The organism is Variovorax ginsengisoli (assembly GCF_030486595.1).
GTDB classification, from domain to species: domain Bacteria; phylum Pseudomonadota; class Gammaproteobacteria; order Burkholderiales; family Burkholderiaceae_C; genus Variovorax; species Variovorax ginsengisoli_B.
Genome location: NZ_JAUJZH010000021.1, coordinates 56,316 through 143,145, shown reverse-complemented (window position 1 = coordinate 143,145; position 86,830 = coordinate 56,316). Strand labels below are relative to the sequence as shown.

87 protein-coding genes and 4 pseudogenes are annotated in these 86,830 nt (G+C 64.3%); 37 read left to right on the top strand and 54 right to left on the bottom strand.

What is annotated here, in order from left to right:
* Positions 1 to 99: 99 nt before the first annotated feature.
* A pseudogene (locus tag QZH52_RS25855) lies at positions 100 to 531 on the top strand (transposase); the annotation flags it as partial.
* 934 nt (positions 532 to 1,465) lie between these two features.
* Here the strand turns inward: QZH52_RS25855 and QZH52_RS25850 are convergent.
* Both QZH52_RS25850 and QZH52_RS25845 read right to left on the bottom strand, forming a co-directional pair.
* Positions 1,466 to 2,449 carry a helix-turn-helix domain-containing protein gene (locus QZH52_RS25850; protein ID WP_301813513.1) on the bottom strand — a complete coding sequence of 328 codons (984 nt, stop codon included), beginning with the start codon at positions 2,447 to 2,449 and terminating at the stop codon, positions 1,466 to 1,468.
* Between the two features lie 581 nt (positions 2,450 to 3,030).
* Positions 3,031 to 3,459 (bottom strand): cupin domain-containing protein, encoded by a 429-nt coding sequence (locus tag QZH52_RS25845; protein ID WP_301813511.1) that lies wholly within the window; start codon positions 3,457 to 3,459, stop codon positions 3,031 to 3,033.
* A gap of 365 nt (positions 3,460 to 3,824) precedes the next feature.
* Here QZH52_RS25845 and QZH52_RS25840 point away from each other — a divergent pair.
* Positions 3,825 to 4,163, top strand: a pseudogene (locus tag QZH52_RS25840) (IS630 family transposase); the annotation flags it as partial.
* A gap of 911 nt (positions 4,164 to 5,074) precedes the next feature.
* On the top strand, positions 5,075 to 5,263 hold the full coding sequence (locus QZH52_RS25835; RefSeq protein ID WP_301813509.1) for a hypothetical protein: 189 nt from the start codon (positions 5,075 to 5,077) through the stop codon (positions 5,261 to 5,263).
* A 990-nt stretch (positions 5,264 to 6,253) separates the two neighbouring features.
* Here the strand turns inward: QZH52_RS25835 and QZH52_RS25830 are convergent.
* A complete protein-coding gene (locus tag QZH52_RS25830; protein ID WP_301813508.1) occupies positions 6,254 to 6,754 on the bottom strand; it encodes a hypothetical protein in 501 nt (166 codons plus the stop codon).
* A gap of 244 nt (positions 6,755 to 6,998) precedes the next feature.
* On the opposite strand from QZH52_RS25830, the pseudogene QZH52_RS25820 reads away from it, so the two are divergent.
* Positions 6,999 to 7,987, top strand: a pseudogene (locus tag QZH52_RS25820) (transposase).
* A 635-nt stretch (positions 7,988 to 8,622) separates the two neighbouring features.
* On the opposite strand, the gene QZH52_RS25815 reads toward QZH52_RS25820, so the two are convergent.
* Positions 8,623 to 8,937, bottom strand: a complete 315-nt coding sequence (locus QZH52_RS25815) for a hypothetical protein (protein ID WP_301813506.1) — start codon at positions 8,935 to 8,937, stop codon at positions 8,623 to 8,625.
* 119 nt (positions 8,938 to 9,056) lie between these two features.
* Positions 9,057 to 9,329: pseudogene (locus QZH52_RS25810) on the bottom strand (IS3 family transposase); the annotation flags it as partial.
* Between the two features lie 99 nt (positions 9,330 to 9,428).
* Here QZH52_RS25810 and QZH52_RS25805 point away from each other — a divergent pair.
* On the top strand, positions 9,429 to 10,088 hold the full coding sequence (locus QZH52_RS25805) for a hypothetical protein (RefSeq protein ID WP_301813519.1): 660 nt from the start codon (positions 9,429 to 9,431) through the stop codon (positions 10,086 to 10,088).
* A gap of 24 nt (positions 10,089 to 10,112) precedes the next feature.
* On the opposite strand, the gene QZH52_RS25800 is transcribed toward QZH52_RS25805, so the two are convergent.
* Complete coding sequence (locus tag QZH52_RS25800; RefSeq protein WP_301813505.1) at positions 10,113 to 10,277, bottom strand: hypothetical protein; 165 nt, start codon at positions 10,275 to 10,277, stop codon at positions 10,113 to 10,115.
* 452 nt (positions 10,278 to 10,729) lie between these two features.
* Between QZH52_RS25800 and QZH52_RS25795 the strand changes: the two genes are divergently transcribed.
* A complete protein-coding gene (locus QZH52_RS25795; protein ID WP_301813503.1) occupies positions 10,730 to 10,912 on the top strand; it encodes an oxidoreductase-like domain-containing protein in 183 nt (60 codons plus the stop codon).
* A gap of 32 nt (positions 10,913 to 10,944) precedes the next feature.
* On the opposite strand, the gene QZH52_RS25790 is transcribed toward QZH52_RS25795, so the two are convergent.
* Positions 10,945 to 11,700, bottom strand: coding sequence for a radical SAM protein (locus tag QZH52_RS25790; protein WP_301813502.1), 756 nt, complete (start codon positions 11,698 to 11,700; stop codon positions 10,945 to 10,947).
* Positions 11,701 to 11,795: 95 nt separating this feature from the next.
* Between QZH52_RS25790 and QZH52_RS25785 the strand changes: the two genes are divergently transcribed.
* From QZH52_RS25785 to QZH52_RS25710, 17 genes are all read left to right on the top strand, one after another.
* Positions 11,796 to 12,800, top strand: coding sequence for an ATP-grasp domain-containing protein (locus QZH52_RS25785; protein ID WP_301813500.1), 1,005 nt, complete (start codon positions 11,796 to 11,798; stop codon positions 12,798 to 12,800).
* A gap of 1,048 nt (positions 12,801 to 13,848) precedes the next feature.
* Positions 13,849 to 14,139 carry a hypothetical protein gene (locus tag QZH52_RS25780; RefSeq protein WP_301813499.1) on the top strand — a complete coding sequence of 97 codons (291 nt, stop codon included), beginning with the start codon at positions 13,849 to 13,851 and terminating at the stop codon, positions 14,137 to 14,139.
* A complete protein-coding gene (locus QZH52_RS25775; RefSeq protein ID WP_301813498.1) occupies positions 14,136 to 14,630 on the top strand; it encodes a hypothetical protein in 495 nt (164 codons plus the stop codon). Before QZH52_RS25780 ends, QZH52_RS25775 begins: the two co-directional genes overlap by 4 nt.
* Before the next feature lie 40 nt (positions 14,631 to 14,670).
* Complete coding sequence (locus QZH52_RS25770; RefSeq protein WP_301813496.1) at positions 14,671 to 14,919, top strand: hypothetical protein; 249 nt, start codon at positions 14,671 to 14,673, stop codon at positions 14,917 to 14,919.
* Positions 14,916 to 15,515 carry a hypothetical protein gene (locus QZH52_RS25765; RefSeq protein ID WP_301813494.1) on the top strand — a complete coding sequence of 200 codons (600 nt, stop codon included), beginning with the start codon at positions 14,916 to 14,918 and terminating at the stop codon, positions 15,513 to 15,515. Before QZH52_RS25770 ends, QZH52_RS25765 begins: the two co-directional genes overlap by 4 nt.
* The gene (locus QZH52_RS38695; RefSeq protein WP_366919322.1) at positions 15,515 to 15,898 is read left to right on the top strand and encodes a helix-turn-helix domain-containing protein; all 384 of its coding nucleotides are present in this window, start codon (positions 15,515 to 15,517) and stop codon (positions 15,896 to 15,898) included. The genes QZH52_RS25765 and QZH52_RS38695 overlap by 1 nt, the downstream gene beginning before the upstream one ends.
* Complete coding sequence (locus QZH52_RS25760) at positions 15,810 to 16,382, top strand: hypothetical protein (RefSeq protein ID WP_301813492.1); 573 nt, start codon at positions 15,810 to 15,812, stop codon at positions 16,380 to 16,382. Before QZH52_RS38695 ends, QZH52_RS25760 begins: the two co-directional genes overlap by 89 nt.
* Positions 16,383 to 16,401: 19 nt before the next feature.
* Positions 16,402 to 17,682, top strand: coding sequence for an RNA-guided endonuclease InsQ/TnpB family protein (locus QZH52_RS25755; protein ID WP_301813491.1), 1,281 nt, complete (start codon positions 16,402 to 16,404; stop codon positions 17,680 to 17,682).
* A 130-nt stretch (positions 17,683 to 17,812) separates the two neighbouring features.
* Positions 17,813 to 18,337: a hypothetical protein gene (locus QZH52_RS25750; RefSeq protein ID WP_301813490.1), complete on the top strand. Its 525-nt coding sequence runs from the start codon at positions 17,813 to 17,815 to the stop codon at positions 18,335 to 18,337.
* Positions 18,338 to 18,541: 204 nt separating this feature from the next.
* A complete protein-coding gene (locus QZH52_RS25745) occupies positions 18,542 to 19,000 on the top strand; it encodes a hypothetical protein (RefSeq protein WP_301813488.1) in 459 nt (152 codons plus the stop codon).
* An 87-nt stretch (positions 19,001 to 19,087) separates the two neighbouring features.
* On the top strand, positions 19,088 to 20,179 hold the full coding sequence (locus tag QZH52_RS25740) for a site-specific integrase (RefSeq protein WP_301813487.1): 1,092 nt from the start codon (positions 19,088 to 19,090) through the stop codon (positions 20,177 to 20,179).
* A gap of 5 nt (positions 20,180 to 20,184) precedes the next feature.
* Entirely contained in the window at positions 20,185 to 20,988 is an 804-nt protein-coding gene (locus QZH52_RS25735; protein ID WP_301813486.1) for a hypothetical protein, read from the top strand.
* 579 nt (positions 20,989 to 21,567) lie between these two features.
* Positions 21,568 to 21,867, top strand: a complete 300-nt coding sequence (locus QZH52_RS25730) for a hypothetical protein (protein WP_301813485.1) — start codon at positions 21,568 to 21,570, stop codon at positions 21,865 to 21,867.
* Positions 21,868 to 22,322: 455 nt separating this feature from the next.
* Positions 22,323 to 22,556, top strand: a complete 234-nt coding sequence (locus QZH52_RS25725) for a hypothetical protein (protein ID WP_301813484.1) — start codon at positions 22,323 to 22,325, stop codon at positions 22,554 to 22,556.
* 4 nt (positions 22,557 to 22,560) lie between these two features.
* Positions 22,561 to 22,914 (top strand): hypothetical protein, encoded by a 354-nt coding sequence (locus QZH52_RS25720; RefSeq protein WP_301813483.1) that lies wholly within the window; start codon positions 22,561 to 22,563, stop codon positions 22,912 to 22,914.
* Positions 22,911 to 23,534, top strand: coding sequence for a VRR-NUC domain-containing protein (locus tag QZH52_RS25715; protein WP_301813482.1), 624 nt, complete (start codon positions 22,911 to 22,913; stop codon positions 23,532 to 23,534). The genes QZH52_RS25720 and QZH52_RS25715 overlap by 4 nt, the downstream gene beginning before the upstream one ends.
* 403 nt (positions 23,535 to 23,937) lie before the next feature.
* Positions 23,938 to 25,071, top strand: a complete 1,134-nt coding sequence (locus QZH52_RS25710; RefSeq protein ID WP_301813481.1) for an ATP-dependent DNA ligase — start codon at positions 23,938 to 23,940, stop codon at positions 25,069 to 25,071.
* A 126-nt stretch (positions 25,072 to 25,197) separates the two neighbouring features.
* Here the strand turns inward: QZH52_RS25710 and QZH52_RS25705 are convergent, their stop codons facing one another.
* Positions 25,198 to 25,686, bottom strand: a complete 489-nt coding sequence (locus QZH52_RS25705; protein ID WP_301813480.1) for a hypothetical protein — start codon at positions 25,684 to 25,686, stop codon at positions 25,198 to 25,200.
* 68 nt (positions 25,687 to 25,754) lie between these two features.
* A complete protein-coding gene (locus tag QZH52_RS25700) occupies positions 25,755 to 26,942 on the bottom strand; it encodes a hypothetical protein (protein ID WP_301813479.1) in 1,188 nt (395 codons plus the stop codon).
* A gap of 285 nt (positions 26,943 to 27,227) precedes the next feature.
* Here QZH52_RS25700 and QZH52_RS25695 point away from each other — a divergent pair, with 285 nt between their 5' ends.
* The 4 genes from QZH52_RS25695 to QZH52_RS25680 all read left to right on the top strand — a co-directional run bounded on the left by QZH52_RS25695 (position 27,228) and on the right by QZH52_RS25680 (position 30,135).
* Positions 27,228 to 27,614 carry a hypothetical protein gene (locus tag QZH52_RS25695; RefSeq protein ID WP_301813478.1) on the top strand — a complete coding sequence of 129 codons (387 nt, stop codon included), beginning with the start codon at positions 27,228 to 27,230 and terminating at the stop codon, positions 27,612 to 27,614.
* Positions 27,614 to 28,528 (top strand): metallophosphoesterase, encoded by a 915-nt coding sequence (locus QZH52_RS25690; RefSeq protein WP_301813477.1) that lies wholly within the window; start codon positions 27,614 to 27,616, stop codon positions 28,526 to 28,528. The genes QZH52_RS25695 and QZH52_RS25690 overlap by 1 nt, the downstream gene beginning before the upstream one ends.
* A 6-nt stretch (positions 28,529 to 28,534) precedes the next feature.
* Positions 28,535 to 28,798: a hypothetical protein gene (locus tag QZH52_RS25685; protein WP_301813475.1), complete on the top strand. Its 264-nt coding sequence runs from the start codon at positions 28,535 to 28,537 to the stop codon at positions 28,796 to 28,798.
* A gap of 167 nt (positions 28,799 to 28,965) precedes the next feature.
* A complete protein-coding gene (locus tag QZH52_RS25680; RefSeq protein WP_301813473.1) occupies positions 28,966 to 30,135 on the top strand; it encodes a CAP domain-containing protein in 1,170 nt (389 codons plus the stop codon).
* Positions 30,136 to 30,200: 65 nt separating this feature from the next.
* Here QZH52_RS25680 and QZH52_RS25675 read toward each other — a convergent pair whose 3' ends face one another.
* From QZH52_RS25675 to QZH52_RS25635, 9 genes are all read right to left on the bottom strand, one after another.
* Positions 30,201 to 30,620 carry a hypothetical protein gene (locus QZH52_RS25675; protein ID WP_301813472.1) on the bottom strand — a complete coding sequence of 140 codons (420 nt, stop codon included), beginning with the start codon at positions 30,618 to 30,620 and terminating at the stop codon, positions 30,201 to 30,203.
* Positions 30,621 to 30,818: 198 nt separating this feature from the next.
* The gene (locus tag QZH52_RS25670; RefSeq protein ID WP_301813470.1) at positions 30,819 to 32,435 is read right to left on the bottom strand and encodes a type II secretion system protein; all 1,617 of its coding nucleotides are present in this window, start codon (positions 32,433 to 32,435) and stop codon (positions 30,819 to 30,821) included.
* A gap of 86 nt (positions 32,436 to 32,521) precedes the next feature.
* Positions 32,522 to 33,115: a type 4 pilus major pilin gene (locus QZH52_RS25665; protein ID WP_301813469.1), complete on the bottom strand. Its 594-nt coding sequence runs from the start codon at positions 33,113 to 33,115 to the stop codon at positions 32,522 to 32,524.
* A gap of 50 nt (positions 33,116 to 33,165) precedes the next feature.
* Positions 33,166 to 34,275: a hypothetical protein gene (locus QZH52_RS25660; RefSeq protein WP_301813467.1), complete on the bottom strand. Its 1,110-nt coding sequence runs from the start codon at positions 34,273 to 34,275 to the stop codon at positions 33,166 to 33,168.
* Positions 34,276 to 36,231, bottom strand: a complete 1,956-nt coding sequence (locus tag QZH52_RS25655) for an ATPase, T2SS/T4P/T4SS family (protein WP_301813465.1) — start codon at positions 36,229 to 36,231, stop codon at positions 34,276 to 34,278.
* Positions 36,232 to 36,373: 142 nt separating this feature from the next.
* A complete protein-coding gene (locus QZH52_RS25650; protein WP_301813463.1) occupies positions 36,374 to 37,141 on the bottom strand; it encodes a hypothetical protein in 768 nt (255 codons plus the stop codon).
* 38 nt (positions 37,142 to 37,179) lie between these two features.
* Positions 37,180 to 38,616, bottom strand: a complete 1,437-nt coding sequence (locus tag QZH52_RS25645; RefSeq protein WP_301813462.1) for a type IV pilus inner membrane component PilO — start codon at positions 38,614 to 38,616, stop codon at positions 37,180 to 37,182.
* 70 nt (positions 38,617 to 38,686) lie between these two features.
* A complete protein-coding gene (locus QZH52_RS25640; protein WP_301813461.1) occupies positions 38,687 to 40,261 on the bottom strand; it encodes a secretin GspD/PilQ domain-containing protein in 1,575 nt (524 codons plus the stop codon).
* 44 nt (positions 40,262 to 40,305) lie between these two features.
* Positions 40,306 to 40,683: a TcpQ domain-containing protein gene (locus QZH52_RS25635; RefSeq protein WP_301813460.1), complete on the bottom strand. Its 378-nt coding sequence runs from the start codon at positions 40,681 to 40,683 to the stop codon at positions 40,306 to 40,308.
* A 572-nt stretch (positions 40,684 to 41,255) separates the two neighbouring features.
* On the opposite strand from QZH52_RS25635, the gene QZH52_RS25630 reads away from it, so the two are divergent.
* A complete protein-coding gene (locus QZH52_RS25630; protein ID WP_301813459.1) occupies positions 41,256 to 42,542 on the top strand; it encodes an RNA-guided endonuclease InsQ/TnpB family protein in 1,287 nt (428 codons plus the stop codon).
* Between the two features lie 150 nt (positions 42,543 to 42,692).
* On the opposite strand, the gene QZH52_RS25625 is transcribed toward QZH52_RS25630, so the two are convergent.
* From QZH52_RS25625 to QZH52_RS25550, 16 genes are all read right to left on the bottom strand, one after another.
* Positions 42,693 to 43,028: a hypothetical protein gene (locus QZH52_RS25625; protein ID WP_301813457.1), complete on the bottom strand. Its 336-nt coding sequence runs from the start codon at positions 43,026 to 43,028 to the stop codon at positions 42,693 to 42,695.
* A gap of 8 nt (positions 43,029 to 43,036) precedes the next feature.
* Entirely contained in the window at positions 43,037 to 45,496 is a 2,460-nt protein-coding gene (locus QZH52_RS25620) for a DotA/TraY family protein (protein ID WP_301813456.1), read from the bottom strand.
* A gap of 383 nt (positions 45,497 to 45,879) precedes the next feature.
* On the bottom strand, positions 45,880 to 47,040 hold the full coding sequence (locus QZH52_RS25615) for an IS30 family transposase (protein ID WP_301813455.1): 1,161 nt from the start codon (positions 47,038 to 47,040) through the stop codon (positions 45,880 to 45,882).
* A 128-nt stretch (positions 47,041 to 47,168) separates the two neighbouring features.
* A complete protein-coding gene (locus QZH52_RS25610) occupies positions 47,169 to 47,516 on the bottom strand; it encodes a hypothetical protein (RefSeq protein ID WP_301813454.1) in 348 nt (115 codons plus the stop codon).
* 144 nt (positions 47,517 to 47,660) lie between these two features.
* Positions 47,661 to 48,155: a hypothetical protein gene (locus QZH52_RS25605; protein WP_301813451.1), complete on the bottom strand. Its 495-nt coding sequence runs from the start codon at positions 48,153 to 48,155 to the stop codon at positions 47,661 to 47,663.
* Positions 48,156 to 48,163: 8 nt separating this feature from the next.
* Positions 48,164 to 48,847 (bottom strand): hypothetical protein, encoded by a 684-nt coding sequence (locus tag QZH52_RS25600; protein ID WP_301813450.1) that lies wholly within the window; start codon positions 48,845 to 48,847, stop codon positions 48,164 to 48,166.
* An 11-nt stretch (positions 48,848 to 48,858) separates the two neighbouring features.
* The gene (locus QZH52_RS25595; protein ID WP_301813449.1) at positions 48,859 to 49,884 is read right to left on the bottom strand and encodes a hypothetical protein; all 1,026 of its coding nucleotides are present in this window, start codon (positions 49,882 to 49,884) and stop codon (positions 48,859 to 48,861) included.
* Positions 49,847 to 51,073, bottom strand: a complete 1,227-nt coding sequence (locus tag QZH52_RS25590; protein ID WP_301813448.1) for a hypothetical protein — start codon at positions 51,071 to 51,073, stop codon at positions 49,847 to 49,849. The genes QZH52_RS25595 and QZH52_RS25590 overlap by 38 nt, the downstream gene beginning before the upstream one ends.
* A 125-nt stretch (positions 51,074 to 51,198) precedes the next feature.
* Entirely contained in the window at positions 51,199 to 54,243 is a 3,045-nt protein-coding gene (locus QZH52_RS25585) for a type IV secretion system DNA-binding domain-containing protein (RefSeq protein WP_301813447.1), read from the bottom strand.
* 205 nt (positions 54,244 to 54,448) lie between these two features.
* The gene (locus tag QZH52_RS25580; protein WP_301813446.1) at positions 54,449 to 55,231 is read right to left on the bottom strand and encodes a hypothetical protein; all 783 of its coding nucleotides are present in this window, start codon (positions 55,229 to 55,231) and stop codon (positions 54,449 to 54,451) included.
* A gap of 43 nt (positions 55,232 to 55,274) precedes the next feature.
* On the bottom strand, positions 55,275 to 56,345 hold the full coding sequence (locus QZH52_RS25575) for a thioredoxin fold domain-containing protein (protein ID WP_301813445.1): 1,071 nt from the start codon (positions 56,343 to 56,345) through the stop codon (positions 55,275 to 55,277).
* An 18-nt stretch (positions 56,346 to 56,363) separates the two neighbouring features.
* Positions 56,364 to 57,893 (bottom strand): secretion/conjugation apparatus DotM-related subunit, encoded by a 1,530-nt coding sequence (locus QZH52_RS25570; RefSeq protein WP_301813444.1) that lies wholly within the window; start codon positions 57,891 to 57,893, stop codon positions 56,364 to 56,366.
* Positions 57,893 to 58,390, bottom strand: coding sequence for a lytic transglycosylase domain-containing protein (locus QZH52_RS25565; RefSeq protein ID WP_301813443.1), 498 nt, complete (start codon positions 58,388 to 58,390; stop codon positions 57,893 to 57,895). The genes QZH52_RS25570 and QZH52_RS25565 overlap by 1 nt, the downstream gene beginning before the upstream one ends.
* Positions 58,375 to 58,905: a hypothetical protein gene (locus QZH52_RS25560; protein WP_301813442.1), complete on the bottom strand. Its 531-nt coding sequence runs from the start codon at positions 58,903 to 58,905 to the stop codon at positions 58,375 to 58,377. The genes QZH52_RS25565 and QZH52_RS25560 overlap by 16 nt, the downstream gene beginning before the upstream one ends.
* A gap of 38 nt (positions 58,906 to 58,943) precedes the next feature.
* Positions 58,944 to 59,369, bottom strand: a complete 426-nt coding sequence (locus tag QZH52_RS25555) for a hypothetical protein (protein ID WP_301813441.1) — start codon at positions 59,367 to 59,369, stop codon at positions 58,944 to 58,946.
* Between the two features lie 147 nt (positions 59,370 to 59,516).
* Entirely contained in the window at positions 59,517 to 60,308 is a 792-nt protein-coding gene (locus QZH52_RS25550) for a bactofilin family protein (RefSeq protein WP_301813439.1), read from the bottom strand.
* Between the two features lie 135 nt (positions 60,309 to 60,443).
* Between QZH52_RS25550 and QZH52_RS25545 the strand changes: the two genes are divergently transcribed.
* The 5 genes from QZH52_RS25545 to QZH52_RS25525 all read left to right on the top strand — a co-directional run bounded on the left by QZH52_RS25545 (position 60,444) and on the right by QZH52_RS25525 (position 64,126).
* Positions 60,444 to 60,668, top strand: coding sequence for a hypothetical protein (locus QZH52_RS25545; RefSeq protein ID WP_301813438.1), 225 nt, complete (start codon positions 60,444 to 60,446; stop codon positions 60,666 to 60,668).
* A gap of 31 nt (positions 60,669 to 60,699) precedes the next feature.
* On the top strand, positions 60,700 to 61,656 hold the full coding sequence (locus QZH52_RS25540) for a hypothetical protein (protein WP_301813437.1): 957 nt from the start codon (positions 60,700 to 60,702) through the stop codon (positions 61,654 to 61,656).
* A 16-nt stretch (positions 61,657 to 61,672) separates the two neighbouring features.
* Entirely contained in the window at positions 61,673 to 62,176 is a 504-nt protein-coding gene (locus QZH52_RS25535) for a hypothetical protein (RefSeq protein WP_301813435.1), read from the top strand.
* 217 nt (positions 62,177 to 62,393) lie between these two features.
* Complete coding sequence (locus QZH52_RS25530) at positions 62,394 to 63,581, top strand: hypothetical protein (protein ID WP_301813433.1); 1,188 nt, start codon at positions 62,394 to 62,396, stop codon at positions 63,579 to 63,581.
* A 14-nt stretch (positions 63,582 to 63,595) separates the two neighbouring features.
* A complete protein-coding gene (locus QZH52_RS25525) occupies positions 63,596 to 64,126 on the top strand; it encodes a hypothetical protein (RefSeq protein WP_301813432.1) in 531 nt (176 codons plus the stop codon).
* 62 nt (positions 64,127 to 64,188) lie between these two features.
* On the opposite strand, the gene QZH52_RS25520 is transcribed toward QZH52_RS25525, so the two are convergent.
* The 14 genes from QZH52_RS25520 to QZH52_RS25455 form a co-directional block, all read right to left on the bottom strand.
* The gene (locus QZH52_RS25520) at positions 64,189 to 67,278 is read right to left on the bottom strand and encodes a putative type IV secretion/conjugal transfer ATPase (protein ID WP_301813431.1); all 3,090 of its coding nucleotides are present in this window, start codon (positions 67,276 to 67,278) and stop codon (positions 64,189 to 64,191) included.
* Between the two features lie 55 nt (positions 67,279 to 67,333).
* Positions 67,334 to 68,161, bottom strand: coding sequence for a hypothetical protein (locus QZH52_RS25515; protein WP_301813430.1), 828 nt, complete (start codon positions 68,159 to 68,161; stop codon positions 67,334 to 67,336).
* The gene (locus QZH52_RS25510) at positions 68,158 to 69,426 is read right to left on the bottom strand and encodes a hypothetical protein (protein ID WP_301813427.1); all 1,269 of its coding nucleotides are present in this window, start codon (positions 69,424 to 69,426) and stop codon (positions 68,158 to 68,160) included. The genes QZH52_RS25515 and QZH52_RS25510 overlap by 4 nt, the downstream gene beginning before the upstream one ends.
* A 22-nt stretch (positions 69,427 to 69,448) precedes the next feature.
* The gene (locus tag QZH52_RS25505) at positions 69,449 to 70,144 is read right to left on the bottom strand and encodes a hypothetical protein (RefSeq protein WP_301813426.1); all 696 of its coding nucleotides are present in this window, start codon (positions 70,142 to 70,144) and stop codon (positions 69,449 to 69,451) included.
* Between the two features lie 165 nt (positions 70,145 to 70,309).
* Positions 70,310 to 70,717: a DUF6750 family protein gene (locus tag QZH52_RS25500; RefSeq protein WP_301813424.1), complete on the bottom strand. Its 408-nt coding sequence runs from the start codon at positions 70,715 to 70,717 to the stop codon at positions 70,310 to 70,312.
* Positions 70,718 to 70,824: 107 nt separating this feature from the next.
* Positions 70,825 to 71,319, bottom strand: a complete 495-nt coding sequence (locus QZH52_RS25495; RefSeq protein ID WP_301813422.1) for a hypothetical protein — start codon at positions 71,317 to 71,319, stop codon at positions 70,825 to 70,827.
* A gap of 11 nt (positions 71,320 to 71,330) precedes the next feature.
* The gene (locus QZH52_RS25490) at positions 71,331 to 72,485 is read right to left on the bottom strand and encodes a hypothetical protein (protein ID WP_301813421.1); all 1,155 of its coding nucleotides are present in this window, start codon (positions 72,483 to 72,485) and stop codon (positions 71,331 to 71,333) included.
* Positions 72,485 to 73,885, bottom strand: a complete 1,401-nt coding sequence (locus QZH52_RS25485; RefSeq protein WP_301813420.1) for a DotG/IcmE/VirB10 family type IV secretion system protein — start codon at positions 73,883 to 73,885, stop codon at positions 72,485 to 72,487. Before QZH52_RS25485 ends, QZH52_RS25490 begins: the two co-directional genes overlap by 1 nt.
* 14 nt (positions 73,886 to 73,899) lie before the next feature.
* Positions 73,900 to 75,075, bottom strand: coding sequence for a DotH/IcmK family type IV secretion protein (locus tag QZH52_RS25480; RefSeq protein ID WP_301813419.1), 1,176 nt, complete (start codon positions 75,073 to 75,075; stop codon positions 73,900 to 73,902).
* 63 nt (positions 75,076 to 75,138) lie between these two features.
* Positions 75,139 to 75,402 carry a hypothetical protein gene (locus QZH52_RS25475; RefSeq protein ID WP_301813418.1) on the bottom strand — a complete coding sequence of 88 codons (264 nt, stop codon included), beginning with the start codon at positions 75,400 to 75,402 and terminating at the stop codon, positions 75,139 to 75,141.
* 55 nt (positions 75,403 to 75,457) lie between these two features.
* A complete protein-coding gene (locus QZH52_RS25470; protein WP_301813417.1) occupies positions 75,458 to 76,132 on the bottom strand; it encodes a DotI/IcmL family type IV secretion protein in 675 nt (224 codons plus the stop codon).
* Positions 76,129 to 76,521 carry a hypothetical protein gene (locus tag QZH52_RS25465; RefSeq protein WP_301813416.1) on the bottom strand — a complete coding sequence of 131 codons (393 nt, stop codon included), beginning with the start codon at positions 76,519 to 76,521 and terminating at the stop codon, positions 76,129 to 76,131. Before QZH52_RS25465 ends, QZH52_RS25470 begins: the two co-directional genes overlap by 4 nt.
* Before the next feature lie 3 nt (positions 76,522 to 76,524).
* The gene (locus QZH52_RS25460) at positions 76,525 to 77,115 is read right to left on the bottom strand and encodes a hypothetical protein (protein ID WP_301813415.1); all 591 of its coding nucleotides are present in this window, start codon (positions 77,113 to 77,115) and stop codon (positions 76,525 to 76,527) included.
* Positions 77,112 to 78,008, bottom strand: coding sequence for a hypothetical protein (locus QZH52_RS25455; RefSeq protein WP_301813413.1), 897 nt, complete (start codon positions 78,006 to 78,008; stop codon positions 77,112 to 77,114). The genes QZH52_RS25460 and QZH52_RS25455 overlap by 4 nt, the downstream gene beginning before the upstream one ends.
* Positions 78,009 to 78,190: 182 nt before the next feature.
* Between QZH52_RS25455 and QZH52_RS25450 the strand changes: the two genes are divergently transcribed.
* The 4 genes from QZH52_RS25450 to QZH52_RS25435 are packed head-to-tail and all read left to right on the top strand — an operon-like array spanning position 78,191 to position 81,099.
* Complete coding sequence (locus QZH52_RS25450) at positions 78,191 to 79,627, top strand: DnaB-like helicase C-terminal domain-containing protein (RefSeq protein WP_301813411.1); 1,437 nt, start codon at positions 78,191 to 78,193, stop codon at positions 79,625 to 79,627.
* Entirely contained in the window at positions 79,624 to 80,031 is a 408-nt protein-coding gene (locus QZH52_RS25445) for an HU family DNA-binding protein (protein WP_301813410.1), read from the top strand. Before QZH52_RS25450 ends, QZH52_RS25445 begins: the two co-directional genes overlap by 4 nt.
* Before the next feature lie 2 nt (positions 80,032 to 80,033).
* Positions 80,034 to 80,339 carry a hypothetical protein gene (locus tag QZH52_RS25440; RefSeq protein WP_301813408.1) on the top strand — a complete coding sequence of 102 codons (306 nt, stop codon included), beginning with the start codon at positions 80,034 to 80,036 and terminating at the stop codon, positions 80,337 to 80,339.
* Between the two features lie 52 nt (positions 80,340 to 80,391).
* Complete coding sequence (locus QZH52_RS25435) at positions 80,392 to 81,099, top strand: hypothetical protein (RefSeq protein WP_301813407.1); 708 nt, start codon at positions 80,392 to 80,394, stop codon at positions 81,097 to 81,099.
* A 208-nt stretch (positions 81,100 to 81,307) separates the two neighbouring features.
* On the opposite strand, the gene QZH52_RS25430 is transcribed toward QZH52_RS25435, so the two are convergent.
* From QZH52_RS25430 to QZH52_RS25405, 6 genes are all read right to left on the bottom strand, one after another.
* Positions 81,308 to 81,712, bottom strand: coding sequence for a hypothetical protein (locus tag QZH52_RS25430; RefSeq protein ID WP_301813406.1), 405 nt, complete (start codon positions 81,710 to 81,712; stop codon positions 81,308 to 81,310).
* Positions 81,713 to 81,739: 27 nt separating this feature from the next.
* Positions 81,740 to 83,461 (bottom strand): hypothetical protein, encoded by a 1,722-nt coding sequence (locus QZH52_RS25425; protein ID WP_301813403.1) that lies wholly within the window; start codon positions 83,459 to 83,461, stop codon positions 81,740 to 81,742.
* 691 nt (positions 83,462 to 84,152) lie between these two features.
* Positions 84,153 to 84,716, bottom strand: a complete 564-nt coding sequence (locus tag QZH52_RS25420; RefSeq protein WP_301813402.1) for a hypothetical protein — start codon at positions 84,714 to 84,716, stop codon at positions 84,153 to 84,155.
* Between the two features lie 4 nt (positions 84,717 to 84,720).
* The gene (locus QZH52_RS25415) at positions 84,721 to 84,987 is read right to left on the bottom strand and encodes a GIY-YIG nuclease family protein (RefSeq protein ID WP_301813401.1); all 267 of its coding nucleotides are present in this window, start codon (positions 84,985 to 84,987) and stop codon (positions 84,721 to 84,723) included.
* 300 nt (positions 84,988 to 85,287) lie between these two features.
* Positions 85,288 to 85,755: an endonuclease VII domain-containing protein gene (locus QZH52_RS25410; protein ID WP_301813400.1), complete on the bottom strand. Its 468-nt coding sequence runs from the start codon at positions 85,753 to 85,755 to the stop codon at positions 85,288 to 85,290.
* A gap of 74 nt (positions 85,756 to 85,829) precedes the next feature.
* The gene (locus QZH52_RS25405; RefSeq protein ID WP_301813398.1) at positions 85,830 to 86,699 is read right to left on the bottom strand and encodes a DNA/RNA non-specific endonuclease; all 870 of its coding nucleotides are present in this window, start codon (positions 86,697 to 86,699) and stop codon (positions 85,830 to 85,832) included.
* Positions 86,700 to 86,830: the final 131 nt, after the last annotated feature.

The window sequence follows — 86,830 nt, the reverse complement described above, 5'->3', positions numbered from 1 at the left end:
TTGATGAGGTAACTTCCCATCGTGGCACTTTGATGCCGTTTGCCGCAACGCCCAAGGGGCACTCCGCGGATAGCTCGGGACGGGGAAGTCCCTTTCATTCACATCGGCGTGGATGCCACGTCGGGGCTGGTGCACACGGTGGTGGGTACGTCGGCCAATGTGAGCGACATCAACGTCGCCGGAGCGCTGCTGCACGGCGAGGAGCACGCGGCCTCCGGCGACTCGGGCTATCAGGGGGTGCACAAGCGAGCGGAAGCTGTAGGGCCGACCTGGCATGTGGCGATGCGCCCGGGCAAGCGCAGGCTGCTCAACCCGTTCATCGAACCGGAGTTCGTAGCCGCGCGTGTCGAGAAGATGAAGGCCAGCATCCGAGCCAAGGTCGAGCACCCATTCCGGGTCATCAAGCAGCAGTTCGGGTTCACGAAGGTGCGCTACCGTGGCTTGGCGAAGAACACGGCGCAGATCGTCACGCTGTTCGCGCTGTCGAACCTGGGGATGGCGCGGCGTAAGTTGATGGAGGTCAGGGGATGAGTGCGTCTGCGAGGCCCGAGTCGGGCCGGCAAGGCGGCCGCAGCGGCTGCCCCACGCAGCAAATCGTTGCCGACCTTGCTCGATCGAGCCATCTGATTGCAGCGACATCATCTTGTTCAATCAGCCGTGATTGCAGAACGTGTTCTGCAGACCATCCCTAGGTCAATTTAAGGGTTGTCCGACACCTGCCCGTGTGACGCCGCGAGTCGGCGCTTTGAGTGGCGAGCGACGTAGCAAGCGGCGCGGAGCAAACCGGACCTGCTCATACATACGATCCGGCGAGCACCTCGTTGATTTCTTGCCAAGTTGGCGCCGAACGGACGAGAAGAGCCTGGCTTTGCTCCTGCGCAACCGCCTTCGTCAAAGCATCCAAAGCCAGGAGGATCGAAGGCCTGCGATTTTCCCTGTCCCGCGCTGCTCCGGTTCCCAAGAGGACGGTTGTTTCTCAATGTCCCGTCGGCATCACCCTCCGTTTCCTGAACAATTTTCGGCCGGCGTCAACAGCCAACACGCAACTCATGAAGCGGGGACAGCTGTCAACCTCTTCAATCAGGCCGGCTGGACGATCTCAATCCAATAGCCATCCGGGTCCTAGACGAAAGCGACGTCCTCCATCTTGCCTTGGTTGGGTCGGTTGACTTAGGGAACAGCTGGCTGGTCGAACCAAGCTCTGGCGGCGTCGAGATCGGGCACCGGGCAGATGTGGAATCCTTGGGGATGGGCGTTGCCATCGGGATAGCGAAAGATTGCACCGCTCTCGGTTCATCAGTTTCAATTGGGACGAGTTCGAAAATTCCACGCTGTGAGGAGAACCTCACCGTGATCGCCATCGTCTTCAGGCACATCGTTGCCCTCGGGCAATGCGTCAAAAAAAAGAGTGAGGCCTCACCTCGTGGAAATCGACCTTGCGCAAGACTCACATGTTCGGAGTTTGTCACTTCATTGTGTCGGATCGGGCGCGCTCGCGGTACTCACGAGGATTCATGCCGAACTGCTGCTTGAATGCGCGACTGAAGTGCGTTGGGTCGCTGAAGCCCCATGCGTAAGCAATCTCAGCCACGCCGGTATCCCGGTACGCCCGGCTGCGCAGGTCTTCGCCGCAGCGGGCGAGCCTCTGCGCCTTGATCCAAGAAGAAACGCTAGCCCCGGTCTGCGCAAAGAGCATGTGCACGTACCGCGGCGACATGCGATTGGCTGCCGCAATGCTCGTTGGCGTCATTTTCTCGTCCTGCAAGTTCAAAAGAACGTAGTCTTGAAGCTGCTTCAAGTACCTCTTCGCCAGGCCCTGAGGCGGGGCATCGACGCGATGATTCATCGCCGCGGAGAGAAGTTCGAGCGTCGCTCGACGCACAGCGGCTTGATCCGTATCGCCCAGAACGTCCATTTGCTCCGCGAGGGTCGCCACGTGTCCGAAGAGGACGGCCCCGATCCCACGGCGACTGTCGATCATGGTCCCGTTGAACCGTGCACCTCGGGGCAGGCGATCCTGGACGGCATTCCATGGAAGCACGAGCGACACCTTGTGGAGCTTTTCGATGACGGTGAATTCCATCGGTTGGTCGCTGGTCCAGATAAGTAAGTCGCCCGGTCCAACTTCGACCACATCGCTGCCGATCTGAAACTTCTCGCTGCCTGCCTTCGTGATCTGGACGCCGATGTACGCTTGGTCGTCCTTAGCGATCAGCTGCGGCAACCGCCTTCCAGTACATGGATCGCAGACGCACTCCACGACGCGAACTCCGCAGAAATTTCGATTCTTCACATTTGCCGTGAACTGTGGAGCGACCGTCCGGTGCACCTGCCACGGGCCATAGTTGTCAGTCAGTACAGCCTGCCATGCGTCCGTGACGTCGGTTCGATGAATGTCTCGGGTGGTCCAACTGGAGAGGGCTGCAGAAGTGGCATCGGGCTCGATCATATTTCTCTCCGGTCTCTCGGGCGCTCGATGGTGCCCGCACAATCAGAATATCCTCAATGCCTCGCCTTGACATGTTCTCAGAGTGAATACAAGTCGTCCACACGGAAGTGACCGCGAGACCATAGGGTAAACACTCGGCAGTGGGACTGGAGGACCCAGCCAAGGACGCTCTCGTCGAATGTTTAGTCGTCGAGGGGGGTGCCATTTACCCGATCCTATTCTCCCCTCACTCGATGCAGCCATCGCGCTCGACCGAATCGAGCCGCGACCGGGCGGCGGCTACTGCGAGAAAGGTGTGAATGTTTGGATGAGGATCTTCCCCCTGCGAACGTTCGGTCGGGAAGCTGAACGACCGATTCGTCGCAATCGTCGGACACCAGCGCATCCAAGCCTAGCCTTGTGCAAATGATTGAACGTGGTGGTCAAGAATCTGATGGGTGTTGGGCATTTTCTTAGTGGACGTGGTGTCGGCAGGCACGGAGCTTCGCCTTTAAGTGAAAGGCTCCAATATGTGTTGGGAAATGTTTTGCGAGTCGTGCAGTTCCGACGCGTGGTCGGCCAGCATCGCGTCTGCTGTACGGTCAGCCCCAGGCGCTTTGAACCTCTTCCCAACCGACCACCGCGATCGGACTGCCGTCCGGCTTGACGAAGGTTAGCGGCCCAAGGAATGTCATGTAGAACTCGCTGTCGATCGGAAAAGTCGTCTTGTCGTGCCTGGCGCCGGATGACTCGAAGCCGTAGCCCGGCGCGATGGCGGTGGCACCACCATTCGCCTTGCCCCCTCGAACATCCATCTTTCCTTTTGTGAGCAGGTATTCGCCCGGACCCGCGTGAATGTGCGGCGCAAACGATGAGTGCGCGGGGCAATCAAAGATTGCGCTCCACGAACCCTGTCCAGGTGAAACATTGAGCAGCTTCCAGCGAATGCCCCCGGTCGAGAAGGCTGCGGGAAACGGCTTCCACTGAACCTCGTCAATCTGGACATACTCTTCGTTCGTCTTCGGCTTCATCTAGTGTCTCCTATGGCAAAGAAATGAGTTGTTCGCGCGGAGCCCTTATCCGCCGCGCCGGCTTGGTGAATTCCATTTGCCAAGCCGTACTGAACATTAGGTGTTGTGACGCGCGTCGTGCACGGCTGGCGGGAAGGCCTGCTTGACTCACCGCGAAGATCAGGGAAAATCCTTAGGGCGCAAGTTGCCGAGGTCAGTTTCAGGACACGCTGAACGAAGGCGCCCGCTAACCAACGCGACTGCTGATGCGCCCCTGCCGCGAGGGAGCGGATGGTGCCACGCCTGCAGTTTTTCAAGGCAATCGAGGGGAGGCGTAGTCCGTCGTTGCGAAGTCTCGCATCGTTGCGCGCTTCACGAGTCCAACTTCAAGTCCACTCTTCGCGGCGTTGGACATCGACACCGGATCGATCATCGGGGACTTGCATCGCCGCCATCGAAGCACCGAGTTCTTGCAGTTCCTGCGCACCATCGAGGCCAACGTGCCGGCAGTGCTGAACATCCACCTCGTGATGGACAAATACGGAACACACAAGACTCCCGCCATCAGGAACTGGCTTGCCCGACATCCGCGCTTCCAGATGCACTTCACGCCGACCTCCACGTCCTGGCTGAACCAAGTCGAACGCTGGTTCGCCATCCTGACGCAGAAGTACATCCGTCGCGGCACGCATCGCTCCACGCGCCAGCTCGAACAAGCCATCAGGCACTGCCATCAGGCGGGCACATCCAATTTCAATGCTTCAGTGGTCGGAACAGCAGGCAACAGCACACCCTGGCCCGGCCGTACCCGCCCCCTCTGCCCGTTCCCCCAAACGGCCAAGTACAACGGCATAGGCAACACCGAACTCGAAAGCAGCTTTACCTGTCAATAGCGGGGTGAACCCTCAATTCTCGAATCTTGGGAGATCATGGGGCCTTGCATCGGGCTTATGGACTCGAGCAAGGTCGCAGTCTGGCGTTGCGTGGATTCGATCGTGAACGTCGAGCAGGCCTCGAAAAGGCTAGTGCGGAAGCCGACCCGGGTGAAATTTGAGGAAGGCAAACGTCGAGCGGGGAAGTGAGCGACAGCACCCATCGATTCCGCTGGAGGAACGATGGCATGGCACACACGAAAGAAGACGATAGTGCAACACGGGGGCACTGAAGGTGCGGCCGTGCGCACGGCCAACTGGCGCTCCGCGAGGAGCTGAGGCGGCCATGATGGGGCGGCGGAGCGGCGGAGGGGTGCGTAGTACCGATGAAGCCGGTCTTCATCCCGTGCGCCAGTTCCCCGGGCCAGCGTTCTACCCACCGTACGCCTCGATGTCCTCGACCCTCCGCCCGTTTACCCCTTGTTGGCCTTGCAGCATCGGTAGGCGTACTCCAGCACGTCGCCCGGTACACCTTGTTGTGCAGCAGGTAGAACCTGTACCCGGGTTCTGGCTTCGCTTTCGCATGTAACACGCTCTGCAACTTCTGACCGCTTGGTGGAGTTGTCAGGTTTCCCGATCTCCGGCTCCTTGTCGCTTCCTGCGTCTCTTGAACCAGGGCACTTTTCCCGCCACCGCTTCCGAAGACCGGCCCCGCCGGGCCGATTTTCCGAAGGATGGCGCAACGCTCGGAAAAGACGCGCTACATGCGCGACAACACGGTCGATAGCGCGTTGCGTACATTGGTGGGGTACGACACGAAGGAGCAGATCACGGGGCATGGTTTCAGGGCTACTGCCCGCACGCAGTTCCGCGAACTGCTGGGATGGGACCGCGAGGTCATTGAGCGGCATCTGGCCCACGTGTCCGATGAGGAGTTGGGGCTGCAGCTATGACCGCACCACGCATCCCGCCCAGCGCTGCCGGATGATTCAGCTGTGGGCTTGCCTGCTGGACGATCTTGCTGGTGGCAATGTTGTCGTGCCGGCGGACGACGTGCGACGGCCGAATGCTTTGCATGCGCGGTCTTGGGTGACCGGAAGCCCCACCGCAGACGTAGGCAGCGAAGTGTGGTTCACGGTTGCGGCATGGCCGTCCGATAGCCCTTCCGGATCGTCTACCCACGCCTGAAGCGCCGCGCTCGGCCAAGCGGACGCGCGTCCGCCAAGGTCGATGGGCGTAGGAACTCCCCTCCTCAATGAGCCGGTAAACTTTCGAGCGGCTGAGCGAGGTGATGCGCGCATCACCTCGCGCAACCAATAGAAGGTAGGCGGCGCCTTGGATTGCTTTGGCATTGGGTAGGGGTTGGTGGAAGAGCATGGCTGTTCCGTGTCGAGCGATGCTGGAAGGATGCATTCCGCGAAGGCTCAAACAAACCCACAGCGTGCACCGTAGCGTGTTTCGGTACAAACGCCCGCGTGCAATGTCGGGCTTTCGGCCACCGACGCCACAGAGAACTGACACCGGCGGCCCGTGCTGGATCGTCAGCGTTGGCTGGATGCTCAGTTGCGCTTCGTGATCTCCTGCCCCACTCGATTCACCGTCTCCTGCGCTCGCTCGCGCCCGGCGATGACGATGCGATTGCCATCGGTGCGGCGCTCAGGCGCCGCCGGCAACGGCCCCGATGGCCAGCAGTTGACCGCGCAGCGCCGGCCAGGATGCCGTCCCAATGCCAATCGACGCAATCCTCTAACCCGCATATCCCGCAGGGTCGTCGAAACCGTGCAGATAGTCGAGCGCAACCGACAACGTGTCCAGCATGATCAATCCGCACCGGGGGCAGCACGCGCTGATGTCGCGCGAGCACGCGAAAGTAATGCTGAAATGATAGGTTCGTTCGCGGGCGAAACCAGCACCTCCGTAGGCGGACGAGCGTTCTGCTGAGTTCAGACCGGTGACGCAAGGACGTCGATGCGCGGTCGTGCCGCAAGGGCGTTCTCCATCGCAGCGATCCGCGTCTTGTTGATTTCAAGCTGCTTGGCAGTGAAGACAGTGGTCCACGTCGATCCGTCGACGCTCCAGGTGCCGCTTGGTATTTCTTCGATGATGCAGAAGACGCGCGGACCGCTCGCGTCACCATTCGACCCATCGGCCTCAAGAACCGCGTTCGTAAGTTCGCGGGCCATGCCGTCGATTCGCACTTGGTCCATGAATCCGACCATCACCCGCACGTTGATACGGTAGATGTTCTGTGTGATTGGCTTCCCGCCAGCGCTCACGCTTTGGCGCGGTCGCTCGTCCAGATAAGCCCAGGCGACCGATGCAGAGGTGGCGTTCGCTTCGATTGCTTCCCATTTGAGGGCTTTCTCCCACAGAGTGCTCTCAAGCTTCTTGAGCGCGGGTGCGCTCAGTGCACCTTGCGGGTAGATCACATCGATCAGTGGCATGTTCAACTCCTGTCCGTCCGGACCGACGGTAGTGGCGTCGCGATGCGCGACAGGTCAAATCGTAGGTGGACTTGGCCGCAGCCACTTGCGTGTCCGTGCAATCAGAATTGCCTGTCAGTGCAATGAAGCCACCCGGGATCAGCGTTTCAACGACCTAACTCTAGATGCTATGAAGGACTGTCGCAGGCGAGGCCCGTTGAGCTAGAACGGGAACTCCCAGGTAGCGAACCGAAGGAGCACGGCCATGACTGCACCCGAGACAGCCCTTCAAGGCAAGGTTAGGGCGAATGCGCACGATTTGTACATGAGTTTGGAGCTGAGCGACAAGCGTTGGAACCTGACGTTCGGCGACGCATACGGAACCCCAGCCGGTGCGCTGTGGCCGCTGGCGATCAGGGGGCCGTGCTGGAACGCCTAGGCAAGGCCCGACTGCGCTTTGGGATTCCTGCCGACGCGACGGTTCACGCGTGCTACGAAGCGGGCCGCGATGGCTGGCGGCTGCACCGCTGGCTGGTCGAGCAGGGCATCAACAACATCGTGGTCGACTCGGCCAGCATCGAGGTCAACCGGCACGCCAGGCATGCCAAGACCGATCGACTCGATGGCGACAAGCTGCTGGCGATGCTGCAGCGCTACCACGCGGGCGAGGCTCGCGTATGGTCGGTGCTGCGCGAGCCCACGGCGCAGCAGGAGGACGCGCGCCGGCTGCACCGCGAGCTGCTGCGGCTGTCGCAGGGGCGCACCGCGCACACCAACCGCATCGGCTCGTTGCTGGTGCTGCACAACCTGCGAGTGCATTCCATCGCTGGGCGAGACTGGCAGCCGCAGGTGGCGCAACTCGCCAAGCTGCGCTCGATCGGGGTCGGCAGCGCCTGGTTACTGGTCAAGGAACTGTTCGGCTGGCGGCGCTTCGCCAACCGGCGCGAGCTGGCCGGCTGCGTTGGGTTGGCACCCACACCGTATGCCAGCGGCGGCAGCCAGGTCGAGCAAGGCATCAGCAAGGCCGGCAACAAGCGAGCGCGTGTCTTGCTGATCGAACTGGCATGGAGCTGGCTGCGCTATCAGCCCGACAGCGCCCTGAGCCAGTGGTTCAACCGGCGCTTCGCCGCGGCGCGCAAGCGCATGCGACGCGTGGGCATCGTGGCCCTGACGCGCCGCCTGGCCGTGGCGCTGTGGCGCTATCTCGAGCACGGCGAGATTCCGTCCGGTGCCGCGCTCAAGCCGGCGGTGTAGATCACCGGCTTGGACCGGCAAGGCTGCTCAACAGACGAAGGCAAAGGTGGCTTCATGATCACAGGTCTACGCGCCCGCAACAGGTCCGGGTCACCGCAAAGGGACCGTTTTTCTAGATGGGGCGCGTCGGTCAACAGGGGTAAGCCAAGCGCATTGCGCGCATGTTGCATGTGGTGCCGGATGCGTGCATCCGGCACGGATAGAAGGTTGTCCGGGCCTTGGCTCGAACGCTCGTCACACCCCGACCTCGGATCACGACCGCCTGACCTCACCCGAGTGCTTCGCGCATCCACACAACTATTCGTACCCCCATCAGCAGCAAGCATCCACACCCACCACATACGACTTGACAAATTCAGTCCTCATAGAAGGGCCTGTTCACACTATTTCCGGGGTCGCGTAGGGTTGCCGGAAATAGTGTGAACAGGCCCTGATATGGCCGCCCCTGTCAATAGGCGCCCGGTTCTGAGGTTGGATGCGACACAAGTCTGCTGCTGCAACGATGGATCAGTCTGATATCCGTGGGTTGGCTGCCGCCGCATCACCAACTGCTGACGCCGAGTGGGCCTCAATTCGGGGGGCTTGGAGGTCGCCATTCATCGTGGCATTTGCCGGGTAAGGGGCAGTTCGTTGCGTCACATGCAGTCCTGTTGATCAATCGCCGGCAGGAGCCGCCAGCCTTGCTCCTCGTCGCGCTTCTCGTGCGACACATATTCGGGTACCTCGCTCGATGCACCGGTCGCTGTCAGCGGAACATCAGCGACTTTGGGCGCCGTAGCCTCAGCACTCGCCGCACTGCAAACAACCGCACCGTCCTGCGAAGCGGTGCGTTCAGCTCGCTTCCGGAACTCGTAGATTCCCGAGCGAAGTCCTCGCGTGAATTCGATCACGGTCTCATTCGCATGCTGCAGGGTCGCCTCATCGATCTCGTCGCCCTCCTCAATCTTCACGAGGAGCGCGTCGCACTCATTCACCGCGGCGAGCAGCTCCTCGGCATCCTTGGCTAGGTAATGCGCGAACTCGACCGCCTTCGTCAGGGCGTCTGGGTTGCTACCGGTCTCGTGGACACCTAAGCTTTTTGAGCTTTCTCGAACTGTATCGGACTGACGTAGCCGAGCGTCGAATGACGACGCGTCGGGTTGTAGAATCTCTCGATGTAGTCGAACACATCGGCTCGCGCCTGTTCCCTGGTCCTGTAGACCTTTCTGGCTGTTCGCTCCATCTTCAATGAACTGAAGAAGCTCTCCATGGCCGAGTTGTCCCAGACCTCGCCCGCGCGGCTCATGCTGCAGGTGATGCCTTGTTCCTTGAGCAACTCCTGGAAGTGCTCGCTGCTGTATTGGACCCAGACGGCCGAGGTGCCAGATGAGTGCCTGGACGCTCTCCGGGAGGAAGCGGATACTCCGAGGGCATGTGTATGCGCCTGAACCGAATCGTCAGCATGGCAGCCGTCGTCCTCGCTGGTGGCTTGAGCGCCATGCACGCGACGAGCGCCGAGGTGAGCCCTCCCACGAGTGAGGAAGCCCAGGCTGCCTATGCGCGCTTCGTCACGTCCTTTGCCGGACGGCTGTACTCCGCTGGATCGGCGACGCTCAGCGGCGGCAAGGTCGCGGAGATCAACGAATTCGCCCACCGCCAACCCTTGCGCGGTTGCGACGAGCGGCGCGAGCCCGGCGCGGACCCATTTGCCCCAGCGGATGCCGCGCCGCCGCCGGTGGTCTTCAACTGCACCTGGGAGAACGGCGAGCGCATCAGCCTGACCCGAGTGGCCAATACCGGCGTTTGGATGGTGAGCAACGACGCCGCGGCTGCCGCCGGCGCCGGGATGATGCTGGTCGGGCCGCTACGAAAGGAGCCACAGGTGGTGGCGATCCCAGCGGCACCGAGCAAGGCCGCGCCTCCGGACGCGCCTCCGGACGCGCCCGCAGTTCCAGCGGTGGCCGCGACCAGTGCGCCAGCGCCGACCATCTTCACCGGGGCAAACATGCAGGCGATGCCGAGCCCATTCGTGCCGCCCGCGCGCGCTGAGCCGGTGCGCAGCAGCACGCCAGCGCCAGCGATCGGGCCTATGCCTGCGCCCTACTCCGCGGGAGGTCGATGAGCGCCCGTGGGCCGGGCGGCGCCGCTAGGCTTCCTGGCCGCCGCGGATCGCCGACGTCGATCGCTGAATCTGCGCGGCCATCAGTCGCTCCAGGCGCGATGGCGGCTCGCGATGCACGAGCAGATCGATGATCCAGCCGGCCGACACCAGGACGGCCAGTGCGCCGAGGGTGAAGATCGCTGATTCCATGGTCCGCTCCTGAGTCGAGAAGGCGGCAACTTTGCCGCCGCCTGGCAGCCCTGTGAACCCTCCAGATGGACTGCGTGGTATTTGCGCACTTTGTGACGTAGTTCCTTTTCCCGCGACGATCGCGTGGTTGGGGAACCCGCCCGCCGTGGACAACCTGCTGCCCACACACGTGTGGACAGGCCCTTCGGGCTGCCAGGTTTGCCCACCGCTCCCCGCGCGCTTGCCTTCGGCCTGACGCCCTGCCCACCGGCTTCGCCCGTGGACAGGTTGCCCGGACGGTGGCCCGTCCGCCCCTTGCGGCCTTTGGCCGGGGGCCCCACCTCGGACCTACAACGGAACTCCCACCGCTTCGCGGTCAATTGCGGGGCCCCTGCATTGCAGAATCGGTATTCGCCGTCGCCCCGGCACTCCGCTACAGTTCACGCCGTTCGTGCGCCTGACGGCCGCTTGCCATGACTTCTTCTGCCCTGTCCGACCCCGACCCCATGCCTCAGGCCCCCGAGGCGCCCGACCTGGACGCCTGCTGCGGCAACGGCTGCGAGCCCTGCATCTTCGACCTGCACGACATGGCCATGGACCGCTACCGGCAGGAGTTGAGGGCATGGAAGGCCAGGCACCCGGAGGCGGCCGGCTGACGCCGACGCCTGGTGGCGCCTGCCACGCTCGCCTACCGCCGGCGCGCCGCCATCAGCGGGTAGATGCCGCCGCGGCTGATCCGCGCGCCGATCTCGCGGTACCGCCGCGCCGTGCGGCCGGCCAGGCGCAGCCGGCTCTCGAAGTATTCGGCCCGCCTGCCGGGCACTTCCGCGCCGTCGCGCAGTAGCGGATTCAGGAGGATCGGCCAGGCCGGTGAGCCCCATCGCGCGAGCGCGGCAAGATCCTCGTCGGAGTCGTTCACTCCGTCCTGCAGCACCACGTTGAGCTCGATGCTCGAGAACCGGCCCTGGTGGAGCTGGATCGCGGCCAGGATCGTAGGCAACGGGGCGCTGTTCCTGACCAGGCGGTCGCGCACGGGCTGGCGCGCGGCGTGCAGGGAAAGTTGGAGCCTGGTCGGAAACGACCCGCCGTCGAGCTTGCCCAGGAGGCGATCGGCGCCCAGGCCGGAAAAGCAGTACCGCACCGAGTCGAAGTCCGCGCTGATGCCCGGGAGCGCCTCGCACACCGCGGCCGCCTGGCGCCAGTTCAGCGCGGGTTCGCCCTCGCGGGTGAAGGACAGCTCGAGCGGGCGACCGTCTGGCGGCGCGGCTCGCAGTGCCTCTTCCACCAGGTGGAGGATCTCGGGAGAGGTCAGGTTGCGCGCGAGCGGGCCTTCGCCGGACACGCAGAAAGTGCAGCCGATCCGGCAGCCCAGTTGGGTCGGGACGCTGATGATCCGGCGCGCGGCCAGGCTGATGTCCAGCGCGCCGGTGCGGTAGCCGGTCATGCGGAAGTTGGAAAAGTTGTGACGGGACGTTGCGAGGCGTTTTATTATCCGTGTCAATCTTCTCTTACAAACCAATGATTGCGCAAGGCAACAGAGTGAATACTGTTCAACGCTTCGTTCCGGGCGTTCGCCAGGGTGCCGCCTCGGCTGCTGCGGGCGCGCCGGCGATGCTGGTCCTGCAGGCCGAAACGTCCGCCGAAGTGCGTACCGCGCTGTTGGTGGCCACCATGCGTGGCACCCCGGTCCGCCGGGTGTCGCTCAAGGATCTTCAGTCCAACCTGGATGTCAGCGGCATCCTGGCCGCGCACCTGGGCGAGATCCCGCCGGTGGGCACGGTCGAGTACGTGCGCGCCGTGATGGGCATCCGGGGCGTCCCGGAGCCGGACGGCATGGGCTACGGCCCCATCGGCGACTTCCTGCGCCGCGAGGTCCGCGAGGGCGTGCTCTATGAGTTGAAGGCTGCCGAGGGACCGGTCTTCGTGAAGCCCGTGGCCACCAAGACGTTCTCAGGCTTCGTCTACGACCCGCGCCCGGGCGCCAAGCAATCCGAATACCAGCTCGAGCAGCTCAAGGCGATCGCCTCGCTTAAGACAGCCACCCGCGTGTGGCTGTCCGAAGTGGTCGAGTTCGCCTGCGAATGGCGCTACTACGTGGACGCCTCAGGCCACATCCTTGCCAAGGCCCGCTATGACGCCGACGGCGACGATGACGCGCCGGAGCCCACCGCCGAGGTCGTGCAAAGCGCGATCGACAGCACGGTGATCTACCTCGAATCCCGGGGCAACGCCCATCCCCTTGCCATCGATGTGGGCGTCCTCACCAACGGGCGCACCGCCGTCGTGGAGCTATCCGACGCCTGGGCCCTCGGGCTTTATGGCCACGCCCGCACGCCGGGCGGCACGGACTGGAAGGCCGAGGACTACGTGGACTTCCTGCTGCAGCGCTGGCGCTCGATCGTCGCGTACGCGCAGCTGCGTGCGGCCCGCGAGGCTGCCGAGCGCCTGGCGAAGGTCGAGAAGATGGAGCCCCCGCCGCCGAAGGTTCCGGCACCGCGCGGCCGCCCCCGGAAGGTTCCGCTCCAGGCAGCAGCAGGGGCCTGAAAAAGATCTCACCCGGATCGGGTTTCTTGCGGTATATCATGAAGAAGCCCCTCCGCGCCCGCCCCTTCGTCCCGACCTCACCCCCGTCGACCCTCGCTCCCACCGGAACCCGACCCCCGCAAGGCCTTGGTTCCGCGCCGGCACGCATCCCCACATAGCCTGATCCCCGCGGGCTCGATCCTGCTGGGTTCCATTCCTCTCGAACACATTCCCCGCGCAGCATGCCCCCCGTCGATCTGTCCGAAGTGAGCGACGCCGACTTGGTCGCCGAGCTGGAGCGGCGGCGGTTTCGGCGCGAGCGGCCACCCAAGCTGCGCCACGTCTACTCGTGCACCAGGTGCTCGAATGTCTACCGCGCCGGCAACACGCCCGTCACGATCTACGCCCAGTCGGGCGCCGCCTGGTGCAGCAACTGCAACGTGCAAACGACCGAGTCGACCGAGCCCTGGGAGAGCCTTGTTCGGTCGGGAAATGCTCGATCGGGACACGGATCTGTCCGCCCGTCCGGCACGGGCTACACCGTCGGTACCGGCCCCCACGGGACAGGCCCGCAGCGCCAGGTGTCCGCCTAGTGTGGTTTTGTCGGGACCGCCCGCCGAGCACCGCTCCCCTCCTCCCGTCGCGTGGGGATAGCTCCGTCTGGATCAATTTCCCGTCGGATCGACTCTCCATCGAGTGGGATTCGAGCAGGGCATGGTGCGTGCGGGTAGATCCCGCGGGGGCTTGTTCGTGCGGGGATCTGAACGGGTGGTGATGTGCCCCACGGGGCACAGAGCCAGGAGGGAGGGAGGGAGGGGCTGGCAGGTGCGCTGACTCATGATATACCGCGTGCCCCTCGTCCTGGGGTGAAGTAGGGCCTCGCATGGCCTGCGCGGTGGGGGTTGCGGCCGGCGTGCTGTTGGGCTCGTCCGGCTAGCTTTTCGTGGGGTGAGTATCGTCGCGTTCTCGGAATCCTTGAGAGATTGTTTATCTGTAGAGTACTATTCTTGCGAAACGAATAGGCATGAACAGTTCATGTCTGCGAATTCACACACAAGACCGAGAAAAGATGCTTGCCGGACTGATCTCCCTGGGTGCCTGCCACGCGCTGACCGCGCTGCGCGAACGCGCCGCCGAGTGCGGCTGGCCCGAACTGTTCGGCCGGGCGATCGACCACGCAGGCGACACAGTGGGCCTGCTCTGCATGGGCCTGGTCGGCTGCGCCGCGCTCGTCCTGTGCGCCGTCTTCCTCTTGCCCTTCAGCGTCCTGGCCACGCTCGTCGTGGCGGTGCGCTTCGGCCGGGTGCTCGCCGGAAACGCGATGGCCCGAACCGCAACGTCCCGGAAGGCGGCGCGATGAGAGCGCCCTCCATCCACGACGCCCCCGTCTCCAAGACGCACCGGATCGCCGACGTCACCGAGTCCGCCGGGGACCGGGCGACGCGCAGCGCGCCGATGAGCCCCATGAGGCCCACGACGCTGTGGAGCGCGCAGGAGCTGGATGCGTACCAGGGCCAGAAGGCCCCGCAAAGCCCCGCGCCCCAGAGCGCCCGCGGCTTCACGATCAAGGCAGCGATCAACCAGGGCTCGGTGGACTTCCGTGTGAGCGGCAAGTCCACCGCCGTCACCTTCGAGGAGCTGGCCGCCGCCTGCCACGAGCAGCTGCCGGGCGTTGTGCTCGAGCGCCGCACGAAGTGGCTGCAGTACACGTTCGACCTCTGGTCGCACGCCGGCCAGTGCCTCTATTCGATCCCCATCCTCAGCATTGCAGAGCCGCAGCCGTCTGCCCCGCTCGTGCGCAAGCCGCGCCGCCACCCATCCGAGCTGGCGCCACACCACCCGCGGGGATAGCCCTCGAGGAACCACCTAGTTCAAGCCCCCCGAAGCACCTATGAAGACATTCATCGCCGCCGTCGCCCTGAGCCCATGGATCGCCTACCGCCTGCTGAGCCTCCTGGCCAGCGAGGACGCGGCATGGCAATTTGTGAGCGCCAGCCTCTGGGTCGGCACACCCATCCTGGTCGTGGCCGCCGCCCTGCGCGCGTACGGCGAAGGTCTCAAGCGCGGTGCGCGCGGTTCCCAGCCGAGCGCTACCGACCGCCCCGCATTCCAGTCCACCCAACTCGGACAACTGAATTGAGCTCCGCAGCTGACCTCCTCGCCCGCCATCTCTTCGGGCGCATCCCCATGGCGCCGACTGCGCCGGCCGACTCGACCTGCACGATCCGCAGCATGGACGGCCTGCCGCCCGCGCGCCGTCAGCGGCCCGGCCTGCACCGTCACCCGGCCACCGAGATCACGCCTGCGATGCGGTCCCTGAACTGCGCGAGCGTGCGCGGCGCGGGCGTCCCCGAGGCCGGCACCCAGATGAAGCCCGAGATCACAGCCCTGTGGGCCGACGCGCTCGAATCGGGCAAGTACAAGCGTGGGGCTCGCCGCCTGAAGGACCGGCTCGGCCGCCACTCGGCCGTCGGCGTCCTGTGCGAATTGCACCGCTCGCTGCACCCGACCATGCGAGCCCTGGAGCCCGAAGGCGCCAGCTACCTCGGCGAGAGCGCCCTGCTGCCGCGCATGGTGCTGGCCTGGGCCAGCATGGACCTCTTCGCGAGCCAAGGTCCGGAGATCGCGATCAAGTCCAAGCTGACCCGCCAGTGGCGTTCATTCGCAGTGGACGTGCACGACTTCATGGGCGCGTCCTGGCCCGAGATTGCGCGCGCGCTGCGCAGCCAGATCTGATGAGACGCGCAGCCGCTCCCTTCGACGCCGCGCGCTTCGGGGCCTGCCTGAAGCAGCGCCGCCTGGCCAGATCGCTCACGCTGCAGGAGCTGTCCGCTCAAACCGGCTTCTCGGTGACCTCGCTCTCCGAGATGGAGACGGCAAAAAGCCCACCTTCCCGAAGGCCGCCGGCGTCTGCCAAGCGCTCGGCGTGCGCCTCTCCCGTGTGTTGCTGGATGCCGAGCGACAAGCTGTTGCGGCCCGTGCCGCGAACTGAGTCCGTAGAGAAAGAGTCACCCCATGGTCCGAGACCCCTTGCGCACCCTCGCCCTTGCCGAAGCCCTCACGAAGGGCGAGTTCCGGGGGCTCGAATGGGCCGTGAGCCGCGCGCGCCGCGACAGTGATGCCTATGGCTCGAGGCCCGAGAACGCGCTGAGCGCCATCAAAAAGTTGAAGCAGCACCTGGGCACCCCTCTCGCCGAAGCCGACCTGATGTCGGTGAAGGAGCAACGGGGCCTCACGTGGGCCGTCGGGCGCGCCACCAAGGATGCGGATGGCTACGCCTCGGAGACGCTTGCCGCGCGCAGCGCCATCGCCAGGCTGCACGCCACGATCGAGTTCGAGCAGGAGGCGCGTCTGGCCGGCCATCGCGACTGGGCCTACAAGCTGGAGGAACGCCAGGCCGCCGGTGGACACGTGAGCCAGGTGGCGATGCTCGCGGCCCGGGAGACGCTCGGGCGCCGGTTCGAAGTGCGCGACCTGCCGCCGCACCCAGCGCCACGGCCGGCACGATCGCCTCCGCCTGACCCAAATCCGCGTCAAGCCCCGTCGTTCAGGACGGGGAAGGAAGCCTTATTTTCTTTGTGTCCTTGCGTGAATCGTTGCTGATTGCCCATACTGTTTTTGCATGTCTACCGAATCTTCTCGCCGTGCCTTCCGCTTCCAGCTTCGTCCTCGACCAGCGCAGGAGAAGCAATTGGCGCGCTACGCGGGCATGATGCGTTGGGTCTGGAACCGCGCGCTAGCCGAGCAGCAAGCAGCGAGGGAGCGCGGTGAGAAGTACGCAGCCTTTGCCAGCATGTGCAAGTGGCTCACAGCTTGGCGCGCAGCGCCGGATACTCGGTGGCTGGCAGATGGCCCCGTGCATCCGCAGCAGCAGGTCTTAAAGCGCCTGGACGCCGCGTTCCAGACCTTCTTCGCGAACATGCAGGCGGGCATGAAGCCCGGCTACCCCCGCTTCAAGAAGCGAGGTGACGAGCCCGGCATTCGTTTCCCGGATCCCAAGCAATTCAAGCTGGACGCGGCCAATGGGCTCGTCCAGCTTCCAAAGCTTGGCTGGGTGCGCGTGCGCATGAGCCGACAGGTCGCCGGAGAACTGCGCAATGCCAGCGTCACCCGAGAGGGGAAGCGCTGGTATGTCGCGATCCAGACGCATCAGCCCGGCGTGCTGCCGGCGGCCGGCGTCGCGCCGACGCTCGGTATCGACCTGGGCGTCGCGAACTTCGCGGGCCTTTCGGATGGGCGCCTGATCGAGCCGCTCGCGGCGCTGAAGGAACTGCAGCGGCGCCTGCGGCGCTACCAGCGCAGCGTCAGCCGCAAGGTCAAGGGCTCGTGCAACCGCAAGAAGGCGGTCGTGAAGCTGCGCGCGCTGCATAAGCGCATTGCGCAGCAGCGCAACGACTGGCTGCACAAGCTCACGAGCGACCTCGCGGCCCAGCATCCCGTGATCGCGATCGAGGACCTGCGCATTGCGGCGATGAGCGCCTCCGCGCGCGGCAGCGCGCAGAAGCCGGGCAAGAAGGTGTGTCAGAAGGCTGGCCTCAATCGCGGCATCCTCGATGCCGCCTGGGGCGAGTTCAGGCGCCAGCTGGAGTACAAGCTAGCCGCGAACGGCGGCCAGGTGGTGGCCGTGAACCCGGCCTACACGAGCCGCACGTGCCGCGTCTGCGGACACGAGGCGGTCGAGAACAGAAAGAGCCAGGCGCTCTTCGCCTGCGTGGCCTGCGGCCACACAGAAAATGCGGACATCAACGCCGCAAAGAACATTCTGGCCGCGGGACACGCGGTCTGGACCTCTTCCTCGAAGCCCGCTGCCTGTGGAGGGGTGGTCAGACGCGCGGCGTCCGCAAGGACGAAGCGCGCAGCCCCGGCGAAGCAGGAACCCACCGAAGAGGCTGGCCGTGCGTGAGGTGCAGTCCAGCAGCAGGAATCCCCGTCCTGGGCGGGGAGGATGTCAACAAGATCCCGAGTGGCAACGTCTACGCCGCGACCGAGAAGCTCCTCTGGATCGAGATGCACCGAGCTGCATGACCGCGTGCGTGATCATCACGTCCGACAAGGGATGCGTGGGCAAGCAGCGCGACTTCCTGATCGACGACCACCCGGAATGGACGAACGCCGACCAGTTCCCCGGCACGATCATCACCTTCACGGGCGACTGGCCATCGGTGGTCGAGCAGATCCGCTTCGGGCTGCGCATCCGCCAGGCCATGGCCAGCGCGTTCAGCCCCGCCACCGCCTCCATCGCCCCGGTACCATCGCCAGCAGCGTCACCTGAGCCTGCGGCGGTGCCCGCCTCGCGCTTCCGGGCGGGGATGTGGATCGCCAACGAGCACAGCCTCGGGCGCGTCCGGTACGTGCACCCGGAAGGCACGCTCGACATCGTGCTGTTCGAGCGCGACGGGCGCCAGATCGGTCGCGTGTCTCCGGCCATGGGCGGCCCCCGCGGGTTCGAGCCGTGCGCCAGCCCCGAAGGCTGGGCGGAGATCGCCCGGCCCGCTTTTCCCACGACGAAGTTCGCCTTCCTTCACGATCTAGCGCCTTCTGCGTCCGTGACGCGATAGCGGCCCGAGCAGAATCCCTGCTCAACAAAAACGCAAGCCCACACGGACCTGAACCAGCAACTTACGACCGGCTACATCGCCGCACTTGAGGCAACCGACCGCGATTTCATCGTCACCCTGAACGCCTACTCAGCCAGAACAATCAGGCTTCCGCTTCCTGAAGTCATCTGTAGGGAAGTACTCGCGGAGCCATCTTCAAGCTATATGACCAAGAAAATCACCTTTGCCGCCCTCGCCATGGGCCTCACAACATGCATCGCCTCGGCCCAGCCCTCGGACGAGATGTCCGATTTCAAGAAGCGCGCAGAGATCGCCGATTTCAAAGCGCGGACCGAACGAATGATTGACGCGGTGGGACGGGAGGCGTGCGAGGAGTTCAATGCCCAAGCCACTGCAACTTCGTTCTGGGTGTGCGTGAGGGGCGCACGCGGGACAGCAGAGGACATGACGCGCCGCATGATTGAGATGGGGGCTATGCTGCCTCCATCCAAGGAACGTCCCGAGTTCGTTGACAAGGCGCTGTACACGCACTGCAAGACCGCTCTCGAGAAGCCTTTCATGCCCAACGACTATTCGGTCTGCAAGCAAGGCGTCGAAGCCGCGGTTGCCATCGTCGCGAAATCCACCGCGGTGAAACCGAAGCAATCCAGCCGCTCAAAGTGACGCCTTCGTAGCGCCTGCAGCGTTGCCGCAACGCCAAGATCGGGTCGGAAGGGTTCGAAGCGAAGAGGGCCCTTATCCTCGGGTCACATGGCCCGCACCATCACGACCTCCTCCGCACGCAGCCTCCCGTGGCTGCAGAACCCGCTCCAAGCGCACAAGGAGTGGCGCGCCACGCTGACTTGGAGCCACGCAGGGGACGAGAACACCAGGGACGCGCTCTACACCGACCACAGCAACAAGCTCTACCAGTCGTTCTGGGGCAAGTTCTGCCGGTGGCTCGCTGCCAAGTCGCTCAAGCTCGACCAGGTCAAGCAGGCCCACATCGAGGATTTCCTCGGATCGTTGCGCGGCCGCAAGAACGCGCCGGCGAGCGTGCGCACCATGCGCACCTACTTGGCCGAGATCAACCGCGTGTTCACGCACCTCGAGGCATCGGGGATCCTGCGCGCCAACCCGGCAGCGGTCGTGCTCGAAGGCAAGCGCAAGAAGGCCGAGAGCCGCATCGAGACCGACCCGCCTCTGCCTCCAGGCCCGACGTTCCTGGCCGCCTACGAGAAGATGGCCGCCCGGATGTTTGCCGAGGAGCGCGCACAGCTGCGCCAAGGGTGGACGCCGGCGCGCAACCTGGCGCTGCGGCTGCTGGTCGCCGAAAGCGGGCTGAAGCTGTCGGAGGTCTGCAAGCTCATTCCGCGCAACATCTCCTTCCTGGACGGCGGCACCGTGGTGATCCGCTCGCCCGGCCACCGCCAGGTCGCCGCGCGCACGCTCGTCGGGAAGCGCCAGCTCGCCAACGCCCTCGCGCGCTGGATCGAGATGCGCTCCGAGCTGCGGATCGTGCGGTCCCGGCGGGCGATCGCGGAAGGCGCCCGCACGTCGAATCGCCTCTTCCTTGGCCAGGTCGACATCGCACCGGCAGCGGACCTGGTCGCCGGCGGCCTCGGGGCGGCGCGCAGCCCAATCGCCCCGGATCTGGCCGAGCGCGTGGTCACCAGCTGCGTGAAGCGAACCCTTGAAGCGCTGGGCCACCAGGCTGCGTTCCATGGACCGCAGTTCGTGCGCAACGCCTACGCGGCGCGCCTGATCCATCGCGGGATGAACGATGCGGATGTCTCAGATCAGCTGGGGATGAAAACGACGTTCACGGCGCGGGCGATCAGGGAAAAGCTTCAGGCGGGGTAGGCGGAATGCTCAGTCAGCAAGAGATCCGCGCCACCGCGACGCCGCCGGCGAGCATGCCCAGCTTCAAGGGACTCGACGCCGTGCTTCTCAATGAGGCGCTGCAGGAGGCCCATTGTCGGATCGTCACGCCTTCAGCGCTCGCACCGCTCCTGGGATTGCCGGGCCGCTCGGGCGTGTTCCTTCCCCAGGCTTCCCTCGCCTACTGCCAGAGTTTTGGCCGAATCGTAGTTGTGGGGCGCGCGCCGAAGGGGTGGCTGAACAAGGTCGATCTGTCCAGCACGCCGATAGCCGACTATGTCCGTCGCTCCGCAGACGCCCACCTGGGGGTGCTGTTGGCGAAGCCGGGGAAGCACAAGTTCCTTCAGTTTTTGAAGCGCGGCAACCAGCGCATGGGCGGTGCCGCCGGTGCTCTAGGCTGGTGCAACCTATTCGCGGCCAGCCATGCCCGAGCCTCGCCAACGACCATAGCGAAGGACTTTCCCGACGCGTACCAGGCCATCAAGCGCCTCTCCAGAGAGCTTCTGGACGCCCAGTTGAGGATTCTTCAGCCGCACGTCATCTGCTTTGCAACGAACCCGTCTTTCGACAAGCAGCTCAAGAGCCACTTCGGTGAGCGAATGGGTCCGATCTCCGTTGAGAATAAAGGCGCCCGGCTGCGCTTCGAGCTTGATAGCATTCCTGCCTGGCGCATCAACCACCCCATGCACCTGACGAAGCTCGATCGCGAAACAGCGCTCACGGACATGATCGCGGTCGCAAAGGCCGCCGCCACACCCGGCGAGAAACGGCCTAGCCAGATCTCGGCCTGATTCCCACGTCCGGGTCTGCGTCAAACGGCCACCCCAGCTCGTAGCTGCCCAGCGGCGCCGGGGCGCTGAATCATTTGCGGCGCGGCGGTCCCCTTCCCTGCGAACGATCGGTAGATAGGCGTCCCAGCGCACGGCGGCCATCACCATCTCGTCGACCTTCTCGCGCGTCGCACTCGCAGGGACCAGGAGCTTGAAGCGCTCGAGGGTCGAACCCTCCAACGCTGGCGAGCTCGACATCTTCAGGAACGCCTTGTCGGCGTCCTCGACCGTCGAGAACCAGCACGCAGAGGCACCCGTCACGGCACGCGGGTCCACCGCAATGCCGTGCACTGCCTTGATCGCCGTGGAGCCGCCGGCGGCCGGAGCCGGAGCGTGCGGAGCCCGCGCGCCAGCATGGGGTGGAACGTCGGAAGAGGGATGTTGAAAGGTTTCGTCACAGTCTGCCTTGCCTAATTCGGGTTCGTGTCGGTATTCTGTTACGAACTAGGAATTTCACGAGATATTTCTGAAATCGAGCAGAATCCCCGAGGGATCTCGATCGAAGGAAGCCCTTCCCCACATCGAATCTCGAAAGCTCGTATGACCATCTTCAACATCGCAATCACCATGGACATCGTCTGCGCCGCCATCAGCATGGCCGGCAGCCTGCTCGTGGCGCGCTATGACCGCTGGTCGTACCTGGGCTGGCTGGCCTGGCTGTTGGCCAACGTCCTCTGGATCGTCTGGGCGTTCACCGCACCCACCGCGCCCGTGTGGGGCGTCGTCGTCCAAAACGTGTTCTTCTTCTATACGAGCGCGAAGGGTTATCTGGCCTGCCGCAACTCTCTGAAGGCAGCGGCGCCCTCGCCTGCAGCCTCGTGCCAAACGGCTCCGACCTGAGCGCCCGTCCCCTTTTCCGAATCACATGACCTCTCTGAATCTGGACCTCCGCAGGCTTCCCACTCCCAAGATCGAAGCTCTTCGCGCCACCTTTGAAGGCCATCTCGTAGCGCCCTGTTTCAGGGCCGTCCGGAAGAAACCGTGCGCCAACTCCTTGAGCGCGCGGGCACCGGCTACGTCGAGGGCCATATAGACGCCGCATGGAACGGCTTCCAATGGGGCGGTGATCACGTGCGAACCCTGGTTCAGGAAGCGCTGCATCAGCTCGACGACGAACACACGCCGGCCGAGGTTCGCAAAATCGGCGCAGACCCGGCGGACCCAGCCCGGCCAAATGCTGAGGCGGTGGCCGCTTCCCACTACCCTTCGACCAACGGCGAGGAGATCGACTGGGCTCTCCCGCTTTTCGACAGCGACGGGTATCCGCACCGACTCGTCGAGCTCGGGGGCTCCAGGTGGTCACCCGCCACTCGTTCGCCTTCGTCATCTGGGATCGCAAGTCGCTCTCGATGGTCTACAACCCCGACGAAACGCCGTTGACCATCGGAAACACGCCCATGTCGCAACAGGAACGCGAGCGCCGGCGCCAGGTTGGCGCGGCGATTCTGGGCGACCTGCATGCTCAAGCCGCAGCCCAGCGGGCTGAAGAGGACCTGGACGACGACCGCAGCTCGGCTCCGCGCGGCTGACCTGATGATCGACATCCCCGTCATTGGCCTCTTCGTGGCCGCCATCGTGAGCGGCTTCATCGGCGCGTTCGTCGGGGCGGCGTTCGTCATCCGGTCGCTCGCCACTGGCCGCATCGCGGCCCGGGCGGTCGAGCTGCCACGGCGGGTGGTCGCGCTTGACAGCCTGAAGGTCATGGTCGCGTTCAAGGAGGAAGCCGGCCGAATCGTCATGGAGACCAGCAAGGAGATCCGCACAAAGGAGCTCGAGGCGATCGTGATCGAAAGCTGGCTCGACGACAACGACCTGGTCGCCCAGTTCAAGGGGCGCGATTTCAAGGTCCCCGCTCCGACGTCCTCCCCGTGGAAGGAGACCCGGTGAGCGCCTTGCCCGGCGCGGCATTCGAACGAATGACCGCAGCGCAGTACCGCGCCCAATTGGGTCTGGCTCCTGCAGGTACACCCGACTCCGAGGTCCTGCGATCGGCAGGATCGGGGCGCCCGCGAGTTCGCGGCGGCTCCCTGACGCCAGCCGCGGCCGCACGATCGAACGCGCTGGCGCCCGAGCTCGAAGCGCCCACGCCGCCAGCGCGCGCCAGGAAGCCACGGAAGCTCACGGTGGCCGGCGGACACCCCACCGAGGACCTGATCCACAGAGCCTGCGCGGAATGGGTCTTCGCTCACGAGGGGCGCTATCCCTTCCTGCGATGGCTCATGCACGTGCCCAACGGCGGCCTGCGCAGCCGCGGCGAGGCGGGAAAGATGCGCGCCATGGGCGTACGCAAGGGCGTCGTGGACTGGATCCTTCCATTTCCAAGCCCGACCTGCCGATATACCGGGCTGGCGATCGAAGTGAAGTCCCACCAAGGCACGGTGAGCGATGAGCAGCAAGATTTTCTGGACGACGCGGCTGCCGCCGGCTGGCTCACCGCGGTCGTCCGTTCCAGTGATGAATTTGTGAAGGTGGTAGAGAGCAATGGATCCGAGACAGACCCTGAATGATGAGCACGCGCGAAGGCGCATCGGCGAGGCCATGGGCGAACCAGCGGAGATTGTTTGGCGCGTGATGGACCACGAGGAAACCAACTGGGCCAAGGAGTTCAACCGCAGCAATTCCAGGAATCCGGAGCGGGACTGCAGGGCCTGGATCGTCGAGCGCAACAAGCTCCATCCCGAGCTCGAGCACCAAGGCCGGCTACCAGCCGCGCCCCTACGAGGTCTTCCCCAACTACCTCGGCCTGACGAACGCTGGTGCGCGCTTCGTCAACTGGGGCCTCATGCAGCTCGACGAGCCCGGCCGCGAGAACCTTGGCACGCGCATGCTCGGCGGCGAGACCGTCGTGATCGCGTTGGCCGCCATCCTTTTCCCTGAACCCACCTGATCGCACCTGACGCGACGCGAACGATGTCCACTCTCGAACACGCCCCCGAATCCAGCTTCCTCTTCTACACCGGCAACGGCTCCGACAAGGTCTACCAGGCACACCTGCGGCAGAAGGAAGCCGGCTGGGTGGTCGACTATGGCAACGGCCCGCGCGGCGGCACCCTGCGCACCGGCACCAAGACGGCAACTCCCATCGCCTACGAGGCGGCCAGGAAGATCTACGACAAGCTGGTGCGCGAGAAGACCTCGGGCGGCTACACCCCGGACCAGTCGGGCACGCTCTACACCGCAAGCGACCTCGCTGGGCGCAAGAGCGGCGAGCTGCCGCAGCTGCCGACGGCGATCACGGAAGAAGAGGCCGAGCGCCTTCTGTCCGATTCGGCCTGGGGCCTGCAGCGGAAGGAGGACGGCGAGAACCGCATCCTGATCTGCGAGGGCACCACGATCCGCGGCACCAACCGGCGCGGACTCTTCGTGGACATCCCACAGCACTGGGTCGGCCCGACCTCCAATGGACGCACCATCATTCCCGGCGAGCACGTCGGGGACCGATTCAAGGCGTTCGACCTGCTGGAGTTCATGGGCCAGGACTACCGTCCGATGCCCTACCTGGAGCGCTTCAACCAGCTCGAGAAGATCACCAGAGACATTCCCTGGCTGGACGTCATCCCGCTCGACCTCACGACCGAGGCGAAGCGTCGACGGGCAGAGTGGATCCGCTTCGCGGATGGTGAGGGGCTCGTGTACAAGCGCCTGGACGCTCCATTCGAAACCGGCCGCAGCGAGAACAGCTTGAAGTCCAAGTTCACCGAGACGGCAACCTGCCTGGTGTTGCGCCAGAACGCCCAGCGCTCGGTCGCGGTGGGCCTGCGGGACGACACCGGCGCCATGATCGATCTCGGCAACGTGACGATTCCGCCGAGCGAGGCGCTGCCCGCCGTGGGCAGCCTGGTGGAAGTCCGATACCTCTACCGCTTCGATGGCGGCAAGTTCGAGCAACCCGTCTTCAAGATGCCGCGCCCGGACATGATCGAGGAGGCTGCGGTGCTATCGCAGGTGACGCGGATCAAGGTGCGAGGCGATTCCGAGAGCTCGGAGCACGCTGCCGAGGAGGAGGCCGAGGAAAGCGCCGAAGGGAATCGCCCTCGCGGTTGACGTGTCAAGCCCCCCTTTTCCCCGGGGCCTGTGCACAGCTCTGTGGAAAAGGGCCTGAGCAACCCCTCGGAGCTGCGCCTGGCGTGGCTTCCGTTGCGGTGCCCAAACAATAGGCAGCGTGATTATTTATTTTTTTGGCGTTACCTGCCGGGCAAGCCTGTCCATCAGACGCCGCATCTCCAGCAGCCCAGCCTCCTCTTGGAGCCCGCCGTCGGCCACTTCGCCTCCGATCCAGCTGCGTTCGAAGATCACCTTGATCCAGTCCTCGCCAAACCCCTTGTAGAGCGGCAGCCTGCGCACCATCGGATGCGCCAGCATCGTGCTGACGAACTCCCGCGGCCGCTGGCGCAGGAACGGGCGCATCGTGAGCTGGCGCGGCAGCGGGACGCCGGCGGGATGCGAGATCCCGGTCGTCAGGTCAGTGCGCATGGACTTCGCGACCAGGTGGCCGAACTCGGGGAAAGGGCAAACCGGCTTCGCGTCGAAGTTGAAGGACAGGTAGGCGAGGTTCCACGCCTCCAGGTCGTGCTTGAGGGCAGGCAGGGTGCTTGGGCCGCGGAACTCACCGTCGACGACCCGCCCGTAATCCTCGATCGGCTTTGCTGAATATCTCACTCGAACGCCTCTTTCATGGGCGTCGAGGCTACCAGTTCGCGCGGAGCGCCCGGCTCGCCTGCGCGACCTCAGCGACTGGGGACGCCAGTCTCCCCTTCGGCGGCTTCACTCGCGTCCTCGTCATCGTCCTCATCCGGCTCCCAGGGAAGGCCCGCGAAGATATCGTCGTCGCTCCAGGCCTCGTCTTCTGGGTCGCTGGGCGTGGTCATTCCAGCGCTGAGGGCAACCACGCGCTGATAGAACTCGACGCCCATCTCTTCGGCGATGAGCGCCCACACACCCGGGGAACGCCCGGCGGCAAGGGCGCATACCTTCTCCGACCAGTAGCTCGTTGGCAGGAAGGTGATCGCGCGACCGGCTATCTGGACGGCCCGCTCAAGCTGCTCCGTGGTCAGTTGCGGAAAGTGCAGGACCGCGCGACCACCGCTTGCCTTGATCAGCAAGTCGAAAAGCTCCGATCTGAAGAACTCGTCATGGATGTGCTTCACCGCTCGCCCGCTTCGAAAGAGCTGCTTCACATTCGACGGGGCAACTGACTTGAGAACGCGTTGCTGCGCTGAACGATCACTGGCAACCACCATCGCGTTGACGCACGCGTTGAACGTGCGCCTTTCTTCGGCAACCTTGAGCAATCCCGCACTCGTCCACCCACGATCGACAGCATCCAACACGCCAGGGCGGGTGGCATGCAATCGTAGGGCCGGGTCCCGGGATAGAGCCTTCATCTCGATGCGAGTCGTCCTTCGATCGATTGGAATCAGGCGCAGCGAGCGAGGGTCGCCAGCAATAGCCCGCAGACACGTAGGTTCATCCAAGCACGCCTTGGGCACGTGCTCGAACACCGAAGCCGCGCCCATGGAACTCACCATCGCTATCTCGCACAGGCTGTAGCTGCGCAAAGCCTCAGGAACAAGGGCGAGGAGTTCCGGGTAGCGCCGTACGATGGCACCACAATCCGTTCGCGGCGGGGACTCCGCGACCATCGCCCTGGCCTCCTCCAGCGAAACTCCCGGCTTGAGCGGGACCGCGCTAGAAACCCCACGATCTCGCAGCTTCGACAACACGTAAGCCCGTGCATGAACAGGGCTGGCCGCACGCGGACTATCGTTGGTCGCCTGCGACATCGGAGTGACCGGGAGGCCGCCAAAGCGGATTCCCTTTGTAATCGTCGCCTCCATCGCCGCGATTTTCTCTGCGCGCGCACGAAGGGCCTCCTGCCTCCCGGGTGAGAGGGCCACCGTCTTCGATTTCGCCATTGCCATCCGATTCGCTGTCCAACTTGATTGATGCGCCAGGGCTGTTCCGGCGGGGCTGTTGCGCCAGAGAAACAGTTTCCTGGAGAGAGGTTCTCGAGCGTACAGAGGGAGCACGTAGACGCGTTTCCCTGAATCTCTTCCATTCCGCTACGATACTCTAATGCGAACGAAAGAGGCGAACAGATCCGCCAGACATCGGGCGTTCGAAAGACTTTCATGACACCCTCCAGCCTCGACCTCTTCAGCGAGCCCGATACCGCCAGCGCGCCAGCTCCCAAGGCCGGCATGCCCACCTCGATCACGGCGACCAGTTCGGGCATGCCTCCCGAATGGGGCCCGTACGCCCTCGATATCGTCTTCGCCGACCGCAAGCAGTATCGCAAGGCCCGCCTCACCCCGGCCGCCTCCGCCGAGCTGGTGCGGGCGCTCTGGACATACGCGCTCGCTCGCCATGAAGCACTGATGGCCCGGCGCGCAGCCGACAGCTCGGTCCTACTTGGGAACCGCTCACGCACCGACAAGCTGAACGAGGCCCTTCGCATCATCGAAAGCCACAGCATCGCAGGAGAAGACATTCCCCACGCACGCGAGTTCGGGCCGCGGTTTGATCTTCGACACCTTGCCGGCACTTCGCCCTTCCCGATCCCCGACGAGGAGGAGGAGACGGCGTGATGGAGCGCTTCACACGCGCCCAGCTCGAAAAGCTGCGCCTCGAGCTCACGGAGATCGCCACCACCTCGCCGCGAATCGTTAGGCAGGAGCGCAACCGGGCCGGCCGCGACTTCGTGATCGGAGACGTGCATGGGGCCTACGATTCCGTCTGGAACGCAATGCAGCTCGCCGGCTTCGCACGCACCCGAGACCGCCTTTTCAGCGTCGGCGACCTGGTGGACCGGGGCGCCGGCTCCCACCGGGCCGGCCGCTTCCTCGCGCAGCCCTATGTCTATGCCGTTCGAGGCAACCACGAGGCCGATCTGATCGATCTCCACCTGGACAACGACGATCCGGACGAGACCCTTGAAGTGCTCTCGCGGATCAACTTCAACGGGATGGGCTGGATCGCCAAGCTCACCGCGCCGGAGCGGGCCGAGCTCCTGAAGCGATTCGCCGCCCTCCCCTATGCGATGGAAGTCCAGAGCACACGCGGCACCGTCGGCGTCCTTCACGGCGAGGTTCCCCGCGGCATGGACTGGGAGGATTTTGTCGCCGGCCTGGAGGACGGCGATGCAGAAGTCCTGGAATCGTGCCTGCGCGGTCGCGAGCGCCTGAAACGCGGAGACGCGCGGGGCGTCCCTGGCATCGGCCGGATCTTCGCCGGCCATACACCCCACCAGTCGCCACGCGCCTGGGCAACGTCTACGCGATCGACTCCGGAGCAGTCTTCGCCGAACTGTCGGATCGGCCTGGCGCGGCGCTCACGATCGCCAACATGGCCTTCCAGACGAGTGTGCTCGCGAGCCCTCGCGAAGAGGGCAAGGTCCGCCTGCACGACCAGGTCACCGACGCACCGTTCGGAGCACATGCCGAAGTCGAACAGGCTGCCCCGCGCGGCTAGCACTCCACACAGCCCGCTTTCCTGCCGATAGATCCTCATGAGCACCTTGGATTCGACGCCCTACGCCTCCTACGCGGAACACCAGACCAACGCGGACGGCACGCGCTTCATCAGCAAGCCAACGGGATCCCAGTTCGCCGGCACCGGCGGTACCTACCTGCGTTCCTGCCTCGTCTGCAGCAAGCACAGGCCAGTCACCGGAGGCCAGTTCCGCAGGATCGCAGGCCGCTCGCAATTCGTCTGCGACGATGAGTGCGCAGCCAGGATTGGCTTCAAGCCCAAGGCCCCTGCGGCGCATTGACAACACCGGCACGCCCAGGGTGCTTGAAACTAACACGAACTGAATCAGCGACGAACGTGTCCGCGGTACGTGTTTGCAGTCGGCATCAACTTTTTTTCGAGTTGCACTAGCGCGATTTGAGTCCGCATCGATACGATGAATTGTCACTAATTCATTCGGACGTACTCATGAAGAAAAAGGTTCTCTCCCCGATCGCTCTTGCTCTGGTCGCAATCGCCTTGGCTGGCTGCGGTGGCGGTGGTGGCGGTGGTGGTGGCGGCGGCGCAGCTTTCCCGGTGGCCACCGGCGGCACCACCGATACGACGGCCGGAACCGGCAACACGGGTGGCGTTACGCAACCCCCCGTTGTCGTCGCACCGACGCAGCCAGCCACCGATGGTGGAAACCTGGTGACGACCGTCGGCACGCCCAGCTACTCGTCCTCGACCGAAGAACTCGCCGCGTTCACCCTGCTGAATGCCGAGCGCCAGCGCTGCGGGTTCGGTCTGCTTGCCCAGAACACGATGCTCGACACCGCCGCGGCCGGCCACGCGAACTATCTGCTGCGCAACAACATGGCAGGTCACTTCCAGAACATGTCGGACCCCTACTCGACCGGCGCCAATGCATGGGATCGAGTGGTCGCTGCCGGCTACGCTCCGGCCGTGATCCTGGACGACAACACCGACACGACCGGCGGCGGCGCGAACAACATCACTGGCCGAGGCGCAAGCTCCGTGCGCGGGCTGCTCAGCGCTCCTTACCACGCCGTCAGCCTGCTGATGCCAGAGCTCGACATCGGCATCTCGATCAAGAGTAGCGATTCGACCGGGACGACCGGCACCTACGGACCGCGGGCAATTGCCCAGTTCAACATCGCGCTCGCACAAGGCAGCTACTCGCAGAAGCCGGGCGGCGCGGCGGTGCAGACCTATCCTTGCGACGGCACGGTCGGCACCGCTCACACGCTGAGCAACGAGTCGCCCAACCCGATCGCGGGCCGCAACCTTGCTGTGAATCCGATCGGCCAACCAATCATCGTGGCGGTCACCCCTGGCCAGATGATCGACGTGACCACCGCAACCCTGAAGATCAAGAGTTCTGGCGTCGCTGCCGCCCTGCTCCCCGCCCTCACCAAGGCCTCGGACGCGAACAGCATGATCGATGTCAGCCACCTCGTGCTGATGCCTGATCTGCCGCTCTCGCCCAACACGGAGTACGAAGTGACCATCAAGGGCACCAACACGACCACCACGTTCGACGGCACCAACTGGCACAGCACCGGCACCAACCCGGCAATCACCGACAACGCCACCGGCGCCTTCACCAAGACCTTCAGCTTCACGACCGGCAGCTAAGCTGCCCTCCCAACAAAAAAGGCGCCCTCGGCGCCTTTTTTCGTTGCGGCGGAATCCCGCTCAACTCATGGATGCGGACGCTGCTGCGCCTCGCAGTAGGGACGCCACATCGCTCCGCCCATGGTGGCGGCGCAGGACGCCGACGCAGCTTCCCAGGCATACCACCAGGCCGCGTCACCGTAGTAGACGCCCTTGTCGGCGGTTGCTTGTGCGTTCTGAGCCACGGCGTTCGCGTTGTTGGCCGTGCTCTGGGCGTTCCATGCCGCGTTGTTTGCGACGTTCGCCACGTTGTTCGCGACATTGGCCGTGTTCTGCGCACTCCAGATGTTCGAGTTGAGCGTGGACACGATCGCGTTGATCGGCGCCAGTGCCACCTGGCTGCCGCCGGTCGAGTTTGCAACCTGCAGCTGCGCGAACGCAGGGACGGCGCAAGCAGCCGCGATGGCAGCGACGGCGAACGGGCGGGCAATGAGCTTCTTGAACATCCTGGTTCCTCTGCATTTGGTCCCAGACGAACTGGGCTGAATCTTTCACTTCGCAACGATAGGTACCTACGGCTGCAATCGTGCTCGAATTTCTGAAGTTTATCGTCTTCACAACGAAGGCGTTGATTTTTGTTGACTTCAGGCCTGATGGGCGGCGGGGGCCGGCGGCGGCGCGGCGGCTGGTGAGCCGCTGGTGATTTACGCGAAATAGCAGTAGACGTGACCGATCGCGCTGGCTTGCGGGTTGCCGGTCAGCGCGCCTCCAGACCCGTTCATCAGGCGCACCGTCCAGTTCGTCCCGTTCACCTGCGCGAACCGCGTGAAGCCACCGTCCGCCGAAGATTCAGTTTTGGGAATGAGCTGGATGATGGGGGTGCCCACTGGCGAGCTGCCACAGGTCGGCATGGACACGAACTGGTTGTCGGTGACCTCGATCGATTTCACGAACACGAGATTGGTCGTGACGTCTTCCAGGCGCTTCCAGACCGGCGAGCCGGGGGCCTGCGGGTTGTCTCGGCAGAGCATGGCCTTCTTCACGCCGGCGACGGCCACCGAGTAGCCCAACTGCCCCGCAACGCAGCCCCCGACGCTGTCCGCGGCGATCGGCAGGAACTGGGTCATCGGCGTCCAGATGTTCCCGGTGCAGTAGAGCGTCAGGCCATTCGGATCCGAGGCGCCCTGTCCTTCTGTCGAACACGCGCCGCCGGCGATCGCCGAGGTCATGAGCGGAACCCAGCGACCCGAGGAGCAGACCACGATCGACCCCGAGGCCTCGGTGGCGGACAGCCCGAAGGCACCTGGCTCCACGCAGGCCGTGCCTTTGGTGTAGGTACCAGTGGGGATCAGTCGATTGCCCGCCATCCGGCCCGAGGTGACAACCGCAGCCTCGCCGCCGCTGTTGGTGGTCATCGCTACGTAGTTGCCATTGTTTCCAGCGAAGCCGGCGCCCTGGTCGGTCGCAACGATGTTCCCCGCCGCGAAAATGTCTTGGGAATTGACGCCCTTCATGCCGGCGGGCACGGCCACGGGATCGGCCCCGCCGAATCCGCCGCTTCCAACGACGCTGACATTGCCTGCGGCAGCCACGTTGCCCGTCAGGGTCGAAGTTCCGCCGATCGACAGGTTGCCCACCGCGCTCAGGTCGCCCTGCAGGTCGGGATTTCGTGGATCCCTCACCCGGACGAATTGCTGGAACATGGCCGTGTTCAAGGTCGCGCTCGAGCAAACCGTGCCGGCGATGGCGCCGTTCGGATTCGCGATGTTGAGCGACGGCCCCTTGATCAGTGCCGGAGTCACATACCCCGACTGTCCGCCGGCCCCGCCCTGCTGGTCCACCATGACCTGCGCCAGGTCGTAGCGGATGTTGGTCCCGCCGAGCGTCACGCCAGTGGTGGTGCACACGTTGGTGACGATCGCGCAGCCGAGGCCAGGGCAATTGGTCTTGACCACGTCGATCCTCAGGCTCTGGCGCGTGGGCATCGCCCCGACGCCCGAGGGGAACCCACCCGGCAGCTTGTTGTCGGCCACGAGCTCGGCAATGGTAGGCGCGATGTCATTTGCGACACCTGGAATGTCCACGCCGTTGCCCAGATCGTCGAAGTGGCTCAGCGCGTACTGCTCGGCAGCGCCAGCGACCTGCTTGAGGTAGCTGCCGGCCGACACCCCGATCTGCTCCTCGGAAAGCTTTGCGAGCTGGGACTGTCCATAAATCGACAGGATCGCGATGATGCTGATCGTGACGATCAGCTCGACAAGGCTGAAGCCTTGCTGCGCGCGGCGCGCATGCCCGGTCGGCGGTGAAATGCGTTGGGTCATGTTTCGAGGATGAAGTGAGCGGGGTCCGGTCGGCGCGGTTGGCGTACGCGGCGTGGCCAGACTCGCGTGAGCCCGGCCAGGCCTGATCAGCGGAACGTGAAGATGAAGGTGTTCGTGTCACCTTCGGTGCAGGCGTTCTGGGCGATGCCGCCGTTGTAGGTGCCGCCAACGGCCTTCGCGGCGGCACCGTTGATGGTGATCACCTCGGCCACTCGCGACAGCTGCGCGGCGAGGCCGGGGCATGCAGCGTTGTTCACGGTCGGCAGGTTCACGCTGAACGAGTCGCCTGGGGTGGTGATCGTGGCAGACGCCACCGTGATTTCCGAGCCGGTTTCGCCCAGGTCGTGCTGTACGGTCGCCGAAGCGCCGCTGCCGGCCACGGTGAGCGCAGACGACAAGCCGCGGGCGGTGTTCGCAAAGATCGCGGTCGCCGCGGCGCCGACCCCCAGGTTGTTGTACGGAGTCACGCCCTGGCCCGCGAAGTTGCCTCGGATCGAGGTCACGGTCTTGTTGATGTCGTTGGCGGTCGGCTCCACCTTGCCGTTGATGATCACGCCGCGGGCGTATGGGACGGCGAAGAGCGCCAGCAGCGCGCCGATGGCGATCACGACGATCAGTTCGACCAGGGTGAAGCCCTTGGCCTTCTTCAGCGAAGCGGTGCGGTTGTTGCGAGTGTTCATCTTGGTGAGGTCCTTCAGGTTGATTTCGGTTTGGATTCGGTGGGATCAGGTCACTTGGTGCTGTAGTAGGCGGACATGACGCCCTTCATTTCGTAGATGACGCCGAACTGGGTGGCCATCACGCCGATCACACAGACGACCGCGGTGATCAGGATTGCCCAGCGGTAGATCTGCATGCGCTTCAGGATCTTCGCGAGCATGGTCTTCTCGACGTAGCGGCCGGTCTCCTCGAAGCCCTCGGAGAAGCCGCGCGCCTCCTGCATGTCCTGCAAGAAGTAGTACATCTCCATCGAGAGCAGATTCGTGCGGAATGCGTCGGTACCGACTGCGCCGGTGGCGTCCACTCCCTCGGCAATCTGCTCGACGCGCCAGCGCAGCCACGGCGAGCGCACGGAGCGCGCGAACGTGCTGAGCGATTCGCTCAGGGTGAACATCGTGTTGCCTCGCTTGCGGGTGAGCGTGGACATCGTGGCCAGGAAGAGCGCGCCCTTCACGTCGCGCACCACGCGATACAGGGCCACGTGCTCGTCAAGCCAGTCACGCAGGCGCCCGGTGAGGTTGTTCACGGTCCAATGCAGGGTCACGATCACACAGATCAGCGCCAGCACCGCGTAGAGGCCGTAGCCCTGCACGTTGGCGGCCCAGGCATTGAAGAACGTCCCCTTCGGCCCCCACTGCTCCAGCGGGATGAACGAGTAGATCTCCTGGAGCTTGTTTGCCGAGAACCACGGGAAAATGGTCAGCATCACGATGGCGATCGTGATCCCCACCGCCGCGGCTGCCAGCGTGCCGATCGACTCGTTGCGCACCTGGTCGGAGAGGCGGGCGATCCGCGACACGTCGCGCAGCGCCGCCAGCAGCGCGCCGGCGCCTGCGTCCTGCGCCACATCGATGATGGCCACTTCGTCGTCGGGGAGCGTTCCGCGCCAAGCCGCCGACAGGTTCGCACCGTTGGTCGAATATTCCTCGGCCCAGTAGGCCGAGAGCTTGGCACGGGCGGTCTTTCCGTAGCGATCGGCGTCCTTCTCAAAGATGCCGAGGAGCTTGATGTCGCCCTTGCCACCATCGAGCTTGTCGGCGATGTAGGTGTAGTAGTCCGCGCGCTGCCGGCGGAACTTGGCCCCCGCCTGGCGGACGGAAAATGGAACTTTGACGGTCATTTACGCACCCTCCCGTGCGGCAGCCGAAGCGTGAATGGGGACCACGGCAGCCGACGGCGTGCGCAGGAGCGTTCCGGCTGGTGGGGCCTCGACGGCGTAGCTCGCCGGCACGGAAGCCGTGCTCGTGTTGCGGCGCGCGGCCACGGCACGCTCATGGTCGCGTCGACTCTCGACCGTCTCGAAGCTCATGAAGCGAGGCTCGATCTCGCGCGGGTCGATCAACCCGACGTACTTGCCGTCGTCGGTCGTGCCGCGCACAGCCTTGTAGATCGCGCACTCCATCGTGTTCTTGCCGACCATGTTCTCGTCATCGAACCGATTGGAGGCCATCGAGCGCCAGTACTTGTAGAGCTTCAGGGCTCCGTCGGGTGCGCCGATGTACTCGAGCATCTGCTCGTCGGGCTCGACCATCTCGCTGACCACCGTGCGGCCCGAGAAACCGTTCAACTCGGGCAGCTCGTCCTTGATGCAGAACTTGCAGCCGCGGGAATTGCGCATGCGGTACTGGTCGCGGCTGATGTCGTAGAGACGCTCCAGGCGATCGAAGTAGCGGTTGTGCTCGGCGAGCTTCTCGGGGTTGAGTGTGAACGCGTGGGAATAGTCGTTCGGCGAGAGAGCGCAATGCGGACAGTTCGTCGGCAGGAGAGCCTGGTACACCATCAGTTTCAAGATGCCGGGCGTGGCCAGGACTTCCCGGTTGATGGCGATCGCCGGCGATGCAAATCGTTCGGCAATGCCGAGGCTCGAGCGCGCGTGGGTGGTCGTATAGACGCTGTGGCCGGACTCGACCACCTGACGCGCGACCAGGCCCGTCTCGCGGTCACGGATCTCGCCCAGATAGAGCGCATCGAGCGCAGAACGGTAGAGCGCGCGGGTGGCCGAAAGGAAGGACTTGTCGTCGCCGGACTGCGCGAGGTCGCGCGTGATGGTCTTCTGGTAGGCGTTCTTGAGCTCGAGCTCGACCGGATCCTCGAACGACTGGATCTTGATATCGGTGGGCAGCATGTTGATCATCTGCACGAGCGAGGTCGACTTGCCCGACCCCACCACGCCAGCGAGCACCACCATCCCGCCTTCGGAGTTGATCACCCGGCGGATGATGTCCATCTGGCTGGTCAGGTATCCCGCTTCGTCCAGCGAGCGGATCGCCGCAGACTCGCCCAGGCGCTGAATCCGCGTGGTCACCACCACGCCCTTGTCAATGGCCATGCCGCTCCAGCGCAGACGCACACGCGCCCCGTCAGGGATGGCAGGGCTACGCGGGAGGTTGATCTTCACCAGCGCCTGTTGCTCGACCTTCATGTCGAACTGCGGCGAGGCGCCGCCGCCGGACTTCTGCCATGCGATGCCGAGCATCGCGATCACCGTGTCGGTCGGATAGAGGAAACGCTCGGGGCGGATGTAGCGGCCGCCAATCTTGAAGCAGATCTGGCTCTTCGCAGCCTCGCGATCGACCGCGAAGTCGATGTCGTCTGCCTTGTTGGCGTACGCCCAGGACACGACGTCGGTGAAGGCGGACATCAGCGCGTTCTTGGTCGGGTCCCGCGACACATCACGCTCGAACTGGAGGCTCGACTGGGTGATGTCGCCCTGGGAGAGCGCCATGACCAGGCCAGAGCCTGCGAAGTGCCCCTGAACATGGGCGTCGACCAGCTGGTAGTTGCGCTTGGCGAGCTGATTGACGACGGCCTCGACTTCCTCGCGCTTGGCCTTCTCCTTGTCCACGAACAGCATCACGACCTTGTCGGTCGCCCGCACTTTTGCGACGGCGATCGAGGCGTAGAGGTGAGGCGCGAGCTTCACTTCCTCGTTGATCACCTTGTCGAACAGGATCTTGGCGAGGTCGTCGGCCATCGCGATGGGCGTGCGGCTGAAGCGGACGCCGCCCCAGTTCGCGATGTCGGAACCGTCTGCTGCAGGCCCAGCGCCGGCGCCGGCCGGCTGCCCAGGTTGCACAGGCGAAACGATGCGGCGGGGCGCGCCACCGGCAGCCGGCGCCTTTGCAACCGTACGGGGCCCCGTGGTCGGGCGCGCGGCCGGCGCTGGAGCCGCCTTCTTCGATTTTCCGAATCCGAACATTGGGTGGGTCCGATCGTGATCAGTTGGCAGCGGCCGGTTGCTGCAGGCGCTCGTCCTGCACTGCCTCAAGCTGGGGCGGAATCAACGGCACAGCCGTCTGACCAGGGGCCACAGGCCCGCCCGGGATGAGCTGGATCGTCGGCTGGCTCACCTTGAGGGGCGCCGGCCCGCTGGAGACGGGCTGCAGGGGCCTGGAGGGGGTGCTGGTGGAGCTGAAGGGCGTGGGGATGGCGGGCGATGCAAGCGCGGCTCCGCCTGGCCTGCCGCTTTCCGCAGGGCTTGCCAAACCGGGAGCCGGCTGGAAATAGTTGACGCCCGTCCACTTCCCCGTCGGACAGGTTGCTGGCGGCACTCCCTTGCGCGACGGCTTCAGGACGACCTTGTTGCCCGTGATCTCCGAGATCACACAGCTGCCCATACGGGCGCCCACGCGCACACGTTCGTAGCCTTCGCCGTTGAAGCTCATGTGCGCTCTCAAGTCGTTGCCGATGCCGAAGATCGACAGGATGAAGATCTGACCGGCAGGCGGGCCCGAAGGCGCCGCGGGCTTGGCTGGCTGAATCAGGCCGGAGGCCACCGACTGCTCCATCGAGCGCGCCAACGCCTGTTGGTTTTCGTTCTTGACGAGCGTGTCCACGGTGACCACGCTGTTGCGCATCGCCTCCGACTGGGGAGCGCTGTCGAGCGCAGCTGAGACGTCAGCCGCAAGCGCACCGGAAGTGAGGGCCAGGCCGGCGAGCACGGTGACAGCCAGTGCTGTCGCTTGACGAAGACGAAGGTTTTTCATGGGCGAGGTGCCTTTGAGAGATTGAGGTCCGAAGCGGGTCACGGCTTGGCGTAGATGACGGCCTTGACGTCCGCGGTCAGGGCCGAGGTCTTGATGTCGACCTTTTCGCCGTCGGCCCGCTTGAAATACATGTTGATCTGCAGCCAGTCCGCCTCGACGCCGGCGTCAATGAGGGCATCGATGCTCCGCAACGGCGCCTTCAACGTGAAGGTGGCGGCCCGCACCTGGGGGACGGAGGCCACCATGGCGACAGCGGTGCCATCACCCTTGCGTGGCGGCTTGATCTCGACCGGCACGAAGGTGAGGTCGCCGACTTGGCCGAACGCGGCGCTGAGCTTCTGCAACCGGCTGACGGTCTCCACCATGTGGTTCTCGACCGAGCGCAGCGCCTCGAACTTGAAGGGCTGGGAAGCATGCGTGACGTTCCAGCTCCCCACGAGCGTGTCCAGGCCCTTGTACTGGACCGTCCAGCCATCGGGGGTACTTTGCTTCATCTCGCGGTTCACACGCCCGAACTGGCTGCGGGTGTAGATCGCAGAGCAACCCCAATGACGGTCGCCTTGGGCGGCCGCACCGGGCTGGGATGCTGCCGGTGGCACCGCAGTGCAGGTGGCGCTTTGCACCTCCCACCCGCCCCAGACGAGCGGAACCGACCCCAGCGACACCCGCACCGCGGAGAGGCCTTGCGGATCCGCAGCGCGGTGGCCGTCTGCCCACGCTTGCATCGCGAGCGCCCAGGCTTGCTCAGGAGGCTCCTCGACGGACGCATTGATCCGAGCCAAGCGCTTGCGCTCCTTCTCCTGGTACATGCCCCAGCCCTTGTTGCCAGCGGCGAGCAGGACGGCCACGCCGACGACCGCGATCACGGGTTTGGGGATATCGCCGCTCTTCTTGGGCAGCGGCTGCAGCACATCCTCTTCGCCCGACGCAGCGAGCATCAGGTCCTGGGCCGTCAGGCCGCGAGCCTTGTCGCTCAGATCATGGTCTTCGAGGTTCGTGAAGACGGCGTACGAGATGTCATCCTCGAGCCCGCTCTCGATCTCCTTGCGGGCGGCTTCGATGAGCTCCATGTCGTTGTCCGACAGGATCACTCGGTCGATCGAAGACGGCTGGCCGCCGCGGATCACCGCGAACCAATATTCGTTGCCTTCCGGGAAGAGCTTCAGCGCATAGATTGCATCGCCGCCATGCTGGCGCGCCGCAACCCGAGCAGCTGCGAAGACCCTGGTGCCTGCCGGAGCAGCGTCTGCGGGCACGAGGCCATAGCCGAATTGCTGCAACGTGGAGATCAGATGGGTCGCACCGCCCGAACGAGCGATCTTGATGGCGTCGGCACGGGTCGACGAGCGCGACGCTACTGCGCGCCAGCTCACGCCAAAGGCGACGGCCTTAGGCTCGACATCGTCAACCGCTACCACCAGCGGCAAGCGGCCGCCGTCCTGGTTCGATTTCGTCTTCTTCTTGAAAAATGCCACAGAGGATTCCTGGTTCGCTGGAGATCTGGTCAGGCAAGCAGAACGGTCACGGGGACCGCGCCGGCGAGCTTCAGACGCCCTCCTCCGCGATCGCCGTCACGAGCAAGACCATGCGGCTCTTGGTATTTCGGCCCTGGTCGGAGCCACCGAGCGCCAGCGGGAGGTTTGCGCCAAGGCGCCGGTTGGTGACCGAGTTCGAGTTCGACTCGATGCCACCGATCACGACCGTCTGACCCGAGCGAACCGGAACTTCCTGAATGACGCCCTGGCCGTCGATAGTCTTTTGCTGGACGGTCACAGCCGAGTCGCCCGAGCCGACCGTGAACGCCTTCAACGGCTGCGCGCTCGTCACGTCGAAGCTCACCGACAGGAAGATCGTGCCGTCGGCCTTTGCGGTCGGCACCAGGGTCACGAACGTGCCCACGGTTTCTTCCTTCTGGGTCACGGTCGGCGCCTGCGCGCTGGTGCTGATGATCGAAGAGCTGACCGCGGTCGCCTGCACCTGGTCGACGTAGTTGAAGGTCGTGCGGATCGCCTGGGTGACCGGGCGGCCCGAGGTGGTCGTGAACGGGAACGAGCGACGATTCACCACGGTGCCGACCTCGTTCAAGGCCTGCACCACCGCGTCGCTACCCGTCATCGTGCCGGCGGTGCGTGCCCAGCTGGTCGTGCCAACCTGGCTGGCCACCAGCGATGCCGGCGAAGCGACCGAGATGGCACTGTTCGCCGCCTTGTAGATCAGGTTCCAGTCCATCCCGTAGTCGTTGTCATCCCGGGTGGTGACTTCGATCGACTCGATCAGGACCCGCACGCGGCGCGACATCAGCTTGTTCTGGTCTTCGACGTACTTGGCAACCCGCGCGAGCGCCTTCGCGGTGTCGGTCACCACGAGGGTCTGGCTCTCCTGGCTGATCACCGCCTTGCCGCTCATCGTGAGCAGGGCGTCGATGGTGTCCCGCATGCCAACGATCATGTTCTGATCCTTGGTGGAAAAGCCCGTCTTGCTCTGCGACTCGAACACCGTGTTGGAGCCACCGTTGCGCCCGAGCGTTGCCGAGGTTGTCGCCACCTGCGGAATGGCCTGCAAGTGGAAAATCTGCGTCTTGACGCGGTAGAACTCGGCGCCGGTCGCCACCGGCCGCCAGGACACGTCGGCCTGACGCGCGATGTCGTCGAGCAACTGCCAGAGGGGCACGTTCGACGCCTGGAGCTGCACACGCGAAGGGCCCATGATCGGGGCGTCCTTGGCGGCCATCTTTGCGGAGAATTGGCTCGGCGGAAGCAGCGCGTCGGGGGTCGCCGTGATGATCAGGCCCGAGGCCTCCGCCACCTGGTTGAGCGCGGTCTGCAGGTCGACCGCGCCGCGCTGGAAGTTGGCGGTGATCGGCACCGAGCGACGCAGGGCCGATGGCATCTTCATCTCTCGCGCCAAAGGCTCCTGGTTGCCAGCAATGAAGGGGCGCGCCACGTCCTGGGCAGCGATCCGCACCCGTTCCGAATCCTTGATCTGGTCGACCATGGCATTGCGCTTTGCGGCGATGTCCTTGTCGGCGGATGCAGCGTCGACCCGGACTCGCTCCTGGTAGGCGCAGCCCGCGAGGGCGGCGAAGGCCACGGGAAGAAGAGCGAGGCGAATGGATTTCATGAGCTTTAAGTCCTAAGTTCGTGTTCGGCGGCTACACGCTCGAATCAGTTAGCCATCCGGTCGCAGAGTTCCGCCTTGGGAACGACGCGCAGCACCTTGTTCGAATAGAAGCAGGGTTGGAGAGGCATGTTCGTGAGGTCCGTGCTGGCCAGAAGCGCACGCACGGCGCCCTTGAAGTCGGTTCCGAGATCCGCGGAAGAGAGCACCGGCAGGTCGAAGGGGACAGTCCAATGCTCGGTGTCGTGCGTCCAGCCGGCACGGCGCGACCAGGTCACAAGCGCCTCTCGAATGGTCTTGTCGCTGCGCGAGATCGTGAAGGACTGCGCCACCGGTGCCGCCGGTGCGGCAGGAGCCGCCACCTCGCCACCCACGGGCATCGCCACCGCGCCGCTCTTCACCGCCGCGCCAGCTTCCGCCGCCACTGGAGCCACTAGAGCTGGGGCGGGTCGGCTATCCACGAAGCCAGCCAGGGCACTGCCTGCGGAGACACCCAGGACGAGTGCGAGGAGGGCTGCGCGGGGTGCGCTGCTGCTTGCCAGCGAGGAGGCGCGTCGAGGTGCGTTCTTGAACATGCTTGAGAGGTAAAGGCCGAGGGTGGTGGCGGTTGGATGGGTGGGGCGACGTGTGAGAAATGCGGTTCTCGTCACCCCCCGTTGGGCCACCGATCACCGATGCGTAACAGTTTTTCGCACTGTCTCGCAGTTTCCTTTTTTCCTCGTTAAGACGTCTCTACAAACACAATGTTCTAATTAAAACATGCTGCGACTTTTTGGCGCAAGGATACGATCAACTTTCGCGATGCAATTTTGCAAATCCGTTTTTTACGATCGCTGCGAACATGAGCCACCCGTGGAGAGCACGCACATTTCGATGTCCGAAGGAAGTCCATGACCCAAACCCGCGTCAAGGCCTTCGGGGCGGGCGGTGAAAGGAAGCAGGTATTTTTCTTCACGCCCTTGCGCATAGCGCTCGCGCCTCCCCATACTGTTCGTAGATGTCCGACGCTTCGACCCTTCGAGCCCACCGCTTCCAGCTTCGCCCACGGCCGCTGCAGGAAAAGCAGCTGGCCCGCTATGCGGGCATGATGCGTTGGGTCTGGAACCGCGCGCTAGCCGAGCAGCAGGGTCGCCGCGAGCGTGGCGAGAAGAACGCAAGCTACGCGAGCATGTGCAAATGGCTCACGGCCTGGCGCAACGCGCCGGAGACCTCGTGGCTGGCCGAAGGGCCTGTGCATCCCCAGCAGCAGGTGTTGAAGCGCCTGGACGCCGCCTTCCAAGCCTTCTTTGCGAATGTGAAAGCGGGCAAGAAGCCCGGCTACCCTCACATCAAGAGGAGGGGTGAGGAGCCCTGCATCCGGTTCCCGGACAAGGCCCAATTCAAGCTGGATGCAGCAAATGGGCGCATTCATCTGCCGAAACTTGGATGGGTGCGCTTGCGTATGAGCCGCGAAGTCACTGGCGAGCTTCGCAACGCCAGCGTTACACGCGAAGGGGGCCGCTGGTATGTGGCCATCCAGACAGCGCAGGCGGCCGTCGTGGCGGCCGCTGGGCTCGCTCCGACGCTCGGCGTCGATCTGGGCGTTGCAAACTTCGCGGGTCTTTCGGATGGACGACTCATCGTTCCGCTCGCCGCGCTGAAAGCACAGCAGGTGCGGTTGCGGCGCTATCAGCGCAGCGTGAGCCGGAAGGTCAAGGGCTCGTGCAACCGGAAGAAGGCGATTGTCAAGCTGCGCGCTCTTCACAAGCGCATCGCGCAGCAGCGTCTGGACTGGCTGCACAAGCTCACGAGCGGCCTCGCGGCCGAGCATCCCGTCATCGTGATCGAGGACCTGCGGGTCGCCGCGATGACCGCATCGGCGCGAGGCAACGCGCAAAAGCCGGGCAGGAACGTGCGCCAGAAGGCCGGCCTGAACCGCGCGATCCTCGATGCTGCCTGGAGCGAATTTGGGAGGCAGCTCGAATACAAGACAGCCGCCGTGGGCGGCGCTGCTGTACGGGTCAACCCGGCCTACACGAGCCGTACGTGCCGGATGTGCGAGCACGAATCGGCGGAGAACAGGAAGACGCAAAGCGTCTTCGCCTGCGTGGCCTGCGGCCACACAGAACATGCGGACATCCATGCCGCAAAAAACATTCTGGCCGCGGGGCACGCGGCCTGGATCTCGGGCGCAAGCGCTGGATCCGATGCCTGTGGAGGGGTAGTCAGACGCGCAGCGTCCACAAGGACAAAGCGCGCAGCCCCTGCGAAGCAGGAACCCTCCGAAGGAGTGGCCTGTGCGTAGAACGCAGTCCGCCTCAGCAGGAATCCTCGTCCTTCAAGACGGGGAGGATGTCAAGATGCAATTTTGCGAATCCGTGTTTAGTGGCTTCGCGGTCATGAAGCCAGCAGACGGGGCCGAATCCCGTTTCGTAAAGGCAGCGAGGGGCGAGGGTCAGCGACCGGAGATCTTGTAGTTCTGGCCGAACTCTCGCACATCGTCCCAGTTGTCCGAAACCTTCATCACCTTCTTCGCCCCGGCGGAAACCTGTTCGCGCAACGCGGCGTCACGCACCAGGGGGTGGTTAGGGTCCACTCTCATTAGCTCACGCAGCGCAAGATACTTCATCGCGAGGTTGCCGGCATTGGCCTCCTTCAACGTGTCGATGATCTTGTTTGCCCGCTGTTGGTTTCGCAATGCGAGTTCGGCGTCGTCAGCCTGAGCCTTCGCGGCCCGGATCTCGCTACCGATTCTGGCTGCGTCCGCAAAAAATCCGTCAAGTTGGCTCATCGCTTCCTCTATTCAACTTCGCCGCCGCCTTGGCCGCGTTTCCCGCTAGCTCCGCCACCCTGCATCATTGCCCTGGCGTTCGCCGCCCGCATCTGCTGCGCGCCCTTGGCGACTTCCCCCATGCCCTGTTGACCGAACCGGCCGAACGCCATGAACGTTCCTCGGGTCTGCTGGTCCGCATCTCGACCGAGGGTCGCGCCGATGGCCTTGCCAGCCCACGCGAGCGCCTGATCCGGCAACAGCACCGACATGTTGCTCAAGGTCGTCACGAGGGTGTGCATCAGCACCCAGAAGATGATCAGGAAGCCGATGATCGAGGCGACACCAGTGACAGAGTTCCCCTGAACGTTGCCCATCACCGATGGATATAGCCAGAACAGGAAACTGCCCATCACGATCATAAGGGCAGCCGCAGCAACGAAGCCCAGGAGCATGAGGAACGGCCGGAACAGCATATTGATAATGAAAAGGTATCCAGTTTCCGTGCGCTGGCCCATCCCCTCGCCGTTTGCGTCCAAGTGAACGAACGCCCAGATCGGCCCCGCGGCAATGCCTTCGAAGAAGATGGTGAGGTACTGCACCAGCCCGCCCCACCAGTTCACGAAGGGCACCATAGGAAGCCAGAGGCTCATGATCGCGCCAAGAATGAACATGGCCCCGAGAAGCGTCGGGAGGACGGCCATGAGGGATTCGAACGCACTGATCAGGCCGCTCATCGGCGTGAACTTCGCCACCTTGGAGAGCACCGTTCCCGCGACCGACTTCACGGCGGACATTGCGCCACCGCTCTTGTCCTCGTCGCCCTCCTCATCCTCCGGGTTGTATCGCTTGACGTACGAATAGATGACGAAGCCGGATTCAGCGGCAACCATGAGGTAGTCCCCCATGTTCTTCATGGCGATGATCGGGTCGATCAGGCGCAGGCCGCCAGCGGTGGATGCTGTCGCTCCGCCGGCGCCCGAGGTCGACAGGTCGATCAGCTTCATCGCGAACGACTGGCCGAAGCTGCAGTTGCCTGTGGGCGCCGTCGTTGCATCTGCCAACGAACTCGACAGGAGCGCGCAAAGTGCCTGAGGGCCTGACGAGTTGCCCTTGGCCTGGGCGTTCTCCGGCGCGCTCTGCGCCTTCTCGGTCGACGCGACCAGACCATTCAGCGCTTCGTTCAGTTTCGTGTTGTTCCCACCCGAGTTGACGAGCATCGGAAACGCACGGAAGTTGACGCTTTGGGCCGCCTGAGCCATCGCTGCGTTGACCTCTGCCAGCGTTGCGTACCAGGCGCCGGCGCCAAACCAACCGTACTTCCTCGTCGACTCAATGGCCGACGAGTTCAGCGCCTGGGTCTGCTGTTGAGGATTGCCGGCCGCAGCCTTGATGCCGGCGTAGTAGTTCGCCGCGATGCCCTCGAGTTCCAGTCTTGGCAGTACCGCCGCGGGTCCTCCATTCTGGCTTGCGATGAAGCTCGTGTACCAGTTGCGCGCCAAGTTCTCGACCTGGGTCGTGTAGTTGGGGAAATTGGATGACGCGCGCTGCTGCATCGCCCGCGCGATGTTGTCGTAGTTGACCGATGCCACGCGGTAGCCGCCCATGGAGTCCGCGCTACGGCCCTCAGAGGTGACGTTGGTCGCATCTACGCCTACGCCACCGCAGTAGGTAGGTGAGCCGGGCTTCCCGTAGGATACGGCGGCCATGCTGCCGCTTGTACCGTCGATCCGGGAGACCCGCTCGGCAGTCATATTCAACCCCTCACGCTCGTGCGCTTCGACGTAGGCGTTCTGCGCAAGCATGCAAACCTGCGAGCGGAATAGATCGAACGTCGCCTGTTCCAGCGTTGCCGCACCCTGGGCCTTCGGGGTGACGAACGACGGCGCCACGACGGTGGTCAGGTTGTTCGTCCCATCGATCATCGCGTTGAAGCCGAGGTTCGCGGCCCCGATGCCGAGCGTGGTCGCAAAGACCAACACGGCCTGCGAAAGCGAGAAGCCACCGAACGCAGGGATCAGACTGGCCACGCCAGTCACCATCCGGATCGGGAGCCACACCTGGGAAAGCTTCTTGCCCATGAGCTGCCCTTCGTGAGCAGTCTGGACGATGGCCACGCCGATTCCATAGGTCGCCCAGATCGTGCCGGCCACCAGGATAAACGTGTTGAAAACGAGGAACATGCTCCCGAGGAGCGTCGACGCTGTCCCGATCGCCGAGAAAGGGTTCGTGAAGAACGTGCCAAGCAAGGCGGTGAACGCCTGGGTGGACATGTCGTTGGTCCCGGTCGCATCGATGTAGGGCTGCGTGAGCTGGCCCGTGCCGGTGCTCTGCGCGGCGGCCACGCCCGCCATGAGCATCGACGTCAGCGCGGCGAACAGACCTCCGACGGTATGCAGGACGGATCGGGCCCGCGAGCGCGACGCTGACCGCGGTGCGCCTGGCGCGGAACCTGTAGAGAGTGTCGATGTAGCGTGGGCGGAACGCATGGGAAATCCTGACCTGATCCATTGCTTGCGGCAACCTCCGAGCAACGAGATTCTGCCCTGCGTGCCGCGACTACTGCCGTTTCAATCCGCGAGTTGATATTACTACGGATGAACGACCATTACGGCGATGGTATCAGTGAGAGTTTCAAAGGCTGGATCTTTTTTGGAGAATCGTGCGGGCACTGCGCAACAACGCCCCGTCCGAGCGAATCGGAGGCACCGCTGAGGGGGAGAAGATGGTTGCTATCGAGTGTCGCACTGGGCCCAGGCTGCGTCGCACGGCCGGCCCGCTGGAACCAAACAACGAACTGCGGCCCGCTACCACGACGGCCGGCCCGGCGCGGCGGGCCGAGTGCAATGGACAGCCGGATTCGGCTGCGGATTCAACCGGTCGATGCAACGATCTGACTGAACATCTCAGCCGGTGTTTGGAAGTCGAGAGTCTTCCTGGGACGCTCGTTCAACTTCCGCGCCAATGCATTGAGTTTGGCCTGTGAGAATGCCGAGACATCGATACCTTTGGGAAGGTACTGCCTCAGCAGCCCGTTCGAATTCTCGTTGGTTCCGCGCTGCCAAGGATTCTGAGGATCGCAGAAGAAGACCTGGATGTCGGTCGCCAAGGTGAACTGCTTGTGGCCCGCCATCTCTTTGCCTCGATCCCAGGTGAGCGACTCGTAGAGCTCCTGCGGTAGCTTGCGAGCATTCTTGATCAGCGCGTTGACGACGGTCTCCGTGTCCTTGCCGGTGACCTTCACGAGCATCACGTAGCGCGTCTGACGCTCAACCAGCGTGGCGATCTGGCTGTTGGAGCTTCCGAACAGCAAGTCGCCTTCCCAGTGACCAGGGACTGCTCGGTCCTCAACCGTGGCCGGTCGCTCGCTGATCGAGACGGCGTCGACGATTCTCCCGTGGGCGTCGGTCTTCTGCGTGTGATGGCGCGAGCGGCGCATGCCTCGCGTTCGTCTCAGGTGCTGCAGCAACTCCTTCTTCAAGGCCCCGCGGGCTTGAATGAACAGGCTGCGGTAGATGGTCTCGTGTGACACGTGGCAGGTCTCGTCGCAAGGGTAAGTGTGTTTGAGCCACCCCGCAATCTGCTCCGGGGACCATTGCAGGCCAAGTTTGTCCGTGACGATGCGCGCCAAGATCCGGTTCTCGGCCAGCTTGCAGCGCTTGGGCCGATGAGCCCGGTCCCAGGCTGCCTGGTCGGCCTGGGTCGCCCGATAGCATCCCGGACCACCATTGCGCTTGATCTCGCGGCTGATGGTGGACGCGGCTCGACCAAGGATCACGGCGATCGCGCGAATCGAGAAGCCAGCCACCATGGCACGCGAGATCTCCTCGCGCTCGGCCAGCGTCAGTGCCATCGATGAACGGCTTCGCTCCGGCGGCCGAATGCCGCCGGTACGCGACAGGATTCCCTGTACCGACGTGTGAGGCCGATTGAACAGCTGAGCGATCTGATGGAGGGTCCATCCCTGCCTCCATCGCTCCCACATCAATGCCTTCTGGCTGTCTGTGTAGTAGGTTCTTGTCCTGTACGCCATCTGCAACACTCCTTCTGCCTACGGCAGCTTCAGTGTGTTGCATCGACCGGTTGAATCCGCAGCCCATACCGGCGGTACAGGGCGCTCGCCCGCCAGTGCCCAGCGGACCAACGAAGCGCGTCGTGCCTTTACCCCGGCCGGCAGCCGCCGCAGCCTTCAAGGAAGGTCGCAAAACCCTTCATCCAGGCCAGATACTTGTCCGCGGCGAACTTCTCTTCTTTCGGCGTGCCCATTGCTTCCAGAAGCGCCTGATCGCCGAAATGTCGTTCGCAGGAGCCGTCAGCCAGCGCACCGCGAATGGCGGTGGCCAGGATCTTTGCATCCCTCGGGCCGATCGTCGGAAAAAAGGGAAGGTCGGGGTACAGGTCTGAGGTGATGCACTCGTGCAAGGCCACCCAAACATCGCACGTCGGAAAACGGATTTCCTTGCCGGCCTCGTTCGTCGGGGCGTCGCCAATGAAAATTTGCTCAGCCATCGAGGCATTTGACCAGCGAGCGTCCCGCAATACAAGAGCCAGCCCGGGCGACCTGGCGAGGCGCGTGCTTTTAAGTAGCCAGGCGAACTTCGCCGCAGCTGCAACTGGCGAGCCCGACTCGCTCCCGCGAGCGCGGCTCTGCGATCAACCGATGCGCTCGCCGTGATTGGCGGCGGCAGCCCGAGCTTCGTAGGTCGCGAGGGCCTGGCTGTTGAACGGTCGGCCGGCCTTTTGCGCGGTGCGGATCGCGCTCTCGTGGGCGAGCGCCACCAGATGATCGGAATCGACGGATCGCAGGCGCTGCTCGTCGGCGAACAGGACCATGCAAACGCTGCCCAGGCGCGCGAACCAGTGAAGGCCCGGCTTGGTGCAGACGCCGGCGGCCTGCGCCTCCTCGATGAGCGAACGCGCCGCCGTGTTCAGGTAGACGTCGACCATCGTCGGCGACGACAGCTCGATATGCCCCAGGTTCTCGACATGGGCCAGCAGACAGTCGCGAAGCCGCTCCAGATCGCTTTCCGCGAGCGAAACATGCTTCACCGGCGGCGCACCGAGGCGGCGTTCCTCTTTGGCCCTCGCCGCCAGGACCAGGGTCTGTTCCAGCGCCTCTTCGGCGCTCATCATTGCGAAATCCAGCATCGTCGTCTCTAGAGCGTTACCTTGATCCCTGCGTCCTGTCGCACGGACGCCTCGACGACCCGCTTCGGATCCGGGCGGAACGTGATGACATTCAGGCGCGCCCCCACTGCTTCGCGCTTGTCGTTCTTCTCGGCAACTCGCACCACCGCCTGGTGGACGAACGCCTTCACATACGGGCGCTCGCGCATGAACCGCCAGACAGCCGAAGGGAACTGCACCAACAGCTGCTGCAGGCTGAGCGTCGACACCACGGCGAAGTCCTTCTTCGTGATGCGTCCCTCCACGTACGAGAGCACGATGTCCTTGAGTTCCTGCTCGTAGTCAGCGCGAAGCCGCGTCGAGGTGAGGAGGCCCGAGTTGCGCACCGACTGTTCGGTCACCGAGGTCGTCGACTCCTTGAGGTGGTCGAAGGCCATCCAGAGCTCGACCTCGTAGAGGAGCTTGCCCTCATCGATTGAGGCCTTCGAGAAATAGATGCTCGCGTCAGCGATCGACCGGGTACCGTGGACAGCCCAGACGAGATCCTCGGGCAGGTCCCGAGGATTTGTCCCTTCCAGACCCACGAGGGTCTCGCGAAAGTCGATGACGGACGGACGGCGGTCGGCCAGCAGGAAGGAGCGGAAGAACGTCGCGCCATTGGCACGACCGATGCGCTTTTCGTCTCGCGGCGGAAGAACAACAGGTTGCTTCATTTCGACACCGATCAGAGGGTAAGTGGGCGGATGGGCAGCGGCATCGCCGAGCCGCGGCGAGCGGCGCTACGCCCCGATGCGCGGCCGCGCTTGCTGCGCGGGGCACCTGGCACGGGAGCGGGCCCGCGGGTCTCGAAATCGCCACCACGAACACGGTGCACGACGGTCGAGAGACGTTCGAGCGCTTCCCGAGGGTTGGGCATCGACATGATCTTGCGCAGAAGCAGATCGATCACCAGTCGGGCACCGCTGCCTTCGGTCTTCTCCATCCAGCGGTATGCGGTCGATGAGGAGCGATCGAGCGCGGATGTGAAGCGCTTCGAGTACTGCATCTCGATGTAGTCGCGATCCTCGTTGACGCCGTGCTTGCAGACGTGGTCGATCAACGAGCCGTACATCGCCTTGAACACCTCGTCCGCCTCGTACTTGCGCCAAGGCGCAGGCGAGGGGCTCTCGTCGTAGAGCCGGCACAGCATTTCAACGTCGAAGGGGATGACCTTGCTCGATCGCAGCAGCTTGGCGAACGCGAAGCGATTCTGCAGGCCCAGCGCCGAGGCGAACTCCGAGGCGTTCAGCTCGAAGCGCTTGCACAGAGTATCCACGTCGCGACCGGTAAGGGGGCGCTCCGTCCACGGCTTGAGCAGCTCGGCGTGGTCGATCTCCATGTCCTTCTTGATCGTGGGCACGCCAGGCCGCCCGGCCTTGCGAGCGAGCTTCAGGGCTGCCTTTGCTTCCTTGCGGGCGAGGCGCTCTGCGAGCTTGGCGGCTTCGCGCTGCTTCTTCCGCTCCTCACGCGCGATCAGGCGCGCCTTCTTCTCCAGTTCCTTCTGGAGAACGCGCTTGGCGCTGCGATCGGCCCGCTCCGCTTCTCGCTGCTCGCGGCGCTCTTGACGCGCCAGCAGCTGCTTCTGGGAGGGAACGCGAGGCTTGCTCACACGCTTCTTGGCAGGAGCGGACGCGGCGGGCTTTTTCACCCGGGTCGTCTTGGCCCCTGCCTTCTTAGCCGCGGGGGCGATCGTTTTCGTGTTCGTGCTCATTGTCGTTGGAAACGTTTGAATTCAGTGCTGCCTTCAGGCTGGCCACCCGCTGCGGGCTCGGCTCGGTGGGGCCGACCTCCAGTTCGGGATCGACATCGAGCGCCAGTTCCCGGCGTTCGGCAGGAGTCAGGGCGGCGGGCGCCTGGTCGCCCGGCAGAGCGATCTTCGCCCTCCAGTCCGGCAGAGCCTCGTCGACCTTCGCGAGAGTCGCGATTTCCACGACGTCCAGGCCCTGCTGCTTCACATTCATCAGGGACGATTCGATCGTCCGTTGAAGCGACGCCGCCCGCTGCTCGCAGGCCACTCGTTCAGCGTGCATCCGCCGGATCTCGGCACCCGGCAAGCCTCCGAGCTCATCGCTCGCCAGCACCTGGGCCAGCAACTGGTCGGCCGGCGTGTCGCTCAGGGCGGCCAGCGCCACCAGCTGGGTGTTGATCTGCACGTCCAGCGACCGCGCATGGGCCATGGCCTGGGTCGCATCGGACACGCATTGTTCAAGCAGACCGATTGCAGCGATGACGGGCAGCTTGCTCTCGTCCACGGCGCTCAGATCTGGGACCTTCTCATTCAGACGCTTCATCGCGCCGACGATCGTGTCCGCGCCGAGGGGAAGATCGCCCTCGGGCTTCTTGCCGGCGAATCCCGCGGGGAACGCGAACTTCACTGGCTTCTTCAGGCCAGGCACCGGAGTATCGGACTCTTGGTCCTGGCCAAGATAGTCCTCGGGAATGCCCTTGCCGCCGTCCGCCCCCAAGGCCTCACCTGGCGCGTTGCTGTCGGCGTCACCTTCAGGACCATCGGTCATACGATTGACATCGGCCGGACTACCCGCGCCAGCGCCCTGTCCGTCGGCCGGAGCACCAGTTCCATTCGCCTGGCCAGCACGGAACGGACGAGTGATCCAGCGGAAGAAATTGACCAGCATCTGCCACAGGCCCGAGGCGACAGCCTTCGATCCCGCCCAGAGCTTCGCGGCCGTGTCGCGGATGAGGCGCGCGGCGTCTTCCAGTTTCAGTGAATCTTCCTTGGGCGCGGCGCCATGGACCAAGCCAGCCTCCGCCATGCGCGCTTCACTGCCGGCCGCGGCAGCGGTCGGAGTGATTGCAAAGGAAGGTGAATCGTTGGTCAGGATGGACATGGCGTGGTGCAGTTTCTGGGTAAAAAGCATCGATCGGTCGATCCGATCCATTCGATTCAATTTTCCACGGAATAACTGCTACACGAACATTTATATCAAGGCCAGCAGATTGTAACCAGTAGGACTTCGCCCCTTTTCACAAGGAAACGACACCCTCAGCGCGAAAAAGTCACGCCTCACATGCTTCCACCCAGACTCGCCAGGAAATCGTCCACGCTCTGTTCCTTGCCGTCCGGCACCTCGTCGTCCTCAACCGGCGTCACCTGGGCAGCGACGATCCGCTCAGTGATCTGCGCCGCCGCCACCGGGTCAGGCCCGCCCAGAGCCGCCTCGACCGAAACCACCAGCTCGCGGGTACGATCATTGAAGCCGATCGCGTCAGGACCGACCTTCTTCAGCGTCGTCTCCGCGCCTGCCAGCGCGTTCGTCACCCATCCGGGGTTCTGTCCGAGCGTCGCCGAAGCTGTCGCCTTTGGTACTACTGCCGGCGCCGCTGCATTATCAGTGGGAACTGCGGATTTTCCGGACGCGCCGCGACTATTTTGTTCGTAGACCACCTCTCCTGTGGAAAGTAGCGCGGCGATGGTGGCTTTCACCGCCGTCGACAGGATGTCCGGGGCGAAGATGTCCGACGCCGCCACGAGCGGCTCGCCCGCGGGGGCCTGCGCAGCGTCCGTCGCCGCCGATACACCGCCCTCCCCGTCCAGGTCGGCAAACAGGGCCGCTGGGTCGCTGGGAGCCGTCGTCGGGGCGACCAAGGGCCGGGCCGGAGCGGCAGCGCCACCGCCCAGCGCCCCGTCGATGAAGGCGTCCACGTCGATCGCGCCTGGCTGTGCAGCTGCCGGCGGCGAGGTCGGTGCGGGAGCTGGCGCCGCAGCCTTCGCAGGCGAGACGGGGAACGCAGGAGGCGCGCGGCGGGTGGGCGAGGTGACCGCCTCCACGGGCATGCGCTCGAAGATTGCATCGTCCAGGTAGGCAAACGGGTCGTCGCTCACCTCCGGCGTGAGCGCCGGCGCACCCGCTTCCACGGCTGCATCAGCGGATGCTGGCGCTCCTCCCGGCCTGGTGAACGATGCGAACTCGCCTGACGACGGCAGGCCCACGCTCTCTTCCGGATCGCCGCCGGCGGTCGCCGCCGCGGCCCCAGCGCCAGGCTGGGCCGTGTTTCCAACGGCAGCATCCGTGAGCGGACGGTCGCCGCCGCTGAGCGAACCAGCATCGGCACCGGTCGCGGCGCCCTTGATCAGTCCCAGATCCTCGGCAGCGCGGCGAGCCGCCACGTAGAGGGCTGCGCCACGCTCGGCACCGGTGATGCTCGCCGGGAGGCCCTGCGCGACCATCGAGACCCGCCCGATCAGCATGTCGTCTTCGACCTGCAGGTTGGGGCTCGTCTTGTAGGTGAGCATGTCGATGAGCTTCAGGCCCTTGGAGACCTTGTCCTCGAGCGCGTCCGCTTTGATGGCGTTCGCCTCGACCTCTGCCATTGAGACAGGCCGCACTTGAAGGAACCGGTTCAACCGGAACGTCTTCATCTTGTACTTGTCGAGGTAGTTGCCGACATAGAAGCCAGCGATGCCGAAGGTCTTGCCGCGCGTGTTGATCAAGCCCTGGCCGGTCTTCATGCTCTGCATGTCGTCGATCGTCACGCGCTCGACGGTCTCCACCGACACCGACATGTCGCGACGGAAGCCGCCGGCGTTGAGCGCGTACTGGTTGTAGACCGCGACGCGGGCCTTGCCCACGTAGTCCGAGATCAGCTTCTGCGTCTTCTGCGCGTCGTCGATCCGCATGAAGTACTTGGCCACGGCGTTGGCGAGCATCGCGCCCGCTTCGGAGGCGCGGCTGCCTTCGGTGAGCTTCTCGATGTCCTGCGCCGCGGCGATCATGCTCATGCCCAGGCTGCGCGCCTGCGCGAACATCACGGCAATACCGTCCGAGAAGTAGTAGCCCAGCTCGTCCAGCGCCACCAGGAACGGGTAGTTCGCCTCGGTTGCCTTCGAGTCCAGCACCATCGAGCGGTCGCCTTCGATGTCGGCGCCCAAGTTGCGGCCCATCATCACGCGAAGGCACGCGATCGCCAGCTTGCCCAAGTTCTCGGCTTCCGACGCCGACTTTTCGAGCGACGGGATCATCATGACCAGCACGCGGTTGTTCAGCGCCACGTCGACCATGTCGATCTCGGAGTACTTCGCCCGGAAGATGTGCCCGTAGGTCTTGTCCAGCAGGTTGAGCGCCGGCATGAGCTGGCCGATGCGATAGCCGTGCTGGTCGTAGGTCGCCTGATCCTGCTCGGTCTTCTGTGCTGGCTTGCCCGCGGCTGACGCCGGCGCGCCGCGGCCACCCAAGCCCCGATCTGTTGGCAGGCCCGTGCGGCTCGCCGAGTTCGGGTCGGGCGGAAGGTTGTACTTGGCAATCACGCGATCGACCATGAAGCCCGGGCAGCCGCCCGACTCGCAGTAGCTCTTGATGCCCACGAAGCCGTAGGACCACTCACCCTTCTCGATGTACTCGCGATAGCCCTCTGCGTAGAGCTCCTCGACCTTCGGCAGGCCCATGTAGTCGATGTAGGCCCCCACCGAGATCTCGAAGCCTTGCGTGTCGCGCTTGTAGCAAAGCGCGGCCACCAGCGAGCGCCAGAAGTTCAGAGCCTTCTCCTGCCAGCTCTTGCCATCACCTTCCGCCTTCGGCAGCAGGTTGGCACCCATCTGGATCTGCGTGTCGGCGTCCGAATCGGAGAACGTGTTGATCATGTTCGTGCGCCGGCGGCGCGACGCGCGGATCTTCTCGGGCGAACTGCCGCCGATCAGGAAGTTGAGCGCCAGGAAGTCATCGTCCGCACCCAGCATCCGGCACATGGCCATCAGGTCCAGCGGCATCTTGTTGTCCGCCTTGCCGTCGGCCAGGAAGAAGCCCGAGCCCCAGCACAGCGCGTTGTAGAACATGCCCTTGAGGGTTTCGGACTTGCCGGAGCCGGTGGACCCCAGGATCAAGAAGTGGGTACGCAGGTCCGAGTCGGCCATCCACACTTCACGGAAATTCTCATACGGATTAGTCGAGCGCATGTGGCCCACGTACATGATGCCGTCGCCATCCTTGCCCTTCTCGTCCACACCGTCCGGCGGGTAGCGAAGCGGCAGGATCACGCGGTAGCTCAAGTGCGTGAAGAACAGGAAGAGGAAGGCCACTATCCACACGGGAAAGAGCGGCTTGATCGCGACCATCGCCAGCACGACCGCCAGGACATTGACGGCCAGGAACTCGGGCTTCGAGAGCTTCTCGGCGTACTTGTCGCCCCAGCCGCGCGTATCGGCGATGTTGCGTGAGAGCTTTACTTCCTGGTGCTGTTCGATGAGAGCCATGAGGGGTCCGGTTCAGCGCTGGCGCTGGACGTTTGAATGGAAAGGGGCCGGGTTCAGGAGTGGGCGATCAGGACTTGGCGCCAGAGCCGGCACCGGCAGGATCTGCCTCTCCGACTGCATCCGCGGCTGCTTCGGCCGCCTCGCGTGCCGCGAACTCGAACCCGGCCACCTGAAGGCCGAGCACGGAGCGAGGCGTCTCCTGCAGCATCTTGGTGATCTGCAGCGCGACGCCGAGCGGCCCGACCATGCCAACGCGCACCATCGCGGCCGCCTGCTCGTCGCTGCCCTCGAGGATGTCGGAGGCGATCTTGCAAAGGACGTCGTTCGCCGCCTCCAACTCCTTCGGGTCCGAACCTGGCGCCGAGCACTGCCGGTACAGCGGCCGGGCGATCCAGTTGCGCGTGCGATCCAGGAGCGCGCTGGCCTGGAGGATGCCGGGACGGTGAGCCTTCTCGACGTCGACGATGGCGGCCATCACAGCGCCCATCACCCCGCGTACGAACTGTTCGCGCATCACGTTGTTGGTCGCCGTCACGGCCGAGACTGGGGACACAGCGTTATCAGGCGCGGCGATCTCCACGACAAGCGCCGAGATCGTCAGCGTCTCGCGCGATGCCAGCGCCTCGAGCACACGTTCCACGCGCCGGGGATTCACCTTGGGCAGCAGCGCACCGCTCGACCAGGCCCTGGCCGCCGCGCGCAAGCCGTCATCGAATGCCGTGACGCAATCGGCGACCTCTGGAGACAGGGCAGGAAGCACCTCCTGGGGGGCGGGCCCCGGTTCAGGAGGCTGGCGGTTCACCAGGCCACGCACGCGAGCGAGCAGGCCATTGAGGTAGGAGACAGTCATACGGCGGTTCAGTGGCCAGGAGCGGGGAACGGGCGCACGCGGTTCAGCGCGCGGCGCCATCCTTCAGGCCACCGTTCTCGGCGAGCCACTTGTTGATATCGTCGAGCGACCCCGAGCCGGCGATCACCTTGCCAGTCGCCGACACCAGGGTCGGGGTGCCGGTGAAGTTCAGCGCGACGAAGGCGCCGTTTGCCTTCATCGCCTTGTCCTCGGCGCCAGCACATTTGCCGTCGCTCACAGCGTCGCCGGTGGGCCCATAGCCGCCGATCGCCGCTGACCAGGCCGAAACCGTGTCCTTCGCGCACAGCACGCTCTTGACCAGCTCCTCCGAACCGACCTTGAAGGAAACCGGAACGATGACGGGCACGAAGCGCGGGTCAATCTGGGACAGCTTCGGCTCCAGGTCCTTGCACGAGGGGCAGTTCGGGTCGCTGAAGATCACGAAGGGCTGGCCGGACGGGCGCATCTGGATGCCCATCTCGCGCGCCGCATTCGCCACGACCTGCATCTCCGTCGCCGAAAGGGCGTCACCGAGCGTGCGATCGCGCATTTCCGGAGGGACTTCACTCTTCGCCGCGACAGGTTCGCGGGACGGTGCTGTCACCCCGTAGTGCGACCCGGGAGGCAGATTGCCGGAGCTGCGCGCGCGCAACTGCGAGCACATCGTCACCAGCAGCACGAGGCCCATGAGCATCAGGAACCACCGCACCAGTGCCAGCGCCGTCCGCCCGAGAGCGCGCGGCGTGTTGACGCGCTCGATCAGCCCCTTGCGTGCTCGGCTGAGGAAGCTCGACCCCGCCGTGCCGGCCTGCGTCGAACCCGTGAACTGGTCGACGATCTGCCGGTACGCCGGCAGATCACGCAGGCGTCCGGGCAGCGGATAGACCTGCGAAGCCCAGAGGGTCGTTTCGTTGAAGCGCAGCTCGAGCTCGGACTTGTGGCCGTTCCACCAGATCTTCCACACCTCACCAGGGCGCACCGCGGTCCAAAGAGGCACGAAATCGGCGCTCTCCACGTCGCGCCCGCCGGTTTCGATGAAGTTGAAGGACGAGCCGGCCAGCGAAAGCGTCGGGACTGGGTTCGCCGCGCTCGGCTGGGTGTTGTGTTCGTTCATGTGTCGCTCAGGTTGAAATCAGAAATCAAGGCCGCCAGAAGCCGCGCCGGCACGGCCAGCCGCTCCTGCGCGGCCGGCAGCCGCGGCCAGCGCCGCGAAGTCCGCCATCGACTCGCCGGTGCCCATCAGGGATTCGGCGCCGTCGCGCGACTTGGCATTGAAGCGTCGGGCGGACTCTTCGCGTTCGCCACGCGCCTCGTCGTCGAACCGGGTATCCGCGTTCGCGACCTCCAGGGCCTCGGCCGGCGGCAGCGGGGGCGCTTGCAACTTCACGTTGTTCGCCCGGCGCCACACCTGGCCCTCGGCCCACCACTTGTCCTCGTCGTCGTCGGTGCCGTTGACGTGGTGGTTCCACGCCTCGACCATCGCCTCCTCCGCCGGTTGCACGACGATCTGCGGATGCCCCTGGGGACTGACCGGCACGAGCCCGGCCTTGGCCGCCTTGCGCTCGAAGTCGAACTGGCACCAGACGGCAGCCGATTCCGTGTGAGGCACCTTGCGAAGCACCGTGTTCAGCACGTAGAACAGGATGCGGTCCTGCGGCTTGAGCCAGATCCACTGGCGGTGCGTGACCTTGCCCTGGCGCTTGGCCATGAAGAACAGCGCGTAGAGGTAGGTGTACTCCCAGTGGTGCACGGCGAAGAGATTCGCCGCCTTCTCGTGGGTGCGGTACTTGTCGAAGATCCACTGCGCCACGGTCAGATTGGGCAGGCCATCCGGGTGAGCCGTGCACGAGTAGTTGAGCTCGTTCATCGCGCGTTCGTAGTCCTTCTTGCCATCCTTGCCGCCAAATGCGTGCGCGACCAGCAGCGCGTACATGACCTTGCACGTCGGGCTCATGCGATCGGGATAGATCACCTTCTTGCCACGGTCGTGCAGGACGGAGACCAGCTGGATGCCCAGCATATGGCTCTTCAGGCGGTTCGTGCCCTTGATGACCTTCGGCTCGCCCTGGAAGTACAGCCGGATCTGGTCGAGGTTGACCTTGTTGTCCGTCAGCATGGGCTTGCCGTTGATCTTGTGCTTCATGAGCACCTCCTCCGGCCAGACCTGGCGGCGCCACTTCGGCAGTTGGTCGAGGATCAACTGCGAGCCCAGGTGCATGACGGGCACGACGCCAGAGAAGCGCCGCGACAGGATCTGCGTGAGCGACTCGGGTGTCGGCTTGCGGGCCAGCTTGTTCCCCTTACGCGTGAAGGTCCACGCGACCAGGCCGACCATGGCGACCGCCGTCAGGACGACCAGCGGCAGAAGCGCCATGTCCACGAAGCGCAGGAAGTCGAAGATCGACACGTCCTTCGGCCGTGCCCGAAAGGCGTCATGCAGGTAGCTGAGCCTTCCCCACGTCACGCCACCGCCGGGCACCAGGTTGTACAGCCACGCGATCGCCTTGAAGAACGGGGTGAAGTAGTAGACGATGCGATTGGAGCCGGTGAACCAGAGCGCTGCGCCCAGGATCAGGACGACCAGCCCCATGCCCAGCACCATCTGGATGGCTTGGCTCTCCGCGCTGGCCGCGTTCGACGTTGCACTGTTTCCCTTAGCCATCAGAAAGCTCCTCGCTGCAAGATTCCAAGGTGCGCGTCCCACACCCGGGCGATGTACTTCTGCTGCAGCTCGGTCGAGTTGGGCGAGTGATAGCGCGCGGCGCCGCACCACAGGTCCCCCTTGCACTGCTCGGCCAGCGATTCCTTGCGCAGGATGTACGACTGCGCCATCAAAGCCTGGCAGTTGTCATTGAGCAGGCGCTCGGGCGCGATGCCATAGTTCTTCATCAGATGCGGCGCCCACCACTTGGTGTTGATCTGCGCGATGCCCAGATCGCATCCGCCGCCGGCGTTGTTGCAGTTCACGGCCTGCTTGCCGCGCGACTCCCATTTCACGATGGCGAGCAGCAGCATTGCGGGCACGTCGTACCGATTGGCAGCCGCCTGCACGCAGTTCGCAGGCAGTTGCTCCGGAAGTGCCACCTTGACTTGATTGGTCTGGGCGGGCTGACCCATGCCGAGCGACCCGGCCAGCACTGTGATCAGCAGAAAATCCATCGGAAGAATTTCGGCTGGACGATGAACGTCTTGAAGTTGATGAGGGAGCGCCGCGTGTACTGGTACTCGACCAGCGCCCAGCGGAATGTGGTCGCGGCGCCGACTGCCAGAATCGTCAGGCTCGTTGGGATCAGCAGGAAGGCGATCCACATCGGCACGTTGAAGATCATGAAGCAGACCAGCGCGAAGGAGAGGATCGTCATCACGATCGAGCCGTACTTGGCCCGGCGCGCGGCGCTGATCTGGCTGGCGTGGTGTGCGGGGCTCCAATCCATCACGCGATACAGGAATTCGAACCGCTCAGCCGGGTCCGTGGGAAGGTCGTGCTCGGTGCCATCCTTCAAGATCACGGTCTTGATCGGAAGCTTGGACTCGTTGAGCAAGCGCTGGCGCGTCTCGCGCGCCGCTTGCCACGCCTCGCTCAGGTTAGCCTTCGACCTGCCGAACTGGCCGACCGCCAGGCCTACGCCCTTGGGGACCAGCGCGCTGTTCGCAACCTTGGCGGCGCGGCGCAACTTGGTGGGGGATTGCCCGCTTTCGTGGTCAGTCATGCTCAGCTTCCGCTCGACGTCGTCGAGCCGCTCTGGTTGTCCATCTCGAGTGCGAGACGGAACCGTTCAAGGGGGCCTGGCTGGTACAGAGAGTTGTAGCCCACGGCGCGCGTCATCGCGGTGGCGTATCGCGTCACCTTGGGCATGAGGCCGCCAACGCTTGCGGCGTTCTCGGCGAACCACTTCACGACCACCCGAAGGTGCTCGCCGTGAAGCTTTGAAACGAGCTGCCGATCCACCTCGCACGCGTGGCGCGCGATCACGATCGAAGGTGTCGACTCAAGCCATCGCAGGAGCTTCTCAGCGCATTCTTTCTGCTGCTCGGAGGAAAGCGGCCCGCGCTGGCGGGTGACGTCGTCGCCAAAGACGACCTTCGCCAACTTGCTGTCGAAAGTGCCCTTGGGCATGCTTGAGAGGGAGGAGGTCATCGGCGGGACGTCGAATCTCGGGAGGTCTCAGTTCGTTGGGATTGCCGTGCTGCGAGGCCGCTCAGCCGCCTGATAGCAGCTCGGCCGCCAAGGGGACGGCTGAACCCTCACGCAACGACTGCGGCAAGGGTCCAGCCATGCGCGGCATCAGCCTGCGTAGGCTCGGATCGAATCTCCCGAACCATGCGAGTCGTCAGCTTCATCGCTGGCGGAATCGGCGACGGGGGGAACGAGAGCGAAGGGAACGCGAGGGGCGGCGGCCGGGGCCACCGGAGCGCTGGCGGGAGCTTCGGCAGCAGGCGCAACAGCGAAGGCGACTTCGGGCTGCGCGGCTGCGGGAGCCGATTCGTCATTGATCGCCGGGACGAGCGCTGCAGCGGCCGCGTAGCCGGCATGGGGCGCAATGGCGCGGACTGGGGCATTGAAGGAGCGTGCGGCGCTGCGAGCATGCTCGATGGCGGCGCGGCGTTCCTTTGCGCGATCGAGTTCCTTGCCCAGCAGCGCCTCGATGCGCTCGGTGACCTCGCCAGTCGCAAGCATGCCCATCTGGGCGCTCATGAAACCGCCGCGCTCGTAGTTCATGCAGCCAGCGGCCACGGTCACTTCGCTGGCGGTGATGCGCGAGGTGCCGTGCACCACCAGATTTGCAGCCAGGATCTCGCCGTCGGGCGCATCGACCACACCGTGGACTTCGAGGTGCGAAGCAAAGATGGAGCCGAGCACGATGCCCGATTCGGCAACCACGACCTTGCCGCCGTGGAAGACATTGCCCACCACGCAGCCTTCGATGTGCAGGTCCTGGCCTTCGCTGATGCTCAGGTCCCCGATGAAGTTCGATTCGGTCCCGATCACGGTCGGGGCGGACCCGTTCTTCGCAAGAAATGCGGGGATCTCTGCCCGTTCGCTCGCGGCGCTGGAAACGTTGCTGATGCTGTTCATACTCAAACCCTCGTTGAACTTATTTAACCCGTACTATGATATCGGCACGAATTTCTAACGGTCAATGACAGCGACGACGATCGCAACGCGAATGCGGCGCAATCGACACGACGCCTCAGCTGAGTAGCTAAAAAGATGTCCATTGCGAGCCGCGCCCTCCTGATCGGAACCGACCTGCATCCCCTTGCCGGGGATGACCCGGTCGCCGCAGCCGTCGAACTCCTCCGGGACCTCGGCGGCGAAGAGGTGGTCGAGGGCTGCAGATTGATCGAATTGAACGAGGCCGGCGAAGAGGTCGGCGACCGCACCGAAGAGCTGGCCTACACGCTGAGCCACAGCTCGAAGCGCTACGCCTACTAGCCCCACCCTTCCCCACACGAGCACTGAACAGATGGACGCCCACACCCCGCCTCCCCGCCGCCCTTCCCTCATGGAGGCGCTCGGCCTCGCCCGCGCAAATGCCTCCGGTGCGGCGGCTGCCGGAAGTGGGGCCGGCTCGGCCTCTGGTTCGGGGACCGGCGGCGGCGCCACGGGCGCTGGCCAGGATGCGGCCGCGGGGCTCGGCGTCGACGAGTTCGTCGATCCCATGGCCGGCACGGAAGCTGGCGCAGGCGCCGGCCGCGATGGCAGCAGACACACGGACTTGAAGCACCTGCCGGGCAACGCCCTCAATATGGTCGAGATGTACCAGTTGCGGGAGCGCAATCACGTCCTCGCCCAGAAGTCGGCACAGCGATCAGGCGACCGGCGAAGCGTTCAGCTGGACGCGGTCGGGCTCGAGCTGCTCCAGGAGATCCAGCGCGAGGTCGAGCGCGCCCACTTCAGCCAGGCCGCCACCTCGACGCGGGGAAGGCCGAAAGACGTCGCCGAGCAACGTTTCACCACGAACGCAGAGAGCATCACGCCCCGGAGGGACGAGCCTCGGCTCGAGCTCCGGCACGAGGACGCTCCCTTGCCCGACGAGGAAGCCCCTCCGCTGGATTCAGACCCGGATCGACCGATGACCAGCGTGGCCCGAGAGCACGCGGCATTCCAGTGCGAGGTGCTGCTTGACCGGTGCGCCGACGCCCATGCCCTGGCGCTCTCCGACCTGGCCGAGCTCAACCAGGCCGAAGGTCGCACCGACGAACTGCGCGGGCGCCAGGCGCAACACCGCGACGACGATTCGCCCCAGAAGGACAGTGCAGACGAGCTGCGCGCGGACAGCGCAGAGCAGTTCGAGGCCGTCGCACGCCAGCGGTTCGCCGCCTCCAACGCCCGGGCAGTGCAGCTGGCCGGCGCCGCACAGGGCCTGCGGATCGGCTTGAACAAGATGCTCCGGGACAAAGCGCCCGGCACCCCTCGCTGAGAAGGAGAACGAGATCATGGGAACCCAACGCTCACCCATCCGAATCGCATCGGCGCTCTACTCGCCCTACGCGAGCGACTTCACCCTCCCGATCGAGCGGCAGCTTCTGCAGGTGGACTGCATCTTCTCGGTCATGAACATCGACGGCGTGGATCTGGGCTGGATCGACGGCATCGACCAGGACGACCCGATCCTGGTGCCGGTGCACTCGATGGAAGGGCATCGCGATCTCGGTACGGTGGAGGACTACCTCAGCGAGGAGTACCACACGAGCATCGGGCCTGAGCTCCAGGCACTATTGCGAATCGCCAGCCAGGAAGAGCTGACGCCTACGGTGCTGGTGCGCGCGCTGGCCATCATGCACCTCGACGGGACGATCGACGCGGCGCACGCCGTGAAGCAGTCGTTCGACTGGGGATTCACGATGCTGCGCGCCGGCGTCCTGGATCGCTACACGTTCGGGTTGAGCGAAATGCTACGTCACCAGCCTCCCAGCCTCGCACGGTTTCGCAGTGCCTAGCGTGCGCAAGAAAACGTAGCCTGCGCCGCCACGTTGACCTGAGACGTGTCCACAATTCGGCTCTAGCCGGAAGGCCCAGCTTCATTTCCCGTCAGGGGGCTCCCATCCTTAGGATTGAGGATGCATCCCAGGCTCCTCGCCGATAACACTCGTGGCCTGCCTCGAGCACACAGCGACCCCTTGGGCTTGCTCGCAGCTCATCGAAAAGGAGAAGGGCATGAAGCGAACTTGCTACGCCTTTGCGCTCATGGCGTTCACGCTTTCGATGGGGACGATGTTTGGTTGCACGCCGCTCGCCGTGCGGGCCATACACGAGCCCTTCCATCCATCCAGTACGCAGCAAATCACATTAAGCGCGGAGGCTGAGTCAACACGCGGTATCGCGGAGATCTCAATCGTCCAGCGGACCCTTACGCGTGATCGCTATTGCGCTCCCTACGTCGCAGGCGAGTGCCTACCTTTGCCAACCATCAAAGAGACAACGGTACAAACCTGTCAGATCGAACCGCCCAGCTCACCTGCGAGTTGCAGGGCGTTAGTTGGCCCATTTCAGGACGGGAGCTTTGTGACCTACGGCGCACGGGCCAAGGACGCAACCGGAATGGTCGCAGGGGATCAATGGATCGGGTTCGGCGTGGGTGCTCAGGCAGATCCGTCCGAGCCAATTGCGGTGTATGTGCGCTCAGACGCGGCGAAGGCTGTCGACGTTGTCATGGTGCCAGTTGACTACAACGGAACGCCCGGAAGAGGCCCAGCTGACTTCGCGAGTGACGCTCGTCGACTCATCGTTGATGGCTACCTGGCTCACGCACAGATCACAGGCAACCGAAGCAAATGGAACTTCTATCTGAACCCGGCAACCGGAGGGCTAGTCAGGTCGAACATTAGCGGAACCGAACAGCGTAGCATTACGCAGCCGGCCAACTGGACAAGAATTGCCGCCACGGCCAACGCAGCTGCGTACGTGCACCATGACGCCACATGGCGCGACTTCGGCAACTTTGGGGGTGCTAATGGCGTGGGGCAGCTCACGATTCAAGCGGGCACTCCAGGAACAATCGTGCACGAGACCGGACATGCCGTATTCGGTCTGTCCGACGAGTACTGCTGCGACGGCGGGATCATCTCCACGAGTTGGCCTCACGAAAACATGTTCACTTCTTTAGCGGCGTGCCAAGCTAGCGCAACAGCACACGGTTTGCCCACCGCTTCTTGCACGCAGCTGACCACGACCAACGGTTTTTGCGGCGGAGCCGACGCGAGCGGAACACCCATCCTTGGGTCTACCGATCTCAAATGGCGCCAAGACACTGCATCAGATTTGATGGGGTGCGGTGGCAACAACGGTGCGGCAGGGGGCATCCTCGATAGCGAACGCATACAGTGGTACTACAACACGCTCTGAGGCAAGGGGTAGACATGTCTCCAAGATTCACCTTCACGACTCTAGGGCTGCTCGGTGCCCTGCTACTCAGCGCTGGGGGATGTTCAACAGCTGCAGATACGCCCCCTCCAAGTGGCTGGTTCGGCAATGTCTTTCTCGGAGCCAAGGGCGACGCTGCCGACCTATCGAAAGTGTTCATCGTGACCTTTCGATTTGGCCCAGCCGGCGTTTCGGCAGGAGACGTGGCCGTCTCCTATGGCACCGCATCGAGGTTGCCGAACGCACGCCGGGATTACGTTCTGGAGCTCGTTGACGCCGACGGTCGAACGTTGGACTCCCAGGCGGTCCCCGACCCCTTAGCGATCGTCGTTGAAAAGCAGGGGAATGCGAGGCTAAGCGAAGGGCTTCTCACAATGCGCTTCGCCTTTTCGATGACTGGCCAAAAAGTCCGCTTGAGCGACGCATCGGGGCGCCTACTGGCAGAGGCTCAGGTCGAAAGCGCCATCGTTGACTTTTGCAAGCGAAACACTCGCGACTCCGACTGCATCGCCAAGATGAGGCGATGATGGCCCGCATGGGGCCGGTCGATGCCCGGCGCATTGGTGCGCAAGGAAGGCACGTCTTGACCCTAGGCAAAGGCTTTCTCATCTTTGTCAGACGTCTCTGAACCCTCGCTTGACAGCAGCCCCTCGTTCTGGGCGCGCACGATCAACCGCCCCGCTACGTCCATCGAGACAGACTCCTCGCTCACGTCGAACTCGCCCTTCTCGGCCATGAGCGCCGCGATCATCGGCTTGGCAGTGCCGGCGGGAAGCATCTTGGCCAGCAGCCGCAGCGCCTGCCAGTAGCTGTCGTCGGTACCGCCCAGCTTGAGTGCGAGTGCGGCGCGCACCGGCGCGTCGGCGGCATTCGTCGTGAAGGCCCACTTGTCGAGCGGGCTGGCAGTGGTCTTCAGGATCTGGGCCAGAACGCCCTCGGTGGTCGCGAAGCGCGCGAACAGCGTGCCGGGCCGGCGGCAGTGCGTGCTGATCGCCTGCATCTCGGCATCGCTCAGCTTGAACGCCGCCTTCACCTGGTCGGCCATGCTGCCATCGCCGAGGCCGAAAATGTAGAAGTTGGTCGAGTTGGCCATGACCGCCTCCGGGAAGTCGGAGGGTAGTTGACTCATCATCATCGTGACGAGGTTGAACTTGCGGCCCACCCGCAAGTCCTGCTGCAGCAGCATCTGGAACGATTCAGCGCCCGAAGCGTAGTGGACCTCGTCGTACTCGAGGAACTTCATCTGCTCCCACATCTTCTCGACGCGGTCCTTCTGGTAGCGGCGGAACAGGTCGGGCACGAGCGGTGCGATCTCCTCCCAGCGCGCGAAGAAGTTCTTGGCGCCCAGGCGTCTCGCGAACAGGAACATCAGGGCGGAGCGCCGGCGGCCCTCCTCCGAGGTCGTCGAGCCCACCACCTCCTCGAGGTCGATCGAGATGGCGCGCGCCGAGCCGAGATTCGCCTGGGTGTAGCTGCTCAGCAGCGTGTAGGTGCCCGTCGAGGCTGCGCTGAGGTTCCGCTGGAACACCTTGATCATCGTCTCGACGCCATTGGCAGCCAACGCCTCGCCGTACATCAGCATGATGTCCGCCTGGGAGACGACCTTCGACAGATCCTTCAGGATCGGCATCGCAAAGCGCTGCGCGCGCTCGGCCATGACGATATTGCCGGCCTTGAACAGCGCATCCACGACGTCCCACACCCGGGTGCGGCCGTCGACGATCTCGTGGCCCAGCTGCTGGTACAGCGCGCCGACCTCGGGATCCATGGCGTTCTGCCAGGGCTTCGCGTCCGAGGACGCGCGCGAGAAGCGCTCATAAGCCGCGGCGATCAGCTTCTGGAAGAACTTGTCGGCCTCAGGGCCAAGGCCCGGCGAGATGGTGCCCAGCACCGCGACGATGAAGTCCCGGTCCTGCTCGGTGCACTGGTCCAGGCCCAGGAAGGTGTCGAACGGGTTGACCGTGTATTCGGGGGAGTTCTTGATCCGGATGGAGACGACCTGGTCGCGCTTGCTCGCCGGCAGCATTGCCCGGTAGAGATCCATGATGAGCTTCGAGCTCGGGCCCACGTCGGCCACCGTCACGTACGGCACGTCCTGCGCGCCTGGCGCCATGAGCAGCCCCGAATTGAGCAGGTTCATGAAGAACGACTTGCCCGAGCCCGTCGGCGCGAAGCCCACCGTCGCCCAGGAGACCTGCAAGGACGAGCCCAGTGCGATCGGATACGGCCGGCCTTCGAGGGTCGATGCGATCAGCTGCCCCGTCTTCCAGATCGACGCCGCTCGAACGACCGGCGACATGCGGGTGATCTCGCCGATGGGCGCCGGCAGGTAGGGTGCCGAGCTGGCGCGCGAGAAGCCGGCCGCGGTCGAGATGGCCGCGAGGGCCGGCTCGCCTGTTTCGTTGGAGCAGACGGTCGAGCCCCACGCTTCGATGGAGCTGCGCAGGTATTCCACCTGGAACTGCAACTGCTCTTCGGTCTTGGCCCAGGTGGTGAGTGTCATGCGCGTCGCTGCGATGTAGCCGCCCTCCTTTTCGATGTGCTTGAGCTCGTCCCAGCCACGCTTGATGCCCTTGTTGAAGTCGCCCATGGCGGCCATGAAGCTACCGAAGAACTGGTCCGACTTGCGGAACTCGAGGCCCGAGGGGATCACATCCTGCGAATAGGCCAGTGGGATCGTGCGGCCCAGCTTCTCCATCAGCTTGTTGAAGGGCTTGGAGCCCTCCTCCGGCAGCACCTCGACGACCACGCTTGCCGAGAGGTTGGAGCCCTGGCGGGCGAACTCGAAGGACTTGAATTCCTCCTTGAAGCTGGCAGGGATCATCTGGCGCGAGAGCGCCACGGGCATCACCGCCGCTTCGTCGGCGCGGCGCACGGGGCTCGCCCCCATCGCGCCCTTGTCTCCGAGGAACCGCGGCGACCAGGTGGATAGAAAATCCGTGTGGTCGAACACCCGGCGCACCATGTTCGCAGCCTCGCGCACGGTCATCGTGTTCGCGAGCAGATACGTTCCGCCGCTGTTGATTTCGACGGACAGGTCCTTCACTAGGTTCTCGACCATCGACTTGTGACGGGTCACGAGCAGGTTGGAGGGCTGCGCCATCGACTGAGAGAAGGTGTCGTTGTAGGCGACGCTCACCTTGCGCTTGCTCAGTTCGGCGGCCGCCTTTTTCTGGCGTTCCACCAGGTTGGCCTGCTCGTTGGAGTTCATGCCGGCGCGGTGGGTGAAAACGGCCAGGTATACAGCCTCGTCGGTACAGGCCCGCGCCAGCTCCTCGACGCGAGCGTCGAAGAAGGCCGTTTCCGTCATGCCGAGGCGCTTCGCAGTCGTCGACATGGGCGCCATGAGTTCGCGCGCCAGGCGGACGGAACCTGCGGGGTCGCTACGAAAGCAGAACGACATGCTGTGGTTGCGCCCGTTGCCCGCCTTCATCCGGTTCGAAAGGATCGTGGCCAGGTTCTGGGCCAGGTGTTCGAACTCCTTGTCGCCGACGTAGCGCCGGATGCCCTTGATCTCGATGAAGGACACCACGCTGCCACTCTTGAGCGCCATGATCTCGGCCGGGGCATCAGCCTCCGTCTGGATCGGCGCGCGCCAGTCGCAGGCCAGATCGGTATCGCCGAGGGAGAGCTGGGAGCCCGCCCAGTAGATGAAAGACTCGATTGCGTTGATGAGCATGAGATCCTCGATGTCTGGTGCGCTCGATGCGCGTGGAAAGTGGAGCGCGGACCGCTCAGCCCGCGGGCCGGCGGAACCCGAAGCCGAGCGGCTTGTCAGCCGTTGGCGCTGTCTTGGACCTGGTCGGCTCGGCATGTGCCTCATCGGGTTGCTGCGCGCCCGGCGCACCGGCGCGGAAGGCCAGACGTCCGGGGCGCTCCGACGGGAGAGCAACCGCGTGTTCAGGGACCGGCTCGCGGCTCGCGCCGGTCGCGCTCGACGCCGCGGAGACACCACTCCCGACCCGCGGCTTCTCGGCCGCCTGGCGCCGGGTGTATTCCTTGCGCAGCCACGTACTCGCCGCGGCGTTGAAGGCTCGCTCCGACGCATCGCCCGCGATCCCAAGCAGATCTCGCATCACCTGCTCACGCGCGATCCCCCGCAGCCGTGCGATCTCCTGTTCGGCCTCCTCGGAGTCTTCAATGTGGAAGCCCCGCATGACCTCATTGACGTGCAGCGGGCTCACATAGGCCGTCGCCGACCCTTGATCGCTCGCGTTGGTCACCGACGGCTGCTCGGACTGGACCTTGAGGTACTCGACCAGCGAGCGCATGCGCATGAAGCCCGAGCCCTGGCGGCAGATCTCCGCGAATGCCATCGGCGCGCCCGGATGGTGGGAGAGCAGCCTGCGCATCGGCAGCAGGTTGTCCTCGTCCAGAACGTCGAGCGGCCTCCGGTCCTTTCGGAGCATGAAACGGAAAGGCTGCGCCGGCGCATCGCCTTCGTTGCGCGCTCCGCTCTGGCACCACATCGTGAGCCATTCTGCGTAATCGGGCCCGGCCACCGGTGCCTGTGCGAGCATTTGCGCGAGGCGCGACCCGCTGTCTGTGGTTACTGCGTTCAAGAATCCCCCCTCTCCCGGCCAACGACCTCGGACGCCAAGCACGGATGGCTGGCGCCGACGGCATCGGCCACTTCAAGCAATTGCTGTACTGACAAGTTCTCCATGCGCACCTGCACGCCGCCTGAGCCGTAGCCGGTCACGTTGCCGCCCAACTCCTTCGCCGCGAGGGCCATCTGGAATGAAATCGCGCGATCCATCGCCCGGTACCAGACAGACGTCGTGGTGACCTCGGACTGACGCTTCATGCGGTTGTACTGCGGCCTGGCCAGGCCCGCCCAATGCGCCTCGGCGACAAGACCGTGCGGGATCGACAGCTGGTAGATCGGATCGCCGGCGATCACGCTTGGAAGCTGCAGCTGCGCGGGCAGCGGTGCGGCCGCGTTGGCCTGGTAGGCCGACAGCACCGAGATCCGGGCGTACTTCAGGAGCCACGTCAATTCGATCTGAGAGACCCACCGGCGAATATGCGGCGTGTTTCCGGCATCAGCACCGAACGCGATCAATGAAACCGTGTCAGCGTCGGCGTTGCGCCACTCGATCGCCACCTCGACAAGTGTGGGCTGGCCGGCGTCCAGCAGGTTGTCAAGGTCCAGGAAAGGCTGCTTGTACCAACCGCTGGTCGGGAGCGGTGTGCGCATGATGTCCAGAGCGTGCTCGACACGGTTGCGGCGGAAGTAGATCATCCGCGAGCCGCGGTCGTACATCATCTTCTGCTGCATCTGCGGGCTGGACCACGATTGGTACGCCCCGCGCAGTGCCACTTCGATCTGAGGCACCGAGCGCTCCACCGAGGGCAGCAGCTCGGCGATGCACTCGCTCAAGCGGGGCTTGTTCCACTCCCGATCAGGCGCCTTCCACGGGTAGGCGGCCACGACCAGGTCGCGGGTGTGATTCAGCACACGTGCGACGTCGACCATCCCGCCTTTGTCGACCCCGTTCACCTGCTTGAAGCCCGTGAGCTCGACACCGAGATCCTCGGCCAGCGTGGTGAGCTTGGTCTGAAGGAACTTGTTCGAACGCAGGCTGGGAAGCTGCTTGGGCACCATGTCCAGGTTCGTCACCCAGATGAGATTCATCAGGTCGCCGCCAGACTGGAAACGTCGGAAGCCGCCATTGGTCGAATAGCAGATGCCACCAGAGGTGACGTCCTGCAGGTCGAAGTGCGCCACGCCGAACTCCGGGGCGGTACCGACGGCCGTGGGCAACTCCTCCTCGGTGGGCTGGGAGCTGCGGTGGGAACCTTGGCGGGCCTGGGTGATTGCCATCTTGTGCGTCCGTTTCTTGGACTCAGGCCTGGGAGGCCAGCGCCTCTTCCACGAGCTCGCCGTAGGAGGCGTGCCACGAGCTCGGCTTCAACGACGGGTGGTCCTCGAGCATGTCGGCACCGGCCTTCTTGAGCACGTCCGCCTTCCACACGATCCGCAGATCGAAGACAGCGTCGCCGCGCGCCGCGTAGTCGACCGAGTTGAGCTTGGACATGGCGCCGGCGAAGTCCAGCGCCTTGGACGTACCGAACGCCTTGCGAACGGGCAGAACGCGCTCGCACAGCACGTCGTAGATCTGCTTGGCCACTGCCGCCTCGTTGGGATCGGACATCGCCGCCCCGATGGCGCGCAGCAGGTTGTTCAGGTCGGCCGCCGCAAGCTCGGGGATCGCCGCCAGCTGCGCGTCAGATGCAAGGCCTCCGCCGCCACCCGTCGAGGCCGTCTTGCAGCCCAGATGCGGGTAGCCGTGACACAGGCCGCAGATCGGCGCCAGGTTGCTGTCGTCGTTGTTGTGGTGGTCGTCGTCCTGGTGATGCACCTGAAGCTTGGTCGGCTTCTTCGCGGTCTGCATCGAACGGTACAGGCACCCCTGGCACGTGTACCGTGACTTCTCAAGCACCTGGGGCCGGCGCGCGACAAAGACCGCGTCGGCCTGCTTGGCCCGCGGGTCGTTGTCTCGAAAGACGCTGCGCTTGATACCAGGGATGAGTTTGAACATTCTTCGAGGGCAAAAAAATGGCCGACTGCAGGGAGAGACGAATCCTCCCCGACGTCGACCAGCATGGTGCGCCCTAGGGCGCCGGAACATTCTCGCTCTAGCTACTACATTTTAAACACTGCGGTAGTAGTTTTTCGCGGATTATTCTTTTCGGCGATTTAATCGCTAGAAACTTTGAACTTTCCCGATATCTCCAGTGCTACCGCCGGCGGCGGTCACCGCGAACTCGACGATCGCCCAGATGCAGATCATCGCGGCGCCAGCAGAGATCGGCATCCAGATCTGACGTGCCTCGACCTGGTCGCCGCCGTTGTCCTGGCCCTTCTTCTTCCACTTCAGGAGGCCGTAGCAGATCGAGGCCATGCCGCCCAGGACCATCGCCCACTGGAACAGCGTGATGCCCTGCTTGAAGAGGTTGATCAACGAATTGACCGAGGTGTTCGCGTCGAGCGCGAAGGCGCTGCTTGCGAGCGCGGTGGTTACGACGGCTACTGCGGCGTTGCGGCCCAGTGCAGCGTGGTTCGCAAGGCCCATGGCGATGCGGACGTTCAGGTTGGCGATCAGGTTTTTCAAGTTAGCTCCTGCAGGGACTGGTGGTTGACAAGTTAGAACGAAAGGCGTATGCCTACCGTGGCAATTAATTGGCGCGAACGCCAGAGTGGTGGAAAATGAAGCGGAGTTCAATGTGTTGCAATGTTCACGAGAATCGCTCCCCCGAGGATGTGCCAGAAGCCACGCCAGAACCCGTCGCCCTCTTGGGCGTGGCCTTGCGCAGCACGATTGAAGAGCAGGAATGCGCGGAAGATTGCGCACACACCCAGTAGGAAGAGCCAGGCGTAGATCGCGTTCCACAGCGGCTTCAGCGAACCGGCGCTTCCGTCGCGCATGTAGGCCATCTGCGATGCAACGCCCTCGCCTATGCCGCCGTAGTCCCTCGTGAGGGACTCAACCCAGGCCGAGAGCATCGTGGCCCCGATGGTCACCAGCAGATTGCCGCCCACGCCAGCCCAAGTGGGCTGCTGGCCGCCAGCTTGGTCGTGACCCATCTTGGCGATCTTGTGCAGGGCTGAACCCGCGAAGAAGAAGCCGATCAGCAGCGCCGCCCAGTAGACGAGCGGTACGAACGCCTTTCCGAGCGCGGCGAACTCGTTCAGGAAACCGCCGAAATCTGGCATGGCTTAGTACCTCAGGGAAGGATCAGGCCGGCAGAGGTCTGCACCACCTCGCCGCGCTTGCCGATGGACAGGACGCGAGCGCCCGCCACGGTTGCGCCAACGGAAACCGTCGTCAGGCGGCCTTGCTCGTCGGCGACCCAGGCCAGCTGGCTCGGACCGTGATTCGGCCAGGTGCCGCGCAGCTTCCAACCGGCCAGCACTTCCTTCGACTCGGGCGTCGAATCCTTCTCGACGGCGCGACGAGCCTTGCCGCTCGCCTTGGGAGGCTTGCGGGCATCGGCAAGTCGGACGATGCGCGCGGGCTTGTCCGCCACCACGCGCGGCGCCACGGCCTTTGCCGGCGTCGACACCTTCGCCGTGGCAACGCGAGCTCGCTTCGCCGGCTTGGGGCTTTCTGCCTTGGCGCCAGTTGCGTCAGCCGTCGGGACGGCCTTCGGCGTCGCCTTGGCAACTTCCACTGGCGCCGGCGCAGCTGGGGCGATCTTCTGAACTTCGTTCACGCGCGCAGGAGGCGGTGCAATCGGTGCCGGTGCCGGTGCCGGTGCCGGCGCTGGAGCCTGCGCCACCACTGCCGGAGCCACCTCGGGCGCCTTCGGGGCGGACTGGGCAACCTCGACAGCCGCAGGAGCGGGCGGAGCAGCAGCAGGCGCAGGACCCTTGTCCGCGAGAAGATCTGCCTCAGCATCGAACGCAGGCGCCGACTTCGAACCGTTTTCTCCGAACAGATCCGAGCTGGTCAGCTTGCCGGCGCTGGCCGCGTCGAGCATGCCATCGGGCTTCCTCGCCTTATCGCCTGCCGTTTGGGTGTCCATTGCCGAAGCAATGACGGGCTCGATCGGTTTTCGCGACGGCCCCCCGATCAGGCCAGTCTTGTACCCAACCAGGCCGGCCGCGACGAGCACGACCGCCCCTACCGCGCCATAGAACGGCAAGCTGGAGCTCTTCTTCGGTGATGGTTCAGGATCGCTCCCGGGATCGCGAGGAATGGCGTCCACCGGATCCTCCAGCGACTCGCTCAGGGTGTCCCGTGCTTCGCTGTTGTCGAACCCGGGTTCATCGGCGCCGTGAAGGACGGAGCCCTCGGGACCGCCCTCCGCCGCCCAAAGGTCGTCGAGAGCCTCGTCGTTGCCCTGCGCGCCGGTGCGGTCTTCTTCGAAATTGCTCATCAGTAGCGCACCTGGACTTGATTGATCGGGGGCACGGTCGGAGCGAACGTGCCGTAGTTCATGCCAGTCGCCAGGTTGAACGACGAGACAGCCGGCTGGGCCTGTTGCGCCTGGCGCTGCGCCTGCTCGGGCTGGGCCTGGACTTGCTGCTGCTGCGGTGCAGGCGTCGTGGAGGACGCCGTCTGGACGGTGTTGAACAGAACACCGATGAGGGTGTTCGCCGGCAGTCTCACCGTGTTCTTCTGCTGAGCCAGCGACTGCACCAGCTGCTGGCCGACTTGGGTGGCCGAGGAAAGGCCAGCAGCCGCGGCCTGCTTGTCCGTCGCTTCAGGCAGGACCACCGAGGTCGAGAGCCCATTCGTCACGACCTGCGAGCTGCGCTGCGCGATCGCACTGGCCGCACCGCTCACCGTGGCGAACGTGATCGGGAGGACGTAGCGCGACAGGATGTGCCGATCGATGCTGCCATTCAGCGCGTCGGCCGAGGTCTGTTCATCCAGCGCGACAGCATTGATCTTGGCGACCTTGCCGTTGAAGCGGATGTCGGTGAAAGTCACTTGGAGGCCTTCGCCCTGATTCAGCACAGCCGTGCCCTTGAGGAACGCGCCAGCGAACTTGCCGCCGAGGACCTCTGCCGAGACATACGGCGACTTCTCGGTGTCGATCGGCGACGTGGTGCGCGCGGCGTGAATGGTCAGCGGGCCGGGGAGGTCGAGATCCTCGGTCGCGATGCTCGCAGCGGCAACGCCCTGGCCCTGGACAGCCAGTACCTGCTGAGCCTTTTCGGTCGCCTTCGGATCCTGGTAGGCGGCAACCCGAGCAATGGGGGCGCCAGTTGGCGCGTCGGCCAGAAGCAGGCCGAGCTGGCGATTCAAGCCCTCCTGAATGGCCTGCTGGCGCACGGGATCCTGATAGGAGCCAGGCTGGATAGCAACTTGCGGCGGCGTCACGTACGTCTGGTACGAGCTCGCGCCTGGGCCGGTCGGTCCGCCCAGGCCTTCGGGGCCAGCATGCGTCACGGGCGCGCCCGCGGGTGGCGGGACGTACACGCCTCCCGCTTTGCGGCTCGCCTCGGCCTTTTGCTCCTGAAGCTCGGCAAGGCGACCTTGCTCATAGTCGGTCTGGACCACATCCGTCTGCGTTCCCGAGTTCGTACGAGCCGGCAGGTCGACTTTGGCCTTCATTTCCTTCTTGCCGCTGGCCATGAAGACCAGACCGACAACGGCGAGGAGGGCGACGGCGAATGCGCCGCCCACCCACTTCATCACGCGCTTGGCGCCGGGGTCGAGACGCTTGCCTTTACCGTTCACGGCTTCAGGCCCAGCGATCGCCGCGCTCTCGGCGGTTTCCACATCAGCGAACTCGAGTTCGCCGTCGTTGTTTTGGTTCTCGTTGCTCATTTGCGCTTCTGCCGTCACTTGGTGAAACCCTGATTCCGTGCGCTCGACAAGATGGCGCCCGAAACTGTGGTCGCGTTTGACCCGACCGGCTCGACGCTGATGCCGCCAAGGGCGACATTGCGAAGTTCACCGCCTTGCGAAATCACTACCACCGGAGTGATCGGGAGTTGGTAGACGAAGACCCCATCGGGCGAGCCCTGGCGGCGCATCCAGGCCGGAGAAAGGATCTGGGCGGACGTGCGAAGCGCCATGCTTGTTGGGGAGATCTGCCACGCCATGATCTCGTCCGTGCCACTGCCGGCCACCTGGAGGCGGCGCGCCTCACGCGGTGGCGTGCGATAGAGGTACGGCATCAGTTCGTCGGACATGTGCGATGGCGCGGGCGATGCGCTTGCCATGGCCGTAGGGGGCACGCCGCCCACGAACTTGGGGATGACCAGGTCGAGGCTGTAGTCCGTTGCATCCTGGGCCGGCATGACGGTCACCGTGATCGGCCGGGCGATGTCCTTGAGCTTGAACGCTATATTGCCGATTTGCGGCTGAATCATCCCGACCGAATAGACGTGCTCCGCCATCGCGGACACGCCGTAGCCGGCCACGTTGAAGTTGTCAGCGGCCTCGACGGGCCATGGGCGACCTGCCGCATCGATGAACGTGATCGACGCGCCCTGCCGGGGAGAGACACGCACGACCGGTGGGGTAGCACCGGGCGACAGGTCCACCGTCGTCTGCGTGCTCGTCGGCCGCGCAGGCGGGCGACCGGAGATGTTCTCCGTGAATGCATCCTTGCGCTCGTCGATCTGCTTGCGCAGGTTCACGATCTCCTTCGGCGTCAGCGGCGCGATTTTGTCCAGCACGGCCTGTGTCGTCGCCACGTAAGGCGTTGGCATGGCCGCCGAGGCGGACTGGGCCGGCGGCGTCGCCGGGGACGGCAGCGCTCCTGCCGGCTGACCGGGCGTGGGTCCGTTCTGGGCGAAGGGGCTCGCAGCCGAGGGTCCCGGGGCTTGCTGAGTCGGCGCCGGGCCGCTCGGGGCCGCCGGATTGGAGACGCGAGACACGCCTTGTGCAGTCGCACCAAAGGACAGGCATCCAAGCAGGGCCATCAGGACGGCTGCAGTTGCCGGGCGCATGCTCACGCTGGGTGCGCCTCGCTTTTTCGATCGCGGCGCGGCGTCGGTTTTTTCGTTCATAGCAATATTGTCCTGCAAACTTTTCGTTTGAACGCGATTAGCGCATCAACCGCGTGGCGTGATTCAAACGAAAGGAATGCCGGTGTGCGCTGCGATCTCCAGGCGCATCGTGAACTTGCCGTAGATCAGGGCGTTGGCGAACGGCGTCGGCGCGGTGGCCCACAGTTCGGCGAGCTCGGCGCGGCTGGCCAGCGAGTCGGGCAGCACATCGTTGTACATCGCATACCACTCGGGGTGGCTCGTTTCCAGTGCGTCCATCTCTGCGGTGGCAAAGGACATTCCGATCGATTCGTGGTCGACGTTCTGCTGGGGTTGATTCGCGCTCATGTGATTTCTCGCCTCGTTGTCAAAAGAATGGGGTTGGGGGGATGGCACCTGCCGGCTAGTTCCTGGACGAATCCGGGACCAGCTGGAGGCTGTCGATCGCAATGCCGCGCGGGTTCTGGTCGAGCCCCACGCGCCGCACGACCACATGCAGGATGAATGGCCGCGGCATATCGCTCACCTTCGTCCCCCGACGAAACAGTGAGATCGGCGCCTGGACGCGCCAGGCAAACTTCCCGTCGAACTCACCGCGCTTTGCAATCACAGGCGTGTCCGACAGGCTCACGGACATGGTCAACTCACGGTCGACGATGTCCTTTACCCAGGGAGCGAGTGCCTCTTCGACAGCATCGCCACCCTTTTCGGTAAAGCAGGTCTTCGAGCCCTGAAGCGTGGTGCGCCAGTGAAGGAAGTCGTGGCTGAAGACCATGCGGGCGCATTCGTCCACATAGCCGAGGACGCGCGCGTCGCTCACGTAGGGCTTGTCCAGCGGGACGATCGGAATCAGGCGACCCTCCGGCGTCGCAGCAATCACCTCGCGGTGCGTCCTAGTCAGGAACACGAACGCGATGATCAGCGCCACCAGCAGGGCAACCACCGCGATGGAGAGCCAGACGACCAGGCGCGTGAGCTTGCTCACTTGGGCGGCAGCACCGCCCGCCTTGTGGCTCGGACCGGCGGCGGCGACGGCCGCCTTTTTGGCCGCATTGGCCTTGTTCAACACTGCGCTCATTCTTTGCTGCTTTCCCGCTTGCGCGGGGTTGGGTTGGTCTGCGTCGCCCTCGCGGCGTGGCTGTCGAGACCGGGCGCCACCGGCGCGGCCGCCCCTGGGCTGGCCTGCCCGCTCGGCGCATTCGCCGCGAGCCGGGCCCGGATGGATTCCTCGTTCTTCTTGTCGAGCTGATCCAAGGGGACCAGTGCGCCGGCGGGGGTGACCGCGATGACCTCGTAGTCCAGTTGAACTGCCCAGATCACGGCCCCCAGCAGGCACAGCGACAAGGCCGCCACGACGATGCCCACCCATTCAGCGATGGTCGTGAGCGCACCCGTCATCGCGGGGGCGATCACGTCCGCAAGGGCGAGGGCGTCGGAGCCCACTGGATTCAGCGTCCTGGCGTCCATTGCTCAGCCTCTAGGCGCGCTGCCAGCGTCGGTCAGTAGCAGGTCGGCCTCGGTTCGTGACGCCCTCATGCTGATCTCGTGCAACCCCTTTGGCGTCGGCAAGGCCGGGCGCCGCTCGGGCGGCAAGAGGGAATCCTGGAATTCCTGCGTGCGAGCCGTACCGAAAGCGGTCGCGAACCGTTCCGCGAAGGCGTTCCAGGCGAACCGATCCTCTGCGCGGTCAGGCATCATTTCGTTGATCCGAGCCCATCCGCCCATGTTCTCGATGGCACGACTGAGCATCGGGCCGGTCGTCTCCACCTTCGGTGCGTCGTAGGGGCCCACGCGGCACACCAGGAGATACAGGCGCTCGAGCGCGGTCTCTTCCTCGACGAACGTCGGGTCAAGCGCCTTGCGCAGATCTGCCACCGTGGGCGCCTTCCGGCTGTTGGTCGACACCCAGTTGAGGAGGAACTTGGTGGTCGGGGCCGGGCCGAACGACTCGATCGCCGCCAACCAGGCGGTGACCTCCAGGTCGTTGAGTTCGTGCCGGCACGCGGCGCAGGCCTGAACGGCCGTCTCGAGGACGCTTGCAATCTCTGCCTGCGTGCTCATGCCGCGGCTCCCGGTGCTGCGCCACGGTTGCGGGCGAAGCCGAATCCAAATCCACCCTGGGTGAAGGCCGCGGAAGTACCTGCCGCCGGCTTGACATCTGCGTCCTGGACATCGTTCTGGGCGCCGAAACGCTTGGCAAGCACCCGGTCGACGGAGGACTTGCTGCCGTTCAGGGCCGCGGACTCGAACGACTGCGGACCGGAGCGCACCGGCGCCGACGGCGCGCCAAGGGCGGGCATGAGTCGGGTCTTGCTGTCACGGGGCCAGTAACCGAAGTTGGATAAGAAGTCTCGCTGCGTGATGGAGCTGGTGAAGAAGTTGCGCGCGGTAGCGTCCCAGTTCGAATAGAGGCGCCCGCTCGACGTCGCGAAGTCCTTGAACTTCTGCAGCAGCCATGCTTTGTGCTCGTCGGTGATGAAGCCGGCCTCCTCCGCCTTTGCCACCAGACCTTCGTTGAACTGGTAGTCCTTCGGGAGCGCACGCTTTCCCTTGCTACGGCCTGCGGGCTTCACCTCGCCGACGAGGGGGAACTCTTCCACAGCCAAGCTCGCAAGCGCGGACGAGGCAACGAGTTCCTTGATCTGCGCCCCGAACCGCTCGTTCACGGCATCGAACAGCTCGGCCATCTTGGTGTGGCGCCATGCGCCTCCCTCGACCTGCTCGAACCCCTGAAGGAGGGTCGCGCCGTTCTCGGCCCAAACATTTGCGCTCAAACCGCTCAAACGAGAGAGGATCAGCGGGTCGCAAGGGATCGTCGCCGGCTGGGTCGAGCGAAACGCCGCCTCGAGCAAGAGCACACCGGCGCGCACCACCGTCGCATCGGACGAGTGGAACCACGTGGACTCGGTGAACCAGCGAATGTCGAGCGCAGAGTGGGTAAGAGTTTGGATCATGGTTTTTTCGTCCGCGATGGTAGTCTGATGTAGAAAGATTCAGAAATCTTTTTGCACTTGCATTGACGGTTGTTGCTTGTTGTCTCCAGAATATCAACACGAACTGCGATCCGTAAGTGCAGTTTTCTAGAAACTGAAATCTTTAGGTTCCGGTTTCAGAATGTTTAGTACGAAATATTTTCATGACCGCAACAACCGCACCGTTTGGCTTCCCACGTACACAGCAGCCGGCCCCAGCAGAGGCTGCGAACGAAGCAGTGGCGTCCCCGACGGCGAGCGACCCCCTCGTCTCGCAGATCAGTGAGCGCACGGTGCTGTGCTCGCTCATGCAGGACGGCCGCGAAGATCTGTCGGGCCAGATCGCAGCGACCCTGAACGCGCAGGACTTCGGCGAAGAGATCCACGTCAACCTGTTCCGCCTCTGGCAGCAATTGGGTCAATCCGGCCAGGCCCGCGACCTGGCGGCCCTGGTGGACGCCTCGCTCACGCACAATGTGTTCACGGGCGGCGAGGACTACCTCATCAACCTCGCGACGAACCCCACCTATCTGACGGCCAGCGTGGAGGCCATCCAGGCCGCGGCGACCCGGATCAAGGACCTGAGCGTGACCCGCACGGTGCTCGCCTCGGCCAAGCTCGTGGTGGAGAAGGCCGCCCTCGGACAGACCTCGGTGGAGGCGCTGACCACCATGCTCGAAGACGCCGCCGGCAACGCCCGGACCTCGGCAAAGTCGTCGCGCACCGGCCCCGAGCACGTGGTCGGGTTCATCGCCGTCGTGCTCGAGCAGATCGAGCAGCGCCTGGAAGGCAAAGAGGTCGATTCGGGCGTCACGACCGGATTCCCGAGCCTGGACAGGCTTCTCGGTGGCTATGGCATGGTCGACGAGGATCTGATCGTGCTCGCCGCACGGCCCTCGATGGGCAAGACCGCCATGGAGGTGAACTTCATGCTCGCCGCGGCCGAAGCGGGTCGCGCTGCCCTCCTCTACTCGATGGAAATGCGCGGCACGTCCATGGCCAAGCGGATGATCTCGCGCGCGGGCCGGGTGCCCGGTTCGGTGTTCAACAGCTCGGAGCAGTTGCCCGATCGTCTGGAAGCGATTTACGAGGCGGCGCAGAAGCTCGGGAACCAGCACATCTACATCGACGAGTCGCCAGGCCTGTCGCTGGCCGAGATCCGGACGCGCTCGCGCCTCTTCGCCGCGCAGAACGCGGGCAAGAAGCTGATCATCGGCGTGGACTACCTGCAGCTCATCGCCGCCGGCGCCGCGGCCAAGCCGGGTGCCGATGCTCGCGTGGTCGTGGGTGACGCATCCAAGGGCCTCAAGCAGCTCGCACGCGAACTGAAATGCCCCGTCGTTGCTCTGGCTCAGCTCAGCCGGACGGTGGAACAACGCGCGAACAAGCGTCCCATGATGTCCGACCTGAAGGAATCGGGCCAGATAGAGCAGGACGCGGACGTGATCATGTTCCTGTATCGCGACGAGGCCTACAACCCCGAGACGGCGGAACCCGGGATCACCGAAGTGATCGTCGCCAAGCAGCGCGAGGGCGCCACCGGCACGGTCAAGCTCGCCCACCAATTGGCATCCTCCCTCTACGAGGACCACCTGCAATGATCTCGCCCACCCCATCACCACAGCCGCGCAAGCCGAACAAGCGGCGCACCCGCTACAGCGCCAACGCCGTCGTTCGCAAGGAGGCCGAGCTGCTGAACATGTCGCCCGAGTTCGGCGTGGCCTTCTTCTTCAACCTGATGAACCGTGTCGTCAGCAGCGCCATGGTCAACGGTGAATGCTGGATCCAAGGCATCGGGACCTTCAAGCGCACCGAGTACGCCGCGCGGCGGCGCCACAACCCTCGCACGGGCCAGATCGATCTCATACCCGGTGGCGAGAAGATCACATTCCATCCCATCAAGCCGCGCAAGGCGAAGGACGGGTCGCCTGCAGCCGCCGAACCCAGCCCGGGCGCCCGCCAGCGCCCCCAGGCAGTCACGTCCTCAGTGCACAGGTTGAAGTAGCCATGGATCTCGGCAGCATCAAGTCACGCACAGAACTCCTGCTCATCACCGCCGGCTGGCTCTGGACCTTTTCCCTCGCGGGCTTCAACCGCCCTGCGCAGGCCTGGCACATGGCCGTGGCCGCCGCGATCGGCCTGGCGCTGTCGCTGGGCTTTCGGCGCGCTGTCATGGGCTTCTTTCGCGCAGATCTCGACAACCTGGGCGATCGGATCACCGATGCATACCTCTGGACGATCGTCGCATTCGTGATCGGCCTGGTCGCGGCTGGGTATGTGCTCGCCGGTGGGCCAGTGCCGTTCCGCCATTGAGCCGCCTCGCATCCCCACGCGCACTGAGTCCGCAGGAAGTTTCTGCGCTGCCTTGCGCGATCGTCGCTGCGACCGGTATCTTGATTTGATGAAAAACGAACACCAGTTCTGGCAAGACCTCGCTCGCACCATCAACCCCGGCTGGGCAGTGCGAGTCGATCCGCTTTCGAACAATCCATCAGGCAACACGCTGGCGGGGAAGGATGTCTTCATCTACGTCGTCGACGTCGCGAACGCCTGGTTCGGCGCGGGCGCCCTGCTGTCTTCCGACGCACCAAAGATCGCCACCTGGGCGAACGATCAACTCGCCGCTGAAAGCAGCATCCTCACCGTCGGCTCCCTCAACACAGCCGATGTCGCTGGAAAGGCCATTGCGCTCTGCGGTGCACTTGGCGCCGACGCCGCTGATCCCGAGGTGGGCGCGGCCGTCAGCATGACGACCGCTGCGCTGCAGGCTACGCAAACATACGCGCGAGCCGTTCCAGCGAACCGCCAGCGAAGTGAGAGCGACATGGCCGGACACTGGATCTATCTCGCCTACCGAACGCGCAACGGCCAGGGGATCATCACGCGCCCGGTCTGGGTGAGCACCGTGCACCCCGGGATCGGGCGTGCTGGGCGCTTCCTGGACCCGTCAGACCTTATGCAGCTGGTCCGCACCGTGGTCCAAAGCGAGACGACTTCCTCCCAGACGATGGTCGGGCGTGCCCTCGCCGCTGACGGCGGCGCGATCGTGTCCCCAAAAATCCTCACGTATTGATCCAACGCGGAAGTTGTGCGCGTGGTGGGCCATGGCGTCGACGTAGTGGCCGTCTCGCTCAACCACATCTACAGCTTGGTCGGCGCCGTATCGATCGCCTCGACTGACGCGAATGCATGCGGCGCTACGACCGGCCGCACACGCTGTTCCACTTGGCAGACGGACAAGCTTCATCTGGTTTGGGAGTGCTCGGTTTCGCGCACGGCCATCAACATGGTTTGCGCGGGCCGCGATGCACGCATGGTCCACCCATCTGCGCTATGGTCTCCGCGTGCCCGCGCTCCCTTGCCTGCTCCAGCAGCCAAGCTTCCAACCCAAAAGGATCTGTATAGACAGACCTTTTGCCGCTAGGCTCGTCATCCACGAGGAGCATGCCACCAAACACTTCCACCTTTCGCGGGATTTCCTCGACCTTGCGTCGATTGAAAATCACGAAGCCCCTATAGCCGAGATAGGGTGGCTCTGCGGCGACATCGACCCGCGCGTGCAGTGAAGCCGCGAGCAGCGCGCGCAACTCTTGGATTTGTGGTTCCGACAGGGCCCAAAGCGGGTTCGGCCGTCCCGAAAAGACATCCAGCATTACTTCGACATTTGGATCAGGGGCGCTCGACATATTGCGTTCCTTCAAAATGCACCATGGTCAACAATTGCATCCTGGGCCGCTGATCGACACTTCCGGCTTGTAGACACAAAAGTAGCCACAGAAGTTCGAGTAGGGTCCGCGGTCCGCCGTACTTGGGTCGGTGATGGGGTTATTGGACTCGTCGACGTCTTTCGCCGCTTGGCAACCGCGCTTGTGAGTCCAGAGCCCATCGGCCCCCTGACGATACCAATGGTAGTCAATGCCAGGATTGATGACCAACGCAACCCGGTGATGGCAAGGGTGGCAATGACCGGTTGTACACACGTGCAGCCCGTCCGATATCGCTGCCTTGCCTACGTCATTGCAGTTCACCTCAGACACCCCCCCTCCCGGTTGCGCGAAGTTGTCCGTCTGAATATCGCAAGCATAGTTGTAGCAGTTGTTGCATCCCTGATGGGGAGCAACGTTCCACTTTCCTGGATTGAAGGCCAGGGGACCTTCGCAAGGGGCACCCCGTACTGCTGGGCGTGGTGGCGAGGGGCGAGATTCCCCCTGGCAAAGCGCCTGTGTCGCCGTGAGGATGGCTCCATCGGGTACTGCCCACCAGAGACCAAGACCTCCATCTTCGCCCGGAAGGCTTCCACTTCCGACCGGAGTCCCGCGGTTAAAGACACGGAGATGCGCCCCAGGCACGACGCCTGAAAGCCAAACCGATGTGTCGCCAACTTTGACCGGTCCTTCGATTGTGGGAGGAAGTAGGTCCGTCCTCGGCGTCGCTGGTACCCATGGCGCCCGGTCGCTGAGGATGCTACCAACCTTCTGGTAGGCGGTTACGTTGGCGCCGGGGTTCAGGGCGGGAAACACTTCGATCTGCACTGAAGTGCCGGTTGACCATTTCTGGCCAATTGGATACTCCGGAGAGAGTGGTGGGAGCAGGTATGGCAGTGTCTGTCGAATGTAAACTGTTGCGCCCGGAAGCACGTCATCCACGACCACGATCTGTCCGCAACCGAAGAGCGGCTTGCGCACTTTCGGCGGGTCTACCTTTGGCGGCGGCCCCTGCACGACAACCGCGTCCGAGAACTCCTCGACGCCACACAACTCCTGTTTGATCCGGAGCACTTGTCCAGCGTGAATCCTCGGTTTGGGCAGTGGAACCTCAGGGAACCGAGAACTCGGACGGCTTCCGATCTCTTCTTCCGGGTCTGATAAAGACGCGCGCGAAAGTAAAGTAATCGTTCCGCCTTCTATTTGATTTGTTACGTGTAAGACGGGGTCGCCTTCATACACTTTCTCTTCAATCTTTGGCTTGATGTGCGAGTCGGGTGGAACCACTGCAACGTCGGGGCTCTCCTTGCCACGCAGGCCACACTGCCATCGGTCATTAATCATGCTCTGCGTTGCCTTTATACGGTCGCCGGGCTTCATATGGCGACCGACATTGGCGTCGACCCGGCTCGTACAAGCGCAGAAGGTGCCCAGTGAGGCGGTGACCCCGCCTGCGTCCGTTACAAAGATCTCGACCGAAGCCCCCGGCAAAAGCCCAGAGAGGCCGACAGTGCTTTGACATTCAAAAACTGGCTCGATGATGACGGGCGGCGGGAGCGGCTCCAAAGGGGTGTACACCCCTACCGCGCCCAGCCGTGGACTGGTCGAGCCGCAAGTGGTGGCGGATGACTGCATCGCCGGAGGGGGCTTCACCTTGACTGTCATGCATGCCAGTCCGTCGCGCCCGATCTCGCCTTCAGCAACCACTAGGTGACTTTGGGTGATGGCCACGTGGCTTCCGGGTGCGACGCCCCATGCCGACATGCACTGCGCACAGGTTGGGATAGTCGCTTCGGTCAAGGGAGGGGGAGGCGGAAGGAGAACATCTTCGACAACGACGACGTTTCCCCAGTCGCTGACCTCTGCACCAACCCGCTGGCGTGCGCGTACCTTCTGGCTTTGTGCCAGGCCGGGAACATTAAAGGTCGTGGCAGTTGCCGGGCCGGAGATGGTTTGTGTAGCCCCGTCAACTGCCAAGGTGACGTCCGCGCCAGGCGTAATTCCCCATACATCCACATGAATTCCACAACGGGCAAGACGTTCACCCACTGTGGGCGGTAGTGGCTTTGCCATGTATGTTTCCTCCTATGCGTCCGGGCATTCGCGAGAGAGGCGAATGCGCGCATACATCAAACGTTGGGCATCGTGGGAGAGACTGCCGGCGAGACCTCACGAACGGACCTGCACCCGTAGCCCATCAGTATTGTTTGTAGCGGTAATCGCAATAGCGTGGAGTGCTGGTTTGACTGTCGTCCCATCGCGTGCCCACTGTCCTGCAGACCTTGCCGCTTGTCATCCTTTATTGGGAGGAGTTGGGGCGGTGGGAGTGTGAGTGCCAGCAACGACGCGCTCGGCGCCTGCACCAACTGGATCCCGGTTCGGGTGAATGCCCAGGGCGCTCTGTCCGATCAATGACCGACGCCTAGCGACTCACGGGCACGGCTTTGCCCGTCGTTGCCGCCTGAATGAACGCCTGCGTCGCCTCCACATCCGCTCCGCTGGCCGAGATCTGCGCGCGCAGATCGCCGAGGGCGACCTCTGCCGAGATCTCCTGCGCATCGGTCAAAGGGCGCACGTCGCCCTTCTCGTTCGCACCGAAGCGCTGCCCAAAGTAGGCGCCGCTGGCAGCCCGCCCCAACGCCAGCCAGGTGAGCTTCTCGCCAGCCACCGGCTTCGTTGACAGCAGAGTGGCCGTCGCGCCCACCAGTTCGCGGCGGGCGCCGTCCTTCATGAGGAGGACGCTCTTCGAATCCACGAACGCCTGGACGAGCTTGCCGGCCGCGATCTGCGCGGTGCGCTCGGCCCGCTCGCTGGCGATCTCCTCGCCTCGCTGGTTCGCCAGGTAGACGACAGCGCCAGCCGTGACGACCAGGACCACCGCCGCGGCCGCGCCCAATGCCAGCCACCTCGACTTACCTTTGGCAGCCGGCTGCGGTGTCGCAACTGCAGGGCGGATAGCGGGTCGGTTCAATTGTGGGTTCGTCATGTCTTCAGACTGCACTCAGGAAGGCGAGCTTGCGCCCGCGCGGCAGTTTCTTGATCGCGTATTCCGCCTTGGAGGCCTCAGATCGATCGGCGTAGGGCCTGGCGCCAAGGATGCGCAACGGTGGGTTCGCCCGGGTGAACTTCGCACCCTTGCCGGCCTGGTGCGCGGGGAAGCGCTCTGCCAGCTTGTTGGTGATTCCTGCGTACATGACGCCGCCGCGGCATTCGAGCAAGTAGAGGCACCAGCCGTCCACTATGACTTCGTGGTTCATCGTCGTCTCAGAACAGCGCCGCTTGCGGCGCCGGGGGCGCCGCGCGCTTCGCGGGGACATGATTGCGAGCGAAGGCTTGTGCTTCGCGTGCAGCCGCCAGGTAGGCGGCGCTGGGCGTCTTTGTGATCTCTTGCCCGGGTACATAGGCCGCCCAGATGCGATCGCGAAGGTCCTTGGGCAAAGTGAACCAGTGGGCACGGCACATGAACCTCGCGGGTGGCACCTGCTTCAAGCAGTTCGGCCAATGACACGCATGGGGGCGCGCTAGCCCCTGCGATAGCGCGTCGGCAGCGTGGCTTGTCATGCATGAGCCTCCAGGTAGGCAAGCGCCTTGGCGAGGAACTCGGCGTCTTCAACGACCCCGAGTGCTGTATTGCAACGGTGACAAAGCAGGTCGCGCATCTTTCCCGTCTGATGGTTGTGATCGACGACCAGCGCCGCGTTTTGGCCATAGAGCACCCTACTCTCGGGCTGCTGGCATATAGCGCAGACACCGCCCTGTCGGGCCAGCATGGCATCGAAATCCTCCACCGTAATGCCGTACATCCGGATCAGCTTCTTGCGCCTGAAATAGAGGGGATCCTTCGCGAGTCTGGCGGCGACCTCCTTGTTACGATTGGCCTGCCGCAATCGATCTCGGGCACGACGGCACTCCTTGCAGAAGCCGTCTCTCCCGCCGCCCGGCCGACCTTTGGAGGCATAAAACTCAGCGACAGGCTTCACCTGGCAGCAGTCGGCGCACTTCTTGACAACGTGGGGGTATCCCATGACGCTTCAGTAACCCCACTTATCTGGCGCCACGGATTGATGGCAGCCGGGCCAGTGGCAGGTGTGGGCTTCGCTCATTGGTGCACCGCGCTCAAGAGGTTCCAGCCCGTGGCCTTCACAAACGACTCGTAGTCCATCGGCGCCTCGATCCGCGCATCAGCAGTGTTGGGGAGGATGTAGGCCCACGAGCGGCCCGAGGCCTCGTCGTAGACCAGCTTGAAGAGGTGCGAAGGCACCCACACACGATTGGGGCCGATCGTGCGGCGCGGCGCGTTGAAGATGGGGCCAGAGAAGACGTAGACATCGCCCTTGGCGCGGCGCACGAACTTGCGCACGTCTCCCTCGACCTTCGACCAGATCTTCCGGTTGTTGGTCTGGTCCTGCGGGACCATGTTCGACAGGGCGAACGACTGCGCCATCGATTCCGGATCAGGTTGATCGCCGGCTGGGGCAAGGTGCCCACGGTCCAGGCCACTGCCTCGATAGTCCTCGAGCTCGGCGCGCGCCCCGCGCGGCAGGCGCGGATCAGGGAAGAACTGGTCCGTGCGTTGCTCGTCCTTCGCGTCGGCAATCTGTTCGCGATTCAGCCGCTCGAAGGTGACCAAGGGGGTCTTGCTCAGACCAGAGTAGAGGACGGCGAATTGATTCGAGCAGAGCGCGATCGGCTTCCAGTCGGCGCTCACCGAAGCAACGTTCAGGGGATTCTTCTGGGGGAACAGGCTCGCGCACGAGCTGAAGCCGCGACCGCTGGGCAGCGCCACCGGTGCGGCGGCCTGGTCCTGGAACGCTGCACGCGAATGCTTCGCGACCGCACCGGAGACTGCATGCTCGGCCGCGGCGCCGAGGCTCCACGCGCCAGCGACCTGGGACGCAAGCGCCAGCAGCGCGGCGCCTGCGAGCTTCGCGGCGAGTAGGAAAGACTTATGTTTGTAGGAGAGCTGCATTGCGGAGATCATTTTCACTCCACGATACAGGAGCCGATTGGATTTCCGCTAGGGCGCCTCGTGGAAACGCATCTTCACCCGTGTCAACCCTTTGTGGGTTTGCCGCATCTAGGCTACGGCCACGGTAGCTG

Coding starts and splice junctions, on each gene's coding strand:
- QZH52_RS25445 (WP_301813410.1), top strand. CDS start 79,624: ATGATCTCGCCCACCCCATCACCACAGCCGCGCAAGCCGAACAAGCGG.
- QZH52_RS25700 (WP_301813479.1), bottom strand. CDS start 26,942: ATGGCGAAATCGAAGACGGTGGCCCTCTCACCCGGGAGGCAGGAGGCC.
- QZH52_RS25710 (WP_301813481.1), top strand. CDS start 23,938: ATGTCCACTCTCGAACACGCCCCCGAATCCAGCTTCCTCTTCTACACC.
- QZH52_RS25510 (WP_301813427.1), bottom strand. CDS start 69,426: ATGGCAATCACCCAGGCCCGCCAAGGTTCCCACCGCAGCTCCCAGCCC.
- QZH52_RS25615 (WP_301813455.1), bottom strand. CDS start 47,040: ATGGCGTACAGGACAAGAACCTACTACACAGACAGCCAGAAGGCATTG.
- QZH52_RS25490 (WP_301813421.1), bottom strand. CDS start 72,485: ATGAGCAATTTCGAAGAAGACCGCACCGGCGCGCAGGGCAACGACGAG.
- QZH52_RS25460 (WP_301813415.1), bottom strand. CDS start 77,115: ATGAGCACGCAGGCAGAGATTGCAAGCGTCCTCGAGACGGCCGTTCAG.
- QZH52_RS25525 (WP_301813432.1), top strand. CDS start 63,596: ATGTCTCCAAGATTCACCTTCACGACTCTAGGGCTGCTCGGTGCCCTG.
- QZH52_RS25540 (WP_301813437.1), top strand. CDS start 60,700: ATGGACGCCCACACCCCGCCTCCCCGCCGCCCTTCCCTCATGGAGGCG.
- QZH52_RS25805 (WP_301813519.1), top strand. CDS start 9,429: ATGGCAGCCGTCGTCCTCGCTGGTGGCTTGAGCGCCATGCACGCGACG.
- QZH52_RS25495 (WP_301813422.1), bottom strand. CDS start 71,319: ATGCCAGATTTCGGCGGTTTCCTGAACGAGTTCGCCGCGCTCGGAAAG.
- QZH52_RS25415 (WP_301813401.1), bottom strand. CDS start 84,987: ATGAACCACGAAGTCATAGTGGACGGCTGGTGCCTCTACTTGCTCGAA.
- QZH52_RS25745 (WP_301813488.1), top strand. CDS start 18,542: ATGACCAAGAAAATCACCTTTGCCGCCCTCGCCATGGGCCTCACAACA.
- QZH52_RS25505 (WP_301813426.1), bottom strand. CDS start 70,144: ATGTTCAAACTCATCCCTGGTATCAAGCGCAGCGTCTTTCGAGACAAC.
- QZH52_RS25420 (WP_301813402.1), bottom strand. CDS start 84,716: ATGACGAACCCACAATTGAACCGACCCGCTATCCGCCCTGCAGTTGCG.
- QZH52_RS25430 (WP_301813406.1), bottom strand. CDS start 81,712: ATGTCGAGCGCCCCTGATCCAAATGTCGAAGTAATGCTGGATGTCTTT.
- QZH52_RS25590 (WP_301813448.1), bottom strand. CDS start 51,073: ATGGATCGGATCGACCGATCGATGCTTTTTACCCAGAAACTGCACCAC.
- QZH52_RS25680 (WP_301813473.1), top strand. CDS start 28,966: ATGAAGAAAAAGGTTCTCTCCCCGATCGCTCTTGCTCTGGTCGCAATC.
- QZH52_RS25535 (WP_301813435.1), top strand. CDS start 61,673: ATGGGAACCCAACGCTCACCCATCCGAATCGCATCGGCGCTCTACTCG.
- QZH52_RS25405 (WP_301813398.1), bottom strand. CDS start 86,699: ATGCAGCTCTCCTACAAACATAAGTCTTTCCTACTCGCCGCGAAGCTC.
- QZH52_RS25555 (WP_301813441.1), bottom strand. CDS start 59,369: ATGACCTCCTCCCTCTCAAGCATGCCCAAGGGCACTTTCGACAGCAAG.
- QZH52_RS25625 (WP_301813457.1), bottom strand. CDS start 43,028: ATGAGCCAACTTGACGGATTTTTTGCGGACGCAGCCAGAATCGGTAGC.
- QZH52_RS25480 (WP_301813419.1), bottom strand. CDS start 75,075: ATGAACGAAAAAACCGACGCCGCGCCGCGATCGAAAAAGCGAGGCGCA.
- QZH52_RS25675 (WP_301813472.1), bottom strand. CDS start 30,620: ATGTTCAAGAAGCTCATTGCCCGCCCGTTCGCCGTCGCTGCCATCGCG.
- QZH52_RS25835 (WP_301813509.1), top strand. CDS start 5,075: ATGCGCGACAACACGGTCGATAGCGCGTTGCGTACATTGGTGGGGTAC.
- QZH52_RS25575 (WP_301813445.1), bottom strand. CDS start 56,345: ATGAACGAACACAACACCCAGCCGAGCGCGGCGAACCCAGTCCCGACG.
- QZH52_RS25830 (WP_301813508.1), bottom strand. CDS start 6,754: ATGCCACTGATCGATGTGATCTACCCGCAAGGTGCACTGAGCGCACCC.
- QZH52_RS38695 (WP_366919322.1), top strand. CDS start 15,515: ATGAGACGCGCAGCCGCTCCCTTCGACGCCGCGCGCTTCGGGGCCTGC.
- QZH52_RS25565 (WP_301813443.1), bottom strand. CDS start 58,390: ATGGATTTTCTGCTGATCACAGTGCTGGCCGGGTCGCTCGGCATGGGT.
- QZH52_RS25520 (WP_301813431.1), bottom strand. CDS start 67,278: ATGCTCATCAACGCAATCGAGTCTTTCATCTACTGGGCGGGCTCCCAG.
- QZH52_RS25440 (WP_301813408.1), top strand. CDS start 80,034: ATGGATCTCGGCAGCATCAAGTCACGCACAGAACTCCTGCTCATCACC.
- QZH52_RS25660 (WP_301813467.1), bottom strand. CDS start 34,275: ATGACCGTCAAAGTTCCATTTTCCGTCCGCCAGGCGGGGGCCAAGTTC.
- QZH52_RS25630 (WP_301813459.1), top strand. CDS start 41,256: ATGTCCGACGCTTCGACCCTTCGAGCCCACCGCTTCCAGCTTCGCCCA.
- QZH52_RS25850 (WP_301813513.1), bottom strand. CDS start 2,449: ATGATCGAGCCCGATGCCACTTCTGCAGCCCTCTCCAGTTGGACCACC.
- QZH52_RS25650 (WP_301813463.1), bottom strand. CDS start 37,141: ATGAAAAACCTTCGTCTTCGTCAAGCGACAGCACTGGCTGTCACCGTG.
- QZH52_RS25570 (WP_301813444.1), bottom strand. CDS start 57,893: ATGGCTAAGGGAAACAGTGCAACGTCGAACGCGGCCAGCGCGGAGAGC.
- QZH52_RS25410 (WP_301813400.1), bottom strand. CDS start 85,755: ATGGGATACCCCCACGTTGTCAAGAAGTGCGCCGACTGCTGCCAGGTG.
- QZH52_RS25485 (WP_301813420.1), bottom strand. CDS start 73,885: ATGAGCAACGAGAACCAAAACAACGACGGCGAACTCGAGTTCGCTGAT.
- QZH52_RS25595 (WP_301813449.1), bottom strand. CDS start 49,884: ATGAGCACGAACACGAAAACGATCGCCCCCGCGGCTAAGAAGGCAGGG.
- QZH52_RS25465 (WP_301813416.1), bottom strand. CDS start 76,521: ATGGACGCCAGGACGCTGAATCCAGTGGGCTCCGACGCCCTCGCCCTT.
- QZH52_RS25735 (WP_301813486.1), top strand. CDS start 20,185: ATGCTCAGTCAGCAAGAGATCCGCGCCACCGCGACGCCGCCGGCGAGC.
- QZH52_RS25690 (WP_301813477.1), top strand. CDS start 27,614: ATGGAGCGCTTCACACGCGCCCAGCTCGAAAAGCTGCGCCTCGAGCTC.
- QZH52_RS25620 (WP_301813456.1), bottom strand. CDS start 45,496: ATGCGTTCCGCCCACGCTACATCGACACTCTCTACAGGTTCCGCGCCA.
- QZH52_RS25740 (WP_301813487.1), top strand. CDS start 19,088: ATGGCCCGCACCATCACGACCTCCTCCGCACGCAGCCTCCCGTGGCTG.
- QZH52_RS25685 (WP_301813475.1), top strand. CDS start 28,535: ATGAGCACCTTGGATTCGACGCCCTACGCCTCCTACGCGGAACACCAG.
- QZH52_RS25475 (WP_301813418.1), bottom strand. CDS start 75,402: ATGAGCGCGAATCAACCCCAGCAGAACGTCGACCACGAATCGATCGGA.
- QZH52_RS25790 (WP_301813502.1), bottom strand. CDS start 11,700: ATGACCGGCTACCGCACCGGCGCGCTGGACATCAGCCTGGCCGCGCGC.
- QZH52_RS25800 (WP_301813505.1), bottom strand. CDS start 10,277: ATGGAATCAGCGATCTTCACCCTCGGCGCACTGGCCGTCCTGGTGTCG.
- QZH52_RS25780 (WP_301813499.1), top strand. CDS start 13,849: ATGCTTGCCGGACTGATCTCCCTGGGTGCCTGCCACGCGCTGACCGCG.
- QZH52_RS25770 (WP_301813496.1), top strand. CDS start 14,671: ATGAAGACATTCATCGCCGCCGTCGCCCTGAGCCCATGGATCGCCTAC.
- QZH52_RS25545 (WP_301813438.1), top strand. CDS start 60,444: ATGTCCATTGCGAGCCGCGCCCTCCTGATCGGAACCGACCTGCATCCC.
- QZH52_RS25470 (WP_301813417.1), bottom strand. CDS start 76,132: ATGAGCGCAGTGTTGAACAAGGCCAATGCGGCCAAAAAGGCGGCCGTC.
- QZH52_RS25530 (WP_301813433.1), top strand. CDS start 62,394: ATGAAGCGAACTTGCTACGCCTTTGCGCTCATGGCGTTCACGCTTTCG.
- QZH52_RS25695 (WP_301813478.1), top strand. CDS start 27,228: ATGCCCACCTCGATCACGGCGACCAGTTCGGGCATGCCTCCCGAATGG.
- QZH52_RS25845 (WP_301813511.1), bottom strand. CDS start 3,459: ATGAAGCCGAAGACGAACGAAGAGTATGTCCAGATTGACGAGGTTCAG.
- QZH52_RS25640 (WP_301813461.1), bottom strand. CDS start 40,261: ATGAAATCCATTCGCCTCGCTCTTCTTCCCGTGGCCTTCGCCGCCCTC.
- QZH52_RS25610 (WP_301813454.1), bottom strand. CDS start 47,516: ATGGCTGAGCAAATTTTCATTGGCGACGCCCCGACGAACGAGGCCGGC.
- QZH52_RS25550 (WP_301813439.1), bottom strand. CDS start 60,308: ATGAACAGCATCAGCAACGTTTCCAGCGCCGCGAGCGAACGGGCAGAG.
- QZH52_RS25720 (WP_301813483.1), top strand. CDS start 22,561: ATGATCGACATCCCCGTCATTGGCCTCTTCGTGGCCGCCATCGTGAGC.
- QZH52_RS25450 (WP_301813411.1), top strand. CDS start 78,191: ATGACCGCAACAACCGCACCGTTTGGCTTCCCACGTACACAGCAGCCG.
- QZH52_RS25665 (WP_301813469.1), bottom strand. CDS start 33,115: ATGAACACTCGCAACAACCGCACCGCTTCGCTGAAGAAGGCCAAGGGC.
- QZH52_RS25455 (WP_301813413.1), bottom strand. CDS start 78,008: ATGATCCAAACTCTTACCCACTCTGCGCTCGACATTCGCTGGTTCACC.
- QZH52_RS25600 (WP_301813450.1), bottom strand. CDS start 48,847: ATGAAGCAACCTGTTGTTCTTCCGCCGCGAGACGAAAAGCGCATCGGT.
- QZH52_RS25670 (WP_301813470.1), bottom strand. CDS start 32,435: ATGACCCAACGCATTTCACCGCCGACCGGGCATGCGCGCCGCGCGCAG.
- QZH52_RS25585 (WP_301813447.1), bottom strand. CDS start 54,243: ATGGTCGCGATCAAGCCGCTCTTTCCCGTGTGGATAGTGGCCTTCCTC.
- QZH52_RS25795 (WP_301813503.1), top strand. CDS start 10,730: ATGACTTCTTCTGCCCTGTCCGACCCCGACCCCATGCCTCAGGCCCCC.
- QZH52_RS25730 (WP_301813485.1), top strand. CDS start 21,568: ATGACCATCTTCAACATCGCAATCACCATGGACATCGTCTGCGCCGCC.
- QZH52_RS25580 (WP_301813446.1), bottom strand. CDS start 55,231: ATGACTGTCTCCTACCTCAATGGCCTGCTCGCTCGCGTGCGTGGCCTG.
- QZH52_RS25775 (WP_301813498.1), top strand. CDS start 14,136: ATGAGAGCGCCCTCCATCCACGACGCCCCCGTCTCCAAGACGCACCGG.
- QZH52_RS25605 (WP_301813451.1), bottom strand. CDS start 48,155: ATGCTGGATTTCGCAATGATGAGCGCCGAAGAGGCGCTGGAACAGACC.
- QZH52_RS25755 (WP_301813491.1), top strand. CDS start 16,402: ATGTCTACCGAATCTTCTCGCCGTGCCTTCCGCTTCCAGCTTCGTCCT.